This window comes from Collimonas arenae, from assembly GCF_000786695.1.
GTDB lineage: Bacteria > Pseudomonadota > Gammaproteobacteria > Burkholderiales > Burkholderiaceae_D > Collimonas > Collimonas arenae_A.
The window spans coordinates 3399608-3514950 of record NZ_CP009962.1 but is presented as its reverse complement, the minus strand read 5'-3'; the positions used below and the strand labels follow the sequence as shown (position 1 = coordinate 3514950).

Annotated in this window: 100 protein-coding genes, 1 tRNA gene and 1 pseudogene (2 of these 102 running past the window's edge); 65 read left to right on the top strand and 37 right to left on the bottom strand. The window is 55.1% G+C overall.

The window, feature by feature from the left end:
- The 4 genes from LT85_RS15455 to LT85_RS15440 all read left to right on the top strand — a co-directional run.
- Positions 1 to 440, top strand: partial view of an alpha/beta fold hydrolase gene (locus tag LT85_RS15455; protein WP_038490344.1) — the 3' portion only. The gene continues 427 nt to the left of window position 1, outside the view; only the last 440 of its 867 coding nucleotides appear in the window; the start codon falls outside the window, past its left edge; the stop codon is at positions 438 to 440.
- 33 nt (positions 441 to 473) lie between these two features.
- A complete protein-coding gene (locus LT85_RS15450; protein ID WP_038490341.1) occupies positions 474 to 824 on the top strand; it encodes a RidA family protein in 351 nt (116 codons plus the stop codon).
- 10 nt (positions 825 to 834) lie between these two features.
- Positions 835 to 3102 carry a RelA/SpoT family protein gene (locus LT85_RS15445; RefSeq protein ID WP_038496441.1) on the top strand — a complete coding sequence of 756 codons (2268 nt, stop codon included), beginning with the start codon at positions 835 to 837 and terminating at the stop codon, positions 3100 to 3102.
- Between the two features lie 94 nt (positions 3103 to 3196).
- Positions 3197 to 3271 (top strand) — tRNA-Val (locus tag LT85_RS15440).
- 24 nt (positions 3272 to 3295) lie between these two features.
- Here LT85_RS15440 and LT85_RS26670 read toward each other — a convergent pair.
- Positions 3296 to 3700: a hypothetical protein gene (locus tag LT85_RS26670; RefSeq protein ID WP_156117552.1), complete on the bottom strand. Its 405-nt coding sequence runs from the start codon at positions 3698 to 3700 to the stop codon at positions 3296 to 3298.
- Positions 3701 to 3713: 13 nt separating this feature from the next.
- Between LT85_RS26670 and LT85_RS15430 the strand changes: the two genes are divergently transcribed.
- The 5 genes from LT85_RS15430 to LT85_RS15415 all read left to right on the top strand — a co-directional run bounded on the left by LT85_RS15430 (position 3714) and on the right by LT85_RS15415 (position 5502).
- Positions 3714 to 3995 carry a RusA family crossover junction endodeoxyribonuclease gene (locus LT85_RS15430; protein ID WP_253273563.1) on the top strand — a complete coding sequence of 94 codons (282 nt, stop codon included), beginning with the start codon at positions 3714 to 3716 and terminating at the stop codon, positions 3993 to 3995.
- Positions 3893 to 4129, top strand: a complete 237-nt coding sequence (locus LT85_RS27685; RefSeq protein WP_437177272.1) for a RusA family crossover junction endodeoxyribonuclease — start codon at positions 3893 to 3895, stop codon at positions 4127 to 4129. Before LT85_RS15430 ends, LT85_RS27685 begins: the two co-directional genes overlap by 103 nt.
- Before the next feature lie 56 nt (positions 4130 to 4185).
- Positions 4186 to 4530, top strand: a complete 345-nt coding sequence (locus LT85_RS15425; RefSeq protein WP_156117551.1) for a hypothetical protein — start codon at positions 4186 to 4188, stop codon at positions 4528 to 4530.
- An 18-nt stretch (positions 4531 to 4548) separates the two neighbouring features.
- Positions 4549 to 5238: a helix-turn-helix domain-containing protein gene (locus tag LT85_RS15420; RefSeq protein ID WP_038490332.1), complete on the top strand. Its 690-nt coding sequence runs from the start codon at positions 4549 to 4551 to the stop codon at positions 5236 to 5238.
- A gap of 81 nt (positions 5239 to 5319) precedes the next feature.
- Entirely contained in the window at positions 5320 to 5502 is a 183-nt protein-coding gene (locus LT85_RS15415; protein WP_038490328.1) for a hypothetical protein, read from the top strand.
- 193 nt (positions 5503 to 5695) lie between these two features.
- Here the strand turns inward: LT85_RS15415 and LT85_RS25480 are convergent, their stop codons facing one another.
- On the bottom strand, positions 5696 to 6154 hold the full coding sequence (locus tag LT85_RS25480; RefSeq protein ID WP_052135231.1) for an RICIN domain-containing protein: 459 nt from the start codon (positions 6152 to 6154) through the stop codon (positions 5696 to 5698).
- Positions 6155 to 6534: 380 nt separating this feature from the next.
- Complete coding sequence (locus LT85_RS27325) at positions 6535 to 6666, bottom strand: hypothetical protein (RefSeq protein ID WP_301280467.1); 132 nt, start codon at positions 6664 to 6666, stop codon at positions 6535 to 6537.
- Positions 6667 to 6908: 242 nt separating this feature from the next.
- On the opposite strand from LT85_RS27325, the gene LT85_RS15405 reads away from it, so the two are divergent.
- Positions 6909 to 7568 (top strand): terminase small subunit, encoded by a 660-nt coding sequence (locus tag LT85_RS15405; protein ID WP_052135230.1) that lies wholly within the window; start codon positions 6909 to 6911, stop codon positions 7566 to 7568.
- A gap of 62 nt (positions 7569 to 7630) precedes the next feature.
- On the top strand, positions 7631 to 7816 hold the full coding sequence (locus LT85_RS25475; protein ID WP_156117550.1) for a hypothetical protein: 186 nt from the start codon (positions 7631 to 7633) through the stop codon (positions 7814 to 7816).
- 102 nt (positions 7817 to 7918) lie between these two features.
- Here the strand turns inward: LT85_RS25475 and gspD are convergent, their stop codons facing one another.
- On the bottom strand, positions 7919 to 10153 hold the full coding sequence (gene gspD / locus LT85_RS15400; RefSeq protein WP_081992426.1) for a type II secretion system secretin GspD: 2235 nt from the start codon (positions 10151 to 10153) through the stop codon (positions 7919 to 7921).
- A 755-nt stretch (positions 10154 to 10908) separates the two neighbouring features.
- On the opposite strand from gspD, the gene LT85_RS15395 reads away from it, so the two are divergent.
- The 12 genes from LT85_RS15395 to LT85_RS15335 all read left to right on the top strand — a co-directional run bounded on the left by LT85_RS15395 (position 10909) and on the right by LT85_RS15335 (position 31748).
- Positions 10909 to 11391, top strand: coding sequence for a DUF4440 domain-containing protein (locus LT85_RS15395; RefSeq protein WP_038490325.1), 483 nt, complete (start codon positions 10909 to 10911; stop codon positions 11389 to 11391).
- A gap of 798 nt (positions 11392 to 12189) precedes the next feature.
- A complete protein-coding gene (locus LT85_RS15390) occupies positions 12190 to 14109 on the top strand; it encodes a diguanylate cyclase domain-containing protein (RefSeq protein WP_052135227.1) in 1920 nt (639 codons plus the stop codon).
- 604 nt (positions 14110 to 14713) lie between these two features.
- Positions 14714 to 17098, top strand: a complete 2385-nt coding sequence (locus LT85_RS15380; RefSeq protein ID WP_081992424.1) for a GspE/PulE family protein — start codon at positions 14714 to 14716, stop codon at positions 17096 to 17098.
- 66 nt (positions 17099 to 17164) lie between these two features.
- Entirely contained in the window at positions 17165 to 17599 is a 435-nt protein-coding gene (locus tag LT85_RS15375) for a hypothetical protein (RefSeq protein WP_052135226.1), read from the top strand.
- 136 nt (positions 17600 to 17735) lie between these two features.
- Complete coding sequence (locus LT85_RS15370; RefSeq protein WP_038490319.1) at positions 17736 to 19280, top strand: sensor domain-containing diguanylate cyclase; 1545 nt, start codon at positions 17736 to 17738, stop codon at positions 19278 to 19280.
- A gap of 342 nt (positions 19281 to 19622) precedes the next feature.
- Positions 19623 to 21485, top strand: coding sequence for a thiamine pyrophosphate-binding protein (locus LT85_RS15365; protein ID WP_081992422.1), 1863 nt, complete (start codon positions 19623 to 19625; stop codon positions 21483 to 21485).
- 9 nt (positions 21486 to 21494) lie between these two features.
- Entirely contained in the window at positions 21495 to 22244 is a 750-nt protein-coding gene (locus LT85_RS15360) for an SDR family oxidoreductase (RefSeq protein ID WP_038490315.1), read from the top strand.
- Positions 22245 to 22270: 26 nt separating this feature from the next.
- Entirely contained in the window at positions 22271 to 23092 is an 822-nt protein-coding gene (locus tag LT85_RS15355) for a citrate synthase (protein WP_038496420.1), read from the top strand.
- Positions 23089 to 23895 carry a hypothetical protein gene (locus LT85_RS15350; RefSeq protein ID WP_038490313.1) on the top strand — a complete coding sequence of 269 codons (807 nt, stop codon included), beginning with the start codon at positions 23089 to 23091 and terminating at the stop codon, positions 23893 to 23895. Before LT85_RS15355 ends, LT85_RS15350 begins: the two co-directional genes overlap by 4 nt.
- A gap of 81 nt (positions 23896 to 23976) precedes the next feature.
- A complete protein-coding gene (locus tag LT85_RS15345; RefSeq protein ID WP_038490310.1) occupies positions 23977 to 26085 on the top strand; it encodes a TonB-dependent receptor plug domain-containing protein in 2109 nt (702 codons plus the stop codon).
- Between the two features lie 13 nt (positions 26086 to 26098).
- Entirely contained in the window at positions 26099 to 27157 is a 1059-nt protein-coding gene (locus tag LT85_RS15340) for an ABC transporter substrate binding protein (RefSeq protein ID WP_253273757.1), read from the top strand.
- 103 nt (positions 27158 to 27260) lie between these two features.
- Positions 27261 to 31748: an EAL domain-containing protein gene (locus LT85_RS15335; RefSeq protein WP_052135224.1), complete on the top strand. Its 4488-nt coding sequence runs from the start codon at positions 27261 to 27263 to the stop codon at positions 31746 to 31748.
- Between the two features lie 65 nt (positions 31749 to 31813).
- Here the strand turns inward: LT85_RS15335 and LT85_RS15330 are convergent, their stop codons facing one another.
- From LT85_RS15330 to LT85_RS15320, 3 genes are read right to left on the bottom strand one after another with little or no spacing between them, the layout of a single operon-like run.
- On the bottom strand, positions 31814 to 34333 hold the full coding sequence (locus LT85_RS15330; RefSeq protein WP_081992420.1) for an EAL domain-containing protein: 2520 nt from the start codon (positions 34331 to 34333) through the stop codon (positions 31814 to 31816).
- On the bottom strand, positions 34330 to 37962 hold the full coding sequence (locus tag LT85_RS15325) for a response regulator (RefSeq protein ID WP_038490308.1): 3633 nt from the start codon (positions 37960 to 37962) through the stop codon (positions 34330 to 34332). The genes LT85_RS15330 and LT85_RS15325 overlap by 4 nt, the downstream gene beginning before the upstream one ends.
- Before the next feature lie 46 nt (positions 37963 to 38008).
- The gene (locus LT85_RS15320) at positions 38009 to 39157 is read right to left on the bottom strand and encodes an ABC transporter substrate-binding protein (protein WP_038490305.1); all 1149 of its coding nucleotides are present in this window, start codon (positions 39155 to 39157) and stop codon (positions 38009 to 38011) included.
- 1021 nt (positions 39158 to 40178) lie between these two features.
- Here LT85_RS15320 and LT85_RS15315 point away from each other — a divergent pair.
- A complete protein-coding gene (locus LT85_RS15315) occupies positions 40179 to 40799 on the top strand; it encodes a hypothetical protein (RefSeq protein WP_038490301.1) in 621 nt (206 codons plus the stop codon).
- 431 nt (positions 40800 to 41230) lie between these two features.
- Positions 41231 to 42598, top strand: a complete 1368-nt coding sequence (locus tag LT85_RS15310) for a carbohydrate porin (RefSeq protein WP_052135223.1) — start codon at positions 41231 to 41233, stop codon at positions 42596 to 42598.
- A 98-nt stretch (positions 42599 to 42696) separates the two neighbouring features.
- On the opposite strand, the gene LT85_RS15305 is transcribed toward LT85_RS15310, so the two are convergent.
- A complete protein-coding gene (locus tag LT85_RS15305) occupies positions 42697 to 43239 on the bottom strand; it encodes a phosphatase PAP2 family protein (RefSeq protein ID WP_052135222.1) in 543 nt (180 codons plus the stop codon).
- A 362-nt stretch (positions 43240 to 43601) separates the two neighbouring features.
- On the opposite strand from LT85_RS15305, the gene LT85_RS15300 reads away from it, so the two are divergent.
- On the top strand, positions 43602 to 43985 hold the full coding sequence (locus LT85_RS15300) for a RidA family protein (RefSeq protein ID WP_038490295.1): 384 nt from the start codon (positions 43602 to 43604) through the stop codon (positions 43983 to 43985).
- Between the two features lie 40 nt (positions 43986 to 44025).
- Here LT85_RS15300 and LT85_RS15295 read toward each other — a convergent pair whose 3' ends face one another.
- Positions 44026 to 44775 (bottom strand): FAD-dependent oxidoreductase, encoded by a 750-nt coding sequence (locus LT85_RS15295; RefSeq protein WP_052135221.1) that lies wholly within the window; start codon positions 44773 to 44775, stop codon positions 44026 to 44028.
- Positions 44776 to 44812: 37 nt separating this feature from the next.
- Positions 44813 to 45414 (bottom strand): annotated as a pseudogene (locus tag LT85_RS15290) (PadR family transcriptional regulator).
- Between the two features lie 217 nt (positions 45415 to 45631).
- Between LT85_RS15290 and LT85_RS15285 the strand changes: the two are divergent.
- Positions 45632 to 45862 (top strand): hypothetical protein, encoded by a 231-nt coding sequence (locus LT85_RS15285; RefSeq protein WP_038490290.1) that lies wholly within the window; start codon positions 45632 to 45634, stop codon positions 45860 to 45862.
- A 36-nt stretch (positions 45863 to 45898) separates the two neighbouring features.
- Here LT85_RS15285 and LT85_RS15280 read toward each other — a convergent pair whose 3' ends face one another.
- The 3 genes from LT85_RS15280 to LT85_RS15270 form a co-directional block, all read right to left on the bottom strand.
- Positions 45899 to 46576, bottom strand: a complete 678-nt coding sequence (locus LT85_RS15280; protein WP_038490287.1) for an HAD-IA family hydrolase — start codon at positions 46574 to 46576, stop codon at positions 45899 to 45901.
- A 229-nt stretch (positions 46577 to 46805) separates the two neighbouring features.
- Complete coding sequence (locus LT85_RS15275; RefSeq protein ID WP_052135220.1) at positions 46806 to 48233, bottom strand: S41 family peptidase; 1428 nt, start codon at positions 48231 to 48233, stop codon at positions 46806 to 46808.
- A 182-nt stretch (positions 48234 to 48415) separates the two neighbouring features.
- Positions 48416 to 49021, bottom strand: a complete 606-nt coding sequence (locus LT85_RS15270) for a pyridoxamine 5'-phosphate oxidase family protein (protein ID WP_038490285.1) — start codon at positions 49019 to 49021, stop codon at positions 48416 to 48418.
- A 230-nt stretch (positions 49022 to 49251) separates the two neighbouring features.
- Here LT85_RS15270 and LT85_RS15265 point away from each other — a divergent pair, with 230 nt between their 5' ends.
- Together LT85_RS15265 and LT85_RS15260 are read left to right on the top strand one after the other, a co-directional pair.
- Positions 49252 to 50367: a serine hydrolase domain-containing protein gene (locus tag LT85_RS15265; protein WP_216595015.1), complete on the top strand. Its 1116-nt coding sequence runs from the start codon at positions 49252 to 49254 to the stop codon at positions 50365 to 50367.
- 434 nt (positions 50368 to 50801) lie between these two features.
- The gene (locus LT85_RS15260) at positions 50802 to 52172 is read left to right on the top strand and encodes an alpha/beta hydrolase family protein (RefSeq protein ID WP_052135219.1); all 1371 of its coding nucleotides are present in this window, start codon (positions 50802 to 50804) and stop codon (positions 52170 to 52172) included.
- A 109-nt stretch (positions 52173 to 52281) separates the two neighbouring features.
- Here LT85_RS15260 and LT85_RS15255 read toward each other — a convergent pair whose 3' ends face one another.
- From LT85_RS15255 to LT85_RS15235, 5 genes are all read right to left on the bottom strand, one after another.
- On the bottom strand, positions 52282 to 52629 hold the full coding sequence (locus LT85_RS15255) for a GFA family protein (protein WP_038490282.1): 348 nt from the start codon (positions 52627 to 52629) through the stop codon (positions 52282 to 52284).
- 60 nt (positions 52630 to 52689) lie between these two features.
- Positions 52690 to 53091 carry a DUF3224 domain-containing protein gene (locus tag LT85_RS15250; protein WP_038490279.1) on the bottom strand — a complete coding sequence of 134 codons (402 nt, stop codon included), beginning with the start codon at positions 53089 to 53091 and terminating at the stop codon, positions 52690 to 52692.
- Between the two features lie 102 nt (positions 53092 to 53193).
- Positions 53194 to 53634, bottom strand: a complete 441-nt coding sequence (locus LT85_RS15245; RefSeq protein ID WP_038490277.1) for a hypothetical protein — start codon at positions 53632 to 53634, stop codon at positions 53194 to 53196.
- A 39-nt stretch (positions 53635 to 53673) separates the two neighbouring features.
- Positions 53674 to 53949 (bottom strand): spore coat protein U domain-containing protein, encoded by a 276-nt coding sequence (locus LT85_RS15240; protein ID WP_156117549.1) that lies wholly within the window; start codon positions 53947 to 53949, stop codon positions 53674 to 53676.
- Between the two features lie 139 nt (positions 53950 to 54088).
- A complete protein-coding gene (locus tag LT85_RS15235; protein WP_038490273.1) occupies positions 54089 to 55828 on the bottom strand; it encodes a CocE/NonD family hydrolase in 1740 nt (579 codons plus the stop codon).
- Positions 55829 to 56169: 341 nt separating this feature from the next.
- Between LT85_RS15235 and LT85_RS15230 the strand changes: the two genes are divergently transcribed.
- Positions 56170 to 57051 (top strand): alpha/beta fold hydrolase, encoded by an 882-nt coding sequence (locus LT85_RS15230; RefSeq protein ID WP_038490270.1) that lies wholly within the window; start codon positions 56170 to 56172, stop codon positions 57049 to 57051.
- A 36-nt stretch (positions 57052 to 57087) separates the two neighbouring features.
- Here the strand turns inward: LT85_RS15230 and LT85_RS15225 are convergent, their stop codons facing one another.
- Positions 57088 to 57858 carry a slipin family protein gene (locus LT85_RS15225; protein WP_038490266.1) on the bottom strand — a complete coding sequence of 257 codons (771 nt, stop codon included), beginning with the start codon at positions 57856 to 57858 and terminating at the stop codon, positions 57088 to 57090.
- A 199-nt stretch (positions 57859 to 58057) separates the two neighbouring features.
- On the opposite strand from LT85_RS15225, the gene LT85_RS26070 reads away from it, so the two are divergent.
- The 3 genes from LT85_RS26070 to LT85_RS15210 all read left to right on the top strand — a co-directional run bounded on the left by LT85_RS26070 (position 58058) and on the right by LT85_RS15210 (position 59769).
- Positions 58058 to 58519 (top strand): GNAT family N-acetyltransferase, encoded by a 462-nt coding sequence (locus LT85_RS26070; protein WP_172656987.1) that lies wholly within the window; start codon positions 58058 to 58060, stop codon positions 58517 to 58519.
- The gene (locus LT85_RS15215; protein WP_038490262.1) at positions 58512 to 59339 is read left to right on the top strand and encodes a DUF5829 family protein; all 828 of its coding nucleotides are present in this window, start codon (positions 58512 to 58514) and stop codon (positions 59337 to 59339) included. The genes LT85_RS26070 and LT85_RS15215 overlap by 8 nt, the downstream gene beginning before the upstream one ends.
- 64 nt (positions 59340 to 59403) lie before the next feature.
- A complete protein-coding gene (locus LT85_RS15210; protein ID WP_038490259.1) occupies positions 59404 to 59769 on the top strand; it encodes a glyoxalase superfamily protein in 366 nt (121 codons plus the stop codon).
- Between the two features lie 77 nt (positions 59770 to 59846).
- On the opposite strand, the gene LT85_RS15205 is transcribed toward LT85_RS15210, so the two are convergent.
- Both LT85_RS15205 and LT85_RS15200 read right to left on the bottom strand, forming a co-directional pair.
- A complete protein-coding gene (locus LT85_RS15205) occupies positions 59847 to 60533 on the bottom strand; it encodes a Fe2+-dependent dioxygenase (RefSeq protein ID WP_038490256.1) in 687 nt (228 codons plus the stop codon).
- Positions 60534 to 60554: 21 nt separating this feature from the next.
- Positions 60555 to 62789, bottom strand: a complete 2235-nt coding sequence (locus LT85_RS15200) for a TonB-dependent receptor (RefSeq protein ID WP_038490253.1) — start codon at positions 62787 to 62789, stop codon at positions 60555 to 60557.
- A 417-nt stretch (positions 62790 to 63206) separates the two neighbouring features.
- Between LT85_RS15200 and dkgB the strand changes: the two genes are divergently transcribed.
- On the top strand, positions 63207 to 64016 hold the full coding sequence (gene dkgB, locus LT85_RS15195) for a 2,5-didehydrogluconate reductase DkgB (protein ID WP_038490251.1): 810 nt from the start codon (positions 63207 to 63209) through the stop codon (positions 64014 to 64016).
- Between the two features lie 106 nt (positions 64017 to 64122).
- Positions 64123 to 65121, top strand: coding sequence for an aldo/keto reductase (locus LT85_RS15190; protein ID WP_038490248.1), 999 nt, complete (start codon positions 64123 to 64125; stop codon positions 65119 to 65121).
- 39 nt (positions 65122 to 65160) lie between these two features.
- Here LT85_RS15190 and eutC read toward each other — a convergent pair whose 3' ends face one another.
- Together eutC and LT85_RS15180 are read right to left on the bottom strand one after the other, a co-directional pair.
- The gene (gene eutC / locus LT85_RS15185) at positions 65161 to 65985 is read right to left on the bottom strand and encodes an ethanolamine ammonia-lyase subunit EutC (protein ID WP_038490246.1); all 825 of its coding nucleotides are present in this window, start codon (positions 65983 to 65985) and stop codon (positions 65161 to 65163) included.
- 10 nt (positions 65986 to 65995) lie between these two features.
- Positions 65996 to 67399 (bottom strand): ethanolamine ammonia-lyase subunit EutB, encoded by a 1404-nt coding sequence (locus LT85_RS15180; RefSeq protein ID WP_038490242.1) that lies wholly within the window; start codon positions 67397 to 67399, stop codon positions 65996 to 65998.
- A 469-nt stretch (positions 67400 to 67868) separates the two neighbouring features.
- Between LT85_RS15180 and LT85_RS15175 the strand changes: the two genes are divergently transcribed.
- The 9 genes from LT85_RS15175 to LT85_RS15135 all read left to right on the top strand — a co-directional run bounded on the left by LT85_RS15175 (position 67869) and on the right by LT85_RS15135 (position 76435).
- Positions 67869 to 68894, top strand: coding sequence for a patatin-like phospholipase family protein (locus tag LT85_RS15175; protein ID WP_038490239.1), 1026 nt, complete (start codon positions 67869 to 67871; stop codon positions 68892 to 68894).
- A 45-nt stretch (positions 68895 to 68939) separates the two neighbouring features.
- Entirely contained in the window at positions 68940 to 69818 is an 879-nt protein-coding gene (locus LT85_RS15170) for an alpha/beta fold hydrolase (protein WP_156117548.1), read from the top strand.
- Positions 69819 to 69968: 150 nt separating this feature from the next.
- Positions 69969 to 70799 (top strand): 3',5'-nucleoside bisphosphate phosphatase, encoded by an 831-nt coding sequence (locus LT85_RS15165; RefSeq protein WP_038490232.1) that lies wholly within the window; start codon positions 69969 to 69971, stop codon positions 70797 to 70799.
- Between the two features lie 301 nt (positions 70800 to 71100).
- The gene (locus LT85_RS15160; RefSeq protein ID WP_038490230.1) at positions 71101 to 71601 is read left to right on the top strand and encodes a hypothetical protein; all 501 of its coding nucleotides are present in this window, start codon (positions 71101 to 71103) and stop codon (positions 71599 to 71601) included.
- Between the two features lie 198 nt (positions 71602 to 71799).
- Positions 71800 to 72969 carry a cytochrome c oxidase subunit II gene (locus LT85_RS15155; RefSeq protein ID WP_038490228.1) on the top strand — a complete coding sequence of 390 codons (1170 nt, stop codon included), beginning with the start codon at positions 71800 to 71802 and terminating at the stop codon, positions 72967 to 72969.
- Positions 72970 to 72992: 23 nt separating this feature from the next.
- The gene (gene ctaD / locus LT85_RS15150) at positions 72993 to 74756 is read left to right on the top strand and encodes a cytochrome c oxidase subunit I (protein ID WP_038490225.1); all 1764 of its coding nucleotides are present in this window, start codon (positions 72993 to 72995) and stop codon (positions 74754 to 74756) included.
- Positions 74753 to 75394, top strand: a complete 642-nt coding sequence (locus LT85_RS15145) for a cytochrome c oxidase subunit 3 (protein WP_038490222.1) — start codon at positions 74753 to 74755, stop codon at positions 75392 to 75394. The genes ctaD and LT85_RS15145 overlap by 4 nt, the downstream gene beginning before the upstream one ends.
- A 22-nt stretch (positions 75395 to 75416) precedes the next feature.
- A complete protein-coding gene (locus LT85_RS15140; protein ID WP_038490220.1) occupies positions 75417 to 76112 on the top strand; it encodes a heme-copper oxidase subunit III family protein in 696 nt (231 codons plus the stop codon).
- Positions 76113 to 76120: 8 nt separating this feature from the next.
- Positions 76121 to 76435 (top strand): cytochrome C oxidase subunit IV family protein, encoded by a 315-nt coding sequence (locus tag LT85_RS15135; RefSeq protein WP_038490217.1) that lies wholly within the window; start codon positions 76121 to 76123, stop codon positions 76433 to 76435.
- Between the two features lie 21 nt (positions 76436 to 76456).
- Here the strand turns inward: LT85_RS15135 and LT85_RS15130 are convergent, their stop codons facing one another.
- The gene (locus tag LT85_RS15130; RefSeq protein WP_038490214.1) at positions 76457 to 77521 is read right to left on the bottom strand and encodes an acyltransferase family protein; all 1065 of its coding nucleotides are present in this window, start codon (positions 77519 to 77521) and stop codon (positions 76457 to 76459) included.
- A 317-nt stretch (positions 77522 to 77838) separates the two neighbouring features.
- Positions 77839 to 78978, bottom strand: coding sequence for an SLC13 family permease (locus LT85_RS15125; protein ID WP_081992786.1), 1140 nt, complete (start codon positions 78976 to 78978; stop codon positions 77839 to 77841).
- A 137-nt stretch (positions 78979 to 79115) separates the two neighbouring features.
- On the opposite strand from LT85_RS15125, the gene htpX reads away from it, so the two are divergent.
- The 8 genes from htpX (at position 79116) to LT85_RS15085 (ending at position 86454) form a co-directional block, all read left to right on the top strand.
- Positions 79116 to 80000, top strand: a complete 885-nt coding sequence (gene htpX / locus LT85_RS15120; RefSeq protein ID WP_038490211.1) for a protease HtpX — start codon at positions 79116 to 79118, stop codon at positions 79998 to 80000.
- 67 nt (positions 80001 to 80067) lie between these two features.
- Positions 80068 to 80691: an L-threonylcarbamoyladenylate synthase gene (locus LT85_RS15115; protein ID WP_038490208.1), complete on the top strand. Its 624-nt coding sequence runs from the start codon at positions 80068 to 80070 to the stop codon at positions 80689 to 80691.
- Between the two features lie 179 nt (positions 80692 to 80870).
- On the top strand, positions 80871 to 81530 hold the full coding sequence (locus LT85_RS15110; protein WP_038490205.1) for a site-2 protease family protein: 660 nt from the start codon (positions 80871 to 80873) through the stop codon (positions 81528 to 81530).
- A gap of 47 nt (positions 81531 to 81577) precedes the next feature.
- Positions 81578 to 82780 (top strand): tryptophan--tRNA ligase, encoded by a 1203-nt coding sequence (locus LT85_RS15105; RefSeq protein WP_038490202.1) that lies wholly within the window; start codon positions 81578 to 81580, stop codon positions 82778 to 82780.
- Between the two features lie 14 nt (positions 82781 to 82794).
- Entirely contained in the window at positions 82795 to 83379 is a 585-nt protein-coding gene (locus LT85_RS15100) for a class I SAM-dependent methyltransferase (protein ID WP_038490200.1), read from the top strand.
- Positions 83380 to 83519: 140 nt separating this feature from the next.
- Positions 83520 to 84398 carry a 4-hydroxy-tetrahydrodipicolinate synthase gene (dapA, locus tag LT85_RS15095; RefSeq protein ID WP_038496380.1) on the top strand — a complete coding sequence of 293 codons (879 nt, stop codon included), beginning with the start codon at positions 83520 to 83522 and terminating at the stop codon, positions 84396 to 84398.
- Positions 84399 to 84456: 58 nt separating this feature from the next.
- A complete protein-coding gene (gene bamC / locus LT85_RS15090) occupies positions 84457 to 85632 on the top strand; it encodes an outer membrane protein assembly factor BamC (protein WP_038490197.1) in 1176 nt (391 codons plus the stop codon).
- Positions 85633 to 85680: 48 nt separating this feature from the next.
- On the top strand, positions 85681 to 86454 hold the full coding sequence (locus LT85_RS15085) for an MBL fold metallo-hydrolase (RefSeq protein ID WP_038490194.1): 774 nt from the start codon (positions 85681 to 85683) through the stop codon (positions 86452 to 86454).
- A gap of 95 nt (positions 86455 to 86549) precedes the next feature.
- Here the strand turns inward: LT85_RS15085 and LT85_RS15080 are convergent, their stop codons facing one another.
- Positions 86550 to 86876, bottom strand: coding sequence for a hypothetical protein (locus tag LT85_RS15080; protein WP_038490191.1), 327 nt, complete (start codon positions 86874 to 86876; stop codon positions 86550 to 86552).
- Between the two features lie 602 nt (positions 86877 to 87478).
- Positions 87479 to 88600, bottom strand: a complete 1122-nt coding sequence (locus LT85_RS15075) for a cupin domain-containing protein (RefSeq protein WP_038490188.1) — start codon at positions 88598 to 88600, stop codon at positions 87479 to 87481.
- Positions 88601 to 88846: 246 nt separating this feature from the next.
- Here LT85_RS15075 and LT85_RS15070 point away from each other — a divergent pair, with 246 nt between their 5' ends.
- A complete protein-coding gene (locus LT85_RS15070) occupies positions 88847 to 89389 on the top strand; it encodes an FKBP-type peptidyl-prolyl cis-trans isomerase (protein ID WP_038496376.1) in 543 nt (180 codons plus the stop codon).
- Between the two features lie 202 nt (positions 89390 to 89591).
- Here the strand turns inward: LT85_RS15070 and LT85_RS15065 are convergent, their stop codons facing one another.
- The 5 genes from LT85_RS15065 to ilvD all read right to left on the bottom strand — a co-directional run bounded on the left by LT85_RS15065 (position 89592) and on the right by ilvD (position 97927).
- Complete coding sequence (locus LT85_RS15065) at positions 89592 to 90512, bottom strand: hypothetical protein (protein ID WP_253273562.1); 921 nt, start codon at positions 90510 to 90512, stop codon at positions 89592 to 89594.
- 65 nt (positions 90513 to 90577) lie between these two features.
- Positions 90578 to 93232: a DNA mismatch repair protein MutS gene (gene mutS, locus LT85_RS15060; protein WP_038490183.1), complete on the bottom strand. Its 2655-nt coding sequence runs from the start codon at positions 93230 to 93232 to the stop codon at positions 90578 to 90580.
- 195 nt (positions 93233 to 93427) lie between these two features.
- Positions 93428 to 94351 (bottom strand): hypothetical protein, encoded by a 924-nt coding sequence (locus tag LT85_RS25470; RefSeq protein ID WP_156117547.1) that lies wholly within the window; start codon positions 94349 to 94351, stop codon positions 93428 to 93430.
- Between the two features lie 68 nt (positions 94352 to 94419).
- Positions 94420 to 95667, bottom strand: a complete 1248-nt coding sequence (locus tag LT85_RS15050) for a TIGR03862 family flavoprotein (RefSeq protein WP_038496370.1) — start codon at positions 95665 to 95667, stop codon at positions 94420 to 94422.
- A 385-nt stretch (positions 95668 to 96052) separates the two neighbouring features.
- Positions 96053 to 97927 (bottom strand): dihydroxy-acid dehydratase, encoded by a 1875-nt coding sequence (ilvD, locus tag LT85_RS15045; RefSeq protein ID WP_038490181.1) that lies wholly within the window; start codon positions 97925 to 97927, stop codon positions 96053 to 96055.
- Between the two features lie 292 nt (positions 97928 to 98219).
- Here ilvD and metC point away from each other — a divergent pair, with 292 nt between their 5' ends.
- Positions 98220 to 99419 carry a cystathionine beta-lyase gene (metC, locus tag LT85_RS15040; protein ID WP_052135214.1) on the top strand — a complete coding sequence of 400 codons (1200 nt, stop codon included), beginning with the start codon at positions 98220 to 98222 and terminating at the stop codon, positions 99417 to 99419.
- Between the two features lie 42 nt (positions 99420 to 99461).
- Here the strand turns inward: metC and LT85_RS15035 are convergent, their stop codons facing one another.
- A complete protein-coding gene (locus LT85_RS15035; RefSeq protein ID WP_038490178.1) occupies positions 99462 to 99929 on the bottom strand; it encodes an Lrp/AsnC family transcriptional regulator in 468 nt (155 codons plus the stop codon).
- 181 nt (positions 99930 to 100110) lie between these two features.
- Here LT85_RS15035 and LT85_RS15030 point away from each other — a divergent pair, with 181 nt between their 5' ends.
- On the top strand, positions 100111 to 102042 hold the full coding sequence (locus LT85_RS15030; RefSeq protein ID WP_156117546.1) for an autotransporter outer membrane beta-barrel domain-containing protein: 1932 nt from the start codon (positions 100111 to 100113) through the stop codon (positions 102040 to 102042).
- 87 nt (positions 102043 to 102129) lie between these two features.
- Here LT85_RS15030 and LT85_RS15025 read toward each other — a convergent pair whose 3' ends face one another.
- Both LT85_RS15025 and LT85_RS15020 read right to left on the bottom strand, forming a co-directional pair.
- Positions 102130 to 102747, bottom strand: a complete 618-nt coding sequence (locus LT85_RS15025; protein WP_081992412.1) for a DUF2242 domain-containing protein — start codon at positions 102745 to 102747, stop codon at positions 102130 to 102132.
- 131 nt (positions 102748 to 102878) lie between these two features.
- Entirely contained in the window at positions 102879 to 103730 is an 852-nt protein-coding gene (locus tag LT85_RS15020; protein WP_038490172.1) for a metal-dependent hydrolase, read from the bottom strand.
- A 101-nt stretch (positions 103731 to 103831) separates the two neighbouring features.
- Here LT85_RS15020 and LT85_RS15015 point away from each other — a divergent pair, with 101 nt between their 5' ends.
- The 3 genes from LT85_RS15015 to selD all read left to right on the top strand — a co-directional run bounded on the left by LT85_RS15015 (position 103832) and on the right by selD (position 106720).
- Complete coding sequence (locus LT85_RS15015) at positions 103832 to 104485, top strand: TetR/AcrR family transcriptional regulator (protein WP_156117545.1); 654 nt, start codon at positions 103832 to 103834, stop codon at positions 104483 to 104485.
- A gap of 79 nt (positions 104486 to 104564) precedes the next feature.
- The gene (mnmH, locus tag LT85_RS15010) at positions 104565 to 105626 is read left to right on the top strand and encodes a tRNA 2-selenouridine(34) synthase MnmH (RefSeq protein ID WP_038490169.1); all 1062 of its coding nucleotides are present in this window, start codon (positions 104565 to 104567) and stop codon (positions 105624 to 105626) included.
- Between the two features lie 35 nt (positions 105627 to 105661).
- Positions 105662 to 106720: a selenide, water dikinase SelD gene (selD, locus tag LT85_RS15005; protein ID WP_038490166.1), complete on the top strand. Its 1059-nt coding sequence runs from the start codon at positions 105662 to 105664 to the stop codon at positions 106718 to 106720.
- Here selD and LT85_RS26065 read toward each other — a convergent pair.
- Positions 106671 to 107225, bottom strand: coding sequence for a PepSY domain-containing protein (locus tag LT85_RS26065; protein WP_367379773.1), 555 nt, complete (start codon positions 107223 to 107225; stop codon positions 106671 to 106673). The genes selD and LT85_RS26065 overlap by 50 nt on opposite strands.
- 190 nt (positions 107226 to 107415) lie before the next feature.
- Between LT85_RS26065 and LT85_RS14995 the strand changes: the two genes are divergently transcribed.
- The 7 genes from LT85_RS14995 (at position 107416) to xylB (ending at position 115171) form a co-directional block, all read left to right on the top strand.
- The gene (locus tag LT85_RS14995) at positions 107416 to 108693 is read left to right on the top strand and encodes an ABC transporter substrate-binding protein (RefSeq protein WP_052135539.1); all 1278 of its coding nucleotides are present in this window, start codon (positions 107416 to 107418) and stop codon (positions 108691 to 108693) included.
- Between the two features lie 98 nt (positions 108694 to 108791).
- Complete coding sequence (locus LT85_RS14990; RefSeq protein WP_038490161.1) at positions 108792 to 109670, top strand: carbohydrate ABC transporter permease; 879 nt, start codon at positions 108792 to 108794, stop codon at positions 109668 to 109670.
- Between the two features lie 65 nt (positions 109671 to 109735).
- Entirely contained in the window at positions 109736 to 110545 is an 810-nt protein-coding gene (locus LT85_RS14985) for a carbohydrate ABC transporter permease (protein WP_052135212.1), read from the top strand.
- 86 nt (positions 110546 to 110631) lie between these two features.
- On the top strand, positions 110632 to 111666 hold the full coding sequence (locus tag LT85_RS14980) for an NAD(P)-dependent alcohol dehydrogenase (protein ID WP_038490158.1): 1035 nt from the start codon (positions 110632 to 110634) through the stop codon (positions 111664 to 111666).
- 5 nt (positions 111667 to 111671) lie between these two features.
- Positions 111672 to 112763, top strand: coding sequence for an ABC transporter ATP-binding protein (locus tag LT85_RS14975; protein ID WP_052135211.1), 1092 nt, complete (start codon positions 111672 to 111674; stop codon positions 112761 to 112763).
- Positions 112764 to 112801: 38 nt separating this feature from the next.
- On the top strand, positions 112802 to 113692 hold the full coding sequence (locus LT85_RS14970) for an AraC family transcriptional regulator (RefSeq protein WP_052135210.1): 891 nt from the start codon (positions 112802 to 112804) through the stop codon (positions 113690 to 113692).
- Positions 113693 to 113707: 15 nt separating this feature from the next.
- Positions 113708 to 115171 (top strand): xylulokinase, encoded by a 1464-nt coding sequence (gene xylB, locus LT85_RS14965; RefSeq protein WP_038490155.1) that lies wholly within the window; start codon positions 113708 to 113710, stop codon positions 115169 to 115171.
- 67 nt (positions 115172 to 115238) lie between these two features.
- Here xylB and LT85_RS14960 read toward each other — a convergent pair whose 3' ends face one another.
- On the bottom strand, positions 115239 to 115343 hold the final stretch of the coding sequence (locus tag LT85_RS14960) for a GntR family transcriptional regulator (RefSeq protein ID WP_038490152.1). Its footprint extends 585 nt past the window's final position; the window shows 105 of its 690 coding nt (coding positions 586–690); its start codon lies off the right edge, out of view; its stop codon occupies positions 115239 to 115241.

The window sequence follows — 115343 nt, the reverse complement described above, 5'->3', positions numbered from 1 at the left end:
GTATCGGCGAATATATCGGCGCCGACATGCGCTTCGCTACCTTTGATGAGGCCGCAGCCTATATTCGCTCTATCTCTGCTTCTTTCGGTCCGCATACGGACGCCGAGTGGCGCAAGCTGGCGGCCGATGTTCTGCGCCAGAACGCGCAAGGCGAATGGATACGCCATTACGATTTGAAGCTGGCTGAGCCGTTCAAGTCGACCAACCCGGAAGCATTCAAGTTGGCGGAAACGCTGCTGTGGAATGCCTATAAGGCGATTACTTGCCCGACATTGCTGGTGCGCGGTGAGCAGTCCGATTTGCTGTCTGTCGAGACCGCGCAACTGATGACGCAATCCGGGCCGAAAGCCAAGCTGGTGGAACTGGCCGGCGTCGGCCATGCTCCAACGCTACTGCATACCGACCAGATTGAAATTGTCAGCGATTTCCTGATCGGCTGATTTGTTGTTCATTGCATTTATAGGAGACGCATCATGACTATCCAGCGCCTGCACGTCGGCAAGAGACTTTCGGAAGCCGCCATCAATAACGGTACCGTGTACCTGGCTGGCCAGCTGGCCGAGGACACCACCCAGAACATCGAGGGCCAGACACGTGAAACGCTCAGTCATATCGACCGTTTGCTGGCTGAAGCGGGCAGCGACAAGCATCACATCTTGTCGTGTCAGATCTACCTGGCCGACGTCAAGGATTTCGATGGCATGAACCTGATCTGGGACGAATGGGTCTCCACCAGCAGTGCGCCGCCGCGCGCGACGGTAGAGGCCAAACTCGCACGTCCGGAAATTTTGATAGAAATTATCGTGGTTGCAGCACAAAAATAAAGATGTCAGCATGGTTTCGCTCACTGCAACACAACGCGCTACGCAAATCCAGTTATGCACCGCCGGCCTGAGCGATGCGGATAGCGCGCGCGTACTCGATGCGCTGGCATTCGTCGAACCGCTGTATGCTGACAATGTCATCACCACCGGCCAGAGCGCGCTCGATTTTTCTCAGGGAGTGGCCAGCATCCTGGCTTTGCTCGATACCGATGTAGAGACCCGCATCGCGGCTCTGCTGTTTGAACTGCCGCTGCTTGACGCCAGCTATGCCGATACCATCGAACAGCGCTTCGGCAAGGAGATTTCAGATCTGGTCGGCGGCATCCGGCAACTGATGCGCCTGCACGGCTTTACCTTCGGCTTGCCACAAGAAGTCATGCGTGGCAAGAACGCCGCGCAGCAGGCCGCAAGCCAGGTCGAAACCTTACGCAAGATGCTGCTGGCGATGGCCACTGACATGCGCGTGGTGCTGGTGCGGCTGGCCTCGCGGGTCACCGCATTGCGCTATTTTGCCGAGCACAAGATCGAAAACGAGCGCACCAGTCAATACGCGCGCGAGACGCTCGATCTCTATGCGCCGCTGGCCAACCGGCTCGGGATCTGGCAGCTCAAGTGGGAACTGGAAGACCTGTCATTTCGCTTTATCGATCCGGTCACCTACAAGCGCATCGCCAAGATGCTGGAAGAGCGACGCATCGAGCGCGAGGGTTTTGTGGATGCGGCCATCACGCGCTTGCGCAGCGAACTGGCGGCGGCTGACATCAAGGCTGAAGTCTCAGGGCGGCCCAAGCACATTTTCAGCATCTGGAACAAGATGCAAGGCAAGGATCTTGATTTTTCCGAGCTGTACGACGTCCGTGCATTCCGTGTGATCGTCGACGACGTCAAGACCTGCTATACGGTGCTCGGCATCGTCCATAACATCTGGGTGCCGATCCCGAAAGAGTTCGACGATTATATTTCACGGCCGAAGCAGAACGGCTATCAGTCGCTGCACACGGTGGTGCTGGCCGACGATGACCGCGCTCTCGAAGTGCAGATTCGCACCAATGAAATGCACCATTTTGCCGAATACGGCGTGGCGGCGCACTGGCGCTACAAAGAATCCGGCAGCTCCAATTTTTCGGCGCAAAAATACGACGAGAAAATTGCGTGGTTGCGGCAGCTGCTAGCCTGGAAGAACGAAGTGGTGGATGCGGTGGTCGAGCATGAAGACAGCCGTCGCGAGTGGCTGGAAAAACTCAAGCAAGCCACCCTCAACGATCATATCTACGTATTGACGCCGCAAGCGCGCGTGATCGAATTGCCGAGCGGCGCCACGCCTATCGATTTCGCCTACTACCTTCACACCGACGTCGGCCACCGTTGCCGTGGGGCGCGCGTGGATGGCAGCATGGTGCCACTGAATACGCCGCTGAAGAATGGCCAGACGGTAGAAATCATCACCGCTAAAAATGCTCCCGGCGGTTCCGGTCCTTCGCGCGATTGGCTGACGCCGGGCTACGCCGCCAGTGCCCGCACACGTTCCAAGGTGCGCGCCTGGTTTAACGCAATCGAACAACAAGAGACCCTGGCCACAGGCCGTAGCTTGCTGGACAAGACCTTGCAGCGCGAAGGCAAGACTGCGGTCAATCTGGAAGAATTGGCGCGCAAGCTGGAATTCGCCAAACTGGAAGACCTGTTGCTGGCGCTCGGCAAGGATGAATTCAGCCTGCGCCACGTTGAACAGGCGCTGCATGATGATCCTGGCGTCAAGCCGCTAGAAAACTCCAGCGAATTCGAGGAAGCTGCGATTACTCGTAAAAGCCGCGCCTCCAGCGTGGTCCATGGCGGTAAATCCGGTGTGCTGGTGGTAGGCACCGACGGCCTGATGACGCAGTTGGCCAAGTGCTGCAAGCCGGCGCCACCCGATCCTGTGGTCGGCTTCATCACGCGCGGCAAGGGTGTATCGATCCATCGCGAAAACTGCAAAAACTTCGCTGAGATGCGTATCAAGGCGCCCGAGCGGGTGATTCAGACAACTTGGGGCGCACAAGAGGCGGAAACCGTCTACCCGGTAGATATCTTCGTGCTGGCCAGCGACCGCCAGGGTTTGCTGCGGGACATCTCGGAAGTGTTTCTGCGCGAGAAGATCAATGTCATCGGCGTCAGCACCCAGAGCGCCAAGGCGCATGCCCGGATGGCGTTCACGGCCGAAATCGCCTCCACCGCCCAACTACAAAAGGCCTTGACGGTGATCCGCGAGGTGAAAGGGGTGCTGGAAGCCAAGCGCCAGTAAATCTGATGACACAGGCGCGGGGATCGGCTGTTCACAATCCTCCCGGCGCCCGCTTTGTTTTCTGGAAAGTTTGTGGCATAATGTCGCTCTCTCCGGGAGGTTAGCTCAGGGGTAGAGCGATCGCCTCACACGCGATAGGTCACAAGTTCGAAACTTGTACTTCCCACCAAATTTTCTGTTTTAAATCAAGATGTTAAGCCGGTTTCGAAATTCTCAGGGATAGCTCAGGGATATTTTCGTTAATTTGTGCTTCGATTTTGACCATCTCCCGTTCGTTATCTTGGTCGTTAATCCACTTCGCATAGTCCCGATAAAAAACATCTAGTCCGTGCCCAAGCTGTGCCGCCATGTACGCTGGCCGCGCTCCTGCCATCAAGCCGATAGTTGCATAGGTCGCTCTGGTGCAATATGGGCGTCGATATCGAATGCCTAGTAATTTCAAGGTCGGATTCCAATAACCCTCTCGGATATTCTGCTCCTTGGCCCAAGGGCGCTTCGTATTTGGATTGTGAAATACTCGTCCGCTTGTAACTGAAAATGTCCACGCTTTTTGGCGCTTCAATGCTTCCATAGCACGATTTGTGAGATTGGCCTGCATTGAGCGCGCGGCAATGAACAATTTCGTTGTGGACGGTCAGCCGGTAGCGAAAGGGCGTCCGCGTTTCGCCAGAGTGGGAAGGGCAGTCTGGACGTACGGCCCGGCGAAGACAGTGTCCTACGAGCAGCAGGTGAGCTGGGCAGCCAAGGCGGCAATGCTTGGCGCCAGTCCGTTGTTGGGTCCTCTGGAGTTGTGCGTTACCTTGTACATGCAAATCCCGGTCAGTTTTTCCAAGATCAAGCGAGCGCGTGCTATTGCTGGCGATTTACGGCCAACCAGCAAGCTAACGTGGTGAAGGGGATCAAGGATGCTTGCAACGAGATTGTGTGGGATGACGACTCGCAGGTAGTGCGCCTGGTAGCGAGTAAGCATTACGCCGAACGTGCATGTGCGGTAGTTGCTGTTGGTGTCGCGGAGGGCAATCTGTAATGGCAGCTACAAAGGGCCCGCGCAAGGCATATAGGCCGAGAGGAGCATTCGTTCCGATGATGAGGTGCACGCGCAACGATTTTGCGCTCGAATTGAGACTGGCGATTGAGCTGCTGATTGTTGAGCCGAGCCCGGATGCCTACAACCAGCTATCGAAGATGCTGCTGGCCATGGGAAACACTGACACCCGCGGTGAGTCGCTGGAGAGAGCCAACAACACGATGCTTGCTATTTGCGACCGCTTCGATCGGGTAGGCAAGGTTGGCTTGTCGGCAGATGAGATTGCATCGCTTCGCTGTGCCGCCGGTGGATTGGACGAAATGCTCGGTCATATCCCCGTCAACGTATTTAGCGCGGCAGTTGCTGTGGTAGCTGCACAGTGTCAGGAGTTGGGCGTATGAACGGATTGGCAAAGCAAAATGAAGGCAGAGGACATGATGGGATACGTTAATGACATTGCGGCGTTTTCGGCGTCGGCTGACAGGCGGCCTGGTGCTGCCGGTCAAGCCAATGATCGAGGAGAAGAAATATGTCGTCGTCTCATTCTAGCCAGGAAGCTCAATCGCTTGGACCAGCGTGATGCGGCAACGACTTTGGGTTATAGCAATTCATCGCAGTTATACAAGATTGAAGCCGGCCAGGCTAGTGTGTCCAGGGAATTCATAGTGCGTGCGGCAATTGCCTATGGGGTGAGTACTGATTACCTCCTCGGGCTTTCCAATGAACCTGAGCGAGATCCGCGCACAGCTGAACAGGTGGCGGTGCTGCGGTCGGTGCAGGGAACCGTCGAGCAAAACGTCGCCGCAATGGTCACTGTCTTGCTCAAGAATGCCGGGGAGGTGGCGCCATTACGTTCGCACCTGGAGAGTCTAACTCAGCGAATCAGCCTGCTGCAGGAAGCGTACGACAAGGTATGCCGCAAGAACGAGGTATTCCAGAATGATGTCCTGGCAGGTTCGATCCTGGAGAGTGCGATGGGCGCCGCCGGCGACGGGGCGTGTAAGGCAAAGCAGTTTGTAGAACGTCGATCAATGATTGCAGATTTCCGCGCGAAAGCGGCAACGGACGATGGTAGCTATCCATTATTTACGAAAGAAGGCGATGCATAAAAGGGGCTGGTAGGTACACTGATATAGTGTCAGGATCAGATATGGCTGTAAGCCGAACTGGCGAACGTTGAACAGCAGGTCATGCTGGAAGTCTGGAAAAGTAACCAGGCGCTGCGTACCGAAGTGGAGAACCTGAAAAGTACCGACATCCTGTTGCGCAGCGCTCGGCAATCCTTCGAGGTGGCAAACGGGCGCTATAAGGCCGACGTGGGTAATATTCCGGAGTTGCTCAAGGCGCAAAGCGACTTGGCTGGAGCGCAATAGCAGCGCATCCTTTCGTTGAGCAACTGGAAAACCGTAAGACTACGACTGGCCGCCAGCTTGGGGAGATTGCGAACGGATGGGATTTAGGAAGTGTTCTGTGGTTAGTGGCATGAGCAGAATTTGCAGTTAAGGCCTTATGTTTTTAATTAGAAGTGCAATTTTTACAAAGTTGCACTTCTAATTTGAATTCAGGTTACTGAAAACCTAATGATCCTGTGGATGCGAGAAACGCATACGGATCTTGGGGTTTCCATTGCTGCGCGACAGAGCCATTGAAGCCATAAGCCCAGAGCGGATTGCCGGGGTTGGTGCCCCTGACTTTGTCATCGATGACCAGAGAAGTGTTCGCCAACGACGTGATGTAGCCCTTCCGCGCAGTAAAGCTCCATTGCTGTGATTTCGTTGGCGTCCCATTGTAGATTGAGAGAACAATCGGCACCTCGGCGGAAACTCGCCCATCTTTGAAGTCAACCGCCAATGTTTGTCCGCCGGCCTCGAGGAGGATTACGTTCTTGCTGAGATCGATGTTCCATACCAAATTTGCCCCAGATCCTGCGAGAGGATAAAGTCCCAGTGCCGCGCCGTCGATTTGATCCGCCACTCCCATGCCAAGAAGGGTGTTCGCCTGCCATTGAATGAATTTCTCAGACATTTTCAACTCCTTTTCAAGTGGTTAATAGTTTCGCGCCCGTTGTTTCCTTGAACTTATTTTCGGCCTGGCCAGGACCATCAATGGTTCCGAAACGACGCTAGAACATCTTAGTATCCACACATTGTGATTAATAGCTGTGAAATTTGACAGCCCTAAAGGGGCACTTCTCAATACAGGAGATAAGAATGCTTGCGCAGCGGAAGGACTTGAAGCCCTGTGCGGGGCGCGCGCCGAGTTTGATCGGACGCGGAAAGTCGCATGCTCCGTTCTTAGGCGGCGCAGCAATGCGCTGCTGTTACTCGACGCGCAGGTCCTAGCCGACAGCTTTTTTCATCGCAAGGCAACAATGTCGGGACGTAAAAAAGCCGCGTGAAGCGGCTTCAGAGGATGCCGACGCTGCCGTAACAACATGCCGGCGGCAGGTATACCGTCAGCGCCTCCTGTTCCTTCTTGTAGTCGTCGCGCAAAGCGGCGGGATCATCAGCTGCTATGCCTAGTGCGCTCGGTGGCACGTTTGGCTGGTTTGAATTGGACAGGTTTGATTAACATTCCGGTAGCGTAGAGGGCAATGTCTGTAAAAGCCCCTGTCAGGAAGTCGGAAGCTACATCAGAAAGTGGAAAACCTGCAAAGGGAGGCGGTTTTTATGCACTCTAATGGCGACTCAAGGATTTTTTTGATATGGAGCACGTGCGCATTTTGCCAAAAGGACTTGCCAAGTTGGCTGAGTTGATCGTGCAGGCGTAGAAAGTGTGAATGACTAAGGTAACTAAGTCCGGAACCCCGGCGCGCAAGGCAACCAAGAAGGGGGCAAAGGATCCGGCGAAAGATGCCGCGCCTGAGGTCTTAGCTGATGACAGTTCTGCACAAGCGCGCCTCCGCCGTGCGCAGGAGATCGTCAACGGCTTTGATCTGCCTCCCAAGGTAAAGTTGTTCGTCGTCGAATACACCAAAGACATGAACGGGACTCAGGCCGCAATCCGGGCTGGCTATTCGGTAAAGACGGCTAATGAGCAAGTCGCACAGCACTTAGCAAAACTTAGTATCAAGCAAGCCGTCGATGCGGTAATGAGCGATCGCATCGAGCAGGGTATTTTCGACGGCGACATGGTGATTTCTCGGTGGGTGGAGATTTCTCAGGCTAATCCGAACAGCTTGACGCAATACTGGCGAGTGAACTGTCGTTATTGCTGGGGTGAGGGGCATCGTTATCAGTTCACGCCGGCGGAGATGGGGATGCGAAGCAAGCGCTCGTCGATAGCAACGCCAAGCGCGCGCTGGATGAACTCCCTGAGCTGGACTGGGACGATAAGGGCGGCCTTGGCTTCCATGGTAACCGTGATCCGCATCCAGATTGTCCGGAGTGCTGGGGCGAGGGAGTTGGGCGCCCATTTTTTACTGACACCCGCAAGCTAGGCCGTGAGAGCCTGCCGCTGTATGCCGGTGTGAAACAGACCAAGGACGGACTCGAAATCCAGATGCACAATCAAACGGATGCCCTGGATAAGCTGGCCCGTCACTTTGGCCTGTATAAAGACAAGCTGGCCGACGCTGTAGAGAAGAGCTACACCCGGGAAGCGCTGGAAGAGCGGTTCGCCGGCGCCATGCAGCGCGTTCAGGAGCGCCAACGCCAGGTGGATGAAGAGCGCGGACGAGAGTGTTGATATTCGCTTTAGCCAGAATGCCGAAGTAGCTATGACGAGCGTCTTGAAACGGGAGGTGAGCTCGTCGCAGCACGTATAAGAGCACGAATCAACAGCACATGCTCATTCCAATTTATTGTTCAGTAGATCCTGTGTGGGAGCAACTGTTGAGCTAGATGGCGTCTCTTTACTGTTGAGAGATTTGCGTAAATCGATAAATGGCCCACCATCTTCCAAGCGTGGCAGAACTGAGGAGCCGAAGTCGGTCAATATGCTTTTATCCGGCTGCACTTTGATCTGAGCGGTTCGGAGATAGTCGTAACGGCTTGCTACCACAGCGTCGTTATCTTGCTGCGAACGAATAATGGAGGGACGGAGGAATATCATCAACGTAGTTTTGTCGCGAGAGGCAGATTGATATTTGAAGAAATTGCCGATAAGCGGGATATCTCCCAGCCATGGTACTTTTTGAACGTTGCTTTGGTGATTGTCTTGAATCAAGCCGCCCAGTGCGACAATATCGCCGTCGTTAACCACAACGGTTGTATTCATGGAGCGAGTAGTGAAGGTGGGGCCTAAATTTTGTGTTGCAGCTGCGGAAACACTGTCAACTGATGAAACTTCTTGCGCAATTTCCAGGCGCATAGTGCCACCCGATAAAATATGCGGTGTTATTTTCAATGCGGTGCCGACATCCTTTCGATCGACTGTATTGAATGGAACGCTGTTGGCGTTTCCAACTTGAAGCTGCGAGCCAGATGTAACGGGGACGTTTTTTCCGTCTAGCATCTTCGCTTCATGATTGTCTTCCACAGTTAAACTGGGAAGTGATAATACATTGCCGCCATTAGTACCGTTTAGAGCGCTGGCTAGTGCGCCAAGACCTATTTGACCGGCAATCTGGCGAATTATGCCAATTTGCATGCCGCCACCGATAGTTGTTGGGGTGCCCGAATTGTTCTTAAAAGCACTAGCAATTCCTGCGCTGAGTAAGTTCGCACTCGGATTGGTGGGATTGACTCCTGTTTGGTTGCCAGTAAATCCGGTGCCAGCAAATCTGCGGTAAGAGCTATTCTTGTCTCCGCTCAGGGCTGCCCATTGCACACCGATTTCACTTGCAGCAGAGTCCGTTACTGCAACTATCAGCGCTTCAACATGAACTTGAGCAATTTGTGTATCGAGCTGATCAATCACGCTGCGAAGGTTGCGATAGACTGGATCGCTCGCCGTAATGATCAAGGTATTGGTGGTGCGATCTGCCTGAATAAAGCCTGCTGCGCTTCCTCCGCTTGACGACAATGACTTCTCGGAAGGCGCGGAATTTGAAGCTGTAGCATCTGAAGCTCCTGCACCTGAAGTCTGCGACATACCTCCTGAATTTCCAGTGCTCGAGCTTTGCAGCATTTTTCCCGAGCTAGCGCGTCCAGACGACTCTGATGTTAGTGTCGAAGTGTCAAAGGATGTGATGGAGCGTAAGGTTTTTGCCAGATTAACGGCATCGGCATTCTTTAAGTAAACTACGTGGATATTTCCTGCGCTGGTAGTTGCTTGGTCAAGCTTTGCGATCAATGATTTGGCCAAGTTGGCACGCCCTATGGACGGTGCCCGAATGAGCAGCGAATTGGTGCGTGGATCGGCCAGAATCATAGTGCGAGTACTATCGCTGGGATTGGTACCAGTCGTGCCTCCCGAATCCAGCATTTTACTGAGCAGTACAGCGACGTCGCTGGCAATAGCATAGCGTATTGGTACTATATCCATATCGCTAGCTGCTGGAACGTCGAGCGCTGCAATCATTTTTCCCAGACGCCGCAGATTTTCCGCGTAATCGGTCACCACCAAGGTGTTGTTGCCAGGGTTGGCGTTGATTGTATTGTTTGGCGAAATCAACGGCCTCAGAACGGGTAAAATATTTGCGGCAGATTCGTAGTTCAGCGTAAAAATCTGTGTTGCAATCTGGTCTCCCCTGACGCTTGTTTCGCGGGTCGACGCGACCTGGAGTTTGGCATCTGCTTCAGGCACTACCTTTACGAAACCATCACCACGCACTACCGTATAGCCCTGCAATCTAAGGGTTGATGCCAGTAAATCAAAAGCCTGATTTTTTCCAATTGGCATTTCCGATACCAGATTGATGGTCCCTTTGACGCGCGGATCTATGATGAAGGTCGTATTGGTGTACTGCCCAATTGCCTTGATGACAGACTCAATGTCTGCACCCACAAAACTCATCGTTGCCTGGTCTGCTGTGCCATCGGTCAAATTAACTTTAGTTGGCACTCCAAACACTGGTTGTACTCTAGTCGTACAGACCAGCAAGATAACAATAAAAGCGGCGCGAAACATAGGTTTTGGCATAAAGGCTTCGTATTGTGGTGGGACATTGAGAATAGATATTGCTGAAGAGGAATGTAGTTACATTGAGTTACATGGTCAAGAGAAATATTTTCAAGTTGGCAACAAATGTAAATCATTGTTACCTTAGAATTGGTATCCAGTGGAGGGTTCGCAAAGGTAATGTAAACATGAACTTGATAGGGCGAATAATAATGAAGCCTATATGGTTGAGTTATTTTTAAGCACCGATAACAATGCCGGATTTTGTTATTTTTGTAGAAAATATATGTCAAATAGCTGCCGTTAAGTCATTCTTTCGTCAATCTCCGATTGAAACAAATGTTTGAAATATTAAGTTACTTATTGCCGATGCCATGTATCGATAGAGAGTGACCTTACCCCTTCCAAGTATCCCAATGTCAGCTTAGTGACCGAGCTGATGGAGAGCTAGTCATGAAGAACTCAAGATCCGGAAGAGTATTTTTTACGATTACAAGCCAAAAATTATTGGCAGCCTCAAGAATATCGACCACAGAGCGCAGGTTGAAATTGCTGTTCGATTGAGGACTCTTATTGCGCACGTGGATTGAGGCAGCCCGCAGGTATCTGTACCTATAAAATTTGATAGTTTCTATGTGGTAATTATTGGTGTATATTCCGCGCAATGAGTGGGTGTCCCCAGAATTCCAAGTGACAGGCATATTTCAATTGCTTAGAACTACCTGCGAGTAGCACAGGAATAACGCGCAACCCACAGGACTATCAAAGGAATTCCGATGAAGTTTTTTGCTGCATTAATTTTGATTTCTGCGGTCAGCGGCTGCGCCATAAATGGAACCTACCCTGAAACGTCAGATGTTTCTGGGGTGGCGAGGTGTAAGGTAATTTCGGAGTCGGAAATTGCTGCGCTCTTTGATCGGTGGAATCAGTCTTTACAAACCGGCGACCCCGACAAGGTTGTCGCCAACTACGCAACGCGTTCAATTCTATTGCCGACTCTCTCAAATAAGCCGCGACTTACGCCAGCCGAGAAGGAAGACTATTTCCAACACTTTCTTGAGGGCCAACCGTCAGGAAAAATCGACTTCCGTTTTATAGAGCTCGGATGTAATTCTGCAGTTGACGCTGGTTTATATACTTTCACCTTCCGAAGGACGGGTGTGGTAGTTCATGCGCGCTACACATATACGTATCGATGGGACGGCAAGCAATGGCTCATTACAAGCCACCATTCTTCAGCAATGCCGGAAAAAATGTAAACTGAAATGCGCTTCTCCAACGAGGTTTTTGTTGCCGTCCAAAGGAGAGCAGGCCGAAGTGCGTGTTTTAGACGCAGTCAAAACCGCACAAGAAATTTGTTTAAGAGTAGAAAAAGCCGCCAAATAGGCTAATGCCGTTCAGTTAAGGATTTTTCTTTGTTACCTGAACGGCATATTTCTTTGGTCTGCCCTTGACGGCCCGGTCGAACTGATGACCGGGCCGTTCTCCATTCAGGAGGGTAACCACTCTTTCTCGCAAATGCTTCATGGATGCCGGTAACTTGCCATAAATAAAAATGTCGTTCAGTCTTAACTGAACGGCATTAGCCAAATAGGTGATTTTTTATTGAACGGACAAAATGTTATTAAGAGTCCCGGGACTATCTAATTTTAAGTTGCTATACGAGCGCATGGAGCTAATCGCGCGGCTACTACCTGCGTGCGCATCCGTTGTGCGTTCATTGCGAGGGCGATGGTATCAACCCAATATATCTTGGTGTTGAACCTCTCACTTCTGATGAGCACTTATTTGACGATTTGACCTGACCAAATTTGTGACAAGCCTTATAGCGCATCGAAAGTGCAATCAATGAGTGTCGTCATCAGTTCGTTGTTTGTCCTCTACTCCGTGAGTATAGATTGTCATGCGGAAATTGATTTGTTATATTGCAAATCATGACAAAGCGTTCCATATACATTTCCAGTTAGTGTGCGAAGCTTTGTAGGCCGCGTCACATCAAGTATAGATGTCGTCTGCTGCGCTTTTCTACAATAGCCCTATAAAACGGATATTGATCTATGACTGCTGGCAGTTTAGCTAGGCGTCTTAATAGTGAAATTCAACGACTTGAATTTCTCCGAGGCAGCGTGGGTATACTTCTGGCATGGCTATTCGCCTGTATGTTATTGGGGGTTTTGGTCTGGGGGGTGTCGCTGGCAAAAATTCAAAGCGATAGGGCTGAAATTGAAAAGAATACATTCACGAAAGCGGCTCAGCTATCAAAGGCCTATACCGAACAACTTTCGCGCTCAATTGATCAAATCGATCAGATAACGCGCAATCTTCAATACGACTGGCAGACGTTCCATGGGGCGTTAAAGTTGGAGGACCAATTGCGGCAGGGCCTATACCCGCGGTCCGCGCAAATTTACGCCTCTATTGTGGATAGCCACGGAACGATCGTGACCAGCACCCTGGATATGGCTAATGCTCCCAATATCGTTGATAGGGACTATTTCATATTCCAGCAGTTGAATCTAGATAATCATCTGCGTATTGAAAAACCGGGTACAGGAGGGCGCTCCGGGAGAAAAGTGATTCGTTTTACGAGACGACTGGCAAAAGCAGATGGCACATTTGACGGCATAGTCGTTGTTGGCGTCGAACCAGCCTTTCTTGCAGCGTTCACCGATGCATCGAGCCTGGGCACGAGTGACAGTCTGGCTATTAAAGATATGGACGGCGATGTATTGGCAGCCAAAATGGGTGACCGCATTCGGTCATTGCCTTCGATATTTCGCTCCCCCCAAATATTTGAATCCGGTGGTGGTGTCAAGCGCATGCCGGGGGATAAGTTTATCGACGGCGAGTCGCGCATCATTGCTTGGCAAAAGCTGCCCGGCTATCCGCTTGTTTCTTTCGTCGGCTTATCCGACGCAGCTGCGTTTGCCGCATATCAATCTACTGCGGATAATTATCGCAACATTGCGATTGCGGGGAGTTTGCTTTTGCTTCTCCTAGCTGCGGTTGGCATATCCTTTTTGTCGCGATTGGCTTGGCGAAAATTTCAAGTCAATGAAGTAAAAAATACCTATCAGCTAGCCATTGATGGCGCTCATGAGGGTTTTTACATGGTGCGGGCTCTCTACGATCAACAACATAATGTGGTTGACTTCGTGATCAAGGACTGCAATGACCAAGGCGCAAGCCTTGTTGGCTATGCAAAGGACGAACTCGTTGGGAAAAAATTTTCCGACCTTTATTCAGGGGCGGTTGCGCAGCGTGTACTCGCCATTTTCCGCAGGGCGATGGAGGTTGGCTTTTATGAAGATGAATTCAAGCCTTTCCATAATAATCCGCAGCATACTATCTGGATGTCCCGGCGACTCGTCCGCTCCGGGCATGGGTTGGCGATGACGATAAGAGATATTTCCGAAACAAAATCTCACGAGCAAGCGCTTTTGAAGATGGCGAATATAGAAGCCCTGACAGCGCTCCCCAATCGTCACTGGTTAATGAAATTTCTGCCCAATGCGTTAAACCAGATTAGAAATCGCAATGGAATGTTTGCTATTCTTTTCATTGACCTGGATAACTTTAAAATTATCAATGATACGTTGGGTCACGATGCCGGGGATGAGTTGCTACAGGAAGCCGCACTGCGATTACAGTCCGTATTGAGGCCAGTGGACAGGGTGGTCCGCTTGGGTGGCGACGAATTCACGCTATTACTTGATTCAGTCTCAAGCCAGGAAGAAGTGGCTCAAGTGGCTGCTCGCATCAACCGGAAATTTTCCCTGCCGTTTGAAATTACAGAACACAAAAAGGTCGTCTCGGTCGGTACCTCTATCGGGATAAGTTTATTTCCGCGCGACGGCAACGATTCAGCAACGCTTCTCAAAAACGCGGATATCGCCATGTATTCTGCTAAAGCCGCGGGCAAGGGACAATTTCGATTTTATGGCGAACAATTTAGTGAGCACGGAATTGAATGCTGAAGAGGCGTTGTAGTACTGGTTTGCATCAAAACGGTCCGATTTGGCCGCCACGAATCTGCGTGATACGCGCTACTCTGGAGAGACGATGAAATTTGTGAGGTACCCGTTGTTGTGCGATGAATGCAAAAATCCAATAGAGGAATACTCGCATGGAATGGTCGAATGGTTGGACGACGCGGGTGTCATCTCGGAGGTTCGCATCGTCCACAATCCGGCGCATTCCCCGACTGGTCGGTGCTATAAGCACTTGTATCACGCGAAAAGGCGAGAACTTCATTTAGCAGATATTTTGACAAACAAAGTATTGCAAAAGCAGCTTGGAATAGTTGACTAAATCTTACTGCACCTGACGCGCGCGTGGTGAGCGGTATTTCCGGGTGCTGTGAGATTACCGCTCATTGCAATGTCCAAATGCGATTGATGAATCGCCGATTAATATTGCACGGAGGAAATATTTGCGCTATTCTTAATTGCAACGTCACTGTCAAGTGAATTGCCAAATTGTTCATGGTTGAAATGGCTTGTAGCAGTGTTTGCAACACTGTAGGCCGTTTGGGCCGGTAACGGAGCAGCTCGATTTTCATATTGTCTAAGGGCGAATGCCATGAAGACTGAATTCGAATGGCCAGTACCACCGCATTTTGTCGTGAAAAAACAGGCTGTGCCGTCTGATGACGGTACCGAGCCATGTTTTATCTCTACGCTGGAAGGAAGGCGCCAGGGAGGCAGCCTGATTGGTTTCGATCTCGGCGCATTGATGCTGATTTTTCTTCCTGATCGCGCACAAGCGCCAGTCAATGTCAATTTTTCCAGTTTGAAGACTGTAAGTTTGACTCGCCCGATCGAGTTGCAGCATCTTGAACTTCCCGCCAATCTGCCAAGTGCAGAAATCGCACCGGCATCTGCGAAAAAAAAATCTGTTGTTCACTTTAAAGGAGGTGGTCACCAGATTTCCGAAGTATTAGGTTTTGTTTATGACGATGCCGGCTTATTTTTGTTTACGCCTCAACATGGTAATTCTGTCTTGCGTTCGTTCATCCCGGCTACGGCGATTGATCGGCATCAGATTGGCGATCCGCTCGGAAAGATGCTGGTGGATGAGCGAATTGTTGAGCCGGCCGAAATTAAGGCGGGGCTGGAAAAACAAGAACAGTTACGTTCTCAACGGCTAGGCGATTATCTTCTGCAACAGCAATTGGTGACGCAGGAGCAAGTCGAAGCGGCCTTGGAAAACCAACGAAGAAGACCTCAACTAAGAATTGGCGAGGCGCTGCTAGATGAAAATCTCATCACGCAAGAACAATTGGATGATGCGTTGCGAATCCAGGCAAAGGATCGCAAAAAGCATTTAGGCATCATCTTGGTCGATATGGGTGTCGTTACAAACGAAGTAATTAAAAGAATGCTGGTGCAAAAGCTCGGGATCCCGTTTGTGAGCTTGCTCCAGTTTCAAGTCGACCCAAATCTTATCAAGACCCTGCCTGCGCACATAATTCAAAAATACAGCGTCATGCCACTCTACAAAAATGAGTTACGCATGGTGGTGGCAATGGAAAACCCGCTCGAATCGGAGGCATTGCACGCGCTTGCATTTGCTACGCGACTGAAAATTGATCCTGTAATGACTTCTTCGGAAGAACTGTCGAGCATGATCAAACAGTTTTATGGCGAAGCGGAGCGCGAGAACATTGCAGAAATGGTGTCGGGTCTGGATGAGGATGATGGCGATGCTTCAAGCGCAGGGGCCGGTGAAATTGTCGCAGAATCAGACAATACGTTGGTTCGCTTGGTTAACAAGATCATTATGGATGCTTTCGAACAAGGTGCATCCGATATTCATATCGAGTCGATGAAGGGGAGCAAGTCTACCCGCATACGATTCCGAAAAGACGGCGTAATGACACATTACTCCGATGTGCCGGCCAATTTTCGTAAAGCAATGATTTCCCGCCTGAAGATCATGAGCCGCCTGGATATTTCGGAAAAGAGGCGGTCCCAGGACGGCAAGCTGAATTTCGAAGCGTTCGGTCCCGCAAAAATAGAACTGCGCGTCGTCACCATGCCGACCACCGATGGCCTGGAAGACGTCGTGATGCGTATACTTGCGGCGCCCAAGGCCACGTCGTTAGACAAATTGGGGCTGACGCCCTATGTATTGGACGGGTTGCAAAAACTCGTCGTCAAGCCGCACGGACTTTTGTTTGTTTGCGGTCCGACAGGATCAGGAAAAACAACCACTCTTCATGCACTGCTGAATTCCATCAATACACCGGATCGCAAGATATGGACCGTTGAGGATCCTATCGAGATTACCCAGGAAGGTTTGCGACAGGTACAGGTACAAGCAAAGATAGATTGGACGTTCGCTGCAGTACTGCGCAGTTTTCTGCGCGCCGATCCCGATGTCATTATGGTTGGTGAAACCCGGGATCCTGAAACTGCAAAAACCGTCATAGAAGCGTCGCTTACCGGGCACTTGGTGTTTTCGACGATGCATACCAACAGCGCTGTTGAGAGCGTAGTCCGGCTGCTGGATTTAGGCCTTGATCCTTTCAATTTTGCCGATGCTTTGCTAGGCGTGGTTGGGCAAAGACTGGCGCGCCGTCTCTGCCCGGCATGTCGCCGACAATACGACGTTGCCGAGGATGAGCTTGAAATGCTGCTGCATGAATATTGTTTTGAGACTGAGCTCGATCAAAACGATGTGCTAGCGGGATGGCGTACCCGATACGCTGACACAGATGGTGTATTCCACCTGTTTCAGGCCGTGGGATGCAAGGCATGTGACAACAGCGGATATAAGGGCAGGGTTGGCGTCTATGAATTGCTTTTGAATACGGCAGCAATTAAACGGAAGATTCATGCGAGCGCCAATGTTCCAGAGATATTGCGCGTTGCCATTTCAGAAGGCATGCGCACGCTCAGGCAAGATGGGATTGAAAAGATATTCCAAGGACATACCGATTGGGAGCAAATCAAGGCGGTTTGAGACGTCAGCACGTGCAGAAAATCAGTGCTGGGTTAAAGCCGATGTGAATTTTCGATGGAGGATGCAATGAGTTCAAAAGTAACGGAAAGCGATTCCATACCTTTCGAGAAGGTGCCGCTCACCGAGGCGAAAGCTATTCTTGATGGAGAAGATAAAGCAGTGCGAAGAGATGTTCCTGATTGGGAATTTTTGCGGCGGCCACAGGCGCACAAAGATCAAGATTTGTTGGAAAGCACTTATCAATGGTACGCAAAACTTCCTGCGGATATCAAACCGTGGGAGCTGGCAAGATATTTTCCACGTGTCACCAACGAACTGGCGGCAATTTGGGCGAGGCCGACTATGTGTGAACAATTCCTAGACCAGCTTCTATTGGATAACAGAGGCAATCGAAAGGGCTTTCCAGAAAAAGTCATCAGAGAAATCATGGTGTTGCAACACTACCTCCATGCGCAAGCCGGCGCTGCTCATGCTAAACCGGACGACACACCGATGCGATGATGCAGTATGCACACTGGACATTGCCGATGCAATCCGAAGCGATGCTTGAATCATCAGGCAGACATTGACATCAGACTTGTTTGCCGTGTTGATATAGGTTGGCCAGGGCCCGTCATATAACCATTAAAGGTAACGAATGAAATCGCTGCCCCGCCTTTCTCGTCTGCCGGTTACGCTGTTGGCTGGCGCCTTTGTTGTCCTGGTTTGTATGTCACTTATCAGTATAGATGGCTGGCGGAGCTGGCATGCGCGTGAAATACAAATGGGGGAATCGGTGGTGGCGACGTCGAACCTAGCCCGGACTCTGGCGCAGCATGCCGATGATACGTTCAAAGATGCAGATGCTGCATTGGTTGGGCTTGTTGAACGGTTGTCGGTGGATGGGACGAGCGCCACTGCATTGGATCGTTTGCATCGATATCTGATGAATCGGGTGACCGAGTCGCCGCAGCTGCAAGGTATTTTTGTGTATGACGAAAATGGGAAATGGCTTGTAAATTCCCAAAAGGTCGTTGCCCAGAATTTAAATAATTCGGACCGGGAATACTTTGTCTATCATCGGACCCACACCGAACTCACAGCCCACGTTGGACCTCCGATCCAAAGCCGTTCTACCGGAAAATGGATTCTTACATTGAGCCGTAGAGTAAACCATGGCGATGGCAGCTTCGGTGGGGTTGTGCTGGCCACAATCGACGTCGAATATTTCCGGAAGTTTTATGACAGTATCGACATCGGAAAACTGGGAGCCTCCATCCTTGGTCTTGACAATGGAACGATGCTGATTCGTCGGCCGTCGCTGGAAAAATCCATTGGAAAAAGCATCAAGGATGGTGATTTGTTTCGTGATTACATCGCAAAAAATGATAGCGGGACAGCCATGATACTGTCCAACCAAGACGGCATAGAACGGCTGATCGCCTATCGCCATCTGAAGCGTTATCCCATGTTTGTGACGGCCTCATTGGCCAAGAGTGAAATACTCGCCGAATGGCAGACGGATACCTATCTCCACACGACCATTACCTTGCTTTTGATTTGCGTCCTGGGTTGGCTCGGATTTCATCTTGTTTCTCAAATTCGCCTGCGGGTAGATGCCGAGGTGGAAGCAAGGGATGCCCGCGACAAAGTGGAGACATTGAACCGGACGCTAGAAAAATTGGCGTTGCAGGACGGCCTAACCGGATTGGCGAATCGTCGCCGGTTTGACATCGTCATCGAAGAAGAATTGAGAAAAGCCAAGCATGATGCCGGATCATTGGCGGTAGTCATGATTGACGTTGATAATTTCAAGCGATACAACGATATTTATGGACATCCGGCGGGAGACGATTGTCTGCGGAAAATCGCCGGTGCGGTCAAAATTTCTGAAAAGCGCATTCGTGATCTGGCGGCACGCTATGGCGGCGAAGAGATGGCTATTGTTCTCCCTGATAGTGATATTGAAGGGGCCATGAGAGTAGCGGAAAGTGTCCGTCTCGCGGTGAGAAACCTGAGGATTCCTCATGCCGAAAATACCTCCGGCATTGTAACGATCAGCGCAGGAGTGAGCGCACGTACGCTGGTTAGACGAGACGATACGGCCGCTCGTTTAATTGACGACGCTGACAAATCCCTTTATGTGGCAAAAAATACAGGGCGTGACCGTGTCTGCTTTTTTCCCGAGGTGTGTAATGTATAAACGCCCAGAACACCTCAGTTAAATACCGTGCCCGTTCATGGTCGCCGCTCAGGCACTTGGTTCCTAGTACTAAAACGGACCGCAAGGCGGGTTACGGCGATTCTGCAGCGCCACTTGACAGAGTGTGCCGTCACCTCGGGCACACCAGATGCAGGCTGTTCTTCTTACAATCCTGTTGCCAATTTGATGCGTGATTTGATGATTGAGCTTGGTGATTGATCTGGATAGGATTACAATAAATTGCCATGTGGAAATAAATAAGCCATCTGAAATGGCTTATCTCTGATCTCGCCATACGTCGACGGATCACCGCAATTTCCCTGTCATAGAGGGGGGGCCGACATGGGAATTGAAAATTTGCAGACTTACGACGATGCGCCAAGTCGCAATGCAAAGCTGATTCTTGAACATCCAATGGAGATAGCGGATCTGTTGGTGACCTATCTTGAGCAGATGGAAATTGCGTGCGTTTTCGGCGTTCCCGGAGGCGCCATTGAGCCTCTTTTCAATGCACTTGCCAAAAGTGCTCGTAGGGGTGGTGTACGCCATGTCTTGGCCCGGCACGAAGCAGGAGCTGCATTTATGGCAGATGGTTATGCGCGGGAAACGGGAAAAATCGGTGTTTGCTGCGCCACGTCCGGTCCTGGCGCCACAAATTTGATCACCGGTGTCGCCTGCGCCTACGACAATAATATTCCAATGCTGGTGATCACGGCGCAGACAGCCTTGCCTACTTTCGGCAAACATCCGCTGCAAGAATCCACATGTACCGGAATCGATACGCTAGGCATGCTGCAACATTGCACTCGCTACAATTCATTGGTGTCCCATCCGCTGCAGTTCGAGAACAAACTCATGACTGCACTGCAGCGAGCCGTCAGGGCGCCAATGGGGCCGGTACATTTAAGCATACCGGTGGATGTGTTTCGTAGCGTCAACACGCAATTGACCCCCTCCTATGGCCTGTTGGCGCTTCTGCAACCGTCGTCGTCGGTTGATGACGAAGCGCTGGCAGCACTGAATGTGATGCTGTTCAGCGCCAAAAATATTGTTTTGCTGATTGGTGCGGGCTGTGGCGAAGCCATCGGTTCCGTCCTTGAGTTCGCTGACCTCAGCGGCGCTTCAGTTATCACTACGCCTGACGGCAAGGGCTTGGTTAGCTCGCGTCATCCGCTTTTCCGCGGCGTATTCGGCTTTGCCGGTCATGCTTCGGCAGAAACCCTGTTGCGCGATAAATCGGTAGATTTGATCATTGCTATCGGCACGGGAATGGGGGAATGGAACAGTGGCGGCTGGAGCGATAGCGTGCTTAATGCCCGGCTCGTGCACATCGACGACTCGGAGGAGCATCTTACGGATACACCGATGGCCCGCTTGCACGTGAGGGGGCGCATCCTGTCGATTTTCGAGCGATTGCTCAAGCATATGTTTGACATTCGCCGGACAGGAAACTACGAGCAAGAACGTCGCTCTTTTGTTCGCAAGCAGCACGGCGCCGATTGGAATCCACGGGAAATGCTTGCCGCTCCCGATAAATACGAGAGCAGTGCCGTGCCCATTCTTCCGCAACGGCTGATGCGTGAACTAGGCCGGCTGTTCCCGCCAACCACCCGTTTTCTCGCAGATACCGGCAATAGCGTTGCTTGGGCCGTTCATTACCTGCAACTCAGCAAAGATCGGCGTGTCGGCGAAAGGCGGCGAGAGGGGAGGGGCAGCGCGTTCGCAGCTGGCCGGCGCAAGACAAGTGCTGGATGGCTACGCGTCATCATGAATTTTGCCCCGATGGGTTGGGCCATTGGCGGCGCCATCGGCACTGCCGTAGGTAATCCTAACGTGCCGGTAGTGTGCATTACCGGAGACGGCAGTTTTCTGATGAACGGCCAGGAAATCTCGGTAGCCGTCGCTGAACGGCAAACCGTCATTTTCGTTGTCCTCAACGATCAGGCTTTGGGAATGGTCAAGCATGGCCAGCGGCTTGCCCGGGCGGAACAAATAGGCTGTGATTTGCCTTTCACCGATTTCGCTGCAATGGCGCGCGCCATGGGTGCACAGGCGCACACTATTCGTACACCGGAGGAATTATGCACGTTGGATATCGCAGCCATGTGCGCCCGTAAGGGGCCGACGCTGCTGGATGTGCTGATCGACCGCGAAGAAGTGCCCCCGATGAATGTCCGCATGCGGGTTTTGGCTGGCGGCTTATAAGGAATCGCAATGAATAAACTCGAAGGAAAAAACGTACTCATCACAGGCGGTTCGAGTGGAATTGGCCTTGCAACTGCGAAACTGTTTCTGGAGCGTGGCGCACGTCTGGTGATTACAGGGCGCGATCCGGATGCGTTGGAACGCGCAAGGAAAGAGCTGGGTGGCGAAACCGTTGCCATTCGCAGCAATGCCGCTGATCTGGTAGAAATAGATGCCCTCATGCAGCAAGTAAAGAAGCATTTTGAACGCCTGGATATATTGTTCGTCAATGCTGCTGTCGCCACAGCGGCTTCGATAGAGTCGGTTTCCGAAGAGTTATTCGATGAAATCGCAGGAATTAATTTCAAAGGTGCTTTTTTCACCATCCAGAAAGCGCTTCCGCTCTTTGGTGACAGCGCATCGATTATTGTCACTACATCCATCACCAACCAATTAGGCTCGCCAAATTTTAGTGTCTACGGTGCAAGCAAGGCCGCTTTGCGCTCGCTAGTGCAGTCATTAAGCCTGGAATTCATCGGTCGCGGGATCAGGATCAATGCAATCAGCCCCGGACCCATTGCGACTCCCATGTTCGACCGTTTCGGCCTGCCATCAGAGACAGTCCAGGCAATTAAAAGCGAGATGGAGCGCAAATCGCCGATCAAGCGTTTCGGAATGCCGGAGGAGGTCGCCAAGGTCGCCTTGTTCCTGGCCTCCGACGATGCGGCTTACGTGGTCGGAGAAGAGATTGTCGTCGATGGTGGAATGAGCTTGCTTTAATTGTGCGCGTTGAACAGGGGGATGAGATGAGTCATGCCGTAAATCCAAACACGATTCGTAGCAGCATCTGGGAGGAAGAGCCACAAGCCGACAATCCTTTCGCGGCTGCCGCCTGCTATTGCAGAGGATACGATGTCTACGGAGATTTGCTTGGCAAGGCTAGTTATATCGAATACATGTACCTCCTTTTCAAGGGCGAGCGGCCGACGCCGGGCGCCATTGCGGCATTGGAGATCCTAGCTGTGGCTCTGGCCAATCCAGGCCCGCGTGACCCCTCCGTGCATGCAGCGATGGCGGCCGGAGTCGGTGGCTCCACTGCTGCCTCGGTCCTCATGGCTGCGGTGGCTGTTGGCGCAGGTTCCTACGGCGGCGCACGGGAAGTTTTTCTGGCTTTAGGAGCTTGGGAAAATAACGGAACTGAGCTTGCAAACTGGTGTTCCAGTCTGGCTTCGCCGGTGCCGCCCACGCGTTTGCAGGTATGGCCGGAGCTAGAGCATCCGGCGGGCTTCGATCCCTATGGAAAACATTGCGCGGCCCCTGTGTTGCGGACTCTTTCGCTTCTCGCAGACATCCTGCCCGCAGGATGTCTGGCGTGGCTTCAGCAGGAGAGGGCCGCGCTGGAAACGGCGGCCGGTTTTCCTCTGGCGATGACCGGTGTTGCCGCAGCTGCACTTGCCGATCTGGATTTTTCTCCCAACGAGGGGGAGATGCTGACCTTGCTGCTGCGTTTGCCAGGCGCCGCTGCCCATGCTCTGGAACAGGGAAAACAAGGTTTCCGTCTTTTTCCTTTCTTTGAACTGGATCTGGAAAACGATCCAGGACCTTCATGTCAGAAAGAGTCTAAATGAGAAATACCTTGTTAGATTACGAGGGGCCGTTACGTACTCGCATGGGAGCCTGTTTTCCAGGGCAGCGAGCGGTGTTTCGCGGTCATGATTTGCATGCCGACCTGAAAGATATGGATTGGATAGAACTTTATACTTTCGGCATTACCGGTCGCCGCTTTTCGCCACAACAGATAAGTGTTCTGCATGCCCTCTGGACCTACACCAGTTATCCAGATCCGAGGCTATGGAATAACCGCGTCGCCGCCTTGGCAGGCAGCGCCCGCAGTACTGGCGCCCTTGGTATCGCGGCCGCAATTGCCGTATCGGAGGCCAGCATCTATGGCTGGCAGCCTGAAATTGCCGCAGCGGATTTCCTGGTCCGCGCCTACAACCGAACGCAAGCAGGGGAAGCCCTCCAAGTAGTATTGACACAGGAGCTGCAACAGCATCGCCGCATTCTGGGATATGGCAGGCCGGTTGCCACGCTTCAGGTGGATGAACGCATTCCAGCCATTCTCGCTCACATGGGCCGTGAACAGATTGAACAAGGGCCCTATCTGCAATTGGCTTTCGATATTGAACGAGGCTTGCTCCAGATGGGACGGCAGTTGCCCATCAACTATGCAGCTGTAGTGGTAGCGATTCCCTTGGACATGGGACTTTCTCCGCGGGAGTGCTACCTGTTCCTGCAGCCTTCATTTATGGCCGGGATGCCTCCTTGTTATATGGAGGCCAGCGAACGCCCGGAGGGCGCGACATTTCCGCTTCGATGCACACAGCTGTGTTATGAGGGGCCAGGGCGACGCAGGTGGCAGCAAGAATAGGGCGCTTGCTTGTGATAGGAAAAGACAGATATCGGGCATATATCTTTTAGCAGAATTTTGATTACATGAAATGGATCGAAAATGAGAAAACAATGGCAATCTCGCGTTCCGTTTGTGGTCCTGCTGCTGAGCGCCGGTGTCGCTACTGCCCAGCAAAATTCTGAAGAAGATGATCTAGCCCTCTCATATGGGAGCAAAGCGGTCGTCAGCATTGCTACTGGCAGCCAGCAAACAATTTCCCGCGCCCCAGCCGTCGCCTCTGTGATTACTGCCGAAGACATTCGGGCAATGGGTGCGACGCAGCTTGATCAAGTGCTAGAAAGCGTCCCAGGCTTGCATGTTTCCTTTTCAGGGTTGTACAACGACCCGATATATTCCTTTCGCGGCATTACCTCAAAATACAACTCAGATACCTTGATGCTTGTAAATGGCATCTCTATCAACACTGCCTTTCTTGGCAATCAGGGTCTCGCGTGGGGCGGTATGCCGCTCGAAAACATCGCGCGCATTGAGATCATTCGTGGCCCTGGGTCTGCTTTATACGGTGCGGATGCATTTGCGGGGGTCATCAATATCATTACCAAGACGTCTGCCGATATCAATGGCACTGAGTACGGGTTACGGGCTGGATCGCAGGATACGCATGACGCCTGGTTTTTGCATGGCGGGAAAATGGGGCCGGTGGATGTTGCTTTCTATCTGGCCGCTGGTCACACAGGCGGCTCCACTAAGACAGTGGATGCGGACACGCAAACCGGTCTGGATAAAATTTTCGGCACGCATGCGTCGCTTGCTCCCGGGCCGGAAAACATGATGCGCAATACGCTTGATATGAATGTGGACCTGAGTTATGGCTTATGGCGATTGCGCGCCGGTTATCAAGACAGGGAGATGGGAACTGGCGTCGGACTGGCGGAAGCACTGGATCCGCAAGGCCGGGTCAGGGGGCGACGCTGGAATACGGATCTCAGCTACGCTAACCCTGCATTTTCCCGCAATTGGGATGTCACGGCGCAAGTGTCACTGCGCGATGTCAAGGATTTACAGGCGGACCCCAACACAGTGCTCTTTCCGCCAGGCGCTTTTGGCGGCGCGTTCCCGAATGGCGTCATCGGTAATCCCGGACACGCCGAACGCGACAGTCAATTCAGCTTGTCGGGTTTTTATACCGGCTTCGACAGGCATCGGATCCGGCTCGGCGCCGGCTACAACATAGAGGATATGTACGAGACCAATGAGAAAAAAAATTTCCAGATCGTCGATATTCCTGGTGTGGGCCCTTCATTTGTTCCGCTAGGCAGCGTGGTAGATGTCAGCGGCACGAGTTTTGTGTTCCTCACTCCTCATAAGCGCACCGTCGCTTATGTCTTTGCGCAGGATGAGTGGACATTGGCGAAAGACTGGATTCTCACCGCAGGCGTACGGACGGACCGTTACTCCGATTTCGGCAGTACGACTAATCCGCGCGTGGCGCTGGTCTGGGACGTCGCCTACAATTTTTCAGTCAAAGCCTTGTATGGAAGCGCGTTTCGCGCACCGTCGTTCACCGAGCAGTACAGTATGAACAACCCGGTTACGATCGGCAATCCCAATCTAAAGCCGGAAACGATCAATACGCGCGAACTGGCGTTTGCATGGCAACCCACTCAATCGCTCCAAACCAATTTGAGCCTGTACTACTATCGCATGCACAATCTGATTGAATTCGTGCCGAATGCCGATCCGTCAACAGGCTCCACCGCCCAAAATACAGGAGACCAGACTGGACGTGGACTTGAATTGGAAGCCATTTGGGATGCAACGCGTAGCTTGCGCCTTTCCGGTAATTATTCATTGCAGCATTCCGTCGACCAGCGCAGCGGCCAGGATGCTGGCCTCGCGCCGCATCAAAGGTTGTTCGCCCGCGCAGACTGGCGTTTGGCGCCGCTGTGGCGATTGGGTACGACAATTAACCATGTTGCTGATCGAAAACGGCAACCGGGAGACACCCGTCCTCCGATTGCCGACTACACGACGGTTGACCTGAACCTGCGGAAGGAGAAGCTGATCGGCAATTGGAGCGTCACCGCAATGGTGCTGAATCTGTTCAACCGGGATGCCAAGGATCCGAGTTTTGCGCCGGGCAACATCCCTTTTGATCTGCCGCTGCCGGGGCGCACCTTCTATGTGCAGTTTCAGCACAAGCTCTAGGCGGCCTACGGTGATGTTATCCCTGAGGATTTCACATGCCGCGATGTTGCGAATTGAGGTCGGCTTGTTCTGGTTACTGGCAGGGACGTCCGGTCATGCGGCTCAAGGGACCGGCGTTGACGTGAATGTCCTGCGCCTTGAACACAATACGCTCGTCCTGGCGGCTTCGGAAACTATGGCGAAACGACTGGAGATACAAGAAGGGAAAGGCCAGATTGCCGTCTTGTATCCTGATATCGGTGAGCCGTATCGCAGTATCTTTGCCAAGATCATCGAGGGGATACAAGAGAGAGCAAGAACGCAGGTAAACACTTATCCGATTGGATCGAACAACAATATGGTGGAGTTGAGCGCGCAGTTGAAACGCCTTGGCACCAAGGTGGTGATTGCGCTCGGACGCCAAGGATTGAAAGCAGCGTCCGGATTGGAGAGCGATACTGTCGTGGTGGTCGGTGGTGTGCTTTCGATTCCTGAAACCGAAAGCCGCAATCTGACCGGCATCAGTTTGACACCGGATCCGGCTCTGCTATTCGCGCTGTTGAAAAAACTGCTGCCTGGTACGAAAAGAGTGACTGTCATCTACGACCCGCAACATAACGAATGGCTACTCAAGATTGCGCGTGAAGCAGCCAAGGCACAAGGCTTGGAACTGGTGGCGCATGAAGCGCACGATCTGGCTTCGGCGGCACGGCTCTATGATGCCGCCTTCGCTTCAGCCGACAGCCGGGTAGACGCAATCTGGCTGCCACAGGATGCCACGACGGTGGACGAAGACACGATTATGCCTTTGGTGTTGAAAGACTCCTGGAGTCGTGGCGTGCCGGTTTTTTCAAGCAGTTTCCTGCACGTCAAGAAGGGTGCCTTATTCGCCTTGTATCCAGATAACCTGGGATTGGGACATGATCTAGCTAGTTCCGCGCTTGGCGTGATAGCAGGAGAAACGCGAAAACGTGGCGTATTGCCGTTGCGCGAGGTACTGACAGCTGTCAATTTGCGTACTGCCAGTCACATTGGATTGGATATAGATTATCAACTGCAACGGAGTTTCGATTTCGTTTTTCCGGAGCCTTGAATCAAAAGAAAGCAGTTGAGCAGCCATTTTTTTTGACCAATGGCTGAGTTTGTGCCGCCATCTTTAGTTCATGGCCTGACCAACTCATTCGGATAAGTACATCATGCTGCGATCATATTTGCACCGCACTGGATTTCGCCGACAACTGATGGCGATTGTTACTGTTTCCATTCTTGGCCTAGCCTTGTTCTCTTCCTTGATGAATTCATGGGAAACCAGCCAACGCATGCGAGGCTACTTGATCGAGCAGGGCTTGCATATTGCAGAGAACCTGGCGCGTCAAAGTACTTTGGCTCTGCTTTACCATTCCTCCGATAATGTCCGCGATCAGGTAGCCACTTCCTTGGCGTTTCCCGACGTTCTGCGGGTCGATATTACCGATGCCACGCACAATATTCTGCTATCTCAAACCAAGAAGGGTGCGCACATCAAGTCATCTCAAGTACCACGGCCGGATATCAGCATGACGCAATCCACCCTGGAACAGGAAACCGGCGACGAATGGCGTTTCGGCGCACCGGTCTATCAAGGCCGTGAAGCAGTGTCACCGTTTGAACTCCAGGAAAACAAAGTCCAGCTGCTCGGATACGTGCATATTGTTCTTGGCAAAGAGACCATGAATCGCCTGGTGCTTTCTTTGCTAGTCGTTAATCTGATTATTACGTTCTCGTTCGCGCTCGTCTTGCTGGGCATCATGCGTCTTCTGGCACGCCATTTGATTCGGCCCCTGAATGCCTTGTCTGAGCTGATGGGACGCGCCGAAGCGGGTGAGTCGGGCATGCGTGCCGGTCTGGATGGTCCGCGCGACATCATCGACATGGCACATGCGTTCAATAAAATGATGACTGTATTGGAGGAACGAGAAGCAGAGTTGAAAAAATCTCGTGACCAGGCCGTGTACGCGGCACTCATGAAAGCTAAATTTGCCGCAACAGTTAGCCACGAAGTACGGACTCCTCTGAACGGCGTGGTGGGAATGCTGGACATACTCAAGGAGATGCGTTTGACAAAATCTCAACTGGAATATGTAGAGGTTGCTTGGAACTCAGCGCACACACTTGTTGACTTGATCAACGACATACTCGATTTTTCAAAAATGGAAGCCAACAAGCTGGTATTGGAGGAGATTGATTTTGATCTGGGGAAATTGACTGAAGAAGTCCTTGAACTGCTCGCCAAACAGGCGCAGCAGAAAGGACTGGAATTCGGTTATTTGCTTGCCTCAGATGTCCCGGACTGGATCAAAGGCGATTCAATGCGCTTGCGGCAAGTGCTGATCAATTTGGTCAGCAATGCATTGAAATTCACAGAACAAGGCGAAGTGGCGGTGAATATATCGCGTACCACAGACAGCGACGATTGCTTCAGTTTGCGGATAGAGGTCAGCGACACTGGCATCGGCATGAATCAGGATGCAGTCCAGCATGTCTTCGAATCGTTTACCCAGGCTGACAGCACTACTGCTCGTAAATACGGTGGTACCGGCCTTGGTTTGGCGATTTGCAAACAGTTGGTGGAATTGATGGGAGGGGAGATCGGCGTCGTCAGCCAGCCTGGGGAGGGAACCACATTCTGGTTTACGATCCGTTGCCAGCCTAGCGAGATACAAACTGTTGTTCATCCTGATAAGGTATTTCTCGGGATGCATGTTCTCGTGATCCAGGAGAGCAATGTTTTACGCAGTTTCCTGGCACAGAACCTGGCTCGCTATGGGATGCTTTGCCAGGTTGTAAGTAACGGTAGCGAGGCATTGGAAGAACTTGGCCGGACCCAGAAAATACCTTATTCCATCATCATCATGGATCGTGGCACGACCGATGGCAACGGTGTGGATCTGGCGCTACAGATTCGGTCCAACCAGAGACTTTCCACAGCGCGTTTCTTTCTTCTGGATCGCTATGGCTTGCAGAACAGTGTCAAGTTCTTCGGAGCCGATGTCTATCTGAGCAAGCCGATCCGTTTGAGCGCGCTGTTGAGCGGGATCCGGGATTTGATGTCCGGTCAGGAGTTAGACACGATTCCTGCTCCCGCGCCTTCATTATCAGGGGACGACTTGACCGCTGCCGGAAAGTACCAGGTGTTAGTGGTCGAGGATAATCGCACCAATCAAATGGTCGCTGCCGGCATGCTGGCCATGAGTGGATGTCATTGCGAGTTTGCCGCCAATGGCTGGGGGGCGATAGAAATTATTCAACGTAACAAGTTCGATCTCATTCTCATGGATTGCAACATGCCGGGGATGGACGGTTATGAAGTCACTGCGCGGATTCGCGATCTGGAAAAGGCAGAAGGGAGACATACGCCGATTGTGGCTATGACTGCCAATACCCAGGCTGGCGACGCAGAGAAATGTCTGGCCGCCGGAATGGACGATTATCTGGCAAAACCGATCACCTTGATCGAGTTACGGTACAAGCTGGAGCGCTGGCTCATGCATGACTCCACGCACACGGAAAATGAACATCTAGCGTTGTCAGCATCGGTCCAGACCGAGAGCGAAGATGTCGCTTTGGACCGAAGCGTATTTGATAAATTGCGTGACATTTTAGGTGAATCCTTGCAACAGGCAGTCACTCCTTATCTGGAGGATACGCCTGTCTACCTGGAACAGCTAGAAAATGCTGTCAGCCAAAAGGATGCAGAATGCGCTCGGGCCTTGGCTCATACAATCAAGGGCAGCAGTGGCAATCTGGGCGCCACTAATGTAACGCAATTCGCCAAGGAAGTAGAGGAGCTTGCGCTTAACCAGCAGATCGATGAAATTCGTCCCCTGCTGCCAAAGCTGAATGCAGCGTTCGACGAGGTGGTGACGCTACTGGGAAATGAGGCGTTTATCGGAAGCCAGAAAAATGTCGTGTCGGTGACAGGAAATGCTCTGGTGCTGGTGGTGGACGATGATCGCAGCACTCGCAATGCATTGCGTTATACCCTGCTCAGAGATGGCTTTAGGGTAGCTGAGGCTGAAAATGGAGGGCAAGCCTTGCACATTCTCAAACGCATGCAACCGGACGTCATCTTGATGGATGCCGTGATGCCGGTAATGGATGGATTTACCGCCTGCGCCCGCATACATGAACTTCCCAATGGCCGGAATATTCCGGTGTTGATGATTACTGGCCTGGATGACAATATTTCGGTGGAACGCGCGTTCACAGCCGGCGCCAGCGACTACATCACGAAGCCGATTCACTTCACTGTCTTGTCTCAGCGCGTCAGACGCATCATTGAAGCAAGCAGGGCGGAAAAGCGTGTGCGCGACCTGGCTTTTAAGGATTCGCTGACCGGTCTTCCAAATCGCGCTATGTTTTTCGAACAATTAAAGCAATGCATTGAGCATGCAGGGCAGGCAGAAAATGCAGTGGCAGTCCTGTTCCTTGATCTGAATCGCTTCAAGTATGTGAATGACACTCTCGGACACGATGTAGGGGACCAGTTGCTGGTGGCTGTGGCGAGGCGGATTCGACGCAGCGTGAGGGCTGTCGACTGCGTTGCCCGCTTGGGAGGGGACGAATTCACCGTGGTATTGGTCGACATGATCAGTGCCGATACCGCCACCATAGTCGCCCAGGCTATCTGTCGTTCCTTGTCGTCTCCGTTTTTGATTGAAGGTCATGGCATCTTTGTCAGCGCCAGCATTGGCATTTCGTTGTACCCAACCGACGGCACTGATGTGGGAACGCTGTTGCAGCATGCTGATACTGCGATGTATCGCGCCAAGAAAGCCAATTCTGGTTTCAAGTTTTTTGAACCATCGATGGAACGCTTGATGTCAGAGCGCATGCGGCTGGAAAGCGATCTGCGCATGGCGCTCGATAGAAAAGAACTGGAAGTCTACTATCAGCCGCAAGTGCAATTCGACACAGGACGGATTGTCGGCATGGAAGCGCTGGTGCGTTGGCGTCATCCAACTCGGGGCATGGTGGAGCCCAAGGAATTCATTCCGCTTGCAGAGGAAACCGATCTCATTAACATCATTGGTGAATGGGTAATGCGTACTGCTTGTGCTCAACTTCAAAGCTGGATAAATTCCGGTTTGCCTGCCATGCGGATGGCTGTTAATTTTTCCGTTCGACAGTTGCAAGCCGATTTTGTCGCTCAAATAGAACGGGTCTTGGCCGAAACCGGATTGTCTCCGCACTTGCTCGAGTTGGAGATCACGGAGGGAACTTTGATGGAAAATGCTGAAGACAATTTGCATGCCCTGCATCAGTTGCGCAATCTCGGGGTGCGGTTGACTATTGACGATTTCGGGACGGGCTACTCTTCTCTCGCTTACCTGAAGCGTTTTCACGTCGATATTATCAAGATCGACCAATCTTTCGTCCAAGATGTACCCAACGATCTTGATGATTCCGCTATTGTCAAAAGTATTATCGCGTTAGCGCATAGCTTGCGCCTGGAGGTGGTGGCGGAGGGAGTTGAAAATGTGTCTCAACTTGATTTCTTGCGAGATCATTCTTGTGACATGATGCAAGGCTATTATTTTAGCCAGCCCATCCCGACAGAGCAGGTAGCCGACTTCATCAAAGAACAAGCATATCTCAGGATGCCGGGATTTTCGTATCTGGAACGTGATTCGAAAGCCGATTGAATCGCGGCGTTGACCGAAAACGTCAGCCGTAGCGCTATTCATTGATTTGAATTTATTGAAATCGATTATGCGCGGATATCCGGTGTTTGCGTTGTTTGCGCATTCACTTCGTGCTGTTGAAACGACTCGACAAGCTGCGCCAGAAGCAGATCGTCATCCCAGGGCTTGCTGAGAAATTTGTGGACGGTTCCTTCATTGATGGCATCCGTTACCGTTTGCAATTCGGTGTAATCGGAAAGCATAAGGCGGACAATTTCCGGATATAGATTCTTGATCTGTAGCAGTAACTCAGTTCCCGGTATTTCCGGCATCCCGGCGTCGCAAATTACCACTCCTACAGGATGAAGTGTTAATAGTTCCAGTGCTTCTTGCTGGCTTGTAGTGCTCAATATATGGTACCCCTCTCGGCCCAGAAGCTGTTTGAGAGCGGACAACGTCTTTTTGTCATCATCGACCAACAACACAGTGCGTTTGGCTGATTCGCTATGGCATCTATCAGATGGAAGATGCGTTTTTTCGGCTAACAATTTCACCATTTCATTCAGAGGCAACGGACGGCTGAAGTAGTAGCCTTGTATAGCGTCACACCGGTTTATATTCAAAAACCCTAATTGCTCCTCTGTCTCGACGCCCTCGGCAACCGTCGTCATATGCAAGGATTCCGCCATGGAAATGATAGATTTGGTGAGCGATGCACCGTTGATGCTGCTGGTAACGTCGCGGATGAAGGATTGATCTATCTTAACCACATCAATGGGAAATTGTTTGAGGTAGGAAAGGCTGGAATAGCCGGTACCGAAATCATCCAGGGACAATCGCACACCGATTTCTTTCAGCTCTCGCATTGCCAGCGCTATCGTTTCAGGATCTTGCATGAGCACACTTTCAGTGAGCTCCAACTCCAGATATTTGGGTTCCAGCTTGCTGTCAGCGAGAACGTTACGCACAAGTTCCGGGATATTCTGTTGCCGGAATTGTAGCGCTGATACATTGACCGCTATGGTCAGATCCTTATAGCCGGCAATGTGCCAGGCTTTCACTTGGGCGCAGGCATTTCTCAGAACCCATTCACCGATCGGAATAATGAGCCCGGTTTCCTCTGCCAGCGGAATAAAACTGTCTGGAGGGATTAAACCGATGCCTGGCCGCCGCCAACGAATTAATGCTTCCACACCGTAGACTTGGCCGCTCTTAAGACTGACTTTTGGCTGATAATGCAGCTCTAGTTCCTTTCGCAGCAGAGCTTGGTGTAAGCCTTTTTCCAGATCGGCTTGTTCTTCTATCTGGACACCCATTTCCGCCGTATAACAGTGAGCGCAGTTCCTGCCTTTGTCTTTGGCTGCATACAGCGCGGCATCTGCGGTCTTGAGCAAGGTATCGCCATTGATGCCATCTTCAGGATAGATACTGACGCCGACACTAGTTGTCACGTGCAATTCGTGATCGCCCAAAGCGAACATCTCGTTAAACGATGTCACAATCTTTGCGGCCACAATCATTGCATTTTCCGGAGCCGTAAGCCCCGGTAGTATGACGACGAATTCATCTCCTCCCAGTCGTGCTACCGTATCACCGTCACGTACGGCAGCCTTGAGCCTCGCCGCGACTGCCTTGAGCAGGGAATCGCCGATATGATGGCCAAAACTGTCATTAACGAATTTAAATCTATCCAGATCCAGAACCATGACGGCCATGTGCTGGCCGCCGCGATGCGCCTGTTCTATCGCCTGCGACATGCGTACGCTCAGTAAATTCCGATTGGGCAGATCGGTAAGTGCATCATGGTTAACCAGATATTCGATCTTCGCTTCATTCTTCTTGCGTTCAGTGATGTCCTGCAAAGTACCTCTCAACGCCAGGGTTCGCCCTTGTTCGCGTACCGCTTCGGCCTGTTGGAAAATAATCTGCTCTGCGCCATCAGGACGTGTAATGCGATGTTCGATCTGGTAGCTAGTGCCCTCAGTACGCAGATTAATAAACGACTGCAGCAACTGAGGCTGGTCATCCTCCGGAACTCGTTGCATCAAGGACTCGAAGCTGGAGGGAGACTTCTTTGCGTCGAGTCCAAGAATGCGATAAACCTCGGGTGACCAGTAGCCGTCGGGGTTGCCAGGCTGATACTCCCAGTTTCCGACATGCGCCAGTTCTTGTGCGTATTTGAGACTGGCTTCGCTGCGTGCCAGACTCTCTAAAGTTTCGCTCGCGCGTAGCAGGTAACGCACACGGTGTCCGAGAAGCTTCCAGCGCATCGGTTTGGAAGCAAAATCGGTGGCCCCCGATTCAAATGCCCGCGTGATAGAGTCGTCGTCGTCGTTGCCGGTGAGCACAACAATTGGCAGGCGTTCACCATAGGGTAACGAGCGTATGCGACGGCAGCACTCGAAGCCGTCCATTCCCGGCATGCTGACGTCCAGCAGGATGATATCCGGGCATATCTGCTGGAACATTTCGATCCCTCTGGCGCCACTGTCCGCTTCTTCCACCACGAAGCCTTCCGGCTCAAGGGCTTCTACTACCAACACGCGAGTCATCGCATCGTCGTCCACAATTAATACTGTCTTGTTTTCCTTGGGAGTTGCGTTCATTCTGTCACCTTCTCCAATGTTAATGCTGCAAGGGCACGATTAAATTCTTCGTTGGCGGTGGAGAGCAGCGCTGCTGCAGCATCCACGTTGGCGGTACGCGCATGTTGTTCAATTTCCTTGCAGCATGCTGAAAGGACGACCGCGCCAACATTTGCACTGGTCGATTTCAACGTGTGTGCTGCGTGCCGTAGAGCTTCGGCTTGGCCGCTCCAGGCAGCATTGTTCATTTCAGCGAGCAAACGCGGTCCATCTTTGTCGAACATGCCAATGATGCGGGTCAGCACGTCGGGTCGCCCCGGTCTTTGCAATGCGCGCAAGGCTTGCAGTGCGGCAGGATCGATAATGGCTAAATCGTCATTGGGCGGTGATGCGGACAAGTTTTCCATGCCTTCCTGTGCCATAGTTTGTGGAGTTCCTATAGATTTGGTCCAACGCGAAAGTGTTTCCAGCAGCAGTTTCCTGGAAAACGGTTTAGCGATATAGTCATCCATCCCGGCATTCAGGCAGAGCTCTCTGTCGCCTCCAATGGCATTGGCGGTAAGAGCTATGACCGGCATGCGCGTGTGTCGCATTTCTGCTTCTTGCAACCGCAATGTTCGTGTTGCTTCGAATCCATCCATTTCCGGCATCATGCAGTCCATCAGCACTACGTCAAACTGTTTGCCGGCAAGTAGCGACAATGCCTGGCTTCCGTCTCCGGCGATGGTCACCTGATACTCCGTATCTTCCAGCATCGCCAACGCGATTTCCTGATTTACCGCGTTGTCTTCTGCTAGCAGAACTTGCACGTTTTTTGCGTGGCCTGTCTCAACAGGTGATTTCGACTCCAGATATGCTGGAGGGGGCAGCATGGGACCTTGTTCCTGCAGATCGAAAGCTGCGGAAATACCGGCAAGGAGATTCGCCGTACGTATTGGTTTGCTCAGGAGAACATGCGCCCCGAGATCGCGGGCGCGACGCATATCATCGGCAGTATCGGACGAGGTCAGCATGACAATTTTTAGATCCGCCAGAGATGAATCAGATTTGATTGTCCGAAGAAGTTCGAAGCCGTCCATGACCGGCATCCCCACATCTATGATCGCTATGTCGAATTTCTTGCCGCTATCCTTGATGGTTTTTAGCTGATCTATGGCTTCAACGCCATTCGCGGCACTGGCAGTATTCATCTGCCATTCGATCACATGCTGCAGCAAGATGTTACGGTGGGTCGCGTTGTCATCAACGATCAGTACATTCAAGCCGGCGAGCGGAATCTGCGCATCAATTGATGGAGCCCCTGCGTCGATCCATTCCAAATGCACTCTCGCGGTGAAGGTCGATCCTTGTCCTGGGACACTCGTCAGCTCGACGGTTCCGCCCATCATCTCGGTGAGCTGTTTAACAATAACCAGTCCAAGTCCGGTGCCGCCATATTTGCGAGAGGTAGAGCTATCGGCTTGCCGAAACGGTTGAAACAAGGCTTTGGCTGCTTCAGGAGCAATGCCTATGCCTGTATCGGAAACGGACACGCAGATAAAGCCCTGGTCGTCACAGCGCACATCAACCGAAATTTCTCCGCGTTCGGTGAATTTAATTGCGTTGTTGAGAAGATTCGTCAGTATTTGTCGTAGTCGTACCGGGTCGCCCCGTACCGTATGCGGCAGACTCTCTTCTATATGACAGATAAATTCGAGTCCCTTGCGTTGCACGCCATCGGCAAGCAGTGTCACGACATCTTCGATCGTCTGGCGCAAATTGAATTCAATATCTTCCAGCGCAAGCTTGCCCGCTTCGATCTTGGAAAAATCCAGGATATCGTCAATGATGGTGAGCAGCGATTCACCTGAGCGGTACACTGTGTCGACAAAGCGCTGTTGCTTGGGGTTCAATTCCGTACGCGATAGAAGTTCGGTCATGCCCAGCACGCCATTCATCGGCGTGCGGATCTCGTGGCTCATCTTGGCCAGGAATTCGGATTTGGTGCGGCTTGCAGCTTCTGCAGCCGTTTTCAGTAGCTTGAGCTGGGCGTCGCGTTGCTCCAATTGCTCCAGCATATTATTGAATGCTTTGATCATTACGCCGAGTTCATCCGAACCGTGTTCTTTGACTCTGACGGACAAATCTTCGCCTATGCGTATTTTCTCGATGGTGCCGAATAGCTGCGAGAGCGGATGAGTGATCGAGAGGCCGATGGCGATGTTAGCGGCGATGCATGCCGCCAGCAGCACTAGGGATACAACAATGATGATGGTCAGGGAGCTGCGCACGGCGTCCCGTACGGAGGATACCGTTTCTTGTTGTTGTTTGCTGATAAGCGCTACTTGCTGTTCGCCGTAAGCGTTTTTTTCTTTCTCGGCAACCTGTACTTCACCGATGATTTTATTGAGTTCAGCTCCGCTTGACAGAACGCGCCGCTTGGCGGCGATGACTCTTTCCATAGCAGCTTGCGTCGTATTGAACAGTGTCATGGCGATTTCGATACGGGAAAGTAATGCAACGTTTCCTGTTGCAGTCAACTGTTGCCTCATTGCATCTAGATTATTTCTGATTCGGCTGTTGGCGAGATGCGTGTTGGCGGCGATTGCGCCGATCTCGGCGTCTGATTCTCCGAGCATGACCAGAGCTGCGTTGGTGCTCAAAGACTTGGTGTCGTTGTTGACGGCGTTGCCGGCATTCATGATGCCAGCGGCATCGGTCATGAACTTGTTGCTAGAAACAAGTTTTTTTCGGTTCTTGGAGAGTCGCATTTCGAGCGGATCGATTGCTTCCGACAAACTGGCGTTAATTGCCTCAAGTGTCTTGGCTATATTTGCTTTTAAAAGAAAATATTCCGATTCGCTCTTCTTTCCGCTCAATACCTGTTCACGTAGCGAGAGCAGGCCATTTGGTTCACTGACAAGCTGTTTAATCACATCATCCAAGGACTGACGGGCGGTATTTATTTGCTCCGTTTCGAATTCTTGATCATGCGTGTTGTTGATTGCGCCGGCGACGGCTATCAGGCGTTCTCTCAAGGGAGTAAGATGATAGCGGCTTTTAACGGCTTCAACGTCGCCGATGACAATGAGGATATCCTTCAAGTCGGATCGCAAATCAGAGAGCCGTTTTATCGCAATGTTTGAGTTGCGGCCGCTTTGCTGCGCATCCTTGGTCGATGCAATTGCCTGAGTATCTAGTAAGGCAATACTCGTATTGATACTGGAAATGGCTTCTTCTATTTTCCCAAGTATCTCGCGAATATTCGTTGCTTCCATCCGATAGAGATCGATATCTTCCAGTTTCTTTGCGACAGCCTGCGCAATGCGACCATGAAATTCAGAGAAGATCTCGGCATCTCTCTGCTGGTCTTGATTGTGTAACGCGTTTTCAATTTCCGAGATTGACTTGATTTCTTTGTCGATCGTTGCGGAAAGTTGTTCAGCCTGTTTGCTGTCTGTTGCTAAGCCAAGTTTGGAAAATTTTCCGGATAGCGATTCGATTTCATGCTGCAGCTCTATCGTCTTCAACTGGGCAGGTACCGATTTGTCGGTAAGCCTGTAAACATTGACGGCGACGCCATCCAAGGCGAATAGACCGGTTGCAGCAATTGCCAGCACACCCAATAGCAGCAAAATGGTACTTCCAATCAGTTTTGTCTTGATGTTCACCGTTTCTCACCATTCAGATCAGCCGCGCGTCAACATTCCGCTGCGCTTATCGGGTTTCCGCCTTGATTTGGGTAATATGTCCATCAACGATTTGAGTAAGAAATACTGCGCTGGATGCTTGGTGATCTTCTGTCCCAAGATTTAGTTGTATTCCTCCGATATCCAGTTTCTTAATAGTTTCGAAAGCCTGAATTAAATTGATGCGCGTCAAAGCCGGTCCGGCTCTTTCCATGGCAATTGCCATGGTCTTGGCTGTAATGCAGCCTTCGAAATTAACAAAGCCCAGTTGTTCGCCCGGAGCGTATTTTTCAAGCAGGGTAGCGCATTCATTGGCGATAGGTAAGCTACGGTCTTCAGGGAAGGGTACAACTTGAGAAATCACAACGCCATCGCCATCACGTCCTACCAAATTCACCAGGTTGTCGGTACCAACAAACGATACTGTTGCGAGGCTGGCTTTCAATCCTTCCGCCTTCGCATTTTTGATAAAGGCTGCAAGAGATGTATACGTACCGACCATGATGACGGCGTCAGGTTTGCTGTCAATGATGGCGGCCAGCCCAGTATTGATCGCTGTCGTCCCTCGCTGAAAAGTACCTTTGGCTATTATTTCCATGTTCCGGCGCTTCAGGGCTTTTGTCGTTCCCGACAATACAGCCAAGCCGAAACCGTCGTCTTGGTAGAAAACCGCGAATCGTTTGGCTTGTTTAGTTTTGATGAAGTACTCGACCAGCATCTCCGACTCGTCGTCATAGCTTGCGCGGACATTGATGACATCGGGGACGACAGGCCGACGCAAGGTCATTGCTCCACTGAACACGCCAATCAACGGCGTATTCGTTTCCTTGATGATGGGGAGGACTGCATTAGCGGTCGGTGTTCCGACATAGCCGAATAGTGCAAAAACCTTTTGTTCTTCGATCATTTTGAGAGTTGCGTCGATCGCGTTGTCTGGCTCATAGGCATCGTCAGCCACAATAAGATTTATTTTTCGCCCATGTATCCCGCCGTGAGCATTAATCTCCTTGAAGACAACTTCTGCACCAATGCGCATGCCTTTACCTAAGCCGGATGCGGCGCCAGACTGGGCGTTCACCATCCCCAAACGGATTTCGGTGTTGGTGATCCCCGGATCTGCAGCGCCGGCTTGGCTGGCGAACAGTGCACAACCGTAGAGCGCGGACAAGATATGCATTCGCATAGTTTTTCTCGCTACGAAGTTGCTCTCAAGACGATACGACGGTATTGCGGGCAATTTGACGAATCGAATTCTTAATAAAAAAATGTCCACCACGATTTTCTTGGTATGACCATTTCATTACATACCTATGTCGACGTGGCAAATTCTGAATTTGCTATTGGCTCTAATGACAGAGAGATTTTTTAATTGTTTCCACATTTAGCACTGACCGGTTGAATCCGTTCTATTTTTTCTGTGTTTTCATATCCATATATCCACATATCGGCTAAATCCAGCCTGTAATTCCTCAGCGACGGTCAGCGTCGCGTCGACTGGAATGAGAGAAATAGTAATCTGTCGCCATGGCGTTCCTCGATGGCGAATGCCGAATTGTCCGGCCATCAAGCACGGACTTGGTTTCTTTGTCAGGTTCGTTTGCAGCCGGAACGAGCCATTCGCACTCAGTGTTCATTGCGATTGCCCTTAGAAAATATCGAGACCGAAGCAATTTTTACAAAGAAATATGGGAGTTAGTTCGCCGGAAAGTATTCGTCTGCAGCGTGATATCACTGCATGCCGTTGGAACGGGCGAACATATACCGGCCCCGTAAGGCCACTGCGACCCATGGTTACTTGATACATTTGCTCTTGTTAAAGAGTACTCTATAAATTTCCTGCGGGCAATATTTGTTTTAATAGCTCTAAGCTATAAAACTGTTGCGATTCATTTCGTGTCACCCGACGGGAATAAGGATGCTGATAGGTGGAAATGGGGAATAGGGAGGCAGAATGGTAAAGGAGTGATTTAGGTTTGTCCTAAGGTGAAGTCAATTTTGATAGCCTACGTCGTTTTATGACTTTAACTAGTTGATTGATAAAGATTTATACCAATATCTTCTCGTTTATTCAGACTGATTACGTTTTCGCTGACACATCAAGTGAATGTGCTCTGACAAAATTGACAGTACAAGTATTGCCGGATACGTCCTACTATTTAATGAGTTTGGCCAGTCGCTACGTACCGGGAGGTATACATATGCTGAGCTTGTTCAGTGGTGCGGACGGAGGAGCGAAGCAAGTACGTAATTTTAACGCGGTCATGGTAGAGCATTGCGCGTATGCGAAGGCATCCATCGGTCGGCAAGGAAGCCAGCGCTATATTCCATCGCCATCTCTGGCACCTTTCTTCTATACAGTTCAACTGGACGAATCACCGCCGTCGGTAAATGATTGTAGCCTGTTGATTCCTTTGGAAATATGCACGAAAGATCTCGGGCGAGCAGAGGTGAGTGTCATTCAGCTGAAAATTGAAATGGCTACATTGGCATTGCGGAATTCCCATATGACTTCATCAGCAGTAAGTGCTTTCAGGGCGACACTGGAACATATGCGGAACCAGGCCAAACACGATTGTGAAAGTTACCTTGAACAGCTTTATCATATGGCCGATAAACTTGGTTCGAGTCATTGTGAATTGCAAGGAAATATCTTCGGTTTCATGCAGCGAATCAGTCAATTCTTTGTCGATTTGTATAATCAAATAGGCGATTTCATTGCGCGTATCGCCAAGGGAGCTGCAGCGTGGATAGCAACGGCCGAGTACACGACTCAAAGAAATCTTAATGAAATCAGGACTTGGATATCCGGCTCGCTTTAGCGTCGTGACTACATACATTTTTGATAAAAATGAAAATAGATAAATGCAAGAAAGCATTTCCCCTTCAGATCTAAAATGCGTGATTCGCAGGCATCATTTCAATTTTCGCAGGGCTGCCAGGCGCGATCTCGCAGTCAGTTAGATGTCTCGGAACGCACACAGATTTTTACTTTGATCCCAGTAATTTTCCGATTGTCATCTAGACCATTTTTCCAGGGCCCTGGCTCATATATCTCGGATTTTCTTTACGCGCCGCGAGGATAGTCTTGCGTCGACTGGCGTGAGCGTATCTACACGGATAAAAAGTCAAGCCGTATGCCGCATACGTTGTATATCGGATAGTACGAATGTTCGATGCTGATGTGGTGCTGGCATCGGATAAGATATTGCCTGAAATCCGTATATTTATGCAGGTCTGAACCGACACCCCTATGTTTCAAAGAAAAAAAACCAATCCGGTATTCCTTTCCTTGTTTGCGTTGTGCCTGTGTCTTGCCATATCTCCACAAGCGCGCGCTGACGATACTGGCCAGGCGATATCGGTGCCGCAGGACCAATCGTCGTCGGAGCCATGGAGCGTTCACGGGCAGGCGACTTTCGTCAACCAGTGGCACCCCAGCTTCACCGCGCCGTATGGCGGGGCCAATAGCCTTGATTCCAACGGCCAGAATAACGAAACGTTCGACCTGTCGGTCATGATCGGCCGCCGTCTTTGGCAGGGTGCTGAACTTTGGATCAATCCCGAAATCGATCAAGGATTTGGCTTAAGCAACACCTTGGGTGTGGCGGGCTATCCGAGCGGTGAAGCCTACAAGGTCGGCGCCAATGCGCCATATCTACGCCTGCCGCGCTTGTTCCTGCGGCAGGTCATTGGATTGGATGGGCCTCGGCAACAGCTTGAGTCGGCCCTCGGTCAACTGGCCGGATCGCAACCAGTCAACAACGTCACGCTCACTGTCGGCAAGTTCTCGGTCGTGGATATTTTCGACACCAATTCCTATGCGCATGATCCGCGCTCCGATTTCTTGAATTGGTCGTTGATAGATGGTGGTAGTTTCGACTATGCCGCTGATCCGTGGGGGTTTACCGTTGGCGCAGCTGTCGAGTGGAACCAGGACCGCTGGACGTTGCGTGGAGGCGTATTCCAGCTGTCGGAGACGCCCAACGCCAAGATGAGCGGCGTACATTTTCGTCAACGCAGCTTTATGACCGAACTTGAAGAGCGCCATCAATGGCAGGGGCATCCCGGCAAACTCAAGCTGCTGGTTTTTATCAATCAGGGCGACATGGCGAGCTATCAAAATGCGCTGCAACTGGCAAATTTGACGGGCGGCGTACCTGACGTATCGCAGGTTCGGCGCTATAGCAGCAATCCGGGCGTTGTTCTCAATTTTGAGCAGGAGCTGACTTCCGATTTGGGTGTGTTTGCGCGTGCGAGTGCAAATGGCGGCCACAAAGAGACCTACGAATTCACCGAAATTAACCGATCTGTTGCCGCAGGCCTTTCTCTTGCAGGCAATCGTTGGGGGCGTCCTGATGACAAGGTTGGCGTAGCTGGAGTCGTCAATGCGCTTTCCAGCGACGCGCGCCAGTACTTTGCGGCAGGCGGCACGGGACTCCTGATCGGTGATGGACAACTTAACTACGCCAGGGAAAAAATTGCCGAGATCTATTATTCGATGCGGCTTAACAGCTGCCTGAAATTGTCCGCAGACTATCAGCGCGTCGTCAATCCCGCCTACAACAAGGATCGGGGGCCGGTATCTTTCTACGCTTTGCGTTTGCACGCTGAGTATTAGGAATTTGGCGCCGTTGGAATTTGGTTTAGGTGTATCTCTGCATCAAGCATCAAGCATCAAGCATCAAGCATCAAGCATCAACAGCGCCGGAATATCTGTCAGTTTTGCCCTGCGTTGCGATGCCAGACTTCGCGTATAAAGGGGCGCTCGCGTCCGGCCAGCGTCAACGCAACATTCTTGATCCAGTTCTGCGTTGGCAATCGCTCGCCATACAAGCCGGCAAATAGCAAGCCAAAGGCGAGAAGCAGGATGGCGCCGCTTAAATGCGGACCTTGAAGGCGCCGCGAGAGCACGATGAACGAGATGCAAACGAGAAAGCCCAGCGCGACGCCGGCAATCACCTCTGAGGCTGAATGCGCGTTCAGCACTACGCGTGAGATCGCAACGGCAAGTCCAAGCAAGCATGCGCCACCGGCGGCAGCTATGCGCAAACGCAGGCTGTGTCGATGCAATGCAAGATAAGCGGCTGTCGGAAAGATGGCGCTGGCCAACATGGTATGGCCACTGATGCCGACGAAATCGATTGCCTGGATTCCGATGCCCCAGCCGATAAACAGCGCCTTGCTGACAACCACCAGAGCGATCGCGATTGAAAACAAGGCAAACCAGAGCGACGCCAGGCGCCATGCGCGACCGGCCATGAGATACACCGCAATAGCGGCGGCAAAGGGAAGGAGCAAAGCGGAACTACCGAAATTCGTGATGTCTATCCAGGAGGGCATGCGTGCTAAATGTCAGGAGGGGCAATGGAGAAAGAAAATTATAACTTTGAAATGCGCGGCCTAACCAGCGTTATTCGTTTGGTCATAACGACTAAGTGCTAGACCCAGATCGTGCCGTTGCCAAGCGCAACGTCAAAACAACCGGCTTATAATCTGCCCGGGAATATGTAGCGCGGCAGAACTGTTTGGGCGGCCAGGCACTAAATATTTCCTTTCGGCGCATCAAGTCTAAGCCAGGCGTACATGACGGACTGGCGTTCAACCCATCTAACGGAAATCAAATGACGAAACAACTTATCAGTTCAGGTTCCACCTTCGAAGAGCAAATCGGTTACTCGCGTGCTGTAGTTTCCGGCAACTGGGTTTTTGTTTCGGGCACGACTGGCTTTGACTATGCGTCGATGACGATTGCGGATGGGCTGGTCGAGCAAACCGAGCAATGCCTGAAAAATATCGAGACTGCCTTGCAGCAGGCAGGCTCCGGTATGCAGGACGTGGTGCGTGTGACCTATGTCCTGCCTGACGGCGCCCAGTTCGAGCAATGCTGGCCTGTGCTGAGAAAATATTTTGGCAGCGTGCGGCCGGCGGCCATGATGATTTCGGCTGGTCTGGCGGACCCGCGGATGAAGATCGAAATTGAAGTCACTGCCCTGAAGAATTCCTGACTATCTGTCCAGCGCGGGTAATTGATTGAAGGCTTTCAATTCAAGGCTGAGTCAAGGAGCTGGCATGTCGTTCAGCGCCACGTGACGCAGCCAGCTTTTTGCCGATTTTGCGTTTTAGCGGCGGCAAGGCATTCACTGCGCGCATATCTGCGCGCGCAGCGTGCATCAGGGCAGCGCCGATGAATGGCTTGTGAATCGGCGCGTTTGCGTCCATCTGTTTTCTGGAGTCAAGTACTGCCTTGAAGCCATACTCGCGCATCTCCGTTTTATAGTTCCCGGCGGCCTGCAAAAGCGGTTTTCCGCCATCGCGGAACGCCTGCAGTTGCCTGCACAAATTGACCGCGTCTCGTAACGCTGTATTGGCGCCGACGCCACGGCCTGGTGTCATGGTGTGGATAGCGTCGCCGAGCAAAGTGATGGTACTGGCCGTCCAGGCAGGAATCGGCACCGAGGTGCGGATATCGACAACGAGCGCTGTACTTGGATCGACCAGCGACATCAGCTTGTGCAAGGCTGGATGCCAGTCCGGCGTCATGTCCTTGGCTAAATCCAGCAACTGCTGGCCGCGTGTTGCCATGGAGGCGCTTGGGAATTTTTCGCGTGCGGCCCAGAATCCCCACATGCAGTAGTCGCGCGTATTGTCGTACAACATGCCCGGCCATTGCGCCAGCAAAGCGCTGTCGTTCGCGCCGATGCCATGTTTCACGCCGTTCCTGTCCCACTTTAGTTCCATGAAGTGGAGAATGCCGCCGGTGCCGATGATGATCACGTTGAAATTGGCGGCAGACATAGGTTCTTCGGGATGGGGTAAATCTTGGAAGGTGTTCTTATTGGTTGAACTGAGCGGCGATCTTTTCCAGCCAGGCTGTACTCCATGTAATGCGCTTGCTTTGCAGATCACTTACAACGGCGCGGACCCATTCCAGTTCAGCTGTGGTGATCGCGCGCACATATTCGGATTCCAGTAAAAACAGGCGCGGCACCATCGCGGCAGCTTGCAACTGTGTGGCGATGTCGGATAGTGCAGTTTCCAGGTTATGTATGCGCTGCTGCAATTGTTGCAGGACTTGCTCTGGCGTTAGCAGGGGAAGGAAGGCAATCGCAACTGGAAACTCTGGAAAATCCTTGTTCGACATCGCCAGCATTTCTTTCATCCAGTCGAGACTGAGCTGCCGTCCTGCCTCGGTGATGTGATAAATGGTGCGTTCCGGTATGCTGCCTTCGCGCGTGGTCTCGCGCATCCCGATCAAACCGGCATGCAGCAGGCGGTCTATGGTCTGGTACAGGCTGTTGCGTTGCCGCACATTGATGACTTCGTCCTTGCCGCGTTGCTTGAACAGCTGTTGCATGCGGTAGGGGGCATGTCGGCCTCAACAAGCATGGCCAGGACGGCAAGGCTCAATGGTGATTTTCGATAGGTGATCTTCATAGTCATTAAATGACCGGTAAAGTGCATTTGCAAACTGATTAAACGTAAAGATGCTTTTTGGGGCAACAAATGCCGTTTCCGGTGCCAGGCCTGTTCCTTGATCGGATGGCGTGGCGAGTGTGCGTAACCACTGGGAATCAGAAAAATAATCCACACGACAGAACTCGGGGATAATTCAATGGAATTTATTTGAATTATTTGAGAAAAAGGAACTACCGTGACAGAAGCAAGGGGCTTTCCGTATAGAGGGCATGTTGTATTTCCCCGGCTGGAAAAGCAGGTAAGCGGCAAATTTGCCGCATGTTTTACGATACACGCGGGCAAAGACGGGGCTTGTGAAATCCGTTACGAGCGACAGATGCCGACTAACGAATTTGATAGCGAAGATGAGGCGATCTCTTATATCCTCGATTTCTCCGGAGACTGGATCGATCAACATCCTATCTGATGCCAGGATGTTGAAAACCGCATTTCTAAGCGTTGATCACGCTGCCTGTTCTTCCAGCCTGATGCCGTCGTCCTCGTCAACTTTGGCAAATATCGATGCGTAATTCTTGATCGACGGGTGGTGGCTAGTCATCGGGTGGGTATGGGTTGAGGTCACGACCACCACCGTTGCACCCGCCGCTTCCCCGGCGGCGATACCGACGGGCGCATCTTCAAAAACCAGGCAATCGCTTGCATCGACACCCAGCTTGCGTGCCGCAAGCAGGTAGCAACCAGGGTTCGGTTTGCCGGCGGGGACGTCCTCCGCCGTCACAAGAACATCCGGAACGGGAATGTCTGCCGCTTTCATGCGCTGGATGGCTAGGGCTTTGGGCGCCGAGGTCACCACAGCCCACTTGGTCGTCGGCAACGATCTCAGAAAATGTGCCGCACCGGCTATTTCGATAATGCCCTCGACGTCGGCAATTTCCGCTTGGGTAATCTTCAAGGCTTCCACTTCCGGATCGACCCCGGGAAGCGCCAGCCGGGTGACCGTATCCACCGCGCGAGCGCCATGTATGGTTGGCAGAAAGCTTGCGATGTCTAGCCCATGACGATGCGCCCAGTTACCCCAGATACGTTCCGCTGCAGCGATCGAGTTGAGAATGGTGCCGTCCATATCGAACAGGAAAGCACTGTACCGGCCTTTAGGCGCCGCAGAACTACGGTCAGACATTTTCTATTTCTTTCAAGCGTGAATGGACTGCTCATTATCTCCGATCTCTGCAAAAGGTGCGCCAGGCGTTCCGGTTTGGTAGAAAGTTGCCATGACGAAGTTAGCCGTATCGACCGAACGCCCGCAGATGCTATTTGAGGCCGACTTCCAATAACCGAAATTGCCCGGCCGCCAGTGCTATTGGTCAAGCTTAATTGTTTAGCTAAATTATCTAGCTTAATTATTCATCTTAATTATTCAGCTTAATACATGCCGGTTGCGCCGGCATAAAGCGTGGATTGACTTGTGTCACTTGAACTGGCTTACCTGCCAGTGCGTTCAGAGCTTGCTTCAGTTGCCAATCTTTATCGCTGGCGAATTCCTTTTGCGGCAACGGTGTGCTCTTGGATGCGTCCAGTTTGGCGAGTGCTCGCTGGTCGCGCAAGCGTTGGCGTTCCTTGCGCACGTCCGCGAACGGATCGGGCGTCAATTTGCTGGCGTAGGCAGCGCGTGGAATGTCGACCTCGCGGTAGCCGAGCAGCACGCCATCCATATCTGCATCCTTGCGTGGCAGTACGATCCAGTCCGGGACCACGCCGTAACCCTCCATCGGACAGCCGTTCGGCCGCAGGTTGCGCGCATAGGTCCAGACCACGTAGGTGCCGTCGCGCGTGCCGGTGCCGGTTTGCGCCATGCCTTTGCCGTAGGTCGGCGTCCCCAGCAGTTTGGCGCGGCCAAGATCTTTCAAGGCGGCAGCGGTGGCTTCGGCGGCGGAAGCGCTCTGGCCATCGACCAGCACAATCAGGGGTACATTGCGCCACCAGTCGTCAGCTTGCAAAGGCGCCAGCGGATCCTGGCCTTTCATGACCGGCAGATCGTAATCCGGCCAGTTGGTGCTGATGCGGTGCTGGGTTTTGTCGTCACGCTGCAATGTCACCATCGCAGTCTGGTTGCGGCCGCTGAAAAGTGCGGTGATGCCGATGGAAGCATTCAGCGCGCCGCCGCCGTTGATGCGTAAATCGAGAATCACGCCCTTGATCGGCGCCCCCTTTTTACGCTCCGCCTGCACCGCATCGATATAGTCGCCAATCGCCGGCTCAGGAAAATTGTCCATGCGCGTGTAGAGCACATCGCCTGGGAGTCGCTTGGCTGTCGCCGGCCGCGGTTTGATGAGCGCGCGCACCAGCGCGAATTCGAGGCGCTGCCGCTTGGCGCCGCGCAGCAGCGTGAGCTTGAGCGGCACCCCGACATCACCGCCGGCGTATTTTGCAATATCGGTATTGCTGGCGCCTATCAGGCTGTTGCCGTCCATCGCCACCACGAGGTCGCCGGTGCGTACCCCGCCCAGCGCGGCCGGTGCGTCTGGCACGACGTCGATGATATGCAAGCCATCCGGCTGGGTTTCGAAGATGATGCCGATGCCGGGCGTGCCATTGCGGGTGCGCTCGTCTTTCTTTATCTGTTCTTGCTCTTCCTCGGCATTCAAGAACCTGGCATACGGCAGTGTTTTTACGCCAAGGCGAATAGTTTCGTCGAGAAAGGCGGGGACATCGATTTCCGTCAGGTGCTCTTTCTTGAGGACGTCTACCACTGATTTCAGCTGGCAGATCTGCGGTTCCCAATCAGGAGGGCAGGGAGAGCTCTCGGCAGCCTGCGTTGTTGCAGAGAATACCAGCATGGCGAATAAAGCTGCAACGGCAGTGCAACGGCAGCTTGACGAATTTGTCTTATCTTTACCGCGCATTGTGAGGGTGGTTGTCATTGTGGGGTTTAGGTAGCAGTCGTCAAGATCCGCTGGATTCAGCGGCATTATGCCGTGGTTGCATGTGCTTGCAAGAGAGGTGATTTAAGAGAGACGATTTAATACAGGCTGGCCTGTACCCGCGCCGGTAATTCGCGGTCATAGGTGTCGGCGTCAAAGCCACCCTTGCTGAGGCGCTTGAGCATGGCGCCAGGACTTGGAAAGCTGGCGCGTTCGACTTGCTGTTCGGGATCCCACAGTTTCGAGCGGACCAGCGCTTTTGAACAGTGGAAGTAAACGGCTTCTATTTTCACGATAATCACCGTGCGCGGCAGCTTGCCGTCGATGGCGAATTTTTCCAGCATTTCGCGTTCGGCGGAAATCTCGGCGCGGCCGTTCACACGCAAAGTTTCGCCGATACCCGGCACGACAAACAGCAATCCGATGCGGGAGTCCGTCAAGATATTGCGCAAGGTGTCGATACGGTTGTTGCCGGGACGGTCGGGAATGGCCAGCGTGTGCTCATCCAGGATCTGAACAAAGCCAGGCAGGTCGCCTTTGGGCGAGCAGTCCATGCCTTCGGGGCCGGAGGAGGCGAACACCACGAACGGCGAAGCATTGACGAAGGCTTGATAATCCTGGTTCAGATGGTCGATTTCCTTCCACAATGAGCGCTCATGCGGTTTGCCGTAAATTTCCTCCAACTGTGCGATATCGGTCAGCATGTCGATCCTCAGATAGTGAGTTTTCGGCAATTTTACCGGAAATCTGGCGGTCACCGTTACGCCAGGCGGCTTGGTCACAAGCGCTTACAGCAATGCGATAGACACAGGGCGGATCCCGCCAGTACACTATGTTGATATTTGACAATTCAGCGCCAGGAGGTATTCGCGTGCGGCGAATTGCCTGCTTGCGTAAAACGGCGTTAACTGGCACTAGGGATACAGGGGATACCATGCGTCGTTTGGCAGTGATGCTTTTATCAAATTTTGCGACAAGCATGGCGCTGGCGGCGCCCGCGCCAACACCGACGCCGACGCCCGTGCCGCCCGCGAGTGAAACGGAGCAGCAAGCACGGCTCGACCAGGATATTCCGCAACTGCTGATCGACAATGCCATTCCCAGCGTATCCATCGCCCAGATCAGAAATGGCAAGGTGGTCTTGGTGGCGGCGTACGGCGAACAAAGCGACGGTGTCCTGGCGACGCCTGCGACGCTTTACAATGCGGCCTCGCTGACCAAGCCGCTGACCGCCGAAGTCATCATGCGGCTGGCATCGAAGGGCGAAATCTCGCTGGATGAGCCAATGGACCGTTATTGGCTGGATCCGGATATCGCGACGGACCCGCGACACGCTTTACTGACTCCGCGTCTGGCGCTTAGTCACCGCACTGGCTTTCCAAACTGGCGCGATAGCAAGGATGGCCTGAAGATTGTGCGCGAACCTGGCGTCAAGTGGGGCTATTCCGGCGAAGGATACCAATACGTCGCGCACTTCACCGAAAACAAGACCGGCACGGATTTCGAAAATCTGGCGCAGACTTATCTGTTCAAGCCGATGGCCATGACCGAGACATCCTACAGAGGCAAAGACTGGTTCGAGGGTCGCATCGCGGTTCCTACCAATGCCGCCGGCAAGGCCCTGGAGCCGCAAATCGCGAGTCGTTTCAACGCTTCCGATCTGCTGTATACCACCGCTTATGATTATGGGTTGTTCATGGTCGGCGTGTTAAACGATCAAGGTTTGAGTCCCGCCATGGCGCGGGAGCGGAGCAAAATCCAGGTCAGCATGATGGACGAAATGTGCCAGGGAAAACTGGCGGATAGTTGTCCTCCCAGCGTCGGCTTTGGATTGGGCTGGCAGATACTGGCGTTCAAGGATGAGACGTTGCTGATGCACACGGGTAAGGATGAAGGCGTGTTCACTTTCGCCTATCTGAATCGGACAAGCCGCGATGGCGCGGTGATTCTCACCAATAGCGATAACGGCTACAAAATTATCCTGCCGGTGTTGGAACGCCTCAATAGCAGTGCGGCTTTCCTGCGTTTCTTGCGAGGGCAAATGCAGTAGGGCATTCGGATGGCAGGATTTCTCCTGTTCCTCAAATCACGATCATGATTCGCAAAGGAATTCTTCCATGACTTATGCATCCTTCCTGTGTCGGTCAATCGCTATGGCGTTGCTAGCCACGTTCTCATTTCAAGCGGAAGCTACGGGCATCGCGAGCTACCGCAGACTGCCGTCAAATAGCACTGAGCGTTCGTAACGCTATAACAGCAATGTCGATATGACCCTTGGCGCAGATTCGGGCGCAGGCATCTGGCAGTCCGTGCCAGCAGGCGTGGCTGACGATGACGCAGTGAGATACCGAGATGTTCTTCGAGATGTCTAATCCGATGGCTTACCTCGGTGGGTGTCGCCGAGAGTCCTTTGAGCGGATATAAATAGATTGCTACGCGGCAATTGAATGCGTTAGGATTTATCTTTCATGCCAAGGAATCCAGATGCGTTCGACCAAAGCCAAAATCCCCGTCATTCTCAAGCGTTCCTCCATTGTGCTTGCATGGCTGTTCACCGTAGCTTCGGCTCAAGCGGCGGCGCCGTCGGCCCAGGCTTGCCTTACCGGCGCCTACCGGTCACAGGCAGGACAAGTGGTGACTTTGACCCAGCGTCCGGGCGAACCGAAGACACTGTTGGCGACCAATTTCGATGGACGTAGCGGGGTGTTCGAGATGGCTGGCGACGATACTTTTCGTGCCGCGGTGGATGCAGATAATCCGGCCAAATTAGCAGGTCGTCTGACTTATGCAGGGTGCCAGGCCGATTCGGTCGATTTCCAGTTTGCCGGCGATGTCGAGCGGCCGTGGAAGCGTCTGCCCCTACGGATTACCCACACTCGCTTCATGTCAGGCGCTGTTCAACTGAATGGCGAATTGATTGAGCCGCTGGACGCTGGCGACAGGCCACCGTTGTTCGTGCTGGTGCACGGCTCGGAATCGACAGCCACGGTGGATAGCAGCAATCATGCGTTCCTGATGGCGAGCCAGGGTGTCGCTGCATTCTTATTCGACAAACGCGGCACCGGCGCCTCGGGCGGTGTGTATACCCAGGATTTCGAGCTGCTTGCCGATGATGTTGCGGCCGCTGTAGGCGAGGCGCGCAAGCTCAGTGCCGGTCGTGTTGGCCGGATTGGCGTTGCCGGTTTCAGCCAGGGCGGTTGGGTTGCGCCGCTGGCCGCGGCCAAGGCGCAGGTTGATTTTCTGGTAGTCGGCTACGGCGTAATAGGAACGCCAATTGAACAGGATCAATGGCAGGTCGATTATCAGTTGCGCGAACTGGGTTACGGAGAGGATATCGTTGGGAAAGCGCGCACGTTGACCGATCTTGCCGGCAGCGTGGCTGCGTCCAATTTCAATAGTGGCATGCCAGAGCTACTGAAAGCTGCGCGCAAATATGAGGGGCAGCCCTGGCTGGCTAAAGTCGATGGCCAGTACAGTGGAGAGCTGTTGCGTGGCGAGGTTGAGCAAGCGCGCCGAGAAAGTCCGCAGGTGATCTGGCATTATGATTCGCTGGCAGTGCTGCGGCAGCTCGCCATTCCGCAGTTGTGGGTGTTTGCGCAAGACGATTCGGTCGCGCCCAGTGCGCCCACCATAGCGCGTCTGAACGCCTTCCGTGGCAGCGGCAAAGATATCGCGATTGCCGTCTTTCCCCAGTCTGATCATGGCATCCGCGCTTTTTCAGTCAGAGCCGATGGCAGTCGAAAATACACATCTTATGCGGCAGGGTACGATCAACTGCTGGCCGATTGGATGAAGCAAAAGCCGCTGTCGCCGGAAGTACAGGACAAGATGCTGGGGCCGGCCGCCAAACTTTGAATGTGATACCGGGCCGTCTGTTAGCAATCAATGTCGCAATCGGCAAGGAATTGCTAGCAGACAGTTTTTTTCATCTGGCCAGAGGGCGATGCGAGCAGATCTCGGGACCTCAGTGCGAACGCCCGTCGTAGTGTGTGACGGGAATCGCGGCAAGGTCGACCCCTTCCAGGCAGCGGATATTGATTGCCGCCATCGCGTTGCCGGCCGCATCGCTTCCTTCTCCGTACGGATGCATACCGCAACTTGGGCAGAAGCGGTGCTTGATGACGTGCTTGTTGAAGGTATAGGTGGCAACGTTTTCTTCGGGTGTCAGCAACTGTAGTTTCTGGCGCGGGACGAACCACAGCAATGAACCCTTGCGCGAACAGATCGAACAATTGCATGCCATTGCGCTGCTGAGTTCGCCATCGACTTCAAATGCGATTTTGCCGCAGTGGCAACTGCCTTTGTAAATCATCTGATTTCTCCTTGCCAGCCGGTAGGGGATGATGTCATGACTTGCTGCCATGACTTGCATTTAGGTCGCTTCAGTCAGTGAATATTCGAAACTGTATGAATGTTTGCTGTCTGCGATCTCAATCGACATCTTGCCGACAAGACCGAGTAATTGGCCGCTGCCGGAATCAGGCACCACGTTAATCGTCAGTTGCGATGCGCCTTGGTGCATGCTGCCGCAGTGCTGAAGTGTAAAGCTGCCTGCACGGCCGCCCAGTATGCCGCTGACATGCTCGATGGCGACGTAAGCTGCGGAGCCTTTGACGGCAGTGCCGGCGGTCAGCATCTGACCTTTGCTAACAGCTTCCAGGTCGCCGTGAAAATGCTTGTCGATCAACATTCTGCCGACCATAGGCGCGGCCGATTTGTCGTCTGCATCCTGCGGACTGAGTTTTACTTCAAACGTCCCTTTAGCAATAGTCATCACGCCCCGTTTTCCTTGTTTGCCGTTGAAAGTTCAGGTGGACGGTTGCACAGCGCCCGGTACGCATGAAGCCGGGGCGTCGCGTTGACACTAACGTTGACACTAAGCCTTGAATTTATTCTTGAGTGCATCCAGCTTTGAGTTCGATGCCGCTTGACCGCCGATAGCCTCGTCCGCCCAGTCGTCTCCTGCATCCTCAGCGAATTCTTCCGCCAGGTTTTTCCAGCCTTTGCTTGCTGCAAAGGGATTGAATTCTTCCGGTGCTTCCAGCACGATCAGCTTGTCGTCTTGCAAACCAAGGTCGCCGTGGCCGAAGTCCGGGCCGGTATAGCCGATCTGGCGCAGCCTGGTAAGGATTTGTCCGATCAACACCTTGTCTTCATACAGGCGTTCCTTGCCGATCGCCGCGGCGAAATCGACATAGACGTCGATGATCCCGTAGCCTTCGTCGAAGATGCGGATTGCTTTGATGTCATGCTTGCGGCCGGCAGCGTCTGTAACGCTGAATGGGCCGCTCAGTTGGATGTCGGTTTCGCTGTTCATCTCGGCAGGATACACCAAATGTCCGGGAATGCAGAAGCCCTAAAAAGTCACGGTAGCGACGACTGAATCGGTAAAAGTAGCAGCAGTGCCGGATTGTCCTGACGGTACCCGCGCATAAATGGTAACCGGCGTCGCAGCGCCCGTGGCGGTGGTGCTGCCTGGTGCGGTTGTCGCCGTATTGCCCCACGTTGTGGTGCGACCGGAATCTGAGAATAACGAGTAGTTCAGATACGTCGGCGAACCACCGCCGCTGGACAGGCGCCGCAGCGGCACAGTATCGGTTGAGGCGGTACCGGGATTGGCGCCTTGCCCCAGTGTTTAGCTTGGTGACAGAGTTGTCATGGCGCTGTCTGTATTTATAGTGCAAATATTTCCACTGCGAAATATATTTATTGATGCCGCAGCCAGCAACCCGCAACTTGCGCGGAGGGCCGCGCAAGTTGTCTGGATTGCACTATAGCGTTGGCAACGTCAGTGTGGATTGCTGGTTAGGGTTGAACTCGAAGCGCACGCCGAAACGTTCGCCCGGATTGACTGGCGAGGCATACAAGCTGTCAGCGGTATCCAGCACCACGCCGATGTGATGGCCGGCCGGTACGTCATAGGCCGTGGCCGAAAACTCGATCGGAAAATCGATAGTCTGGCCTGGCGCGGCCCAGTGCAGCGTGGTGGCGCCGTGGGTAATCAGGATACCGGTGCCGATGGCGTCGACGTCATACAGATAGGCGACCACTTGCGCGCGTGCCTGCGACGGTGTAACCCGCAAATTCAGCTTGGGAATGCCGCGGATTTTTTGCGTTGCCAAGAGCGCTGGCGCTTCGTAGCGCACACCTGCCGCAAGACTGACAGTCGGCAGCGAATTGATCACAGGGATGTTGACCGTTTCGCCGAGGGTGGAAAGAATGGGGATCAGGCCGCTGGTGGCGGTGGTGTCAAAGAAGTTCTGAATCAGATCGGAATCGGTGGTTTTATTCAGCGAAGCCGAGATGGTCCCCTTGTCGCCTTTGCCGCAGAAGCAACTCAGATCGAAGCGAATCGGTCCACGCGGGCCGAGGTAATAGGTCTGGTTGCCGAGCTCTGGCGCTGGCCAGTTGGAGAAGGATTCATAACGATTGGTGAACTTGATTTGCATGGTCACCTTGGGTTCGGTATCAACGCCGTTTTTCTCGCCTTTCAGAAAGCGGTTAAACCAGCGGTGCGCCTGATCGTAAGGGTAATTGGCGACACCCAGCAGAGCGCCGGGAATTTCTGCGGATGCATGAATGCCGGCGTTGAGCAGCATTTTTTTCGGACCAGTCAGCGTGCTAAACATCGCCAGCGAAGAATTCGGCGTGAACATGTCGTCCTGGAAGTTTTTGCTGAAAAATACCGGTGCGTTGCGCTGGTTGATGGCTGCGATGTAGCTGGATGGCGAGCGCGGTTTCGCCCAGGTTGTGATGTCAGCGATTTTCGCCGCGCTGGTATTCGGATCAAGCAGGGCCAGTATGTTTTGGTTCACCTCAGGCGCTGGCCTGCCGGTGACGCTGCCGGCCAGGCCAAGTATGGTGGCCCAGGTCAGGTTGGGTGAGCCGGCGGTGTAGAGTTGGTCCGCCAGCGTAGCCCAGCCGGAGAGTGCGACGGCGGTCTTGAAGCGCGGGTCTTGTCCCAGTGCGATCAGCGATAGTCCGGCGCCATAGGAAATGCCGCTGGCGGCGACATTGTTGATATCGATAGGCGCATTCGCTTGCAGCCAGTCAAGCACCGAAGAGACATCGCGTACATCTTCCGGCGCCGCCACGTCGACCAGGCCTTCCGACAGGTAGAAGCCGCGTGCGGTGTAGCTCACCACTACGTAACCGTCTTGCGCCAGTTTTTGCTGCTGGCCGACATACTCGACGCGGCCGGGAGCGGCCCAGCTGGCGATCATGACAATTGCAGGAAATTTCTGGTCGCTGCTGCTGCGCTTCGGCAGAAACAGGTTGGCCGCCAGCTTGGTGCCGTCGAAACTGGTGATGGTCATGGCCGGGATCCAGCAAGTGCCGTCTATCGGCGAGACGATGCCGGGCGATTGCATGGGGGTGGAATAGCTTGCTGCTTCAGCTGCGGTGGCGCTGCGGCATAGCTCTGCATTGGCGGCTGTTGAAGCCAGGCATAAGCCCAGCAAGCCCAGCCTTAAGGCGATGCCGGGCAGGGATAACAAAGACGGGATACGCATGCGACGTTCTCCTAAACATTATTGATTATTTTGTGACAAAGTAAGAGCTGGATTGCCAGTTTTTGAAGCGGAAAATCACGTTGCGGGATGACGGTTGTTGCGATACTTGGCGCTGCAGATTTCAGAAAGCAGATGGTAGTGATCGATCAGTATCTGGGTGGGTGGCGACAAATGGATTTGCGGATTTGGCGCTGCAACAAATCTGATGAAAGACTTTATAAGTGAACGATCGTTCTTTTATTCTGGTTTTATTAACCCACGCATCGCGTTGCAACATCAATAAAAAATTTAGAACTCAGTTACTAATTATCGACGTGTACAGGAATTAACGAGGAGCTGCCATGTTAAAACAGGTCGAAGCAGGTGTTCTGAATGTTACCTACGATGAGCGTGGCGATCCTGACGATCTCGCGGTTTTTCTGCTGCATGGTTTTCCTTACGATATCCATGCTTATGACGAAGTAATCCCTTTGCTGGTGGCGGCGGGCTGCCGGGTCATTACTCCCTATTTGCGCGGTTACGGGCCGACCCGATTTTTGTCTGCGCAGACGCTGCGTTCCGGCCAGCAAGCGGTGCTCGCTCATGACCTGCTGGCCTTGATGGATGTCTTGGCGATTCCGGAAGCGGTGCTGGCAGGCTACGACTGGGGCGGCCGTGCAGCTTGCATCGTTGCCGCCCTGTGGCCGCAGCGGGTGCGCGGCCTGGTTTCTGTGGGGGGGTATAACATCCAGGATATCCCAGGTTCGGTAAGGCCGCAGTCGCCGGAAAATGAATTGCGCTACTGGTATCAATACTATTTCCATGGTGAGCGCGGGCGGGCTGGGCTGCAACAGCATCGCTATGAATTCTGCAAATTGCTGTGGCGGCTGTGGTCGCCCAATTGGGAGTTCGATGAGGCGACTTACCGGCGCACCACAGTTGCTTTCGACAACCCCGATTTTGTCGACGTGGTAATTCATTCTTATCGCCATCGCTTCGGGCTGGCGGCGGGAGATCCTGTGGTCGAGCGTACGGAGCTATTGCTCGCCACGCAGCCAAAGATCAGCGTGCCCGCCATCGCGCTGGACGGCGGCGGCGACGGCGTCAGCCTGAGCGGCGGATCGGAACATCACGCTGGATTTTTTAACGGCCCGTATCAGCGCCGCGTGATTCCGCTTGTGGGGCATAATTTGCCGCAGGAAGCGCCGCAAGATTTTGCTGCCGCGATACTGGCGGTCATTTGAGTCGTCAAAACTGATGCTACCCACGCTCAACCATCGCTAGGGCGATTTTCTTTTATCTCCAAGGAAAGTCGATAACAGGTCCATCGGCAACGGGAATACCACGGTGGTATTTTTATCGGCGCCTATCACCGTCAAGGTTTCCAGGTAGCGCAACAGGATTGCCTGCGGCTCTTGCGCCAGGACGTGGGCGGCCTGGTAGAGTTTTTCCGATGCCTGTAATTCGCCTTCGGCATGAATCACCTTGGCGCGCCGCTCACGCTCGGCTTCGGCCTGCCGGGCGATGGCGCGTATCATCGACTCCGTCAAATCAACCTGTTTGATTTCAACGTTGGATACCTTGATGCCCCAGGAATCGGTTTGTGCATCAAGCGCCAGCTGGATATCCAGGTTCAGTCTTTCCCGTTCGGCCAGCATGTCGTCCAGCTGGTGCTTGCCGAGCACCGAGCGCAACATGGTTTGCGACAATTGACTGGTCGCATTGAAGAAGTTGGCGACTTCGACGATCGCTTTGCGTGGATCGATTACACGGAAATACACCACTGCGTTAACCCTGACCGAAACGTTGTCGCGCGAGATGACATCCTGTGTCGGTACTTCCAGCACAACGGTGCGCAGGTCGACCCTGACCAGTTGCTGGATCGCGGGGATCAGCAGCACCAGCCCCGGCCCTCTGACGCCGGAAAAGCGGCCCAGGGTGAAAATCACGCCGCGTTCATATTCACGGAAAATATAGATGGCGGCATTTAACAGGATAAGCGCGATGAAAAGCAGCGCGACCAATCCGAACCAGGCGAAATTCCAGGGCATTTTCTTTGCCTCCTTCCTTATCGAGGATGAGCCAGTTGCCGGCGCGGATTTTGCACCAGCGCCGGTAACCATCATGCAGGTCATTTAACCAGTATAGGCGACCGGACCGCACTTAGACATCTCGCCGTCAAGATGTGGCGCCAGGCGAAGGGCAGGTATGTTAAATTGCCGTTTCATAAATCACAACAGGTTGATGCATATGGTTGTTTCAGTTCGAACCATGCATTGCAGCGATGACGCCGCTGTCGCCGAACTGCTCCCTCATTTGGGGTATTCGGGGGACGCCAATTGCATCCGCTTGCGTTTTGAGGCACTTTCTACATGGCCCGATAACATGGTGTTTCTGGCGGAAATTGAAGGTCGTGTAGTCGGACTTTGCCAGGTTCACGGAGTGCGCCTGATCGCCAGCGACGGCTATGCGGAAGTTGCTGCTCTGGTGGTTCATGCCGAGTATCAGCGGCGTGGCATAGGCAAGCTGCTGTTGGGGTGGGCAGGGGATTGGGCGACCGCTTCGGGATATGTCCGGTTACGGCTGCGCTCTGGCGTGCATCGCGAAAAAGCGCATCTTTTCTACGAAGCTTTGGGATTTGAAAAATCCCGGGCCAGTTTCGCATTTGAGCGCCATCTGGGCCAAAACCGGAGCGAAGCTGTCCATGAGTAATCCCTTGGTGCATTTGAATCACGTCATCATCTACGTCGACGAACCAACCAGGTCGGCCATCGCGCAATCGGCTTTCATGAAAAATGAATTTGCGGCGTTTGAAGCCGCCGCTGTCGCCATTGAGGACGGCGGTGGCTGGAGTGGGCTCTATATTGACGGCGAGCAGACTTACGTCGAGATATTCGGGCCGTCGCAGGCTTCGGAAAATGGTCATACAGCTGGCGATGCCAGCGTCTGTCTTGGTGTGGGTCATGCTGGCGGGCTGAAGGAGGCATGTGTTCTCCTTGGCGATATCACCGCCCCTGATTTGGTCAAACGTCAGATCAGTAGCCAGGAAATACCTTGGTTCCATTATGTAGATCTTGACGACGCAGTTGTCCCTGGATCGCTATTCACGGCCAGCATCATTGAATACGACCAGCATTTTTTGAGGAATAGCCGGCCCGGATTGATTGCTGGAGAAGAGGGAATCACCCGCAAGCAATACAACGCAGTACGTTATCAGCCAGGGCGCTATCTCAAGGACATTATCGAAGTTACCCTGGCTTTGGCGGCAGATGAGGCCGCGCGCTTTGGCCGTCAGTTGGCGGCGCTGGGATATGTGGAAGCATCTGAAGGCGAGACGAAGACATTTAGCAGTCAGCAGCTCATACTTCGCGTGATGCCAAGGACCGCCCTGCTACAAGGCGTCGTTGCGCTAAAGCTGAGTTTGTTAAGGAAAAAAGAGGGTGAAACAATTTACCGTTTTGGCGAAGGATCGGTGTTGCGGTTTGATGATGAACATACTGCCAGCTGGCTTTTTGGGCATGCTTTAGAATAAATTCGAGGCCCCGTGTTCGCCAGTTACTTGAATCAGACCACCCGCAATAAGGAGTAATCAATTCGTGCACATATCCAGTGGCATCCCCATCATCCGCATATTTTCGGAATCAAAAGCCAAGGAGTTCTATCTGGATTTCCTCGGTTTTACTCTTGAATGGGAGCACCGGTTCGAAGAGAATTTTCCGTTATATGCCCAGATAAAGCGCGACGACCTGACCATTCATCTGAGCGAACATCATGGCGATGCGACGCCGGGCTCAACGATCTTTGTGCCGGTCGTGGATATCGATGCCTTGCACAGTGAATTGCTGGCGAAGAATTACGCCTATGCCAGACCGGGCGTTGAAGATCTGCCTTGGGGCCGGAATATGCAAATCACTGATCCTTTCGGCAACCGGATCCGGTTTTGTGAATTGCGAGCCAGTTAAGCTTAATTGCAGTCCGGCCGGAGTCCGGGATCAATCCAGGGAAAATGTGCATGCGGACGGCAGGGGGGGAAACCGGTTCAGGTTTCGCTCCATTGCCGCATCAGGTTGTGATAACAACCGATCAGGCTGCGCCTTGCGGTTTCGTCGGCGTTGGTTTGATTGAGCTTCTGGATAGCGTTATCCATGTCAAATAGTATGCTGCGCTGGCCGTCGTCGCGCACCAGGCTTTGTGCCCAGAAAAAACAGGCGACGCGGGTGCCGCGCGTGACAGGCGTCACCTGATGCAGGCTGGTGGCAGGATAAATCACCATGTCTCCCGCTTCCAGTTTTACCGAGTGCATGCCGTAGCTGTCTTCGACTTGCAGTTCGCCGCCGTCATACGATGCGGAATCCGATAAAAACAAGGTGGCGGAGATGTCCGTGCGCAGCTTGCGGCCGTTATGCGGATGAATCCGCACGCTGCCGTCTACATGTGCACCGAAATTCATGCCTTCGCCGTAGCGGTTGAACATCGGCGGATAGACCGTATTTGGCAGCGCCGCGCTGATGAAGCGCGGATGGCGTTCCAGCGCCTCCAGAATGATTTTCTGGCACTGTAACGCCGCTTCCGATCGTTCGTCGATCTGCTGGTTGAACTTGACTGCCGCTCCCTGGTAGCCGGCTGTGACGCGACCGTCGACCCAGGCCGGGCCTGCTTGGTCGAGCAATTGGCGTACCGCGCTGAGCTGCGCTGCATCGAGTACTTCGGGAATGGCAATCAGCATGAACGCTCCTGCAAATGGATATTACAAACGATAGTTGAGCGACAGCATCGCGGTGCGGCCTGTCCCCGGTACCGAACGGCCGCCGTCCGACTGGATCAACGCATCGTAATACATTTTGTTGGTCAGGTTGAACAGGTTCAGGCGGATATCGTATTTCGGCTGGGTATACGCCAGCGTTGCATCCCAGCGGGTATAACCGCCAGCCTGCACGGTATTGGTGGGGTTGGCGAAACGAGCCGACATGTAGCTGGCGCCACCGCCGACTTCCCAGTGCGGCGCTACCTTGTAGGTGGTCCAGCTGGTCAGTGTGTTCTTCGGCGTGTTGACCGGGATCTTGCCCTGTGTGCCGTCAAGAGCGGACGATTGGATCACTTTGGCGTCCAGGTAGGTATAGCCGAGCGCGACTTGCCAATCCTTGGTGATATGACCTGTGGCGCCGGCGCGTGCACCGTTGACCCTTACCGTGCCGTCCAGCACATAGACGCCGGTGCTGACCTGGCTGCGCGCGTTGTCCTTGGTGATCTGGAAAGCGGCGGCGTTCAGTGACAGCTTGTCGTTGAGCAAATCCCATTTGCCGCCCAATTCATAGGAGCGGTTCTTTTCCGGATCGAGGTTTTGCTGGCCGGTGGTGCCGGTCAGCTGTTCCAGCGACGGGTTGAACGAGGTGCCGTAGGACAGGTAGTAAGACTGCTCCGCACTTGGCTGCCAGATACCGCCCAAGCGTACGCTGGTGAAGTTGACGGTCTGCTGGGCGGACGGCAGGGTGGTGTTTTTGGCGGCCGCCGGCGCGGTGACCGAATTCAGCGAGTTGGTGATGCTGGCGATGTAGCGATCGAAGCGCAGACCCCCGACCAGTTTGAATTGCTGCGTGATCGACGCTGTGTCGTTGATATAGGCCGCGACAGTGTTGGCGGAGCCGCCGGCGCGGTTGCCAGCCTGGCTGACGACATTACTGCCGGCTGTGCTATAGCCTGGATTGATCAGCGGCACGCAATCGTTGTAGCCGGCGACCGTCGATGGAGCATTCAAGGCTACGCCATTGCAGCTGCCGTTGCGGTAATAACCCTGGTTGTCGTAGCCGTCATGGCCAATTTCGAAACCGGCCAGCAATTCATGCGTGACGCTGCCGGTGCTCAGTTTGGCCGACAGTTCGGTCTGGTTGAACATCGAATAGTCGCGGATGTCGCGGTCATGGCTCTGGCCACGCACATACAGGCTGCTCAAAGGCAGTGCACTGACGGCGGAGGTCGGCAACGGCGTGAAACCGGCGGCCGAAACCGTGCCAATGGTGTTAGGCGCCGTCTCTACCGCGCTGGTGCGTACATAATTGAACTGCGTCTGGTTACGCAGCACGATGTCCGGCGTGATCTTGTGGCGGATAGTGGTGTTCAGCGACGCCACATCCTGGTTGGTGTGGTCGCTGTTGAGGCCGTAGGCGGTATCGCGGCCGACATTGGCCGGATGGCCGTTGAGCGGCGGCAGGCCGTAGTCAGGCATGTCGTGGTTGTGCTGGATCAGGGCCGACAAGGTGATTTCGGTCGGAGTGCCGATACCGAACACATAGGAGCCAGCCAGGCCGAAGTCCTGGACGTCGGTCTGGTCGCGCGTGGTGGCTTTGCCGCTTTGCGCCATGGCTGACAGGCGCAGCGCCGACGTGTCCGACAAAGGATGATTGTAGTCTGCGGTAGTACGCACCAGGCCGTTTGTCGTGGCCGATGCCGACACTTCCGTTGCCTCGCGCAGGTTGGCTTTCTTGGTCACCTGGTTGATCACGCCACCGGTAGAGCCGCGGCCGAACAACATTGAGGACGGCCCCATCAGCACTTCGACTTCATCGATGGCGAAGGTGTCGCGATAGTACTGGCCGCGATCGCGAAAACCATCTAGGTAGATGTCGGTACGCGCCGAAAAGCCGTTCAGGTTGATGTTGTTGCCGATCTGGCCGCCTTCGGCGCCGCCCAGCGTAATGCCTGCGACGTTGCGCAGTGCATCGGAGAGCGAGTTCGCGCCTTGCGATTGCATCAGCGCCTTGTTCACCACAACCACCGATTGCGGCACGTCATGCAGGTCGGCCGGCAATTTGGTGAGAGAGGTGCCGTTGGCGTTGAAATCGCCGCGGCTGCCTTCAACCACAACTTCTTGCAGTATGGCAGGGCTGGCGTCTGCTTTCGGGGCGGGGGCTTGTTGCGCGTATAAAGGCAAAGGACTAGCGAATACTGCGACCAAGGCAGCGGCAATCGGATTGAGGCGGTTCATTTTTATAATTGGCAAAAGGTTTAGCAGGTCGGCTGTGGCCAACGAACAGAATTTTGGCTGGCTAGTACGGCTCGACGATCCCGTTTTGCTGGCTGAAGATATAGCTTAAATGAGAGTGATTATGTAATCGATTCTTATTTAGTGTTAATTCGCGACGCAATTATAGATGAGAGTTATTGCACGCCAATAGTCTGGAATTGTAAAAAGCACGGAAAAACAACAGCTTGCCATATTGCTCACGGTCACTTTTTACGTGCGTTTTGATGTGCTGATTGTTGCTTGGGGTTGAAATATCATTTGAGTCGAGAGGTGTTTTTCGCAACAAACAATGCGCGCACAGTACGTCTTCTGCGTAATCGGCATTGCGGCGTTGCGGCGCAGGATTGCACTGTTTCCAATTTCATTCAAAGGCATTTCATGACACATCACATTCCAGCCATTGGCCTTGGCACTTTCCGTTTGCAAGGGCAAGTAGTCATTGACTCTGTGCGTAATGGCATCGATGCGGGGTACCGCCATATCGATACGGCCCAAATCTATGGCAATGAAGCAGAGGTCGGCCAGGCGATGGCAGAAAGCGGAGTCGCGCGTGACGCCTTGTTCGTCACCACCAAGATCTGGATTGAGAACCTCGGGCGCGACAAATTGATTCCAAGTCTCAAGGAAAGCCTGCGCAAGTTGCGGCTGGAGCAATTGGACCTGACGTTGATCCACTGGCCGTCGCCAAAAGATGTGTTGCCGGTTGCTGAATACATGGCGGTTTTGGCGGAAGCCAAGGCAACAGGGCTGACTCGGCAGATCGGGGTTTCCAATTTCACCAACGCCCAGTTGCAGCAAGCGATCAATACTGTCGGCGCGGCTGAGATCGCCACTCAGCAGGTTGAAATCCACCCATTCCTGCAGAACCGCAAGGTGGTGGAATTTGCCCGCAACCAAGGGATCCATGTCACGGCCTACATGCCGCTGGCTTACGGCAAGGTCATGCATGATCCGGTGATCGCGCGCATCGCCGAACAGCATCATGCCAACCCTGCGCAGATTGCCCTGGCATGGTCGCTGCAGCAAGGTTTTGCAGTGATTCCCTCATCTACCAAACGCGCCAATCTGGAAGCCAATCTGCAGGCCAAGGATATCGTCCTGTCTGCAGATGAGATGGCGCAGATCGCCGCGCTGGAACGCAACGAACGGCTGGCCAATCCGGACGGCCTGGCGCCGGTTTGGGACTAATGCTGCGTGGTCGAGTCGAAGGCAGGGTTAGCCGAATTTCACATCACAGCAATACGTCGGAAATGTCGCTCAAGCTGCGACAGTTTAATCAATTAAAGGAAACATCATGCGCATCAAATTACCCGGAAAAGTAGGATTCGGCACCGCCCCCTTGGGCAATATGTTTCGCGACATCCCGGTTCAGGAAGCTTTGGACACAATGGCTGCCGCATGGCAGAACGGCATTCGTTTTTACGACGCCGCGCCATTCTACGGTGCCGGCCTGGCTGAACTGCGCCTGGGCGACGCGTTGGCCAGCCATCCGCGTGAAGAGTACGTGTTGAGCACCAAGGTCGGACGCCTGATCCTGGATGAAGTGGAAGATCCCAGCACCCGCGACCTGGGTGAAAAAGGCGGCCTGTTCGTTCATGGCTTGCCGAACAAGGTGATTTACGATTACTCGGCAGACGGCACATTGCGCTCGATCGAAGACAGCCTCAAGCGCCTGAAGACAGACCGCATCGATTATGTCTGGATTCACGACATAGCCCAGGATTTCCATGGCGAGAACTGGCGCGAGGTGTTCGATGTGGCCATGAACGGCGCGGCCAAGACGCTGACGCGATTGAGGGAAGAGGGCGTGATCAAAGGCTGGGGATTGGGCGTGAATCGCGTTGAAGCTTGTACGCTGGCCATGCAGCAAGCTGACCCCGACGGCTTTCTGCTGGCTGGACGTTATACCTTGCTAGACCATCGGCAGGCACTGGAACAACTGATGCCGGCTTGCGTCGAACGCGGCCTTGGCATCGTGGTCGGCGGCCCATACAATTCAGGCATCCTGGCTGGCGGCGATCATTTCGAATACCAGAAGGCGACGCCGGAAATGATTGCCCGGGTCCAGCACATGAAGACTATCGCCGCCCGTTTTAACGTCGATATCAAGGCAGTGGCCTTGCAGTTTTCGCTAGCCCACCCGGCGGTGGCCGCAGTGATTCCAGGCGCCAGCCGGCCTGAGCGCATCGCAGAAAACCTGACCCTTGCGACAGCGTCGATTCCCGCCGATTTCTGGCTGGAATTACGTCAACAGGGGTTGGTGGCGGAGAGTGCGCCGTTGCCAGTCGTTTGAGGCATCGTTTTATTCCTCAATGAGTAATCGCTTCGCTGTCTAGCGTTTTTCCAGCAGGAAGTTGCGTTCGGGCGGCGGCGTCAAGCCGGCTGCGGCGCCGGTTTCGTCTTTCAGAAGGATGCCGGATAGTTGCCGCCGGAGCGCTTGTGTCAGCAGGTAATGCAGCTTGACCGCCGCCTCTTCATACGATAATCCGGCGGGCCGCACATTGGAAATGCAATTGCGGCTTTCGTCGGTCAGGCCTACCCGAGGCGCCCAAGTCAGGTACAGGCCCATGCTGTCCGGCGAACTCAAGCCTGGACGTTCGCCGATCAGGATCACTACCATTTTGGCGTTGAATATTTCGCCTACTTCATCGCCGATGGCGACCCGGCCTTGCTGAACGATGGTGAGCGGCGCCAGCGACAAATTGTCCGGCGCCAGCTTTGCCATGAGCGCGTCCAGAAAGGGCTGGGCATTCTGCGCAATGGCCAGCGCTGACAAGCCGTCGGCAATGACGATGGAGAGATCATATGATTCGTGCGGCGGATGGCTTTGATGCAACTCCAGCAGCATGGTGCGTGACGCAGCATTCAGCCGTCGTCCGAGATCAGGGCGCTGTAAATAGGTATCGCGATTTCCCGCTGCGCTTGATACGACAATGCAGTGGACGTCGGGATCGGCGTCGCGCAAGCTGTTTGTCAACGCCTTGACATCGAGCCTCAGATGCACCGCGTCCCGCGCTCTGGCGTGCGCCAGCTGGAATGCCAGTTGCGCTGAAGTCGGCAGGCTGACGCCGCTGCGGCCTAAGGCAATCCGGGCGTCGGTGAATTGCCGCAATTCCTGCCAGGGATTGTTGACCACCGTAAGATTCGGTTTTTTCATGAAAGCTTTCTCATGGCAAACGCAACAGCGCTTGTTGAAATGCCGAGGGCAGGGTATCGCCCAGTTTCACCGGCTCGTCTTCGGTAAAAATTCTCATCGCCTTCAGCCAGGCTTCAAATTCCGGTGCTGGTTTCAATCCCAGCAAGCGCCGTACATACAAGGCGTCGTGGAAAGAGGTGCTCTGGTAATTCAGCATGATGTCGTCCGAGCCGGGAATCCCCATGACGAAGGTGCAGCCGGCGTTGCCGAGCAGGGTCAGCAGTACGTCCATGTCGTTCTGGTCGGCTTCGGTGTGGTTGGTGTAGCAGACATCACAGCCCATCGGCAGGCCGAGCAGCTTGGCGCAGAAGTGATCTTCCAGGCCGGCCCGGATAATCTGCTTGCCATCGTACAGATATTCGGGACCGATGAAGCCGACCACCGAATTCACCAGCAGCGGCTTGAACTTGCGCGCCACCGCGTAGGCACGCGCTTCACAGGTTTGCTGGTCGATGCCGTGATGGGCGTTGGCCGACAACGCGCTACCCTGGCCGGTTTCGAAATACATGACATTGTTACCGACGGTGCCGCGTCCGAGCGAGAGAGCAGCCTCGCGCGCCTCCGCCAGCAACGCCAGGTTGATGCCGAAACTGAGGTTGGCAGCCTCGGTGCCGGCAATTGACTGGAATACCAGGTCCACCGGTGCGCCCCGATTGATGGCTTCTATCGTATTGGTGACATGGGTCAGCACGCAAGACTGGGTCGGAATCTGGTAGCGGTCGATGATGTCGTTGAGCATAGTGACGATCTTGATCACCTGCGGCACATTGTCGGTGGCCGGATTGATGCCGATCACCGCATCTCCGCTACCGTACAGCAGGCCATCGAGAATACTGGCGGCGATGCCGCTGCTGTTATCGGTCGGATGATTCGGCTGCAGGCGCGTCGACAGGCTGCCAGGCCGGCCGATGGTATTGCGGAAGCGGGTCACCACGCGGCATTTCCTGGCGACCAGGATCAGATCTTGCACACGCATGATCTTGGATACGGCGGCCGCCATCTCCGGCGTGATGCCGGGCGCGACCACGGCCAGCACGCTCTCGTCGGCTGCGTCGCTCAACAGCCAGTTGCGAAAATCGCCCACGGTCAAGTGCTTGATGCGAGTGAAGGCTGCTACATCGTGGTCATCGACAATCAGACGGCTGACTTCATCCTCCTCATACGGCACCAGCAGATCGTCGAGGAAGCGGCTGAGAGGTACAGCCGCCAGCGTCATCTGCGCCGCCACCCTTTGCTCCGCGCTGGCAGCGGCCAGGCCCGCCAGGACGTCACCGGAACGCGGTGGCGTGGCCTTGGCCATCAAGTCTTTCAGGTCGCGGAACTGATAGCTCCTGGCACCGACGATATGGCTGAACTGATGCTTGCTGTTACTCACGGCTGCGGTCCTCCATGCAATTGCGCGGGGCTTTCCTTGTGCGATGGCGCTGGGCTCAATAGTACGACTATTCGTTCTATTCCCGTTTATCAGGAACACCGCCAGGCCGCAAGCTGCGGGCGGGCCCAATTGGCAACGACGGTCTACTTTGGTTCCGCATTGAGAGAAAATGGTGCATGGTCATCTCGCTGAAGGTGCAAAGCTTACATTTTCCCGATCTTGAATGACGAAGAGCAAAATGTGTGCCGTTGTGGTGCACAATGATCGTCCGCCGGCCAGCAGGCTGTCTGTGAAAGCATGCGTGAACCTGGTTTCAAGAAAACACTGAATCCGAAAGATTGGTAAATTATTGGAATATGTGGGAGGGTATGGCAGGCGTTGACAAAACTTCTTCTCATCGTTTCTGAACGTTTCTGACTATTACGGCTCGGAACACTATTCGACAGACAACCATCTTCAGGAAAATTTCATGCAAAACAAGACAGTCACGTTGGCCTTGCAAGGCGGCGGTTCCCACGGTGCGTTTACCTGGGGAGCCCTGGACCGCCTGCTGGAAGATCCGCGGATAGACATTGAGGGCATTAGCGGCGCGAGCGCCGGCGCGATGAATGCGGTAGTGATGAGTTACGGCCTGGCGACCGGCGGCCGCGACGGAGCGCGTCAGGCGCTGGCGGATTTCTGGGATAGCGTCAGTACCCGCGACCTGTACAGCTTCATGCGGCCGGATGCCTTGAGTGAAGCCGGTATTGCCTCGCAGGCGACTTCATCGGCTCTGTTGAAGCACATGTTTTCAGTGACCCGCATGTTTTCTCCCTACCAGCTTAATCCGTTCGATCTGAATCCCTTGCGCGATATCCTTGGCAAGCAGATTGATTTCGAGCGTTTGCGGGCAGAAGGCAAAGTCAAGCTGTTCATCGCCGCGACCCAGGTCAGCACCGGCCGCTTGCGCATCTTCCGCAATGACGACCTGACGCAAGATGCTTTGCTGGCGTCGGCTTGCCTGCCTTCGATGCATCACGCGGTGGAGATTGATGGCGAAGCGTACTGGGATGGCGGCCTGACCGCCAACCCACCGATTTTCCCCTTGCTGCATTTATGCAATTCGCCGGATATCCTGGCGGTGCTGTTGCACCCGTTCCGGCGGCCGCTGACGCCCACCAGTACCGACGAGATCGGCCAGCGACTGAGCGAGATCAGTTTCAGTTCCACCTTTTTTACAGAACTCGGCGGACTGGCGCTGGCCAGACGCGAAACCGAAGCGGATCCGGAGGCACGCGGACATATGCACGATCGCCTGATGGAGTTGCAGATCCATGTGATCGACTCCGATGCCTTGATGAGCCAGCTGAGCGTCGCCAGCAAGCTGAACACTAAAGCGTCCTTTATTCACGCCTTGCGCGATGCGGGGAGAACGCGGGCGGAACACTGGCTGCAAGAGCATTTTTCCGGTGCGGAATTGCAATCTAATTTTGACCTCAGCCAATTTCTTGCCTGATTCTCGGCTTTGTCCTTGATCTAACCACCTCACTTATTCATGCATATGAAATTATCCCGCTCCGAATTTCTTCCGTTGCGCGGCCTGCGCTACCATGTACGCCACTGGGGCCGCGCCGGCGACCCGAAAATTTTCATGATGCATGGCTGGATGGATGTCTCGGCCTCGTTTCAATTCGTGGTCGATTGCCTGCAGCGTGACTGGCATGTGATCGCGCCTGACTGGCGTGGCTTTGGCCTGACGGAAGGGCCGCCGGTCGATAGCTATTGGTTTCCCGATTATCTGGCGGATCTGGATGCCATCTTGCAGCACTATTCCGGCGACCAGCCGGTCAATTTGCTCGGTCATAGCATGGGCGGTTACGCCGTTGGCTTGTATGCAGGCACGCGACCGCAGCGGATAAAGGCCTTGATTAACCTGGAAGGTTTTGGCGGCGAACACCTGGCGGCCGACCTCGCGCCCAGGCGCTACGCCAAATGGCTGGATCAACTGATCGAATCGGCAGCCTTGCAAAGCTATCCCGACCTGACGGCGGTGGCGGCGCGCCTGCAGAAAACCAATCCACGCTTGAGCGACATCAGGGCGGCGTTTCTGGCGCAGCACTGGTCGCGCCAGAATGATCTGGGACGCTGGGAAATCCTTGCCGATCCAGCGCACAAAATCATCAATCCGGTGCTGCCGCGCGTCGAGGAAATGCTGGCTTGCTGGCGCGCTACCACTGCGCCGGTGCTCTGCGTGGAGGCGGAGGAAACCAATATGTGGCAATGGATGGGCGGCAAGGAAACAATGCGCGGCGAGATCGATGGCCGTATCGCCTGTCTGCCGCACGCCAGGGCTGCGGTCGTCCGGGAAGCAGGGCACATGCTGCACCATGATCAGCCGCAGGCGCTGGCGCGCTTGATCGAGGATTTTTTGCAGGAATAGGGCACTTCCCGATGACGTGCTGTGGCCGGCGAAATGTGCGTTCGCAGCATATGCAGCCCAAGGAGCGTACAATCTTGGCATGGCAACGATTTTTAGCTGATTTGCAGCGGCTTTCAGCCATGCTACCGGTGTTTCCCTGTAGGACTAATGATGTTGAATGTTGATCTCCATTGCCACTCCAATGTTTCCGACGGTACTTTAACGCCGATGGCGGTAGCTGCACGCGCCAAGGCCAATGGCGTCGATATATGGGCCTTGACCGATCACGACGAAATCGATGGCATTGCCGAAGCCCGCGCTGCTGCGGCGGCGCTTGATCTGCGCTATGTGGCCGGAGTCGAAATTTCAATTACCTGGGCTGGCCAGACAATTCATATCGTTGGTTTGCAGATTGACGAAACCAATCCGCAACTGGTGCAGGGCCTGGTGTCAACCCGCGGTGGCCGCGAACGGCGCGCGCACGAAATGGCGGCGCAACTGGCGACGGTGGGGATTCCCGATGCCTTTGACGGGGCATTGAAGCACGTCGGTAATCCCGATCTCATATCGCGCACCCATTTTGCCCGCTATCTGGTGGAAATTGGCCGCTGTAAAGACACCAGCGAGGTATTCCGTAATTTCCTCACCGAAGGCCACCCAGGTTACGTGCCGCATTGCTGGGCGTCACTGACGCAAGCCGTGCAATGGATACGCGACGCCGGCGGCCTTGCAGTGGTAGCCCATCCGGGGCGCTACAAGCTGAGCGACCTGGCCTTTGATGCCTTCTTCAGCGAATTCAAGCAATTGGGCGGGGCGGGTATCGAAGTCATGACCGGCAGCCATACCCCGGATCAATATGACTATTACGCCAAGGTTGCTTCCAGATACGGTTTTCTCGCGTCGCGCGGTTCGGACTTCCACAGCCCGGCTGAATCGCGGGTCGACCTCGGCGCCTTGCCGCCTTTGCCTGATAGCGTTACCCCGATCTGGCATAACTGGTAATTTCTAGAATCTTAGGATTTACGCAAAATTCCGTCCGCGGCGTTATGCCTTCTAGCCGTACCTTCGCACTATCTTCGTCGGCATGCCTTGCTGACGAAACTTTACGTAAATTCTAAATTTGTTGATGGCTCGCTGTCTGTGATAAGTCATGACAGCTGCTGCGTCGCAACATAGTTACATCCTTTGCATGGCCATGATTCTGTACTACTCTGAAACAGAGCCTGTCGCACTACATTTGCAGTGACCAGTCGTTGCTGCGGCGACAGCGTAGCTGGCTGTATTGGCTTTTGAGGAGGTCATCATGGAACTTCACATGCATTCGCATCACCTGGAGCATCGCCTGCCAGACTGGCCGGCGGCCGCAGTCTCCGGTTTTGCCGCCGGTGCGGTCGTGATGGTGCTGGAACTGCTCTGGTCATCCATCTTCCTGGATACCAGTCCCTGGGCCACGTCGCACATGATTGCTGCCATCGTGCTGGGGCCGGATACACTGCAAACAACCACCTTCAGCGTCGGCATAGTCGCCGTGGCGCTGGCCACGCACTATGTGCTTGGTATTGTCCTGGGGCTCATCCTGGCCTCCATCATCGCGCCTTTCCACTTTGACTCTAGCGTCGGCATGATATTGCTGACCGGCGCTGTGTTCGGCCTGGTTGTCTATTTGTTCAATTTTTACGGCATGGTCCGCTTCTTTTCATGGTTTGCCGATATGCGCGGCTGGGCGACGCTGGCTGCACACCTGGTGTTCGGTATGTCGGTGGCGATCATCTACTGGAAGCTTGAACGGCCTTTAGGACAATAGCGGCTGCACACTGCGGCACCATTTTCCGGAGCGCAGACGGATCGGGAATACAATCCTGATCCGTTCGCGTAAGCATATGCGGAGCCAGGGCAAGCCGGAGCATGATTGCTGCGATCGGTCGCGGCTGTAAGCATTCAGAGAGTACTTCATTGCATTCGCGTCAATTCCGCGGACCGCTCCGCAGGAAAGAGGATAGCTATGGCCATGGCAGTTGCACTCGTCCTGATCGTTGTCGCTTCGGTGCTGTTTCATTTTTTCAGCCCGTGGTGGGCGACCCCGCTAGCATCGAACTGGCGGCAGATGGATGACACGTTGACCATTACCTTAGTCATCACCGGCATTTTCTTCGTCGTCATCAATCTTTTCATCGTTTATATCTTGCTGCGTTTTCGTCATCGCGAAGGGCAGCGCGCCGCCTATCAGCCCGACAATCGCAAACTGGAGCGCTGGCTGATCATCGGCACCAGCATCGCCATCATGGGTTTGCTGGCGCCCGGTTTGTTTGTCTATGCCGCCTATGTCACGGTGCCGGCCAATGCGGTGGACGTGGAAGTGGTCGGCCAACAATGGCAATGGCGTTTTCGTTATCCCGGCGCCAGCGGCAAGCTTGGCCGTTCCAGCGTGGCGCTGATCAGCGCCTCTAATCCATTCGGCGTGGACCCTGCCGATCCGGCCGGGCAGGACAATATCCTGATCAACAACAACGAGTTGCACCTGCAAGTCAACCAGCCGGTCAGGCTTCTGTTGCGCTCGCTGGACGTGCTGCATGATTTTTTTGTGCCGCCGTTCCGCGCCCGCATGAATATGGTGCCGGGCATGGTGACCTCATTCTGGTTCACGCCCGACAAGATCGGCCGCTATGAAGTCCTGTGCGCACAACTGTGCGGCGTCGGCCATGCCGGTATGCGTGGCTACGTGGTGGTGGAAGATGCCGCCAGCTTTCAGAAATGGCTGAAGGCGCAGCCGACGTTTGCCCAGACCATGGCGCCACCGGTTACAAATGCAATCGCCAGCGCTGCTGCGACTGCACCCATCGCCGGCGACGCACTGGTAGCGCAAGGCAAAGCCCTGTCCGAGTCGAAAGCCTGCGTAGCCTGCCATACGGTGGACGGAACGCCCCGTGTCGGTCCGACCTGGAAGGGTTTGTACGGAAAAACCGAAACCATGGAAAGCGGCGCCACGGCGCTGGTGGACGAAGCTTATCTGAAAACATTTATCCGTAATCCACAGGCGCGGGTAGTGAAAGGCTTTGCGCCGATGATGCCGAAAATCGAAATGAGCGATGCTGAACTGGAGGCGCTGGTGGCTTACATCAAATCGGTCGGCGCGGCGTCGGCCGCCACGCCGAAGCAGCAGGCGCAACAATAATCATCTGCTAACCAAGGAACGCCATGGCCTACGACGACGACAGCGCACACCACGATCATGGTCCGCAAGGCTTCTTCCGAAAATATGTCTGGAGCCAGGACCACAAGGTGATTGCAATCCAGTACGCCAGCGTCGCCATCCTGGCCGGACTGGTAGGGGTAGGGCTGTCTAACCTGATGCGTTTGCAACTCGGCTTTCCGGGGAAGTTTGCCTTTATCGATGCGCCGCACTATTACCAGTTCATGACCATGCACGGCATGATCATGGTGATCTATCTGCTTACCGCGTTGTTCCTGGGCGGCTTCGGTAATTATTTGATCCCGCTGATGGTCGGTGCGCGCGACATGGTGTTTCCTTATCTGAACATGTTGAGTTTCTGGGTTTACCTGGTCTCGGTGATCGTGCTGATGGCGAGCTTCTTCGTGCCCGGCGGGCCAACCGGCGCCGGCTGGACGCTGTATCCGCCGCAGGCGATTTTGCCGGGGACGCCCGGCTATGAGTGGGGCATCATCCTGATGCTGGTGTCGCTGCTGATTTTTATCGTTGCCGCCACCATGGGCGGCTTGAATTACGTGACCACCGTGCTGCAAGCTCGCACCGAGGGCATGACTTTGCTGCGCATGCCGCTCACTGTGTGGGGCATTTTCGTCGCCACTATCCTCGCCTTGCTGGCGTTTCCGGCGCTGTTTGTCAGCGGTGTGATGATGCTGCTGGACCGTACGCTTGGCACCAGTTTCTTCATGCCGGCGCTGGTGTCGATGGGGCAGGTCAGTAATTACAAGGGCGGCAGCCCTTTGCTGTTCCAGCATCTGTTCTGGTTTTTCGGCCATCCAGAGGTGTACATCGTGGCCTTGCCGGCGTTCGGCATTGTCTCCGACCTGATCAGCGTGCATGCGCGTAAAAGCATCTTCGGCTATCGCACTATGGTCTGGGCGATTCTAGCCATCGGCGTTCTGAGCGTGGTGGTGTGGGCGCATCACATGTTCGTCAGCGGCATGAATCCGTACTTTGGTTTCTTCTTCGCTACCACCACCCTGATCATCGCTGTGCCTACCGCTATCAAGGTTTATAACTGGGTGCTGACCTTGTGGAACGGCGACATTCATCTCTCGGTGCCGATGCTGTTCGCGCTGGCATTCATCAGCACCTTCCTGATCGGCGGCCTGACCGGCCTGTTCCTTGGCAATGTCAGCGTGGATATTCCGTTGTCCAACACCTATTTCGTGGTGGCGCATTTCCACATGGTGATGGGAGTCTCTCCACTGCTGGTGGTGTTTGGCGGGATTTATCACTGGTATCCGAAAATAACCGGCCGGATGCTCAACGAAGGCTTGGGAAAGCTGCATTTCTGGGTGACCTTCCTTGGCACCTATGCAATTTTTTTCCCGATGCATTACCTTGGCATACTCGGCATGCCGCGCCGTTATTACGCTTTCGAAGGCTACAAATTCATTCCTGAGTCGGCGCAAACCATGAACGCTTTCATTACCGTGATTGCCTTGATCGTGGCGACGGTGCAACTGATTTTCATCTTTAATCTGGTGTGGAGCGTTTTTCGCGGCAAGCGCGCCGTCGCCAATCCATGGCGTGCAGCATCGCTGGAATGGCAGACTCCCGAAACGCCGCCACGTCACGGCAACTGGGGGCCGCATCTGCCGGTGGTATACCGGGGCGCCTACACGTATAGCGTGCCGGGAGCAAAAGAAGATTTTATTGCGCAAAACGCACCTCCCGTACCGGGGGACGCCGAGTCGCGCCTGCCGGTCGACAAGGAGGCTTTGGCATGAGCCATGCAGCCATCATGAAATCATCCGGGCCTGGCTATGGAAAGCCCGCTGCCGATAATCCGCTCGAGCGCCGTTACGCCGCGATCAGCGTCGCCTTATGGCTATTCATGGCTGTGGCGACGGCACTGTTTTTATTATTTATCGCCGCGTACATCATGCGCATGGAAGCCGCCGACTGGTCGCCGCTTGCGATGCCTTGGCAGCTCTGGCTGAGCACGTCGATCCTGGTCATCGCCAGTGTGTTTCTGCAGCTTGCCGTCGCCGCCGCCCACGTGCGCCAGATGGAACGCGCCCACACGCTGTTAATGGTTGCAGGCTTCTGGAGCATCGCTTTCCTGGGCGCGCAATTCTGGGGATGGCAGGCGTTGCAAGCTATCCACGTAACGGCCAACGGCAATCCGGCGGGCAGTTTCTTTTATTTGCTGACTGCAATGCATGGTTTGCATGTGGCGGGCGGCCTGGTTGGCTGGAGCATGGCGGCAGCTGGCTCGTGGCGCCAGGAGCCGCGCCGGCTGGCCTGGCGTATCCGCTTATGTGCCCGCTACTGGCATTTTTTGCTGGCAGTCTGGCTGTTGCTGTTTGCCGCACTGGGCTGGCTGACGCCGGACCTGGTGCGTATGGTCTGCGGTACACGCTAAGCAGTCTGTCCCGGGAGGATGTATGAGCATAGCAACTTCACCAACGCCAGCCAGCGAAAGCCGCTTGCGGCAACTGGTGGCGGACTGGTCTTCGGACCGGCAAGCGTTCCAGGTGTCGTGGGGCAAGGCAATGATGTGGATTTTCCTGTTGTCGGATACCTTCATCTTCAGCTGTTTCCTGACCGGTTACATGACAGTACGTATTTCCAGCACCATTCCCTGGCCCAATCCAAGCCTGGTGTTCGGTCTGAAGATCGGCGGCGCCGAGGTGCCTTTGCTGCTCATCGCGATCATGACTTTCGTGCTGATCAGCAGCAGCGGAACGATGGCGATGGCGGTCAACTTCGCCTATCGCCGCGAGCGGGTACGCGCCGCCATCCTGATGTTTGTCACCGCCGGTTTCGGCGTCTGTTTCGTCAGCATGCAAGTGTTCGAATGGAGCAAGCTGATTTTGCAGGAGGGCGTACGTCCCTGGGGCAATCCGATGGGCGCGCCGCAATTCGGCTCGACTTTTTTCATGATTACCGGCTTTCATGGCTTGCATGTGAGCGCGGGGGTGGTCTACCTGATTACCGTGGCGGTGCGTTTGCTGAAGGGCCGTTACGACGGGGCTGGCGGTTCAGGCGGGAATTACCAGATCGTTGAAATCGCCGGCTTGTACTGGCACTTCGTCGATCTGGTCTGGGTTTTCATTTTTGCCTTGTTTTATCTCTGGTAGGTGCGCTCATGACTTCCGCCACAGGACAACAACATCCGATCGGTCTCTATCTCAAGATATGGGGCTTGCTGTTCGTACTCAGCACGCTTTCCTACTTGGTCGACTATTTTAATTTCCACAGCTATTTGCGCTGGACCTTGATCCTGGTGCTGATGCTGATGAAAGCGGGACTGATCGTCGCCTTTTTCATGCACATGGCGTGGGAGCGCCTGGCGCTGGTATTCGCCATCTTGATACCGCCACTGTGCCTGCTGGTGCTGGTTGGTTTGATGGCCACCGAGGCTGACTATACTTTTCTGACCCGGCTTTTGTTTTTCCGTTAAAGCCACTTGTTAGCGCTTGAGCTAGAGTTTTATATACCATCGCCGCTGATCCATCACATACACGATCAGCCACCAGATAAAGACAAAAACCACGGCGAACCCGAGCGATGCGACGTACGGTCCTGCCAGTGGCGTGATCCAGCCCGCGAACAGGTGTTGATAGATCGATTCCTGCCAGCCCAGTCCCGGCAGCAGAATTTGCATCAGCTCGGAGCCGGCATAGGCTGCCACGGCGTTAACGCCGAAACGACGCCCGATTGCGGGCCAGCCGCGATGGTCGATCAGCCAGTGAAATAGCAGCATCGCCAAGATGGCCCAGCCGGCGCACCACAATACGAAAGATGGCGTCCACAGGTTTTTGTTGAACGGCAGCGCCAGCGACCACAGCGCACCCAGCGCCAGCGCAGCGATACCAGCGACGAACAGCGGTTTCAACTTGCCATCGCGTAGCCAGCGGCCGGCGCACAGGCCAAGCAGGCTGGTAGCGAGCGACGGCAGGGTGCCGAGCAAGCCTTCGGGATCGTGCCCGTGCCCGCTGGCGGGATCGGTCTGGTAAACCAGTGAACCGAATAGCGCGCTATCGCTGCGGCTGACCAGGTTAATCCATGGCTCCAGCGAACCGCCAAGCAGCAGCAAGCACCAGTATCCGAGCAGGATGGCAATGATCGCCGTCCATTGGATGTGTGGACGCGTGTAGATTGCAAACAGCGCCGTAGCAGCAAAGCAGAGGCCAATGCGTTGCAATACCCCTGGCAAACGCAGATGTACTCCCGGCATGATCAGCCAGGCCAGTACGTTGATCAGCAAGCCAAGCGCCACGATGCGTAGCGCCCGCATCAGCGCAGCGCGAGTCAATGCAGATGGATTGATGCCTTGAGCAACGCGCGGGTCGATGCCGAGGGCAGTCGATACGCCCACCATGAACAGGAAAAACGGAAACACCAGATCGGTCGGCGTACAGCCATGCCATACAGAATGTTCCAGCGGGGCGTAGACGTGGTTCCAGTCGCCAGGGTCGTTGACCAGCAACATCGCGGCGACGGTGCATCCGCGCAGTGCATCCACCGCCGTCAGGCGGCGCGTCATGGTTGGGACCGGAGGTGAGGGAAAGGTGCGGGGAATGGCGGTAGGCGGTCCAATTGAAAATGTCTCCGAAAGATTTTCTGGCAAAGATAGCAGAATTTAAGTTTCCAAAAGACAATTAATTAAATTTGGAGGCTGTTGCGAACACAGATGGCTAGGCGCTTCGACGAAGACAGTACGAGCGGTACGGCAAGGAGGGTGTGGCGGGGGGCAGACGACATTGTCGTCTGCCGGCAGAACGCCCCTGGCTTGCAAGCCAGGGTGCGCCCTGCAAGGGCAACAACACTAGATTAATTTCGCAACAGCCTCTTAGAATCCTTTCAGACCAGTAGCCACCATGCAATGAATCCCGACAAGATCAGGAACGGAAATGAATACAGATGGAAGCGTAGCCACAGATGCCGCTCGGGCGCCATGCGCAAGGCGATGATGTTGGCCAGCGAACCGATCGCCAGACCGAAGCCGCCAGCATTGACGCCGTAGGCAATCACCTTGTAAGCGTCGGAATAGTTGACCAGCAGGATGGTGGCCGGGACATTGCTGATTACTTGCGAGCCGAGCAGGGCTGACAGGAAAAGTTCGAGCTGCGAAAAATGCTGGATCGCGCCGACCCAGCTTTGAATGAAATCCAGTTGCGTCAGCAGGTGGATGTCGATGAACATCAGGATGAATACCAGGATCAGGCTCCAGTCGACCTTGGCAATAACCTCCCGGAACAGGAGCGCCGCGGCAACTGTCACGCCAAGCAGGCCCCAGCCGGGGTGGCCGAATTCCACCGACACGAGGAAGGCGATATAAAGCAAGCTGCAAGTCCGCAGCAGGCTGGTCTTATAGCTGGCCGGATTATCTTCCATTTCGGCATGTATGGTTTTTTTGGGGAAACTCAGCCAGGTCACGAGCAGCAAGATCAGGGACACTGCCAGCGCCAGCGGCACCATTTGCCAGGTGAAGGTGGCGAACGATAAGTGCGAGCGCTGCCACAGCAGGATGTTTTGCGGATTGCCAATGGGCGTCAGCAAGGAGCCGGCATTCACCGCCAGCGTTTCGAAAATCACCAGGCGGCCGATTGGCAGGCCGCCGATATTGGCCAGGCCGACGGTCAGCGGCACCACGATGAACAGGGCGATGTCGTTGGTCAATATGGTTGACAGCAGCGCCGATGCGCTCACCAGAAACAGGGCCAGTGCGCGTTGCTGGCCGAGATGGTTGATGATCATGCGGCCCAGATGCTCGAGATAGCCGCTGACTTCGATCCCCTTGGTTAGCAGCAGCATGCCGGCCAGGGTGGCGATCGTGTTCCAGTCAACCCAGGCCGGGTAGTCGGCTGGCGGGTGAGGGGCTAAAAAAGAGAGCAGAATTGCAGCAATCAATAGCAAATGCATCAGGCGGTCACGCAGGAACGGCTGGCAGATTTTGTAGATGAATGAGGTGGCGCGGCTAGGTTCTGCGATTTTAGGCATGTATATATATTGTTTAATTGCTTTGTTTTTTTGCGCAGGCTGTCTGGCATAATTGCCATCCACGCTCTTACAGTCTTGAAATTTGCGCCAGCGGCCTTATTTTAAAGGCACTTCTTTCCCATTTTGGAGTTTTCCACATGAAACGTATTTTCTTGTTCCTCGCTACCAACATTGCAGTGATGCTCGTGATGAGCATCGTGCTGTCGCTGTTGGGCGTGAACCGTTTCCTGACCAGCGCCGGCTTGAACTTGCCGATGCTGATGGTGTTTTCGCTGGTGGTCGGCTTCACGGGATCGATTTTCTCTTTGCTGATCAGCAAGCAAATGGCCAAATGGTCGACCGGCGCCAAGGTGATTACTGCGCCCGCCAATTCGACCGAGCTGTGGCTGGTGGATACGGTGGGCAAACTGGCCCAGCGCGCCGGTATCGGCATGCCTGAGGTGGCCGTCTATCAGGGCGACGCCAATGCGTTCGCGACCGGCGCCTTCAAGAATTCCGCGCTGGTCGCGGTATCGACAGGTTTGCTGGAAAGCATGACCAAAGAAGAAGTGGAAGCGGTATTGGGCCACGAAATCGCGCATATCGCTAACGGCGATATGGTGACTATGACTCTGATCCAAGGCGTGGTGAATACCTTTGTGGTGTTCCTCTCGCGCATCATCGGTTATGCTGTCGACCGTGCGTTGTCGCGTGGAAATAACGACGGTCCCGGAATTGGTTACATGGCTACCGTACTGGTATCGCAGATTGTGCTGGGGATAGGTGCATCGCTGATCGTCGCCTGGTTCTCGCGCCATCGTGAATTCCGCGCCGACGCGGGTTCCGCCAAGTTGCTGGGCAGCGCGTTGCCGATGCAAAAGGCGCTGGCGCGTTTGGGTGGCGTCGAGCCGGCGACGCTGCCGGAATCGATGGCCGCGCTGGGCATCAACGACAAACCAGGCTGGAGCGCAATGTTTTCCAGCCATCCGCCGATCGAACAACGCATTGCAGCTTTGCGTAATCCGCAAGTCACTGCACTGTAAATTTTCTTGAATTGGCGGCGCTGGTCTGAGGACCAGCGCCGTTTTTCATTTTTAAAGCTAAACAGCCATGAGCCAGTTTTTCCAGATCCATCCAGATAATCCGCAACTGCGGCTGATCAAGCAAGCGGTGCAAATCATCCAGGCAGGCGGCATCGTCGCTTTGCCGACCGACTGCTGCTATGCGCTGGTGTGCCAGCTGGATAACAAGGATGCGGTAGAGCGCGTGCGGCGGATTCGCGGCGTTGACGACAAGCACCACCTGACCATGCTGTGCCGCGACCTCAGCGAGATCTCGCTATACGCCAAGGTCGACAATCGCCAGTTCCGTTTGCTGAAAAGCGCGACGCCGGGCGCCTTTACTTTCATTCTCGAAGCGACCAAGGAAGTGCCGCGACGCTTGAGCCATCCGGCGCGCAAGACAATCGGCCTGCGCGTTCCGGAGCACAGCATCGTCCATGCCGTGCTGGAAGAGTTCGGCCAGCCCCTGATTGGGACCACTTTGATTTTGCCGGGTGCTGAAGAGGCCCTGACCGATCCGGAAGAAGTGCGCGACCAGTTGGAAAAACAGATCGAGCTGGTGATCGACGGTGGTGCTTGCAGCCTGGAGCCAACCACAGTGATTGATCTCACAGGCGATGAGCCGCAGCTGATACGCCAGGGGCGTGGTGACGCCAGTTTGTTTGGTTTGTGATGCTAAGCATGAACGCGCGATCAGTGCTTAAGATTGCCATCGCTCGCATTGCCTTTTTGTAATTTTCTGTGTTTATCTAATTCGATCGCCGGTTTTTTGCCGATTGTCGCCTGATGCGGCTGCGTGCTTTCTTCATTTGCAAGGCACGGCAGCCGCGCCCCTCTGATAGAATCCCGCCCATGAACGATCTTATCCAAACCGTCGCAGTCTATGCTTTGCCCGTGCTGTTCGCTATCACGCTGCATGAGGCTGCGCATGCCTATGCCGCCAAGTATTTCGGCGATTCTACCGCCTATATGCTGGGGCGCATGAGCCTCAACCCAATCAAGCATATCGATCCGTTCGGGACGATCCTGATCCCGATACTGCTGTATTTTTCGACAGGCGGCGCCTTTCTGTTCGGTTACGCCAAGCCGGTGCCAATCAATTTCGGCCAGCTGCGCAAGCCCAAGCGCGATATGGCCTGGGTGGCGCTGGCGGGGCCGGCAGCAAATTTCCTGATGGCGCTGCTCTGGCTGCTGGTGCTGATCGGCCTGGCTGCTTTCCAGGTTCAGGAAGATTTCTTTGCGCTGATGGCGCGCGCCGGCATTCTCACCAACCTGGTGATGTTCGCTTTCAACCTGTTCCCGATTCCGCCGCTTGACGGAGGTCGCATCTTGACCAGTCTGTTGCCGAACAAGTATGCCTATAAATTTGCGCAAATCGAGCCCTACGGTTTCTTTATCGTGATGGCGTTGGTGCTCTTGAAAGTACTGTCTTTCTGGATGACCCCAGTGATGATGATTGCCCAGACCGTGCTGCAATGGATGGTGAAACCACTGCTGTTGCTGTTAAATTGAATTTGACGCCATTTTCTTCTGATTTTTTCTGATCGCTAATACTGACTATGTACCCTGACCGTGTCGTCTCTGGTATGCGCCCGACTGGCGCCCTGCATCTTGGCCACTATCACGGGGCACTCAAAAATTGGGTGAGGCTGCAATCCGAATTGCCTTGCCTGTTTTTTGTCGCCGACTGGCATGCGCTGACCACGCATTACGATGATCCAAGCGTAATCGAAACCAGTACTTGGGATATGCTCATCGACTGGCTGGCCGCCGGTGTGGATCCGTCGCAAGCGACCTTGTTCATACAATCCAAGGTGCCTGAACACGCCGAACTGCATTTGCTGCTGTCGATGGCCACGCCGCTCGGTTGGCTGGAGCGGGTGCCGACCTACAAGGATCAGCAGGAAAAACTGGCTGACCGCGACCTGGCTACCTACGGTTTCCTCGGTTATCCCTTGTTGCAAGCAGCCGACGTCTTGATCTATCGCGCCAGCCAGGTGCCGGTGGGCGATGACCAGGTGCCGCATATCGAGATGATGCGTGAAATCGCGCGCCGCTTTAATCATCTGTACGGCAAGGAAAAGGGTTTCGAGGTAAAGGCGCAGGAAGCAGTCAAGAAGCTTGGCAGCAAACGCGCCAAGCTCTACAACGAATTGCGTACCCAGTTCCAGCAGCAAGGCAGCGAGAGCGCGCTGGAGCAAGCCAAGGCCATGCTGGACGATGCCCAGAACCTGTCCATGATTGATCGCGAGCGCTTGTTCGGCTTCCTTGAAGGTAGCCGCAAGCTGATCTTGTCGGAGCCGCAAGCGTTGCTGACTGAATCCTCACGCTTGCCGGGACTGGATGGCCAAAAGATGTCCAAGAGCTATGGCAACGCCATCGCTCTACGCGAAGAGAAAGACGTGGTCGCCAAGAAGGTGCGCACCATGCCGACCGATCCGGCGCGGGTACGCCGCACCGATCCGGGCGATCCGGACAAGTGTCCGGTATGGCAATTCCACGTTGTGTATTCCGACAATGCCACGCGCGAGTGGGCAGCCAAAGGCTGTCGCAGCGCCGGTATCGGTTGTCTCGAATGCAAGCAGCCGGTGATCGACGCCATTGTCCGCGAACAGGAGCCGATGCATGAGCGTGCCCAGCAATATCTCGACGACCCGTCGCTGGTGCGGGCGATCGTGGCAGACGGCTGCGACCATGCACGCAAGCTGGCGCAGGACACGATGCGTGACGTGCGCGAGGCGATGGGCCTGAGCTACAGCTGACTGCCTATTTTTGGATGAGTGTGTTGATAAATTCCTCCCCCGTATCGCCCTGGGTCAGCCGTTTCGGCGGGTTGATACCGGCCGGCACCGTATTGGACCTGGCCTGCGGCAGCGGCCGCCACGCGCTTTGGCTGGCGAGTCTGGGCCAGGATTTGAACGTACTGGCGGTAGACCGCAATCCGATGGCGCTGGCTGAGATCAATGCCGCCGGCGTGACTACCCGCCAAGTCGAGCTGGAAGCCGGCCCGTCAGATGCGCTCGCGCAGTTGTTCCGGCCTGCTCAATTTAGTGGCGTAGTGGTGACCAATTACCTGCACCGGCCGCTGTTTCCCCTGATTCTGGATAGCGTGGCGCCGCAAGGCGTTTTGCTCTATGAAACGTTTGCTGCCGGTAATGAGCAGTTTGGCAAGCCCTCCAATCCCGATTTCTTGTTGCAGCCGGGCGAATTGCTGTCTTTGCTTGCCGCTGACATAGTGAATTCCTGGCATGTGTTGGCGTTTGAAGACGGTTTCACAGAACAGCCAAAACCTGCGATGGTGCAGCGTATTTGCGCCATCAAGCAGGCGGATGGCGTCGCGTCAGCGTTGCGGCTGGGATAAGAACTTGAGTTCTATTGCAGGTGGTTTGCTCTTTGGTTGCTATAGAGTAATTGTATTTGTACCTTGTTTTACAAGTGGAAATACCCCATAGCCACTATGATCCGCTACAATCAGTCTTTTATTTTTCCGCATTCATGATCATGATCAAGGGCAGCATTGTTGCAATCGTTACTCCCATGCATACCGACGGCAGTCTCGACCTGCCGGGTTTGCGCAAGCTGATTGACTGGCACATCGCCGAAGGCACCGACGCGATCGTCATCGTCGGTACGTCGGGCGAGTCGCCGACGGTCACGGTTGAAGAGCATTGCGCCCTGATCAAGCTGGCAGTGGACCATGCCGCCAAGCGCATTCCTATCATTGCCGGTAGTGGCGGCAACTCCACGGCAGAAGCGATCCAGTTGACTCGCTTCGCCAAGGAAGCCGGCGCCGACGCATCCTTGCAAGTGGTCCCTTATTACAATAAGCCGACGCAAGAGGGCATGTACCAGCACTTCAAGAAGATTGCTGAGTCCGTCGATTTGCCGATTATCTTGTATAACGTCCCTGGCCGTACTATTGCCGATATGAGCAATGAGACGATTTTGCGCCTGGCGCAGGTGCCTGGAATCATCGGCGTCAAGGATGCTACTGGCAATATCGGTCGCGGTTCAGATCTGATTCGTCTGGCGCCAGCCGATTTTGCCGTGTATTCCGGTGATGATGCTACTGCAATGGCGCTGATGTTGTGCGGCGGCAAGGGCAATATTTCTGTGACGGCTAACGTCGCGCCGCGCGATATGCATCTGTTGTGTGTAGCTGCAATGAACGGCAACGTGGTCGAAGCTGTCCAACTCAACAACAAACTTTTGCCACTGCACTTCACGTTGTTTGTGGAGCCTAATCCTGTGCCTGTGAAATGGGCGCTCACCGAGATGGGTATGATGGCAGACGGTATTCGTTTGCCGCTGCTGCCCATGGCTGCCGAGTACCACGACACCGTGCGTGCGGCTTTGCGTGAGTCGGGTGTATTACAATAAGCTGCGCTGACAGGCGTTTTCCCTAGAATTTCCTTCGTCTTTTTGATCCTGTATCCACATGACTATTCGCAAGAACATTCCATCGACTCAATTCAGTCTCCCACAACGTGGCATTGTTATCGCTTTGGCGCTGGCCGGTCTGGCAGGATGCTCTTCGATCAATTCGGTGCTTGAGCCGGATCGTATCGATTATAAAAGCGCAGGCAAGGTGACCGCGCCGAAGCTGGACATTCCGCCTGATCTGACCCAATTGCAGCGTGAGAATCGTTATGCAATTCCTGAGTCAAATGCAGGCACGGCTACCGCTTCCGGCTACAACCTGGAGCAAGGCGCCCGTCCGGCAGCAGCCGCAGCGACCGTGGCGCCGAATGCCGCGCCTGACATGCATATCGAGCGTGACGGTTCCCAGCGCTGGCTGGTAGTCAATGCAACACCTGAAAACCTGTGGCCAAAGGTCAAGGATTTCTGGCAAGACTCGGGCTTCCTGATCAATATCGAGAATCCGGAAACCGGCGTGATGGAAACCGATTGGGCTGAAAACCGCGCCAAGATCCCGCAGGACTTCGTCCGCAATACATTGGGCAAGGTATTCGATTCGCTCTACTCGACCGGTGAGCGCGACAAGTTCCGCACCCGCCTGGAGCGCGGACCGAACGGCACCACAGAAATCTACATCAGCCATCGCGGCGCTGAAGAAGTCTTGTCCGGTGCGCAAAAAGAATCGAGTATCTGGACTGCCCGTCCTGCCGATCCGCAACTGGAAGCGGAATTCCTGGCGCGCCTGATGGGTCGCCTCGGCGCTGATGAGGTGAAGGCCAAGGCAGCTGTTGCCAATACCCCTTCGCTGCAAGCGCGTTCCAAGCTGGTGAAGAGCGCCGCCGGGGATTCCGTCCAGGTGGATGAAGGATTTGACCGTGCATGGCGCCGGGTCGGCCTGGCGCTTGATCGCGTCGGCTTCACTGTCGAAGACCGTGATCGTACGCAAGGCGTGTACTTTGTGCGCTATGTCGATCAGGATGCGGATGCCAAGGACAAGAAGTCGGATAAGGGTTTCTTCGCTAAGATCTTCAGTAGCTCGGACAGCGACAAGGCAAAAAATGCCGCCAGCTACCGCATTGTGGTCAAGGGTACCGATACCGGCAGCCTGGTGACTGTACAGGACAAGGATGGTAAGCCTGATCAAAGCAAGAGTTCAGACAAGATTCTGGGCTTGTTGAACGAGCAGTTGAAGTAAGTTAATTCACAAGCATGGCAGTAGTGCGTTGTTAACCGGGATCTATCCTTGAAATTTGCAAGTTTGGGTAGTGGCAGTGAAGGCAACGCATTGCTGATTTCAGCAACTTCCGGCAGCACCACGACCAATGTGATGCTCGATTGCGGTTTCGGCATACGCGAAACTGAACGGCGCCTGGCCCGCCTGGGCTTGGACGGCGCCTCCCTCTCGGCGATTGTAGTCACCCACGAACATCAGGACCATGTCGGCGGTGTTTTCAAATTCGCTCGTCGTTATCGCTTGCCGGTCTGGCTCACCTTCGGTACTTTCCAGGCTTTGCGCCAGGATTGTTCGGGCGTTACCGTCGGCTTTTGCCGCGATGGTGACGCGCTCTCTATTGGTGATCTCCAGTTGGCCCCCTATACGGTTCCGCACGATGCGCGTGAGCCGGTACAGTATGCTGTTACGGACGGCAATCACAAATTAGGCGTGCTGACCGATGCCGGCAAGCTGACCGATCATCTTGTGCAAGCCTTGAGTGGTTGCGATGCCTTGGTGCTGGAGTGTAATCATGATCGCGAGATGCTGCGCAATTCGGCTTATCCGGCGTCGCTCAAGCGTCGCATTGGCGGTGAGTATGGCCATTTGTCGAACGAAGCAGCCTGCGACATTCTGAAGGCGCTCGATCAGTCGCGTTTGCGCAAGGTAGTCGGTGCACACCTGAGTGCGCGAAACAATTTGCCTGAACTGGCTTATGCGGCGCTGTGCGATGCGCGGCACAATGAATTAGTGGAGATAACGATCGCTTGCCAGGAGGAAGGCTTCGGCTGGATCGATATTTGATTGTGGCAGGAAGCGAGCGGATCGCCGATGCGGGCCCAATTATTTGGGCAATAAAAAAGCCGACCAAAGGTCGGCTTTTTTTACGCAACCAATGATTACTTGGAAGCAGCAGGTGCGGCAGCAGCTTTAGCAGCGTCAGCAGCAGCGTCAACAGCTGTGTGAGCAGCATCAGCAGCAGCGGAACCAGCGGCAGCAGCAGCTGTACCAGCAGCAGTTGCAGCGTCAGCAGCAGCGGAACCTGCGGCAGTTGCAGCAGCGGCAGCGTCGGATGCAGCGGAAGCGGCAGCGTCAGCAGCTGCAGGAGCTGGAGCAGCCATTGCTGGAGCAGAAGCGTCAGCAGCTGGAGCAGCAGCGTCGTCTTTTTTGCCGCAAGCAGCCAGAGTCAGAGCCAACAGGGATGCGATCAACAGTGTTTTTTTCATGAATGTTCCTTCAGTAGTAATCAAAATTTTTGCGATGAATAATTACCGGTAATTATCGCTCTACAGGATGTTTTCGCAGTGCTTTGCCGGGACTGCGCATCGCGATGCAACAAAAACTTTCCAGCTCAGGATTATAGCCGGAATTTGTTAAATATGACATTGACGGTTTGCTATTTGGTAAGAATTTGTATCAACACAACAGCACTTTTTGAACTTGTGCGAACCGCTTCAGGGATATTGACGCCGCATGAGCACAGCACCCTGTCAGAATTGACACTGGGAAGTGCGGTGCTTACGGATCAAAAAAATAGTCGCGCCATATATTCTTGAATGTCGGATTGGCTTTAATTTGTTAAATACTGTCAATCACGAATATTATTTGAGCATCCTGATGGGAAAGATTAATTCGATATTTGTTTTGTTATTAATTATATTTGACGAATTTCTATTTATTTTATGCCCGTTTTTTTGCAGATTTTTTTCAGCTATCAACGCTTATTCAAATAGTTTGAATCGATAATAAACGCGTTATTCCACTTTTTTCGGATTCCAGGAAGGATGTTCTCGGAAAATGTAACTATTCCAAAAACATCCAGCCACAATTAGCCGAGCGTAACCCAGCCGTCTTCGTACCAGGTGTAGAGCGCATCCAATACATCGGCCGAGACTTTGGCGGCGGCTTCGCTGTCCAGGTGGCGTTGGTCAGCCAGCAGTGTCAGGGATGCCTTGTCGGCGCGGCCGATGGCAAATGATTCACCATTGATAAATACATGTTTGCCGCGATACAGCATCTGGGTTTTGCGCGATAGCGCCACGCCGCGCTTGCTTAATGCAGCGGTGAAGCGCGTCAGCGTCAATGGTTTGGCCGGTGATTCGAAAAATACGCTGGCCTTCGGTTCCGACAGATATTGGCCGACAAAAATGGCGATGTCATCGTCAGTAAAGCGAACCTTATTCAGCTCATCTGAAATTTGCGCCAGCATACTGCCGCTAATCTCTGCAGGATGCTTGCTGGTTTCCAGTTCTGGATCGGCATAGCGCCCCGGCAGGTCGATGGAGTCCGCCATGAATTGCAAGAATGCTTCTCCCAGCTCTTGAAATGGCGGCGCGCGGAAGCCGATAGAATAGGTCATGCATTCGCCGATGGCGACACCGTCGTGCGCATATTGCGGCGGCAGGTAGAGCATGTCGCCGGGTTCCAGGACGAATTCCTTCTCGGGTTCGAAATTCTTGAGTATTTTCAGTGCGCTGCCTTCCACCAAAGTCAGGTCCTGGGTGGCGCCGATTTTCCAGCGGCGCTGACCGTGCGCCTGCAATAAAAACACATCGTACGAATCAAAATGTGGGCCAACGCCGCCGGTGTCGGTGGCGTAGCTGATCATCAGGTCGTCCAGCCGGGCGTCGGGAATGAAGCGGAATTGGCGCAGCAGTGCATCGGCGTTGTCGTCATGCAGGTTGACGCCCTGTACCAGCAGGGTCCAGTCCTTCTGGTCCATACCCGGCAAATTGGTGAGCGGGCCGTTGCTGACTTGCCACTGTTTCTTGAAGTGGGTTACCAGCCGTGATTCGACGTCATCGCGCTGCGCCATTTCAAACAGCGCCGCGGGTGACAGCAATGGCGTAAAACCAGGAAAGGCCTGGCGAATCAGTAGCGGTTTCTTGTGCCAGTAGTCGCGGAGGAATTGAGCGGGCGTCAGTCCGCCCAAGAGTGTGGAATTTTTCATGCCCGTATTATATCGGTTTAGATGCGGCGGTTTAGATGCGGCGGTTCAGGTTCGGTGGTTTAGATACCGCGATTTAGATGTGGCGGTTTGTATGCCGAAAAATTAGGCAAGAGATGCCGATTTAGCGTGTTATCAGCGTTTGGCGGGTGGATTGTTGTAGCCGGACTGGTAAAAATTTACGTCATCGGCAAGGCGAGGCCGCTCCGGCGGGTATAATCCCACGCATGTTAAATGAAAGGAATGATCATGAAGATTGCCAAAAATACGGTAGTGACTGTGCGCTACAAATTGTCAGATGCCCAAGGTAATCTGATCGAGGAAAGCAGCGAGCCGATGGTGTATTTGCACGGCGGCTATGAAAACACATTGCCGAAAATCGAAGAAGCTCTGGACGGCAAGGAAGCCGGTTATCAAACCGAACTGCAAGTCGAGCCGGATGATGCGTTTGGCGAATACGATTCCAACCTGGTCAAGATAGAGCCGCGCAACCGTTTGCCGACACCGCTGGAAGTTGGCATGCAGTTTGAAGGCACGCCAGACAATGAAGATGAAGAAGAGCAAGCGTTGATTTTCACGGTGACAGATATTGCCGATGACAAGGTCGTGCTTGATGGTAATCATCCATTGGCCGGCATCGCTTTGCGTTTCGATCTGAGCGTGACAGAAGTGCGCGCCGCGACAGAAGAAGAGATCGCTCATCAGCACGTTCACGGCGCTCATGGCCATCATCACGACGACCATGACGAAGATGGTGCAGACGACCATTTCCGTAGCCATCCTATCCACTAAGTCTTAAATTTCAAGTCTTAGATGCTAGTCGCATGGGCGGTTGCTACCGCCTATGCGATACCTCCGCCCTGCATGTCAGGGTAGCCTGACAGTCTCTCTGGCCAGGTTTGTTTGGCAGTCCTTGCCATTGTCTCGATATTTTCCAACGATCTCCGTTTTTCCACGCCAGTGACGTCAAGCGTTCACCACGGCGATACCGTGCCTATCGGCGCGACAGAACTGCTGCTTGTTCTGCGGGCTTGCCAAGGTCGAACAGCTTGGAATTTGCCGGGTCGTAATTCACCTTTAGCCAGCTGCCGCTGACTTCCAGGTCGCCCATATTGCGCTGCCAGATGATGGTCGTGGAGCCTGGCGGCTGCGCTTCATGCGGACCGTGGATGATCAGCACCTTGCCTGCGAACTGGCCGGCGTGGGCGCTGATGCGCTGGCGGATCTCGGCGAATCCGTCACGCTTGACGTTAAAGTCGAATACGCGGTGACGCTGGGTGGCCAGCGGGTCGCCGTCGCAAAACAAGACTACGGCGTCCGATTTTTTTTGCGAAGCATTCAAGAAAACACGCTGCAGCCATTCGCGATTGGCGATCTGCCGGTCTTCAAACTCGCTGTTGCGGCCACCCTCCGCCAGATAATGATTGTTGGTCGCTGGCAGGTTGATGGTGGCGAACACGACATTGCCGATTTCCCAGCGCGCATTTTCCACGTAGCTGTGGAATTTGGGGGAGGTCGATTGCCTGATCAGCGGGATCTTGCTGTCACCGAAAGAAAACTCGTCGGAAAAGAACAGCTCGCGCACTCGATTCAGGCGCTCGATCGCTGCAGAACGGTCGGATGCAGTTCTGCAGGCCACCCAGTCGCTTGCCGACAGTGACACGATCAAGCCGTTCTTCGCACTGTTCAAGAGGGTTTTGCGTCGGCTATACAGCTGGTCAGAGCACGGCTCGCTGCTGGCCTTGATGCCGTTGGCAACGACAAAAGCCAGGTTGTCGGCATCGGTTTCAGCGATCGCGTTGCGCAGCGTGGTTTCGTCAGCGTTGCCACGGAAGGCATGCGCGATCACGCCAAAGCTGAAACTGGTGCTGTCCGCAAACGCCGCGCCGCAATTTGCCGTCAGTGCTGCCGTCAAGGTTAGCAGGAGCGCTAACCTTAACGTCAAGACAGAAGGTGATTTGCGTAGCGGCCTGGCGTTCATCAGCTTTTTTGCGCCATGGCGATATGTTTCAGGCGGTATAGTTGTTCCAGCGCCTCGCGCGGCGTCAACGCATCGGGATCGATGTCATCCAGTGTCGCGATCAGCTCGCTGCCCAGCGTGTCGTTCTCTGCGTCGGTATCCGCCTCGTCGTCTGCTGCCGTATTCGCGGCTTGAGAAAACAGGTCGAACTGCGGCGTCGGCTGCATCGACTGCGATTCTAGCAGTGCAAGATGTTTGCGGGCGGCGCGGATTACCGGCGAGGGGACGCCGGCCAGTTGCGCTACCTGCAAACCATAACTTTGCGATGCTGGTCCAGCCTGGACCGCATGCAGGAAGACGATGCTGTCCTTGTGTTCGACCGCCGACAGATGCACGTTGGCGGCTGATGGATGCAAATCCGGCAACTGGGTCAGTTCAAAGTAATGGGTGGCGAACAAGGTGAAGCTGCGGCTGGCGTCGATCAGGTGACGCGCAATGGCCCACGCCAGCGCCAAGCCGTCGAAGGTCGAGGTGCCGCGGCCGACTTCATCCATCAGCACCAGCGAGTTTTCGCTGGCGCCGTTGAGGATGGCTGCCGATTCGGTCATTTCCACCATGAAGGTAGAGCGGCCGCCGGCCAAGTCGTCGGCTGCGCCGATACGGGTAAAGATGCGGTCGATCGGGCCTAGCACGGCGCTATCTGCAGGTACGTAACTGCCGACGTAAGCCAGCAGGGTAATCAGCGCAACCTGGCGCATGAAGGTCGATTTACCACCCATGTTGGGGCCGGTAATCAGCAGCAGCTTGCGTTCCGTCGACAGCTGGCAATCGTTGGCGATGAAGCGTTCGATCTGCTTTTCGACGACCGGATGGCGGCCTTGCACGATCTGGATCGCTGGTTCAGTTACCAGTTGCGGCACGCACCAATCGTTGCGGCCGGCATGATCCGCCAGCGCTACCAACGTATCAAGCTGGGCTAGCGCGTGGGCGATGTTTTGCAAGGTGCCGATATGCGGCGCAAGATCCTGCAAGATTTGTTCGTACAGTGCCTTTTCGCGAATCAGCGCCCGTTCTTGCGCGGACAACGCTTTGTCTTCAAACGCCTTCAGTTCAGGCGTGATGTAGCGCTCGGCATTTTTTAAGGTTTGGCGGCGGCGGTAGTCGTCTGGCACCTTGTCGGTCTGGCCGTGTGTGACTTCGATATAGAAGCCATGCACCTTGTTGTATTCGACGCGCAAATTGGCGATCCCGGTGCGCGCCCGTTCGCGCGTTTCCAGGTCGACCAGGAACTGGCCGGCGTTTTCCGACAGCCCGCGCAGCTCGTCCAGTTCTGCATCGAAACCGGGAGCGATCACGCCGCCGTCGCGCACCATGGTCGAAGGTTCGGCGGCAATCGCGCTTTGCAGCAATTGCAGGCATTCGACCGGGGTTTCCAGCGCGCTTTGCAGTTCTTGCAGCAAAGGCACCTGGCCATCGCTGCCGCACAGGGCGATGTCGGCGCGCAGGGAATCCAGCTGCAGCAAGCCGTCGCGCAAGCCGGCAAGGTCACGCGGCCGTGCCGACAGCAAGGCGATACGTGCGGTAATCCGTTCGATATCAGGCACTGCGCTCAAGGTACTGGAAATGGCGCTGCCGGCATCTGCTGCAATCAGGGCGCCGATGGCGGCATGGCGGCCGCGCGCTACTGCCTGGTCGCGTTTTGCATGATGCAGCCAATGGCGCAGCAGGCGGGAACCCATCGCGGTGCGGCAATGATCCAATAGCGAGAACAGGGTTGGTGCGCCGGACGATGAATCCTGGCCGCGGATGGTTTCAGTCAGCTCAAGGTTGCGACGGGTGGCGGCGTCAAGGCCGATAAATTCATTTTCGGTTTCAACTGTGAGGGTGCGGACGTGCTGCAAGCCCTTGCCCTGGGTCGACTGTGCATAGCGTAGCAAGGCGCCGGCGGCGCCGATGGCGGCACTCAGGCCCTCTGCGCCGAAACCGCTCAAGGTACTGACGGCGAGCTGGTCGAGCAACGATTTTTGGCCGTGGGCGATATCGAAATGCCATTCCGGCACATTGGTGGCTTTGTCGACCACGCCCTTGGCCAGCATGGCGTCAACCATATCGGCCACCAGGATTTCCGCCGGCGCGATGCGTTCAAGTTCTTGCTTCAGCAAGGTATCCAGCGTCGCCGGTTCGCAAGCGAATTCCATCATCTTCAGCGCGCCGCTAGCCAGCGACAGCCAAGCAAGGCCAACCTTGACCGCTTTGCGCTGCTGGGTGACGAACAGGGCTAGCAGTGGCTGGTCGGATTTTTCCGGCAACAGGTTGGAATCGGTCAGGGTGCCCGGCGTAATCACGCGTAGCACTTTACGGTCGACTGGCCCCTTGCTGGTCGCAGGGTCGCCGATCTGCTCGCACAGGGCTACCGATTCGCCCAGCTTGATCAGCTTGGCGAGATATTGGTCGGCCGAGTGGAATGGCACGCCGCACATCTTGATCGGCGCGTTGTTGTAAGTGCCGCGTGAGGTCAGCGTGATGCCGAGCAGGCGCGTGGCTTTTTCCGCATCCTCGAAAAACAGTTCGTAGAAATCTCCCATCCGATAGAACACAAGCGTGTCAGGATAGTCGGCTTTGATGCCGAGATATTGTTGCATGCCGGGTGAGACTTTTTGTGCCGCTACCGTCATTGGGCGGCTCGCTGATGAAAAACTGAATGCATTAAATAGGTTCTTTCTCAAGCTGGATCGGGCTTGATTGCTAGGGTATTCGGGTATAACCGATATTGTAAGCTGAAGCTGCCCAAGCCGCTATTTCTTTGCGGCCCGGGCGACATGGAGAAGGGCGGAAAGGGCGACCAAGGCAACACCTGGCTGCTCCGGCGCTTATCGAGGCGGAGCGGCGTCCTGGTAAAACATTTCCCGCATCAGGAACTGTTGCAGTTCATCCGTATCTTTCAGGCGGGCGCTCAGCGTTATCACGCGGCCCAGGCGTTGCGAGCGCCACGGGATGTCGGTCTGGGTTTTCTTGCGGATCATCTCTATCATCTTGTTGACGATAGCCATTTCGATGCTGACGTCGGCGCCGCGTTCGACCGGGATATATTGGGTCGCATTTCTATTGTTATCGGTACTCCAGCCGTGGAAAACCAGGTTGGCGCGGAATGGCGTTTTATCGCGCACCTCGAAGATCCCGCCGTTTTTCGCCTTGTCTATGCCCATCCAGCCTCGTTGCGCCTGGATGTTGGCGCGTGCGATGTCATTCGGCGATTGCGGCGCATCTTCGCTTGGCGAATTGTCGCCTTCCATTGCCCGCTCTTGCGCCTGGGCCGCTTCACGCCGCTCGCGCGCCGCCTGGATATGCGAAGAAAAATCTTCTTGCACGGATTCCGCGTATTTAGGGGCATCCGGTTGTGGCGTGACTACGGTTTCCGGGGCGACCGGCGTAATCGGTTTGCGAATTTGAGCCGTTCTTGGTGTCGTCTTGCGCGGCTTGGCTGGCGCTGGGGCAGTCTTGGGCTTGGCGGGCGGCGTCTTGACTTGTGGCTTCGGCGCATTGGTGGGTGCTGGCGCCAGCGTAATGCTCACCGTGCCCATATTGCCGGGCGCAGGCGTTGACGGCAGCTCGATGGGTAGCTGGGTCAGCAGGTACCAGATGCCAACTGCGTGGAACAGGATCGAGATCAGCACGCCAACGATCTTGGGAATGCGTTGCTGATTGGCGCGTCGCTTGTCTATCCACGACAATTTTCTTGGTTTTGCACTCCCTTCCTTCATCGGTTCAGCCTTGTTTGATTGACTTGCGGGCAAGTCTGTCAGCGGCGCTTTGCATAACCGCGCGTTTTGTGAATAAAAAGCCGGGACGGAAATTCTGCATTTTACGGCAACCAGTTCAAAACGCCATGACCCGCGGCTCGACCGCAGGCCAGGCAAGCGGTCAGCAAATAGCCGCCGGTAGGGGCTTCCCAGTCGAGCATTTCGCCTGCGCAAAATACGCCCGGCAAGGCTTTCAGCATGAGTTGCTGGTCAAGGCCGTCAAACGCCACGCCGCCGGCGCTGCTGATGGCTTCATCGATAGGGCGCGGCGCCAGCAAGGTCAGCGGCAGGGCCTTGATGGCGTGCGCCAGGAACAGCGGTTCGATAAAGTCGGCAGCCGACACCAGTTCGCGCAGCAAGCCGGTTTTGACGCCTTTCAGTCCTAGCCGGCTTTGCAGATGGCTAGACCATGAACGCGCACCACGCGGCCGCGCCACTTCGTCTATCACGCGTTGCAAAGGCCAGTCCGGAAGCAGGTCGAGCTTGATCACGGTGGAGCCGTCAGCAACAATGCGGTCACGCAAACCGGCTGACAGCGCGTAGATCAGGCTGCCCTCGACGCCGTTGGCGGTAATCACGAACTCGCCTTGTTTGCGCGTTGGCGGCTGGTCGCCACTGCCGTCGTCGAGCAGGATAGCAACCGATTTCAAATGCTGCCCAGCGAAACGGCCACGGAAATATTCACTCCAGCTGACATCGAAGCCACAATTGGATGGCTGTAGCGGCGCCACAGGCACTGTGCGTTGCGTCAGCAGCGGCACCCATTTTGCGTCGGAGCCGAGTCGCGCCCAGCTGCCGCCGCCGAGCGCCAGCACCACCGCATCGGCGCTTTTTGTGCGGGCTCCTTGTGGAGTTTCGAAGCGCATGGCATCGGCCTCGTCCCAGCCTAGCCAGCGATGGCGCATGTGAAACCGCACGCCAGCCTGGCGCAGACGATGCAGCCAGGCGCGCAGCAGTGGCGCGGCTTTCATGTCAGTCGGGAAGATACGGCCGGATGAGCCGACGAAGGTGTCGATGCCCAACGCCTGCACCCATGCGCGCAGCGCGTCCGGACCGAACTGGTCCAGCAGGGGGGCGATTTCCTCGCGGCGTGCACCGTAGCGCGAGAGGAAGGCTTCATAGGGTTCCGAATGCGTCAGATTCATACCGCCTTTTCCGGCCAGCAGGAATTTACGGCCGACCGAAGGCATGGCGTCGTAGACGTCGACCTGGACGCCGGCTGCAGCCAATACTTCGGCAGCCATCAGGCCGGCTGGTCCGCCGCCGATGACGGCTACGTTCGGGGCCAGATTTTTTACTGCTGTTTGCATTTCGGGATTATTCAACGAAGTCATTTATAGCTTGGAAACTGCCGGACACAGGGCCGGTCCGGCAGGGTTTGCAACTTTACCATATCGAGGGCGCCTATAAAGAGGGGAAGGGAGCCGGATGATGCCTCGGGAACAGGGAATGACGGCTCAAAAAACTAATGAACCTTTGTCTACAAAAATGTGGCAGACAAGAAGGAATCCCGCAGCTTATGGGCCGGATATGTTTTTTTGGTGTTTTTCGCAGAAGGAAACGCCTGTTTGACATGCAGGAAATATAAAAAAAGAGGCCGGTTTGCACCGACCTCTTTTACAGAGAGTTACATTTTTCTTGCCTGATAAACGCTGGGAAACAATAGCGAATATCGCTGCAAGTTTCGCCCTTGGCTTAGCGCTTCAGCTGGCTGATATCACGCACCGCGCCACGGTCGGCCGAGGTAGCCATGGCGGCATAGGCTTGCAGAGCCTGCGATACATAACGCTGGCGATTGACCGGTTTCCAGGCATCCTTGCCCTTGGCTTCCATCGCTGTGCGTCGCTGCGCCAATTCGCTATCGCTGACCTTCAGGTGTATGCGGCGTTCAGGAATATCGATTTCGATGGTGTCGCCTTCCTGCACCAGGCCGATGGCGCCGCCTTCCGCCGCTTCAGGAGAAGCATGGCCGATCACCAGGCCGGACGAACCGCCTGAGAAACGGCCGTCGGTGAACAGCGCGCAGGATTTCCCCAGGCCTTTGGATTTGATGTACGACGTCGGATACAGCATTTCTTGCATGCCCGGTCCGCCTTTCGGTCCTTCGTAGCGGATGATGACGACGTCGCCGGCATGCACCGTATCGCCGAGAATCGCTTCCACGGCATCGTCCTGGCTTTCAAAGACGCGGGCGCGGCCGCTGAACTTGAGGATGCTTTCGTCGACGCCGGCAGTCTTGACGATGCAGCCGTTTTCCGCCAGGTTGCCGTACAAGACCGCTAGCCCGCCATCCTGCGAATAGGCATGCGCCTTGTCGCGGATGCAGCCGTTGCTGCGGTCGGTGTCGAGGCTGGTAAAGCGTTTTTCTTGCGAGAATGCGACCTGGGTTGGCACGCCGCCGGGCGCTGCGCTGAACAGCTTGTGCACCGCGGCGTCCTGGGTTTGCGTGATGTCGTTGTTGGCGATGGCGTCGCCCAGGGTCTTGGCGTGGATCGTCGGACGGCTGGTGTCGAGCAAGCCGGCGCGCGCCAGTTCACCGAGGATACTGATGATGCCGCCGGCGCGGTGCACGTCTTCGATATGGTATTTGTCGGTCATCGGCGCTACCTTGCACAAGCAAGGAACGTGGCGCGAGATGCGGTCGATGTCGGCCATCTTGAAATCGACTTCCGCTTCCTGTGCTGCGGCCAGCAAATGCAGCACCGTATTGGTCGAGCCGCCCATCGAGACATCCAGTGTCATGGCATTTTCAAACGACGCCTTGTTAGCAATATTGCGTGGCAGGACAGAATAGTCATCCTGCTCGTAATGACGTTTGGCCAGCTCGACAATCAGGCGGCCGGCGCGCAAGAACAATTCCTTGCGGTCGGCGTGCGTCGCGAGAATAGTGCCGTTGCCGGGCAGTGCCAGCCCCAGCGCTTCGGTCAGGCAGTTCATTGAGTTGGCGGTAAACATGCCGGAACAGGAACCGCAAGTAGGGCAGGCCGAGCGTTCGATTTCAGCAATGTCGGCATCGCTGACGGAAGCGTCGCCGGCCTTGATCATGGCGTCGACCAGGTCGATCTTGAAAATCTTTTGGTCGATCACGGCCACGCCAGGCAGTTTTTCAACTACCTTGCCGGCTTCCATCGGGCCGCCGGAAACGAACACGACCGGAATATTCAGGCGCATCGCAGCCATCAGCATGCCCGGCGTGATCTTGTCGCAATTCGAGATGCATACCATGGCGTCGGCGCAATGGGCGTTGACCATGTACTCCACCGAATCGGCAATCAGTTCGCGTGACGGCAACGAATACAGCATGCCACCGTGGCCCATGGCGATTCCGTCATCGACGGCGATGGTATTGAATTCCTTGGCGACGCCGCCGGCTGCTTCGATCTCGCGCGCAACCATCTGGCCCAGGTCCTTCAGGTGGACGTGGCCCGGAACGAATTGGGTGAAGGAATTGACCACCGCAATGATCGGCTTGTCGAAGTCGCCGTCTTTCATGCCTGTGGCGCGCCAGAGTGCGCGGGCGCCGGCCATGTTGCGGCCGTGGGTAGTGGTGCGGGAACGATATTGCGGCATGATGTGCATCTCCAGGAATAATGGCCCTAGAGTGCCTTGCCCATAACGCTGTGTCAAATATATGATTTATGGCTTATTAATATGAATTGCGTATATATCGATTTTTCATATCTTGCAGTTATATTGTTATTGCTTCAGCATTGTTTGTCTTTATTTTCTTTATTTAATGTAAATAATAGAAAAATATTCTAATAAATTATATTTTCAAGCAATTTGTTGCGATAATTTTCTGCAGCCATATTCCTACAATAGACATAGGTCATCTCGCCGTACAGCTTATTTTGGAGCTCCTATGTCAACCGATCATTCTTCCGATTCCCCCGCCACGCATGTCGATACGCAATTAATCCATTGTGGACGCGAGCCTTCGCGTTTCGCCGGGATGGTGAATACCCCGGTTTTCCGCGGCTCCACCATCATCGCCAACAATCTGGAAGACTGGGAAGCCAGCCGCCAGATCGATAATCCGATGTCCAACTACGGCCGCTTCGGCACCCCGACCACCCGTTCCTTCGAGCAGGCGATCGTGACGCTGGAAGGCGGCCACAACTGCCTGGTGTTTCCATCCGGCCTGTCGGCCTGCACCCATAGCATCATGGCTTTCGTCAAAAGCGGCGATCACGTGCTGATTACCGACAGCGTCTACGGCCCGACCCGCACCTTCGCCGACCGCGTCTTGCGTCGCATGGGAGTGGAGGTCGAGTATTTCGATTCGCTGATCGGTGGCGAAATCCGCACCTTGTTGCGGCCGAATACCAGCGTGGTGTTTGTCGAGTCGCCCGGCTCGTGGACCTTTGAAGTGCAGGACATCCCGGCCATCGCTGAAGAGGCCCACAAGGTCGGCGCCTTTGTCTTGCTCGACAATACCTGGGCCACGCCCTTGTTCTTCAAGCCGTTCAAACATGGTGTCGATGTGTCGATCCATGCAGCCACCAAATATATCGTTGGCCATTCCGATGCCTTGCTCGGTGTCGCCAGCGCCAATGAACGCGCCTGGGGCATCCTCAAGAATGGCGCCCATGATTTTGGCCAGACCGCCGGCCCGGACGATATCTACCTGGCTTTGCGCGGCATGCGCAGCATGGCAGTGCGCCTGCGCCAGCATTGGGAAAACGGCGTCCAGCTGGCCGAATACCTGCGCACCCAGCCGCTGGTAGAGCGGGTATTGCATCCGGCCTTGCCATCCGACCCTGGGCACCAGCTATGGAAGCGCGATTTCCTCGGCGCCAGCGGCCTGTTCACGGTCGAGCTGAAAGAAGTCGGCCGCCCGGCCTTGTCCAAGTTCTTTGAAAGTCTGCAGCTGTTCGGCATCGGCCTGTCATGGGGCGGTTTTGAAAGCCTGGCGCTACCGCTGGATAAACCGCCAACCCGGGTTGCTTCCAAGACGACGTATCAGAATCCGCTGGTGCGGGTGCACGTGGGATTGGAAAATCTCGATGATCTGGTGGCTGACATGGGGCAGGCGTTCAAGCAAATGGAACAGGCGCTGTAATGATGTGAAGGGCGCCGTGATTGCGCCCGGCCGGGTGTGGCTTCAGTTGAGCCCGGCATAGTCGAGTGGCAGCGCGGTGGTGTGCTTGATCTGCTCCATCGCAAAGCTGGCGTTGACGTCGAACAACGCGTTCGATTGCGTCAGCTTCTGGTACACCGCATCGTAGGCGGCGATGTTCGGCACCACCACTCGCAGCAGGTAATCGATATTGCCGCTCATGCGGTAAAACTCCACCACTTCCGGAATCAGTTTTACGGTATTGCTGAATTGGGAATACCAGTTGGCGTTATGCTGGTTGGTCTTGATCGAAACGAATACCGTGACGCCGACATTGAGCTTGTCGGCATCCAGCAGCGCCACGCGGCGCAATATCACGCCATCTTCTTCCAGCTTCTGGATGCGGCGCCAGCATGGCGTCGAGGACAGGTTGACCTTCTCGGCGATTTCCGCCACCGGGGTGCTGGCGTCTTCTTGCAGGATGGCGAGAATTTGTTTATCTATTTTATCCATGGTCGGCTTGCTTGAAGAGAGGGCCGGCTACAGTGCGGCGAGTTCCGGCTGAAACCAGTTTAGCGCCAGTTGCGTAGCCATAGTGGTTTTCGAGTGTTTTGCCTATGTACTTGATTGACATTGCCAGCCGGGTGGCAGATATTAACGACGCAAGATCTATAAATACAAGAAGGAGACATAATTGCGCATTTCATTACCAAAATCATTCCGCCTGAGCCCCATGACGCGGGCGCTGACCGTGGCAACCCGAACTGCCGTTTTGATCGGCGCCGGGTTGATCATCAGCGCCCCGGCCGGCGCGGCGAATTTTTCCCAGATGGTGTTTTTCGGCGATTCGCTGACTGACAGCGGTTATTTTACCGGCGTCGGCCAGCAACCTTCGTTTACTACCAATCCCGATCCGGTCTGGGCGCAGCTGCTGGCCCACAAATACGGTACCGCTGCCAATCCTGCCGCCATCCTGACGCCGAGTGGCGCGAAGCCTGCCGGCGGCACCGATTACGCGGTCGGCGGCGCGCGCGTCACCAGCCAGGGCAGCTGGCCTGACCCGGCGACGGCGCCATTGGTGCCAACCGTCACCAGTCAGATCAACGGCTATCTGGCGGCCAACCCGCACCTTGACGGCAAAGGTTTGTATTCTATCTGGGCAGGCGCCAACGATATTTTCGGCTACACCTTTGCCAATGCCAGCGCCTTGCTTAATCCCGCTACGCAAGCCGCTACTGCAGCGCTGGTGGTCCAGCAAGTCACCGGAGAAGCCACCAACGTAGTAGGGCTGGTACGGCAATTGCAGCAAGCTGGCGCCGGGACAGTACTCGTGGTCAACCTGCCGGATGTCGGCAAGACGCCGGAAGGATCTGCGATTCCTGCGCTGGCGACTTTGTGGACAACTTCCTCAAACAGTTTCAATGCTGCGCTGAACTCCGGCTTGAGCGGACTGGGCGGCAATATTGTGGCGATCAACGCCTACGGACTGTTGCACGAAGTAATCGCCAATCCGGGCGTATACGGCTTCACCAATATCACTACGCCGGCATGCACGACTTCGTCTTCCTCGACATGCACCACATCGACCCTGGTGGCGCCCGGCGCCGACCGGACCTATCTGTTTGCCGACGGCGTGCATCCGACCGGCGCCGGCCACGCCATCCTGGCGCAGTACATTGAATCGGTATTGCAGGCGCCAGGCCAGATCGGCATGCTGGCCGAAGCCCCTCTGGCCAGCGCCCAGACCTTTACGCGTGCAATCGATGACCGTCTGCGCCTGACGCCGCGCGCCGGGCAGGTCGAAGCCTATGCGGCCTATGACAATACTCATCAGAGCCTGGACCATAACGGCAACAATCCCGGTCTCGACGGTTCAGCCAACAGCCTGACTGTCGGTGTCGACTATGCTGTCAACCAGAATGTCACGGTCGGCGGCGCCTTCGGTTTTGCCCATAACCGGGCGAATTTCGGCAATGACACCGGCGGCTTCAAGCTGGACCAGGCGATGCTGTCGGCATACACCCAGTACCGCGAAGGCGCCTGGGCTCTTAACGCCATCGGCATGGTTGGTACGCTACAGTACAACGACATTACCCGAAACATCGCACTGGGCTCGGCCATCCGCAGCGAAACCGGCGACGCCAATGGCCATCAGTTCCTGTTCCGCATCGGCGGCCAGTATGACTTTGCCCTCGGCGCAGCGACGCTCAGCCCGGTTGCCAACCTGACCTGGCAACAAGTCAACGTCGGCGGCTATGCGGAAAACGGCAACGACAGTACGGCGATGAATTTCAACTCCCAAACACGCAACTCGCTGGTTTCCAGCCTCGGCGCGCAAATCACCAGCAAGCTCACGCTGGGCAGCTATGCGGTGCAGCCGTTTGCCAAGCTGGCCTGGGAAAAGGAGTTTGAAAACAGCGAACGCGATGTTCGCGCCAACCTGATCGGCATGGCCGGCAGCTTCGGCCTGCCTGCGTATCAAGGGCCAAGCAACAGCGGGCGTGTGGAACTCGGCGCCAGCATTGCGCTGGCGGCGGATTTCAGTGCTTACGCCAGCTATAACGGCCAGTTCGCCGGCAGTAACAAGATCAACTCTTTCCAGGTTGGCTTGAAAAAGGCGTTTTAAAGCGGTTCAGAGGTTTCAGATCTGGTGTGCCATATAAAACGGCCGCTAGTGCTTCAAGCACTAGCGGCCGTTTTTATTGGGATGGATCTACTCTTTTTCGGTTTTTACGGCGGCTTTGGTCGGCAAGGCAGGGGTGTCGTCGAAATCGACTACCGGCATGCCGCCGTCCAGGCCCAGGTAGTGTTCGATCAGGCCAAAGAAACGGTCGTAGAAGCGGCCGGCCGGAATCGTCTCGCTGGCCACCTTGACCAGGGAGTCGGAAGTGCTGCCGATCGGCAGCGATACCGAACCCAGCACGCTCAGGCCGACGCTGGCGGAATTGTTGGTTTTCTTGAGCGCGTAACGATCCTGGGTGGCGCTGACGAACAATGTCGAGCTTTTACCATCCTTGTCGTTGGGGGCGCACACGACATGGAATTCGATTTCGACATGCGTGTCCTGATCCGGCTGGAAGTGCTTGTGGCCATCGACCAGATCGGCCTTGGCTTGCTTGATGATGTAGCCCTGGCTCAGCAGAGTGCGGCGCGCCGCTTCACAGGTGGCAGAACTGGAGCTGGCGAAATCGTGGGAAAACGTGCTTGTATCGCTGAACTCCTCACCCTGATAGGCGGTAGGCTTGGTCGTTGAACAGCCGGCAAGGAACCCGGCCGTCAAAGCAAGCAGCAAAGCCGGCAAGACAGGCGATGCACTGAACATCCTGGACATAAACGAAACTCCTTGAATCGATCGACTAAATTGATGCGGCGGATCGCATTTTAGTCCATCGCGCGTACCCGTTCAGCGCTATTCGACAGAAGAGACGGAGTTTCGTTGCATTTATGCTTATTTGGCCAGATTTATGCCGCTTTCAAGCCACGCACGATGCTGTACCGATCGGCGTTGGCCCTCAGCCATTGCTCGGCTAGCGCGCGGTTGTCATGCTGCCAGGGATGGAAGTCGCGTTTGAGATAGCCGAGTAAAGGCATGAAGCTAAGCCAGAACAGGCCGTGGCTGCCGAAAAAGAAGCTGGCGGCGTCAAGCCAGGTACTCGGCTTGAACAGCGTCCGGTCATGCCACAGGTTATTCACCGTTTGTCGGGTCGCCATGATGGTGAAGCGCGTCATCGCAAACATGTACCAGCGCACCCGCGTCTTGTAGCTGCCGCCAAGGGTCAGGTACAGATCGAAGGCGACCGCCTTATGCTCGGTTTCCTCTACCGCGTGCCAGGTCCATAGCGTGCGCAGCATGGGATCGGCGTCTCCCATGATTTCAGGGTTGCGCAGCGTCAGGTCGGCCAGCACCGCCGTGTAATGCTCGAACGCAGCGGTGACCGCCAGTCGGCTGATGGCCGGCATATTGCGCTCGCGGCCTAGCGCGATCAGTTTGGCGGCCCAGTGCTGCCAATGATTGACCAGCCCCTGTTTTTCCAGCTCGGTGTTGTACAAGGTATGTACTCGGCGATGGGTTGCCTCCTGGCCAACGAAATCGCGAATGGTAGCGTGCAGCGAAGCGTGTTCGGCATCGTCGGGCAAGGCCAGGGCTGCTTCGCGCACCGAATCGATGAAGTCTTGCTCGCCGACCGGGAAGCTCATCGACATGGCGTTGAAGAATTGGGTGCGGAAGGCTCCGCCTGCCAGCCAGTGACGGGGAAAACCTTGGGACAGGTCGACCAATAGCTTTCTTACCAATAAAGGATGAGATGTATTCACGCGCCTGCCTCTGTTCTCTGTTGTTTAGCGATAGAACCAGTATACTGAGCATTATTCAGTTTTTAAACTCGCAAGTTGCTCAGTTTTTGACAGGTGCGTACATGATCAAGAGAATTCCAGGTTCCTCCTCTGAAACAATGCGGAAATTGCCGACACAGGAGCGGGCGCAACGCACCATCGAAACCATTTTTGAGACCACTGCTCAGATTTTGGAGAACGAAGGAGCGGCCGGGTTGACGACCAACAAGGTTGCCGAGAAAGCTGGATTTTCGATCGGCACCTTGTATCAGTACTTTCCCAGCAAGGAAGCCATCCTGACCGCCTTGATTGCGCGCGAGCGCCGGCGCGTGATGGATGAACTGGATGCGTTGATGGAAAGCGCCGAAAGCCAGATCGACCAGCTCGACCCGAAAACCTTTTTGCGCCAATTCATCCGCATCAACATAGAAGGCCTCGGCAGCGGCCGCAGCGCCAAGCGGGCGATGGTGCGCTTTGCCTGGCAACATGATCATCACGACGATATTACCCAGGCTTTGCGCGAGACGGCTGAGCGGATCGCCATCAGCATGCAGCGGATACACCACCCCAACCTGAGGCCGCCGACGCCAGCCATGATGTTCGTGGTGACGCGCGCGGTGATCGGCGCCATCCGCAGCGCCTCGCTGGAAAAATCGCCGCTGCTGGGCAGCATTGAATTTGAAGATGAGCTGGTGCAACTGGCCTGGGGCATGCTGGCGCGGCCGGCTGATTTCTAACCAGATTTACGGCGATGCCGGAGCGAGCAGGAAAAATGCCCGATAATGGTGCCGTGGCGCCAACCAACAGAAAACGCGAATGAAATACCCAGCATTGCTCTCCTTTGAAGAAGTGTTCCAGCAGATCAGACAGTTCGACACCATCATCGATGCCCGTACGCCTGCCGAGTTTGCCGAGGACCGGATTCCCGGCGCCATCAATTGTCCGGTGCTGGATGACGCCCAGCGGGTCCAGGTGGGTACCTTGTATAAACAGGTCAGCGCATTTGAAGCGAAGAAACTGGGCGCGGTGCTGGTCGCCAGGAATGTAGCGCAGCACATCGAAACCCTGTTCATCGGCAAGCCGCGCGAATGGACGCCGTTGATTTATTGCTGGCGCGGCGGCAACCGCAGCGGAGCGATGGCGCATATCATGGCGAAAATAGGCTGGCCGGTCGTGCAGTTGGATGGCGGCTACAAGGAGTTCCGGCGCTACGTCATCAGCAGCCTGGAGCAGTTGCCGCTGCAATTTACCTACAAAGTGATTTGCGGCCCCACCGGCAGCGGCAAGAGCCGTTTGCTGCAAGTGCTGGAACAACAAGGCGCGCAAGTTCTGGATCTTGAACAGATTGCAGCCCATCGCGGTTCAGTGCTGGGAAATCTGCCGCAGGAAGCGCAACCGTCGCAGAAAGCGTTTGAAAGCAGGATCTGGGACAAGCTGCAGCATTTCGATGTGCGCTATCCCGTCTTTGTCGAATCGGAAAGCAAGAAGATCGGGAATCTGCGCATTCCAGAGGCCTTGATGATGCAGATCCGCAAGTCGCAGTGCATTGCGCTGGCGCTGCCGAGAGCCGAGCGGGTCAAGCTGCTGATGGAAGATTACGCGCACTTCGTCGTCGATCCCGTCTTGCTGAATGCGCAACTGTCTTGCCTGGCCTATCTGCATGGACGCGAGACGGTTGGCGACTGGCAGAAAATGGCGAGCGCCGGCCAGATCGAGCCGCTGGTTGATGCGCTGTTGCTGAAGCACTATGATCCTGCGTATGCGCAATCGATCAAGCGTAATTTCGATCAGTTCTCCACGGCGCAGATATATGATCTTCCAGACATTTCGGCAGAAGCGTTTTTGCAGGCGGCAAGGCAATTGCATCAAGACAGGTAGATCTGCCGCGTAACCCCATTTACTTCAGGAACAGCATGTCCGATCCCTCTGAAACCAGCATCAAACTCACTTCTTTTTCTCACGGCGGCGGCTGCGGTTGCAAGATCGCGCCTGGCGTGCTGGCGCAAATCCTCAAGGGCAGCAGCGGCTTCCCGGTGCCCAAGGAATTGATGGTCGGGATTGAAACCGCGGATGACGCCGCGGTCTATAAGCTGAATGACGAACAGGCCCTGATTGCGACCACCGATTTCTTCATGCCGATCGTCGACGATCCTTTCGACTTCGGCCGCATCGCCGCCACCAATGCCATTTCCGATGTGTACGCCATGGGCGGTACTCCGATCATGGCGCTGGCGCTGGTCGGCATGCCGGTCAACAAGCTGCCGCTGGAAGTGATTGCCAAAATCCTGAAGGGCGGCGAGGCGATCTGCGCGCAAGCGGGGATTCCGATCGCTGGCGGCCATACCATCGACTCGGTCGAGCCTATCTATGGACTTGTAGTGCTGGGCCTGGTTCATCCTTCCAAGGTCAAGCGCAATGCGGGAGCAAAAGCCGGCGATAAGCTGATACTGGGCAAATCGATTGGCGTGGGGATTTTATCCGCCGCCTTGAAAAAAGAAGCGCTGGATGCAGATGGCTATGCGGCGCTGATAGACAACACCACCAAACTCAACAAGCCGGGCAAGCTGCTATCGGAAATGGCGACTGTCAATGCGCTCACCGATGTGACCGGTTTCGGCCTGCTCGGCCACACGCTGGAGCTGGCGCGGGCCGCCAAGCTTTGCGCCCGCATCAGCATGGATGCGGTCCCCTTGTTGCCAGGGGTGCAGCAGTTGGCGGAGCAGGGCTATGTCACCGGCGCCTCGCCGCGCAACTGGGATGGCTACAGCCATGAAGTGACGCTGGCAGCCAGTGTCACCGGCGTTCAGCGCAGCCTGCTGACCGATCCGCAAACCTCGGGAGGTTTGCTGGTGTCATGCGAGGCCGGCGCGGTTGACGAAGTGTTGGCGCTGTTCCGGCGTGAAGGCTTTGCCGACGCTGCTGTCATCGGTGAGATGACAGCAGGGATGGTCGGGATAGAAGTGGTTTCCTGACGAAGCTCAGGCCCGGTTCCTGAAAAACAAGGTGTCGCCCAGCCATACCGCAACCATGGTGACGCCCATCAAGGGGAACAGGATGCCAAGGACTGCCATATAGCGCTTTCCAGCGCTTGATCGATGGCGGCGGTTGCAATACGCGTTTAGGTGCGCCGACCGAATTGTGCGGCCGGCGCTTCCACCACATCACGAATCCCGTCACCGCCATGCCTAGCAGCGTCAGCGAAATCGCTGCGCAAATCAGCTGGTTCGCCAGGCCGAAATATTCCCCCATGTGCAGTGCAACGCCCAGCGTCACCAGCTTGGAGGCCGGGTTGTAGTCGGTAAAGCGCAGATCCTTGATGACTGCGCCGCTGTACTGGTCGATATGCAGCGTGCGTTGGCGATCGCCGCCATCACCTTTACCAATCAGGTCAGCTGCATCAATGAAACAACGTGCGATTTTCCTGCAGGGGATTGATTCGCGGCTGTGACCGACCGGAAATAGGGGGACTTGTCGCAATTCGACAAGTCTGCACGCGTGTGAAAAAAGTACAAGCCGGCCCTGGCTTTTGTGGTAGCGCCTGTCTGGCCGACAATTCTATAGTCTCCCTGCGTCACAAAGACGCGGCCGGTACAGCCGGTCTACGGTAACCGGCGGCGGTTTGTATTCCGTGGCACGGTGCTCAAAAAAAACAGAGGAGACAAAGATGATGAATAAATTGGCCTATGCCGGCGTATTTTCCTGCCTGGCATGCATGTTGCCGGCCGCTTACGCGGCGGATTCTTGCAACGTCCCGCAATTGAAAGTGCTGGCCCAGAAGACGCTGGGACTGACTACCCTCGAAAAATCGCTGGCCGACTACAGCAAAGCCAGTGGTACCAAGGTCGACCTGGTCTATTTCGGCGAAAACGACCGCCGTGGCAAATCGCGCCTGGATGCCTCCACCAAGGCTGGCGCTTACCAGGTCTACTACGTGGACGAAGCCAATGTGGCGGAATTTGCCGCCGCCGGCTGGATCCTGCCTTTGCTCAAGTACTATCCGAAAGAGTACGATTACAACGATTTCCTGCCGGGCCGCCGTTCTGTGGCGAGCTACAAGGACGTTGCCTATTTTGCGCCCCTGTATGGCGGCGGCGATTTCCTCTATTACCGCAAGGACTTGCTGGAAAAGGCACACATAGCAGTGCCTAAAACGCTGGATGAATTGCAAACTGCTATCAAGAAATTGCATAACCCGCCCAGCGTCTACGGCTGGGTGGCGCGCGGGCAGCGCGGTTCGGGCATGAACGTGTGGCGCTGGTCGCCATTCTTCACCGCCATGGGCGGCGAATGGGTGGGTAAGGACGGTAAAGCCGATTTCAATTCCGCCGCCGGCGTGAAAGCCACGCAAATCTATATGGATCTGCTCAAGTACACACCGCCCGGCACCGCGACCTATGACTGGAGCAATGCGATAGAGGCCTTTCGCGCCGGCAAGGTCGCTTTCATGATCGAGTCCACGCCGTTCGCAGACTGGATGGAAGACCCGAGCAAGTCCTCGGTGGTGGACAAGGTCGGCTATGCGCGTCCACCGGTTCCGCTATCCTCGGCGGGCTTTGGCCACGGCTTTGCCATCGCCACCTACGGCAGCAAGGATGAATGCACGCGCCAGGCTGCGGGGAAGTTCATCGCCTGGGCCAGCAGCAAGGAACAGGAACAGGCCCGCCTCAAGGACGGCGTCTTCAGCGACTACAACCGCAGCAGCACTATCGCCAGCCCGTACTTCCAGCAGCATGTCAAGCCGGGCATTGTTGCCGGCCTGAATGCAATTACCGATTCCACCAAACTGAACATCTGGTCATCGCCGCTCTGGCCGCAGGTGGGCGACAACCTCGGCGTGGTGCTGGAAGAGCTGTTCACCGGTACCCGCACTGATGTCAAGGCTTCGTTGGATGACGCCGCCAAATACACCGATGGCGTCATTGCCCGGGCTAATCGCCGTAACTGAGCACGCTGCGCAACTCTTCTTCCTGATTGCGTCCGTTGTAGAGGCCAGGCGGCGGCACCAATGCGACGCCGCCTGGCGCAGCCTTTCGAGAAACGACAATGCATAAACGTCATAGCTCTTCCTTGCCCTATGTATTTTTGCTGCCGCCGCTGCTGATACTGGCGGTGCTGGCGCTGGTGCCTACCATTGGCGCCATTTACCTGGCGTTGCGCGACCGCATGCTGCAATACGCCGACAGCCACTTTGTCTGGTTCGATAATTTTTCCCGGTTAGCGGCGGACCGCCGTTTCCTTAACGCCATCAAGGTCTCGGCGCAGTGGGAAGCCGTTACCGTGCTCGGCACGCTGGTGGTTGGCGTACTGCTGGCGATCTGGCTGTTTGAAAAGACCACGCCGCGCATCCGTAATCTGCTATCGGTATTGCTGATCATTCCGGTGCTGTTGCCGCGGGTGTCGGCTGCTTTCCTGTGGAAATTCATGTTCTCGCCTTTGCTCGGCATTGTCAGCTGGCTGCTGGGGTTTGTCGGCCTCGGCAATATCTCCTTCTTGTCCGATCCCAATCTGGCGCTGCTGGCGGTGGCGTTTGTCGATGTCTGGCAATGGGGATTGTTCTTCGCGGTGATCGTGCTCAAGCTGCTCGAAACCCTGCCGCCGGAACCGCTGGAGGCGGCCCGCATCGACTACGCCCGCACCTGGGAGGTCTACGCGCTGGTGGCGTTGCCGATGCTACGGGCGCCGCTGGTCAGCCTGGCGCTGATCAAGATGATCGAGTCGTTGCGTTCCTTCGATCTGATCTATGTCATGACCAAGGGTGGCCCCGGCATCGCCACAGAGACGCTGGACATGTACGCCTATTCGCAAGGGATAGGCTTGTCTGGCGATATTTCGTATGCCTCCGCCATGGCGGTCTTGATGATGATATTGACCACAGCGATGTTCACACTTATTTGGAAGCGAGCGAAAAAATGGCAAGAGTAATCGCACAGATAAATACCCCTGTCGTACCGGTGGCGCTGCCAACCGGCGTCAGGGGAGGGCGAGCCATGCGTCAGGCTTTGAAAATGCTGAGCTGGCTGGGCCTGGCCTTGCTGGTGGCGGTGGCCTTGTTCCCGGTGCTGTGGGCCGTACTGAGTTCGCTCAAGGAACTGATGGATATCGTCTCGCCGACGCCGCGCTTTATTTTCCGGCCGACCTTGGACAACTACCGCCAGGTGCTGCAAACGCCGGAAGTATTATCCGGCCTGTACAACAGTATCCTGGTGGTGGGAGTAGCAGTCGGGCTGGGTGCTGTGCTGGGCATACCTGCGGCGTATGCCATTGCGCGTTATCCGTTCCGCAGGCGTGACGACATCCAGTTCTTCGTGCTGTCGCTGCGCTTCCTGCCACCGGTCGCCGTGGCGATTCCATTGATGGCGATCTGGATCGACCTTGGTGTCTACGATACCCGTTTCTCGCTGATCGTGACTTATCTGCTGACCACCTTGTCGACCATTATCTGGCTCTCGATCCCGGCTTTCCAGCGCGTCCCGCGTGAGGTCGAGGAAGCGGCCACCATCGATGGCTACGGTCCGTATGCGGTGTTCTGGCGCATTGCCTTGCCGATTGCCTCGAAGACGCTGCTGGGAGGCGTGGTGTTCAGTTTTGTCCTGGTCTGGAACGAGCTGATGATGGCGCTGACTTTGACTTCGCAGCAGGCCGCCACCTTGCCGGTGATCGCCGCCACGTTTACCTCCATGGGCCAGGAAGTGCCTTGGGGCGTGGTGAATGCATCGACCGTGCTGCTGGCGCTGCCGCCGCTGGTGTTCCTGGGTTTGCTTAGCCAATTGCTCAATTCCATGCTGAAGCACCGCTGACGCATTGCGTGGTTTCGCGCGGTGCCGGCGATAACGAATACGGGGTAGCGCCGTTCCGCTGCACATACAAGATGATGGAGTACATGATGAAAGCCCTGGTTCTCGAAAAGCAACATGACATCCAGTTGCGGGAGATTGAGCTGCCGCTGGTGGTCGGCCCGCGCGATGTCAAGATCAAGATTCACACAGTGGGCGTTTGCGGTAGCGATGTGCATTACTACCAGCATGGCAATATCGGCTCGTTCGTTGTGAATAAGCCGATGGTGCTGGGCCATGAAGCGGCTGGCGTGGTGGTAGAAGCGGGAGCCGATGTGACTTCCCTGAAGGTCGGGGACCGCGTTTGCATGGAGCCTGGCGTTCCGGATTTTGAATCCAAGGCAACGCGCCTGGGTTTGTATAACCTCGATCCGGCCGTGAGTTTCTGGGCGACGCCGCCTGTCCATGGTTGTCTGACGCCGTTCGTCTCGCATCCCGCAGCCTTTACCTTCAAACTGCCGGACAACGTCAGTTTTGCCGAGGGCGCAATCGTCGAACCGTTGTCGATCGGCCTGCAGGCAGCGACCAAGGCGCAAATCAAGCCGGGCGACATGGCAGTGGTGCTGGGTGCCGGCACCATCGGCATGATGACTGCGCTGGCAGCGCTGGCCGGCGGTTGCAGCCGGGTAGTGATTTGCGATCTGGTGCAGGAAAAATTGGATTTGATCCATACATATCCTGGCATCACCACCGTTAACCTGCGCAAGCAATCTTTATTGGAAGTCGTCACTGATCTTAGCGGGGAGTGGGGGGCGGATATCGTTTTTGAAGCCAGTGGCAGCGAGAAGGCCTACGACGGCATCTTTGATCTGTTGTGTCCGGGTGGTTGCCTGGTGCTGGTCGGTATGCCGGCGAACACCGTGGCAATCGATATCGTAGCGATCCAGGCCAAGGAAATCCGTATCGAATCGGTTTTCCGCTACGCCAATATCTTCCCGCGTGCGTTAGCCCTGATCGCTTCCGGAAAGATCAATGTCAAGCCGTTTATTTCACGCTCGTTCAAGTTTTCCGACGGCGTCGCTGCCTTCGAGGCCGCCGCCAGCGGCAATCCGCACGATGTCAAGATCCAGATCGAATTGGAGTAAGCATCATGGCCAGCATTGTTTGCGATAAACTAGCGAAGCACTACGAGGGCAATCCGGTGGTCCATGATTTCAGCATGGAGATTGCGGATGCGGAGTTCATCGTGCTGCTGGGCCCCTCCGGCTGCGGCAAGTCGACCATCCTGCGCATGATGGCTGGGCTGGAAGACATCAGCGGCGGTGCTTTGCACATCGGCGCGCGGCAGGTGAACGATCTGCCGCCGCGCGAGCGCGATATCGCCATGGTGTTCCAGAATTACGCGTTGTATCCGCACATGACGGTGTACGACAACATGGCTTTCGGCCTGCGCCGGCTGAAGACGCCGGAAAGTGAAATCAGGCAGCGCGTTGAACGGGTGGCGCAGATGCTGAACCTGGATCCGCTGCTGCAGCGCAAGCCGAAGCAGATGTCCGGCGGCCAGCAACAGCGGGTGGCCATCGGCCGCGCGATGATCAAGACGCCTTCGGTATTCCTGTTCGACGAGCCGTTGTCGAATCTGGACGCCAAGTTGCGCGCACAATTGCGCGGCGATATCAAGCGTTTACACCGGCAACTGGCGACTACGTCAGTGTATGTTACCCACGATCAGCTGGAAGCGATGACGCTGGCTGACCGCATCGTGCTGCTCAAGGCCGGACGCATCGAGCAGGTCGGCACGCCGGCGGAAATATACAACCATCCGGTATCGAAATTTGCCGCAGGCTTTATCGGCACGCCGGCGATGAATTTCATCGATTGCATGGCGCGTCACGAAGATGGCGCGACTGTGCTCGACAGTGGTGAAGCGCGCTGGCGGCTGCCGCAATCCCTGTTTGCGATTGGCGACGGCCAGGCTGTGGTGCTGGGCGTGCGGCCGAATCATATGTCTACTACCAGCACCGGCGACCAGCAGATCGAAGTGGTGGGCCAGGTCGATCTGGTGGAGTTGCTCGGCGCCGAGTCGCTGGTGAGTTTGCTGCATGCGGAGCGCGAAATCACAGCGCTGGTGCCGGCCAGCCGTTGTCCGCGGGTAGGTACGCAGGTATGCTTTAATGTCTCGATGAGCGACCTGCATGTGTTCGATGCAGAGACAGGTCGCAGCCTGGTGTTGAGACATTGATATCAAGATGACGCCCGGAAACACAAGGAGACCATGCCATGCGGCCAGACCTGGAGCTTATCCAAAAAGTACAGTACCAGTCATTTCGCGTCTGGTCTCACGGTTACCCGCATCAGGTAGCAAAATGGCATTATCACCCCGAGTACGAATTGCATTATCTGCGTGCGACCCGAGGCAAGATGTTCGTCGGCGACTACATTGGCGATTGCGGGCCTGGCAACCTGGTATTCACCGGCCCCAATATCCCACACAACTGGGTCAGCGAACTGGCGCCGGGCGTCAGCGTGGAGGACCGCGACCTGGTGCTGCAGTTCGGCGCAGAATTCATGCAGGATTGCATGGCTCTTTTCCCGGAGTTCGGCCAGGTGCAGAATCTGCTTGATGAGGCGCGTCTCGGCGTGCAATTCGGCAAGGAGGCGGAAGAGCGCGCCCATGAAGCCTTGAGCGCGATGATCAGCGCCAGCGACGCCAGACGGGTGATCCTGTTCCTGGATTTGCTGGACTATCTGTCGCATGCACCGCGGGTGCGGCTGGCCAGTCCCAGCTACGATCCAAGTATCGACCAGCGCCGCAACGCCGTCATCAACCAGGTGCTGGCCTATATCCTGGAAAATTACACTGCCGATCTGCGTGAAGCCGATGTCGCCGAGCTGGCAAGGATGGCGGGTGCGGCATTCTCGCGCTTCTTCCGCAAAAATACCGGCCTGACTTTCGTCCAGTACGTCAACCACCTGCGGCTTAACCGTGCCTGCGAGCTGCTGATGAATACGGAGTTGTCGGTAACCGACATCTGTTATCGGGTCGGCTTCAACAATGTGTCGCATTTCAATCATCAATTTTTGCAGAAGAAGCAAATGTCGCCATCGAAGTTTCGCGCCTTTCATCTGACGCAAGCCGGTGGCGCATCAACCCAGTCTGCGGTTCAATAAAAGAGGAAATCATTCATGTTTTTGGGCATAGATCTTGGCACGTCCGAGCTCAAGGCAATGCTGGTGGATGGAGATAACAAGCCAATCGCCAGCAGCGCCGTCAAGCAAACCATCAGCCGTCCCTATCCGCTCTGGTCGGAACAAAGCCCCGAAGGCTGGTGGCAAGCGACTTGCGAAGCGCTCGATCAGTTGCGATCGTCAGCACCCGAGGCATTTGCAGCAGTGCGCACCATCGGCATCTCCGGCCAGATGCACGGCGCGGTGTTGCTCGACGCTCGTCGTCGCGTACTGCGTCCGGCGATTCTCTGGAACGACACGCGCTCTTTCGCCGAATGCGTCGAACTGGAAGCGCTGGTGCCGGAGTCGCGCCAGATCACCGGCAACCTGGCAATGCCGGGATTCACCGCGCCCAAATTATTGTGGCTGCAAAAACATGAACCGGTGGTATTTCGCAGCATTTCGATCGTGCTGCTGCCCAAGGATTACCTGGTATTCCGACTCACTGGCGAACTGGTGTCCGATATGTCCGACGCTGCCGGCACCTTGTGGCTGGACGTTGCCCGCCGCGACTGGTCGGATCGCATGCTAGCCGCCACCGGCTTGACGCGCCAGCAGATGCCGGCCTTGATCGAAGGGCGCGATGTCGCCGGCCAGCTCAAAGACGATCTGACGCGGCAATGGAGGTTCAAGGGGCCGGTGCTGGTGGCCGGCGGCGCCGGCGACAATGCCGCTTCGGCGGTAGGGGTAGGGGTGGTAAGCCCTGGCAGCGCCCTGGTATCGCTGGGCAGTTCAGGCGTGATATTTGTCTCGAACGATCATTTTTCGCCGAATCCCGCCCAGGCCGTGCACGCCTTCTGCCACGCCTTGCCGGATCGCTGGTGCCAGATGAGCGTGACGCTGGCCGCGACCACCAGCCTGTCCTGGGCCACGCGTCTGACCGGCCACACCAGCGAAGCGGCCTTTGCCAAGTTGGCGGAAGACGCCGCCATCGATGCCGCGCCGATTTTCCTGCCCTACCTGAACGGTGAGCGTACGCCGCATAACAATGCGCAGGCCAAAGGCATGTTCTTCGGTTTGAGTTCCAACACCGACGCCGCCGCGATCGCGTATAGCATCATGGAAGGCGTGGCGTTTTCGCTTGCCGACGGCTATGCGGCGCTGGGCGCGGCCGGTACCCACATCAGGCAGGCGACCTTTGTCGGTGGCGGCGCCCGCAGCCACTTCTGGGGTTCGCTGGTGGCGTCGGCTTGCGGTTTCTCCTTGTTAAGACCGGTCGGCGGCGATCTGGGCGGTGCTTTCGGTGCCGCCAGGCTGGCGCGCATGGCTACCACAGGCGAGGCGGCTGAAGCGGTTTGCACCGCGTTGCCGACAGCCGACATGATTGCGCCATCGGCGTCGTTGGCTGAGCGCCTCAAGCCGCGCTATGAACGTTATAAGCGTTTGTACCAGGTGACCAGCGAAGATGTCTTCAAAATGTAGCGGCGGCTGGGATATCTTTCCGCATATGACGCGGTTGTCCAGCCGATCAGCGTTTTACACGCGCCAGTTATAGATATTTGTACTGCGGCTCCGGTATGGCAGTCAATTGCTGCAGCGATGCAATCAAATCGGCAAAACGCTGTCCCTGCACTGTGACGTGCTGGCGCAGCAG

What these genes read in the sequence shown, in the direction of transcription:
- LT85_RS15450 (WP_038490341.1), top strand. Translation starts at nt 474, where the DNA reads ATGACTATCCAGCGCCTGCACGTCGGCAAGAGACTTTCGGAAGCCGCC.
- LT85_RS15445 (WP_038496441.1), top strand. Translation starts at nt 835, where the DNA reads ATGGTTTCGCTCACTGCAACACAACGCGCTACGCAAATCCAGTTATGC.
- LT85_RS26670 (WP_156117552.1), bottom strand. Translation starts at nt 3,700, where the DNA reads ATGCAGGCCAATCTCACAAATCGTGCTATGGAAGCATTGAAGCGCCAA.
- LT85_RS15430 (WP_253273563.1), top strand. Translation starts at nt 3,714, where the DNA reads ATGAACAATTTCGTTGTGGACGGTCAGCCGGTAGCGAAAGGGCGTCCG.
- LT85_RS15425 (WP_156117551.1), top strand. Translation starts at nt 4,186, where the DNA reads ATGATGAGGTGCACGCGCAACGATTTTGCGCTCGAATTGAGACTGGCG.
- LT85_RS15420 (WP_038490332.1), top strand. Translation starts at nt 4,549, where the DNA reads ATGAAGGCAGAGGACATGATGGGATACGTTAATGACATTGCGGCGTTT.
- LT85_RS15415 (WP_038490328.1), top strand. Translation starts at nt 5,320, where the DNA reads ATGCTGGAAGTCTGGAAAAGTAACCAGGCGCTGCGTACCGAAGTGGAG.
- LT85_RS25480 (WP_052135231.1), bottom strand. Translation starts at nt 6,154, where the DNA reads ATGTCTGAGAAATTCATTCAATGGCAGGCGAACACCCTTCTTGGCATG.
- LT85_RS15405 (WP_052135230.1), top strand. Translation starts at nt 6,909, where the DNA reads ATGACTAAGGTAACTAAGTCCGGAACCCCGGCGCGCAAGGCAACCAAG.
- LT85_RS25475 (WP_156117550.1), top strand. Translation starts at nt 7,631, where the DNA reads ATGCACAATCAAACGGATGCCCTGGATAAGCTGGCCCGTCACTTTGGC.
- gspD (WP_081992426.1), bottom strand. Translation starts at nt 10,153, where the DNA reads ATGCCAAAACCTATGTTTCGCGCCGCTTTTATTGTTATCTTGCTGGTC.
- LT85_RS15395 (WP_038490325.1), top strand. Translation starts at nt 10,909, where the DNA reads ATGAAGTTTTTTGCTGCATTAATTTTGATTTCTGCGGTCAGCGGCTGC.
- LT85_RS15390 (WP_052135227.1), top strand. Translation starts at nt 12,190, where the DNA reads ATGACTGCTGGCAGTTTAGCTAGGCGTCTTAATAGTGAAATTCAACGA.
- LT85_RS15380 (WP_081992424.1), top strand. Translation starts at nt 14,714, where the DNA reads ATGAAGACTGAATTCGAATGGCCAGTACCACCGCATTTTGTCGTGAAA.
- LT85_RS15375 (WP_052135226.1), top strand. Translation starts at nt 17,165, where the DNA reads ATGAGTTCAAAAGTAACGGAAAGCGATTCCATACCTTTCGAGAAGGTG.
- LT85_RS15370 (WP_038490319.1), top strand. Translation starts at nt 17,736, where the DNA reads ATGAAATCGCTGCCCCGCCTTTCTCGTCTGCCGGTTACGCTGTTGGCT.
- LT85_RS15365 (WP_081992422.1), top strand. Translation starts at nt 19,623, where the DNA reads ATGGGAATTGAAAATTTGCAGACTTACGACGATGCGCCAAGTCGCAAT.
- LT85_RS15360 (WP_038490315.1), top strand. Translation starts at nt 21,495, where the DNA reads ATGAATAAACTCGAAGGAAAAAACGTACTCATCACAGGCGGTTCGAGT.
- LT85_RS15355 (WP_038496420.1), top strand. Translation starts at nt 22,271, where the DNA reads ATGAGTCATGCCGTAAATCCAAACACGATTCGTAGCAGCATCTGGGAG.
- LT85_RS15350 (WP_038490313.1), top strand. Translation starts at nt 23,089, where the DNA reads ATGAGAAATACCTTGTTAGATTACGAGGGGCCGTTACGTACTCGCATG.
- LT85_RS15345 (WP_038490310.1), top strand. Translation starts at nt 23,977, where the DNA reads ATGAGAAAACAATGGCAATCTCGCGTTCCGTTTGTGGTCCTGCTGCTG.
- LT85_RS15340 (WP_253273757.1), top strand. Translation starts at nt 26,099, where the DNA reads ATGTTATCCCTGAGGATTTCACATGCCGCGATGTTGCGAATTGAGGTC.
- LT85_RS15335 (WP_052135224.1), top strand. Translation starts at nt 27,261, where the DNA reads ATGCTGCGATCATATTTGCACCGCACTGGATTTCGCCGACAACTGATG.
- LT85_RS15330 (WP_081992420.1), bottom strand. Translation starts at nt 34,333, where the DNA reads ATGAACGCAACTCCCAAGGAAAACAAGACAGTATTAATTGTGGACGAC.
- LT85_RS15320 (WP_038490305.1), bottom strand. Translation starts at nt 39,157, where the DNA reads ATGCATATCTTGTCCGCGCTCTACGGTTGTGCACTGTTCGCCAGCCAA.
- LT85_RS15315 (WP_038490301.1), top strand. Translation starts at nt 40,179, where the DNA reads ATGCTGAGCTTGTTCAGTGGTGCGGACGGAGGAGCGAAGCAAGTACGT.
- LT85_RS15310 (WP_052135223.1), top strand. Translation starts at nt 41,231, where the DNA reads ATGTTTCAAAGAAAAAAAACCAATCCGGTATTCCTTTCCTTGTTTGCG.
- LT85_RS15305 (WP_052135222.1), bottom strand. Translation starts at nt 43,239, where the DNA reads ATGGCCGGTCGCGCATGGCGCCTGGCGTCGCTCTGGTTTGCCTTGTTT.
- LT85_RS15300 (WP_038490295.1), top strand. Translation starts at nt 43,602, where the DNA reads ATGACGAAACAACTTATCAGTTCAGGTTCCACCTTCGAAGAGCAAATC.
- LT85_RS15295 (WP_052135221.1), bottom strand. Translation starts at nt 44,775, where the DNA reads ATGTCTGCCGCCAATTTCAACGTGATCATCATCGGCACCGGCGGCATT.
- LT85_RS15280 (WP_038490287.1), bottom strand. Translation starts at nt 46,576, where the DNA reads ATGTCTGACCGTAGTTCTGCGGCGCCTAAAGGCCGGTACAGTGCTTTC.
- LT85_RS15275 (WP_052135220.1), bottom strand. Translation starts at nt 48,233, where the DNA reads ATGCTGGTATTCTCTGCAACAACGCAGGCTGCCGAGAGCTCTCCCTGC.
- LT85_RS15270 (WP_038490285.1), bottom strand. Translation starts at nt 49,021, where the DNA reads ATGCTGACCGATATCGCACAGTTGGAGGAAATTTACGGCAAACCGCAT.
- LT85_RS15265 (WP_216595015.1), top strand. Translation starts at nt 49,252, where the DNA reads ATGCGTCGTTTGGCAGTGATGCTTTTATCAAATTTTGCGACAAGCATG.
- LT85_RS15260 (WP_052135219.1), top strand. Translation starts at nt 50,802, where the DNA reads ATGCGTTCGACCAAAGCCAAAATCCCCGTCATTCTCAAGCGTTCCTCC.
- LT85_RS15255 (WP_038490282.1), bottom strand. Translation starts at nt 52,629, where the DNA reads ATGATTTACAAAGGCAGTTGCCACTGCGGCAAAATCGCATTTGAAGTC.
- LT85_RS15250 (WP_038490279.1), bottom strand. Translation starts at nt 53,091, where the DNA reads ATGACTATTGCTAAAGGGACGTTTGAAGTAAAACTCAGTCCGCAGGAT.
- LT85_RS15245 (WP_038490277.1), bottom strand. Translation starts at nt 53,634, where the DNA reads ATGAACAGCGAAACCGACATCCAACTGAGCGGCCCATTCAGCGTTACA.
- LT85_RS15235 (WP_038490273.1), bottom strand. Translation starts at nt 55,828, where the DNA reads ATGCGTATCCCGTCTTTGTTATCCCTGCCCGGCATCGCCTTAAGGCTG.
- LT85_RS15230 (WP_038490270.1), top strand. Translation starts at nt 56,170, where the DNA reads ATGTTAAAACAGGTCGAAGCAGGTGTTCTGAATGTTACCTACGATGAG.
- LT85_RS15225 (WP_038490266.1), bottom strand. Translation starts at nt 57,858, where the DNA reads ATGCCCTGGAATTTCGCCTGGTTCGGATTGGTCGCGCTGCTTTTCATC.
- LT85_RS26070 (WP_172656987.1), top strand. Translation starts at nt 58,058, where the DNA reads ATGGTTGTTTCAGTTCGAACCATGCATTGCAGCGATGACGCCGCTGTC.
- LT85_RS15215 (WP_038490262.1), top strand. Translation starts at nt 58,512, where the DNA reads ATGAGTAATCCCTTGGTGCATTTGAATCACGTCATCATCTACGTCGAC.
- LT85_RS15205 (WP_038490256.1), bottom strand. Translation starts at nt 60,533, where the DNA reads ATGCTGATTGCCATTCCCGAAGTACTCGATGCAGCGCAGCTCAGCGCG.
- LT85_RS15200 (WP_038490253.1), bottom strand. Translation starts at nt 62,789, where the DNA reads ATGAACCGCCTCAATCCGATTGCCGCTGCCTTGGTCGCAGTATTCGCT.
- dkgB (WP_038490251.1), top strand. Translation starts at nt 63,207, where the DNA reads ATGACACATCACATTCCAGCCATTGGCCTTGGCACTTTCCGTTTGCAA.
- LT85_RS15190 (WP_038490248.1), top strand. Translation starts at nt 64,123, where the DNA reads ATGCGCATCAAATTACCCGGAAAAGTAGGATTCGGCACCGCCCCCTTG.
- eutC (WP_038490246.1), bottom strand. Translation starts at nt 65,985, where the DNA reads ATGAAAAAACCGAATCTTACGGTGGTCAACAATCCCTGGCAGGAATTG.
- LT85_RS15175 (WP_038490239.1), top strand. Translation starts at nt 67,869, where the DNA reads ATGCAAAACAAGACAGTCACGTTGGCCTTGCAAGGCGGCGGTTCCCAC.
- LT85_RS15170 (WP_156117548.1), top strand. Translation starts at nt 68,940, where the DNA reads ATGAAATTATCCCGCTCCGAATTTCTTCCGTTGCGCGGCCTGCGCTAC.
- LT85_RS15165 (WP_038490232.1), top strand. Translation starts at nt 69,969, where the DNA reads ATGTTGAATGTTGATCTCCATTGCCACTCCAATGTTTCCGACGGTACT.
- LT85_RS15160 (WP_038490230.1), top strand. Translation starts at nt 71,101, where the DNA reads ATGGAACTTCACATGCATTCGCATCACCTGGAGCATCGCCTGCCAGAC.
- LT85_RS15155 (WP_038490228.1), top strand. Translation starts at nt 71,800, where the DNA reads ATGGCCATGGCAGTTGCACTCGTCCTGATCGTTGTCGCTTCGGTGCTG.
- ctaD (WP_038490225.1), top strand. Translation starts at nt 72,993, where the DNA reads ATGGCCTACGACGACGACAGCGCACACCACGATCATGGTCCGCAAGGC.
- LT85_RS15145 (WP_038490222.1), top strand. Translation starts at nt 74,753, where the DNA reads ATGAGCCATGCAGCCATCATGAAATCATCCGGGCCTGGCTATGGAAAG.
- LT85_RS15140 (WP_038490220.1), top strand. Translation starts at nt 75,417, where the DNA reads ATGAGCATAGCAACTTCACCAACGCCAGCCAGCGAAAGCCGCTTGCGG.
- LT85_RS15135 (WP_038490217.1), top strand. Translation starts at nt 76,121, where the DNA reads ATGACTTCCGCCACAGGACAACAACATCCGATCGGTCTCTATCTCAAG.
- LT85_RS15130 (WP_038490214.1), bottom strand. Translation starts at nt 77,521, where the DNA reads ATGACGCGCCGCCTGACGGCGGTGGATGCACTGCGCGGATGCACCGTC.
- LT85_RS15125 (WP_081992786.1), bottom strand. Translation starts at nt 78,978, where the DNA reads ATGCCTAAAATCGCAGAACCTAGCCGCGCCACCTCATTCATCTACAAA.
- htpX (WP_038490211.1), top strand. Translation starts at nt 79,116, where the DNA reads ATGAAACGTATTTTCTTGTTCCTCGCTACCAACATTGCAGTGATGCTC.
- LT85_RS15115 (WP_038490208.1), top strand. Translation starts at nt 80,068, where the DNA reads ATGAGCCAGTTTTTCCAGATCCATCCAGATAATCCGCAACTGCGGCTG.
- LT85_RS15110 (WP_038490205.1), top strand. Translation starts at nt 80,871, where the DNA reads ATGAACGATCTTATCCAAACCGTCGCAGTCTATGCTTTGCCCGTGCTG.
- LT85_RS15105 (WP_038490202.1), top strand. Translation starts at nt 81,578, where the DNA reads ATGTACCCTGACCGTGTCGTCTCTGGTATGCGCCCGACTGGCGCCCTG.
- LT85_RS15100 (WP_038490200.1), top strand. Translation starts at nt 82,795, where the DNA reads ATGAGTGTGTTGATAAATTCCTCCCCCGTATCGCCCTGGGTCAGCCGT.
- dapA (WP_038496380.1), top strand. Translation starts at nt 83,520, where the DNA reads ATGATCAAGGGCAGCATTGTTGCAATCGTTACTCCCATGCATACCGAC.
- bamC (WP_038490197.1), top strand. Translation starts at nt 84,457, where the DNA reads ATGACTATTCGCAAGAACATTCCATCGACTCAATTCAGTCTCCCACAA.
- LT85_RS15080 (WP_038490191.1), bottom strand. Translation starts at nt 86,876, where the DNA reads ATGAAAAAAACACTGTTGATCGCATCCCTGTTGGCTCTGACTCTGGCT.
- LT85_RS15075 (WP_038490188.1), bottom strand. Translation starts at nt 88,600, where the DNA reads ATGAAAAATTCCACACTCTTGGGCGGACTGACGCCCGCTCAATTCCTC.
- LT85_RS15070 (WP_038496376.1), top strand. Translation starts at nt 88,847, where the DNA reads ATGAAGATTGCCAAAAATACGGTAGTGACTGTGCGCTACAAATTGTCA.
- mutS (WP_038490183.1), bottom strand. Translation starts at nt 93,232, where the DNA reads ATGACGGTAGCGGCACAAAAAGTCTCACCCGGCATGCAACAATATCTC.
- LT85_RS15050 (WP_038496370.1), bottom strand. Translation starts at nt 95,667, where the DNA reads ATGCAAACAGCAGTAAAAAATCTGGCCCCGAACGTAGCCGTCATCGGC.
- ilvD (WP_038490181.1), bottom strand. Translation starts at nt 97,927, where the DNA reads ATGCCGCAATATCGTTCCCGCACCACTACCCACGGCCGCAACATGGCC.
- metC (WP_052135214.1), top strand. Translation starts at nt 98,220, where the DNA reads ATGTCAACCGATCATTCTTCCGATTCCCCCGCCACGCATGTCGATACG.
- LT85_RS15035 (WP_038490178.1), bottom strand. Translation starts at nt 99,929, where the DNA reads ATGGATAAAATAGATAAACAAATTCTCGCCATCCTGCAAGAAGACGCC.
- LT85_RS15025 (WP_081992412.1), bottom strand. Translation starts at nt 102,747, where the DNA reads ATGTCCAGGATGTTCAGTGCATCGCCTGTCTTGCCGGCTTTGCTGCTT.
- LT85_RS15015 (WP_156117545.1), top strand. Translation starts at nt 103,832, where the DNA reads ATGATCAAGAGAATTCCAGGTTCCTCCTCTGAAACAATGCGGAAATTG.
- mnmH (WP_038490169.1), top strand. Translation starts at nt 104,565, where the DNA reads ATGAAATACCCAGCATTGCTCTCCTTTGAAGAAGTGTTCCAGCAGATC.
- selD (WP_038490166.1), top strand. Translation starts at nt 105,662, where the DNA reads ATGTCCGATCCCTCTGAAACCAGCATCAAACTCACTTCTTTTTCTCAC.
- LT85_RS14995 (WP_052135539.1), top strand. Translation starts at nt 107,416, where the DNA reads ATGAATAAATTGGCCTATGCCGGCGTATTTTCCTGCCTGGCATGCATG.
- LT85_RS14990 (WP_038490161.1), top strand. Translation starts at nt 108,792, where the DNA reads ATGCATAAACGTCATAGCTCTTCCTTGCCCTATGTATTTTTGCTGCCG.
- LT85_RS14985 (WP_052135212.1), top strand. Translation starts at nt 109,736, where the DNA reads ATGCGTCAGGCTTTGAAAATGCTGAGCTGGCTGGGCCTGGCCTTGCTG.
- LT85_RS14980 (WP_038490158.1), top strand. Translation starts at nt 110,632, where the DNA reads ATGAAAGCCCTGGTTCTCGAAAAGCAACATGACATCCAGTTGCGGGAG.
- LT85_RS14975 (WP_052135211.1), top strand. Translation starts at nt 111,672, where the DNA reads ATGGCCAGCATTGTTTGCGATAAACTAGCGAAGCACTACGAGGGCAAT.
- LT85_RS14970 (WP_052135210.1), top strand. Translation starts at nt 112,802, where the DNA reads ATGCGGCCAGACCTGGAGCTTATCCAAAAAGTACAGTACCAGTCATTT.
- xylB (WP_038490155.1), top strand. Translation starts at nt 113,708, where the DNA reads ATGTTTTTGGGCATAGATCTTGGCACGTCCGAGCTCAAGGCAATGCTG.